Origin of the sequence: Streptomyces sp. MCA2 (genome assembly GCF_023544705.1) — a bacterium.
GTDB classification, from domain to species: Bacteria; Actinomycetota; Actinomycetes; order Streptomycetales; family Streptomycetaceae; genus Streptomyces; species Streptomyces decoyicus.
Genome location: NZ_JAMJFM010000025.1, coordinates 1 through 115343 on the forward strand (window position 1 = coordinate 1; position 115343 = coordinate 115343).

Genomic DNA, 115343 nt, shown 5'->3' on the forward strand with positions numbered 1-115343 from the left:
CCTGTTCGCCCGCGGCCACCGACACGTCGTAGTGGCCGCGTTCAAAACCGAAGTTGCCGGCGAGCCCGCAACAGCCGGAATCGAGCGTGGTGTTGTCGATGCCCATACGGGCCAGCAGCGTGCTGTCGGCTCCGAAGCCGGAAGTGGCGTGCTGGTGGCAGTGGGTCTGGCTGATCGAGCGGGCCTCGATCTGCGGGGGCTGCCAGCCGGGGGTGTGGTGGACGAGGAGTTCGGCGAGGGTGCGGGTGGCCCGGGAGAGGGCGCGGGCGTCGTCGTTGCCGTCGAGGAGTTCGGGGAGGTCGCTCTTGAGGGCCGCGGTGCAGCTCGGCTCCAGTCCGACGACGGGTATGCCGGCGCTGACGGCGGGAGCCAGCGCGGCGGTGGTCCGCCGGGCGATGCGGCGGGCGATGCCGAGCTGGCCGGTGGTGATCCAGGTGAGCCCGCAGCACTGGGTGCCGTCGGGGACCTGCACCCGGTAGCCGGCGTGCTCCAGTACGGCCACGCCGGCTTTGAGGACGTCGGGGCTGAAGTGGTTGTTGAAGGAATCGACCCAGAGCAGGACCGGGCCGCGCCGCCCGTCGCCCTCGGGTGTGCGGCGGCGGAACCAGGTCAGGAAGGTCTGATCGGCGAAGCGGGGGAGGTCGCGCTGCGCGGCGATGCCGCCCAGCCGTTTGAGGGCCGGGGCCAGACGGGAGGAGGTGAGCGCGTTGACCAGGCCGGGAACCCGGGCGGCCAGCCGGGACAGCAGCGGCAGCCAGCCCATGGTGTAGTGCGAGGCGGGCCGCAGGCGTCCCTTGTAGTGGTGGTGGAGGAACTCCGACTTGTAGGTGGCCATGTCCACGCCGACGGGACAGTCGGCGCTGCATCCCTTGCACGACAGGCACAGATCGAGGGCGTCGCGGACCTCGGTGGAACGCCAGCCGTCGGTGATCACCTCTCCCTGGGTCATCTCGTACAGGAGCCGGGCCCGGCCGCGGGTGGAGTCCTTCTCGTCCCGGGTGACCCGGTAGCTGGGGCACATCACGTCGCCGCGGTGGTCGGCGGAGCGGCACTTGCCGACACCGACACAACGGCGGGTGGCCTTGGCGAAGTCACCGTCGTCGGCGTGGAAGGGGAAGACGGTGGCCAGGGGCAGGGGAGTGCGGTGCGGGCTGACGCGCAGGTCGCCGTCGACGGGCAGCGGCTGCACGATCATCCCGGGGTTGAGGCCGTTGTCGGGGTCCCAGAGGGTCTTGAACTCCTCGAACAGGGCGATGATCTCGGGGCCGTACATCAGGGGCAGCAGCGCGGAGCGGGCCTGACCGTCGCCGTGCTCGCCGGACAGCGAACCGCCGTGGGCGGCGACCAGCCGGGCGGCATCGGCGAGGAAGGCGCGGAAGACGGCGGTGCCCTGCTCGGTGGTGAAGTCGAAGTTGATGCGGACGTGCAGACAGCCCTCGCCGAAGTGCCCGTAGACGGCGCCCTGTAGCTCATAGCGGTGCAGCAGATCGGTGAACTGGCGCAGATAGGAGCCGAGTTGGTCGGGCGGGACGGCCGCGTCCTCCCATCCGGGCCAGGCTTCGGAACCGTCGGGCGTCCTGGTGGCCAGGCCCGCTCCGTCCTCGCGGATCCGCCACAGGCCACGGGCCCGTACGGGATCGGTGATGACTTCGCTGCCGGTGCAGCCCGCGGCCCGGTGCGCGGTCTCCACCAGCGCCTCGGCCTGCTGGGGCAGTGCGTCCGCCGGACCGCCCAGTTCGGCGAACAGCCAGGCCTGCGCGGTCGGCAGGCTGTCGATGGCGGCCCGGGTGGCGGGACGGGTGACGATGTCGGTCAGCGCGTGGTCGAGTCCCTCCAGCGCCAGCAGCTCGTGCTTGAGCAGCGCGGGGACCGCGTCGGCCGCGGCACAGGCGTCCGAGAAACCGAGGACGACCAGGGCCCGCGCGGGCGGCGGCGCCACGAGGCGGACGGTCGCCGAGAGGATGACGGCCAGTGTGCCCTCGCTGCCGACGAGGGCTTTGGCGAGGTGGAAGCGCCGCTCCGGCAGCAGATGTTCCAGCGCATAGCCCGACACCTGCCGTGGGAACTGCCCCAGCTTGGTGCGCAGCGCCGCCAGATTGCGCTGGGCGAGACGGTGCAGGGAGGCGATCAGCTCACCGCGGTCGTCTCCCGCGGCGACGGCCTCGTCGATCTCGTCCTGGGTCATCTCGCCGAGCCGGACCACCGTGCCGCGGTAGGTGGCCACTTCGAGTTCCACGATGTTGTCCGCGGTGCGGCCCCAGGCGAGCGAGTGCGAGCCGCAGGCGTTGTTGCCGATCATGCCGCCCAGGGTGCAGCGGCTGTGCGTGGAGGGGTCGGCGCCGAACAGCAGGCCGTGCTCGGCGGCGGCCTTCTGGAGTTCGTCCAGCACGATGCCGGGCTGCACGGTTGCGGTCCGGGCGTGCGGATCCAGCGCGGTCAGCCGGTGGAAGTAGCGGGAGAAGTCGAGCACCACGCCCGACCCGAGGGCCTGCCCGGAGGTGCTGGTGCCCGCTCCGCGTGCGGTGATCGGCACTCCCAGGCGACGGCAGACGGCGAGCGCGTTGAGGATGTGCTGCCGCTCGCGGGGGAAGACCACGGCCAGCGGGACATGGCGGTAATTGGAGGCATCGGCCGCGTACTGAGCCCGGTGACCGGCGTCGCCGGCGACCTTGCCGCAGTTCGCCTGGTCGAGGGCCTCGGCCACCGCTGCCGCGTCGAGGCCACCGAGGCCCTGCGCTGTCGTCGTCACCGTGCTCGCTCCTTCGTGCTCACCGGTCGCCTTCGGCCTGGTCCCGTCCACGATGCGGGCCGCCGCGGGCACGGAACAAGACCCAGCAGAACGAAAGAATTCGTGCTTGAGGGCAAGGAAAATTTATGCTCGCCAGTAAGGGCGGCCGGTGTTTATGCTCGCCTCCCGCGTTCTTGGGAGCCCGCGTTGCTGAAGCCACTGCATCTGCTCACACTGAAGGCCGTCGTCCACAGCGCCTCGTTCGCCCTGGCGGCCCGCGACCTCGGCTACACCGCCTCCGCCATCTCGCAGCAGATCTCCGCCCTGGAGAAGGAGACCGGGCTGGTGCTGTTCGAGCGGGAGGCGCACGGGATCCGTCCCACGGCCGCCGCCCACCGACTGGTCGACCTCAGTACCCACGTACTGGCGGCCATGGACGATCTGGACCACCAGGTGCAGGAGCTCGCCACCGGTGTCACCGGCCGACTGCGGCTGGGCAGCTTTCCCACCGCCGACGTCCGGCTGGTGCCCGCCGCGCTGTCCGCCCTCGTCGAAAGCCACCCCCGCGCACAGATCCAGCTGGAGGAGGGCGAGCCCGAAGAGCTCATCACCGCGCTCAGCCACGGCGATCTCGATGTCGCGCTCGTCTACGAGTACGGGCTCAGCCCCCGCCAGTGGCCCGACGGACTGACCCGCCATCACCTGCTGAGCGAGGACCTCGTCCTGCTCAGGGCCCGCGACAGTGGCCTGAGCGCGCAGCTGTCCCAGCTGTCCCGGGCCCGCTGGATCACCAGCCGGGAGGACACCGCCGGGGCCCGGTCGTTCGTCCGCCTCTGCGCGGCCGCGGGATTCGACGCCGCCGTCGCCTTCCGCAGCAACAACTACGACGTGGTGCGGGAGCTGGTGTCGGCAGGCCTCGGCGTGGCCGTGGTCCCGGCGCTCGGCCATGTGCCCGGCGAGAGCATCGAGGCCACCCGGGTCACCCAGCGCTCGGCACACCGCAGGGTGATGGCGCTGCACCGCACCGAGAACAGCAACCCGCTGCTCCCCACCGTCCTCAGCTGTCTGCGGGGGGCGGTGCCCGTCGGCGAGCCGTATCTGCACCCGGCGGACGACGAGTGAGGTCCGGCTGACGGCGGGCACCGCCGCTCCCGGGGCGGGGGAGCGGCGGCACACCGGCGTCGTCGGCCGACCGCCTCTCAACGGGCCGGGGCGGGCTCGGGTTCGTCGGACTCGGTCATGTCGTCCAGGGCGTCGAGATCCACCGAGCCTCCCGGCATGACCTTGCGGGTGCGGCGGTAGCCGTACGCGGCGTAGATGATCAGGCCCACGACCAGCCAGCCGCTCAGCCGCACCCAGGTCTCCCACTGGAGGAACGACATCAGCCAGACGGAGAAGGCCATGCCGAGGACGGGCACCACCGGCATCCCCGGACAGCGGAAGGTGCGCTTGAGGTGGGGCTTGCGGTAGCGCAGCAGCAGCACGGAAGCGGAGACCACCACGAACGCCAGAAGCACGCCGATGTTGGTGAGTTCGGCGACCGCGTTGATGGGCAGCAGACCGGCCAGCACGGCGGAGACGATGCCGATCAGCCAGGTGGCGCGGTGCGGAACCTTGCGCCGGGGGTGGATGGCACCGAACCATGCGGGCATCAGTCCGTCGCGGCTGAGCGCGTACCACAGGCGGGACGCGCCCATCATGAAGGAGAAGGTCACGGTGACGATGCCGATGACCGCGCCGACGGCGATCACATTGGCCAGCCCGCTCATCCCCACGCTCTGGAACGCGCTGGCGATGCCGCTGTTCGGATTGAGCTTGCTGTAGTGCTGCATCCCGGTGAGCACGATGCAGACCAGCACGTACAGCACCATGGACACCGCCAGCGACAGCATCATCGCCTTCGGCAGCTTGCGCCGCGCCTCCACCGATTCCTCGGCGGCCGTGCTCAGCGCGTCATAGCCGAACACGGCGAAGAAGACGGTCGCCGCCCCGGTGAAGGCCCCGCCGAATCCGAACGGCGCGAAGGGATGCAGATTGCCGCTGTCGACCTTGGTGAAGCCGACCACGATCACCAGCAGCACGATGGCGATCTTGATGACGGTCAGCACCGTCTCCACCCGGGCCGAGGTGCGGGTGCCGCGGTTCAGCAGCCAGGCCACGCCGAGACAGATCGCCACCGCGAGCAGATCGACCCGGTGGCCGGCTCCGGTGCCGGGGGCGCCCAGCGCCCAGGCCGGCAGGTGGATGCCGACGGCCTCCAGTAGAAATCCCAGATAGCCCGACATCCCGATCGCCACGACGGCGACGATGGCGGTGTACTCCAGCAGCAGGTCCCAGCCCACGATCCAGCCCACGATCTCCCCGAGAACCGCGGCGCAGTAGGTGTAGGACGAGCCGGCCTTTGGCACCATTCCGGCGAACTCGGCATAGGCGAAGGCCGCACAGAGCGAGGCGGCGCCGGCCACGAGGAACGAGACGAGGACGGCGGGGCCGGCGACGTCCCGGGCGACGGCCGCGGCCAGGCTGAAAATGCCTGCCCCGATGATGGCGCCGATGCCGATCATCGTCAGCTGGGTGAGGCCGAGGGTGCGCACCATACGTGCATCGGTGGGCTGTTCATGGGGAAGTGTGCGCCTGAAAATTCCCTGGGGGCCTCTTCCCAGCAACGCGGAGAGGGGAGATTTCGGGGTGTGATGGGGGGACATCGCTCGCTCCCTGTCAGGCAACGGCGGCACGACGGGCCACCGTCGTGGCGTGGGTCACCACTGGCCTGAAACCATCACTCACGATCCTCCCCGGCAAAAGGGATCCCAGCGCGACAACTTGCGTGGCTGAGGGCAAGCAGTACTGGTGCCGGAGCCCCGCAGGGCGAGAAGGCCGGGCTCTCGTGTAACGGGCACCTTGTTCAGCGGATCGGGTCAACTCCTCCGCGGGACGGGCCTGTTGAGCGAGCGCGGCGGCCGGGCGGGGGTGTCGTGCCGGGCCCCGCACACCGCCCGCAGGACCTCGACCAGCGCCGCCACCGTGGGCCGGTGCTCGACGGAGGAACGGCACATCACCACGATGTGCCGCTCGACCTTCTCCCGCAGCCGTACGACATCGAGGCGCGACGCGCGCAGGCCGAGCATCAGGTCGGTCACCGTGCTCACCCCGATACCCGCCTCGACGAGTGCCAGCGTGGCCGCGGTATCGGTCACCTCGTGCTGGACCCGGGGTTCGATGCCCGCTCGCCGGCAGGCGGTGCGCACCGCGCGGCCGTAGTAGCTGTCGGCGGACGGCAGGATCCACCCCAGATCCTGCGTCTCCGCCAGGCCGGCCACCTCGCGTCCGTCCATCGATCCGGCGGGCACCGCCAGCGCGAACCGCTCGCGGTACAGCTGCCGCACCTGGAGAGCGGGCTCGCGCGGAATGGGCACGTCCGGGTAGTCCAGGCCGAGTGCCAGGTCCACCGCTCCGGACGCGACCGCGTCGTGCACCTCGTCCACATCCATATCGCGGCTGTGCACCGTCAGCCCGGGATGGACCCGCCGCACCTCCTGTAGCGCCGGTGGCAGGAGCTCGGCGGCCGCCGTGGCGAACAGCCCCACCTGGAGCACCCCGGAAATCTCCTGGCGGGTGCGCTCCAGGGCCTCGACGGCCTCCGCCTCCGTCGACAGGATCCGCTCGGCGTGACACGCCAGCGTCCGGCCGGCGTCGGTGAGCTCCACCCGCCGCCCGACCCGCCGCAACAGCTCCATGCCCGCGGCCTTCTCCAGCGCGGCGATCTGCTGGGAGACCCCGCCGGGCGTGTATCCAAGGGCCTGTGCCGCCGCAGTGATCGTCCCGCGCCGGGTCAGCTCCACCAGGGACCGCAGCTGGGCACTCGTCCAGTCCATATAGAGATCGTAATAGATCAGACGCACTAACTGTTCGTAGACGTCAACGGTTGCGGTGCTGCACGATGACGGGCAGCTAGCTGATCAGCGCTTCTTGCCATGCACCGACAGCCCCAGCCCACGCGCCGGACGGATGCCCCGGCGCGGGCTTCGGCCTCTGGAAGGGATCGGCCTCTTGTCCATGTCCTCCATGTCCCGCACCGTGCCGCCGACCGCCGACGTCGTGATCCTCGGCGGCGGTGTGATGGGCACCAGCATCGCGTACCACCTGGCCGAGGCCGGGGTGCGAAACATCGTCGTCGTCGAGCGCGGCGAGCTGGGCAGCGGCAGCTCCGGCAAGCCGATCGGCGGAGTACGGGCGCAGTTCTCCGACCCGCTCAACATCGAACTCGGCAGCCGGAGTCTGCGCGCCTGGCAGGAGTTCGGGCAGCGCCCCGGCGCCGACATCCGGCTGGACAGCGTCGGCTATCTCTTCGCGCTCAGCAGCGATCAGCAGGCCGCGGATTTCGAGACCGCCGTCCGGATCCAGAACAGCCTCGGCGTCCCCAGCCGCATGATCGGCCCCCGTGAGGCACACCAGCTGTGCCCCTACCTCAGCACCGACGGACTGGTGGCCGCCGCCTACTCCCCGACCGACGGCCACGCCCGGCCCGGACTCGCGGTCCAGGGCTATGCGCGCGCCGCAGCCCGGGCCGGAGTCGTCTTCGCCACGCACACCACCGTCACGGGCCTCGACACCACCGGCGACCGGGTCACGGCCGTCCACACCGATCACGGCCGGATCTCCTGCTCGACGGTCATCTGCGCCGCGGGCGCCTGGTCCGAGCGGCTCGGCGCGATGGCGGGCGTCCACCTCCCGGTGCGCCCGGTCCGCCGCCAGCTCGCCTTCACCGCGCCGCTCACGCCGCCCGCCCCGCGCATCCCGTTCACCATCGACTTCGCCTCGACGGCCTACTTCCACAACAGCGACGACGGACTGCTGTTCGGCCTCGCCGACCCCGACCAGGCCGACGGCTTCGACACCACCTGGACACCGGACTGGCTCACGCTGTTCCGCGCCGCCGTACAGCGCCGGGCCCCCGCCCTCGCCGACATGGAGACCACCAGCGGCTGGGCCGGACTGTACGAGGTCACCCCGGACCACAACGCACTGATCGGACGCGCCGGCGCGCCGCACAACTTCCTGTACGCCACCGGGTTTTCCGGCCATGGATTCCTCCAGGCCCCCGCCGTCGGCGAGATCATGCGCGATATCCACCTGGAGCGCACCCCGTTCCTCGATGTCACCCCGTTCTGCGCCGACCGCTTCACGACCGGTGTGCAGACCCGCCCCGAAATCCATGTGGTGTGAACCCCCGAAGGAAGGACGACCCGCGATGATCAGCCAGTGGCAACTGCGCGCCGCATTCGCCCAGCGGCTCTCGGACATGTACGGGCGGGAGGTGCCCGCCTACACCACGCTCGTGGAGGTCTCACGCGAGGTCAACGAGGACGTGCTACGGACGCAGGGGGCCGACGCCGAGCGCCTGGGGTCCATCAGCCGGGTGACCGCGGAACGGCACGGAGCCATCCGCGTCGGCACTCCCGAGGAACTCCGGCAGGTCGCCCGCGTCTTCGGCGCCCTGGGCATGCACCCGGTCGGCTTCTACGATCTGCGCGAAGCCGCCGCCAGCGCCGTACCCGTCGTGTCGACCGCGTTCCGCCCCGTCGACGGCGAGGAACTGGCACGTAACCCGTTCCGCGTCTTCACCTCCATGCTCACCCCCGCCGACCCCCGGTTCTTCGACCCGGACCTGCGGGCCCGCCTGGAGAACTTCCTCGCCGGCCGTCAGCTCTTCCCCCCGGAACTGCTGGCCCTCGCCGACCGCGCGGAAGCCGCCGGGGAACTTCCCGACGCGGACGCCGAACGGTTCCTCCAACTCGCCGTGCAGGCCTTCGAACTCTCCCCGGAGCCGGTCGACCAGGCGTGGTACGCCACCCTGGAACGGGTCTCCGCCGTCGCCGCGGACATCGGGGGCGTGCGCAGCACCCATATCAACCACCTCACTCCGCGCGTCCTGGACATCGATGAGCTCTACCGGCGCATGACCGAGCGCGGTATCGAGATGATCGACACCATTCAGGGACCGCCCCGCTGGAAGGGCCCCGACGTCCTGCTGCGGCAGACCTCCTTCCGTGCGCTCGCCGAGCCCCGCGCCCTGCGCACGCCGGACGGCGACGTGATCAGCGGAGCCCTGCGGGTGCGCTTCGGAGAGGTCGAGGCGCGCGGTATCGCCCTCAGCCGCGAGGGCCGGGCGCGCTACGACCGGTTGCTCGCCCGCGTCGACGAGCAGGCCGCCCGCCTGCCGCACGCCGACCGGGCCGAACTCGCCCGCTCCTTGTGGGCGGAAGAGCTTCCCGACAGCGAGCAGGCCCTCGCCGTACAAGGTCTGGCGCACTTCACCTATCACGTCGCGCCCGACCGCCCGCACGACGGGAGCCGGCCGCCCGCCGGGCTCCATGACCTGCTGGAGCAGGGCTGGGTCCGGGCCGAACCCCTCGTCTACGAGGACTTCCTGCCCCGCTCCGCGGCCGGCATCTTCCAGTCCAACCTCAACGACGAGGGCTCCAGGAACCAGGACCAGCAGGGCGCCGCCTACGACAGCGCATGGCTCTCCGACGCCCTCGGCCGCGACGTCCTGGACCCCTTCGACCTCTACGAGGAGCAGCAGAACCGCTCCCTCGCGCAGGTCGCCCGGGAACTCGGACTCGACGCCGCACCCGCCTGACCCACCCGACCGCCACCCGCACCCCTCAACACCCCAAGGGAGCACCATGACCAGCACCATCCTCCCCACCACCGAGGACCTGCGCACCCGTGCCCGCATCAGCCTGGCCGCCGTCGGCGTCACCGTCCGGGAAGGGGGCGACTTCTCCGCCCGCAGCCCCATCACCGGCGAAGACCTCTTCGGTCTGCGCGCGGCCACCGCCGAGGACACCGAGGAGGCCATCGCCGCCACCCGTGAGGCGTTCCTCACCTGGCGCACCACGCCGGCGCCCCGCCGCGGCGAACTCGTGCGCCGCCTGGGCGAGTTGCTGCGTGACCACAAGAACGAGCTGGCCGACCTCATCACCATCGAAGCGGGAAAGATCCGCTCCGAGGCGCTCGGCGAGGTCCAGGAAATGATCGACATCTGCGACTTCGCCGTCGGCCTCTCCCGCCAGCTCTACGGCCGTACCATCGCCTCCGAGCGCCCCGGCCACCGTCTCGCCGAGACCTGGCACCCCCTGGGCGTGGTCGGCGTCATCTCCGCGTTCAACTTCCCCGCCGCGGTGTGGTCATGGAACACCGCCGTCGCCCTGGCCTGCGGCGACACCGTGATCTGGAAGCCCTCCGAGCTCACCTCGCTGATCTCGCTCGCCTGCGACCGGCTGCTGGCCCGGGCGGCCGAAGAGGTCGGCGCCCCCCGCGATGTGCACCGCCTGCTGCTGGGCGACCGCGCCATCGGTGAAAAGCTCGTCGACGATCCCCGTATCGCGCTGATCAGCGCCACCGGCTCCACCCGCATGGGACGCGAGGTCGGCCCCCGCGTCGCCGCCCGTTTCGGACGGAGCCTGCTCGAACTCGGCGGCAACAACGCGGCCGTCGTCGCGCCCTCCGCCGACCTCGACCTCGCCGTTCAGGGCATCGTCTTCGCCGCGGCCGGCACCGCGGGGCAGCGCTGCACCACCCTGCGCCGGCTCATCGTCCACCGGGACATCGCCGACACCCTGATCGCACGGCTGACCGCCGCCTACCAGAAGCTCCCGATCGGCGACCCCTTCGACGAGACCACCCTCGTCGGGCCCCTCGTCTTGACCACCGCCCTGGACACCATGCAGGACGCCCTCACCCGGGCACAGGCCGAGGGCGGCAAGATCCTCGCAGGCGGCAACCGGCGCCTCGCCGACGCCGCACCCCGGGCCGCTTACGTCGAGCCGGTCATCGTCCGCGTCGACGAACAGACCGACGTCGTCCGCGAAGAGACCTTCGCGCCCATCCTGTACGTGCAGACCTACGACACCCTGGAACAGGCCATCGCCCTGCACAACGACGTGCCGCAGGGCCTCTCGTCCAGCATCTTCACCCGCGACCAGCAGGAAGCCGAGCTCTTCCTGTCCGCGGAGGGGTCGGACTGCGGCATCGCCAACGTCAACATCGGCACCTCCGGCGCCGAGATCGGCGGTGCCTTCGGCGGCGAGAAGGAGACCGGGGGCGGCCGCGAGTCGGGCTCCGACGCCTGGCGCGCCTACATGCGCTCCGCCACCAACACCATCAACTACTCCAGCAGGCTCGCCCTCGCCCAGAACGTCAGCTTCCTGTAGCCGCGGGCGGCGCACCCGCCCCGTCCGCCCCGTCGACCGCCCCCGTCCTGCCGTGCGCAGGGCGGGGGTTCGTCGTGGCCGGGGGAGTCCGAAGCCGCCGCCGGCCGCGGTACGTGCCCGGATATCGGGCGCCACCTGCCGTTTTTCGACAAATACCGCGTTGCGCCGGGACATCCGTTGACGCGGTGGGTGCCGCGGTGTGATGGTACGGCGGCCTGAGTCATGGACATGCCGTTCTCCCGCCGCGCAGAGACTGCCCCCACGTTGCCGAAGCCGGCCGGACGAAGACGCTGCCGTGGCCCGGTGCTCCACCAGAACCTCCGTCGGTAGTACTCCCTACCCCCTCAAGGAGCCATGGTGTTTCGAAGACTCGCGGTGGCCGGCGTATCCGTCGCCGTCACCATGGGAGCGGCCCTGCTGGCCGTAGCCCCCACGGCAGTGGCCACATCGGAGACCAGCCCGCCACCCCATCCGCCCGCCTCCGCGATATCGGCCGCCGACCGGGCCGCCGATGCCCCGGACATCGACGTGGCCAAGGTCCAGGCGCATCTCACCGAGCTGAACAACATCGCCACCCGCAACGGCGGCACCCGCAAATCCAGCGGACAGGGCTACCGGGACTCCGTCGCCTACGCCAAGAGCAAGCTACAGGCGGCCGGTTACACCGTCACCGAGCAACCCTGCACCTCCGGCTGCGCCTCCGGGGCCGGACCCAACCTGATCGCCGAATGGCCGCAGGGCGACGCCACCAAGGTGTACATGTTCGGCGCCCACCTCGACAGCGTCGGGGCGGGACCGGGCATCAACGACAACGGCTCCGGCTCGGCCGCGCTGCTGGAGACCGCGCTCGCCCTCGCCGAACAGCACCCCACCATGGCGGCCCGCGTCCGGTTCGGCTGGTGGACGGACGAGGAACAGGGCCTCAACGGCTCCGACTTCTACGTCCGTTCCCTCTCCTCCGCCGAGCGGTCGAAGATCAAGGCGTACTACAACTTCGACATGATCGCCTCCACCAACGGCGGCTACTTCATCAACCACCTCACCTCCACCGCCGCCCAGCCGATGAAGGCGTACTGGGACTCCCTCAATCTCCAGCCCGAGGAGAACACCGAGGGCGCCGGCCGCTCCGACGACTACTCCTTCGAGCAGGCGGGCATCCCCACCTCCGGATATGCGATGGGCGCCAGCGCCCGGAAGACCTCGGCGCAGGCGGCCAAGTGGGGCGGCACTGCCAGCCGTGCCTACGATCCCTGCTACCACCAGTCCTGTGACACCACCGGCAACATCAACGCCACGGGACTCAACCGCAGCGTCGACGGCATCGCCTACACCCTGTGGAAGCTCGCTGTCGGCGGCACCACCCCGGCGAACGACTTCTCCCTGGCCGCCGGACCCGCCGCCGGCAGCGTCGACCCGGGCGCCTCGGCCACCAGCACCATTTCCACGGCGACGACCAGCGGGTCCGCCCAGACGGTGGCGCTGTCGGCCTCGGGCGCGCCGGCCGGTGTGACCGTCTCCTTCAGCCCCGCCTCCGTGACCTCGGGCAGCAGCTCCACCATGACGGTCGCCACGACGTCGGGCGCGGCGGCCGGCACCTACACCCTCACCGTCACCGGCACCGGGGCCGTCAGCCACACCACGGCCTACACCCTCACGGTCAAGGGGGCCGGAGGCTGCACCGCCCAACAGCTGATGGCGAACGGCGGATTCGAGAACGGCACCACACCCTGGACGGGCGACACCGGGGCGATCGGCGCGCACGCCGGCCAGTCCGCCCACGGCGGCAGCAGGTTCGCCTGGCTCGGCGGCTACGGCCGCTCCGCCACCGAATCCCTCAGTCAGTCGGTGACCGTGCCTGCCGGATGCAGCAAGGCCACCTTGACCTACTGGCTGCACATCGACACCGACGAGTCCGACCGCGTCGCCTACGACACCTTCAAGGTCAAGGTGGGCAGCACCACCCTGACGACGCTCTCCAACACCGACGCGTCGAGCGGCTACACCCAGCGCACCGTGGACCTGACGCCCTACATCGGACAGCGGATCACCGTGACCTTCGCCGCCGCCGAGGACAGCAGCCTCCAGACCAGCTTCGTCATCGACGACGCGGCCCTCCAGACCGGCTGACCGACGGGCCCGGAGGGGCAAGGAACACCCGGCTTGCCCCTCCGGTGCCACCTTGACCCTGGTCAGCGAACAGGGCCGTAACGGGAGCGAGTCATGTCTTCCGGCGGCCGGGGAACCGGCGACGCGTCAAGCGGTCGCCTCGTCCGTCGCGTAGCACGAGGCGGCGTAGCGGCCCCGGTCGCCGGTGGGCGTCCAGCCGCCGGTGCCCCGGCCGGGGTCGGCGAGAGCGAAGCCGTTGTCGAGCAGCTTTTCGCCGAGGGAGGCGGCGGGGAAGCCGCTGCCGTCGGGTGTGTCCTCGACGGGCCACAGCGTGACGAGCAGGGCTTCGGTGTCGCCGGTGTCGGGTTCGCTGTCGAGGCTGGCGACTTCGAGGTGCCAGCGGCCGCTTCGGACAAAGGCCTCCGCGCGAAAGACGGCCGGCGCCGCCGGGGCGTTCTGGTGGGTCTCGGTCATACGACGGGGGCTCCTGTCATGGGGCGGGGAGTGCTGGACGTGTTGGAGGTGTGGGATGTGTGGGACGTGCTGGACGTGTGGGATGTGCTGGGCGTGCTGTGATGATTCTGCGGGACGGCGGGGCCCGCCTCGTCCGTTCAGACGTTGCGCCACCGGGCCATCGCGAAGGAGAAGCCGCCGAACAGGGCCAGACCTGCGGCGATGGCGGCCAGCAGCCAGGGGCCCGCCGCGGTGTCGGCGAGGGAGCGGAGCGTGTCGTCCATGCCCTTGGCCCTGCCGGGGTCGTAGGTGACCGCGGCCCTGACCACGAACGTGCCGGCGACCGCGAACACACCACCGCGGGCGATGCCACCCGCTACGCCGAGGACATCGATCCCGCGCCTGACGCGATGCGACATTCCGCGCCGGTCGAGGTTCTTGTGGAACGTGCGCCGGATCGCCCGTACCGCGATCCAGATGCCGGCCACGGCGATTCCCACGCCCGCGGCGGCCACCAGCCAGGGACCGCCGGGCAGGTCCAGCGCCTTGGCCGTGGCATCCCGGGACTGCTGGTCGCTCGCACCGCTCCCGCTGCCCTGCTTCCCCGCCGCGAACGACAGCACGGAGAACGACACCACGGTGTAGAAGAGGCAACGGGCGAGGGAGAGCAGTCGCGTTCCCGCCTTGTGCCCCTCGGGCCCGGCCGCGCCGAACCCTGCCTCGGACAGGCGCCACAGCGCCATCCCCGCCAGACCCAGGCCGAGCGCCCATATCAATACGCTGCCGAACGGCCGGGCGGCGATTTCCGTCAGCGCCCCGCCGCGATCGGCCTGCTCACCGGAGTCGCCGAACGCGATCCGTAGCGCCAGCACCCCCACGAGGAGGTAGATCACGCCGCGGGCCGCGAAGCCACCGCGTGCCGCGGCCCGTACCGCCGGGCTGCGTGCGGCACGGTGAGCTGTGCGTCGTCCGATCCGGGGTACCGCAGCAGTCGATGGCATGTGTGACCTCCAGAGCGCTTCTGCCCCGTCGTCGGGGGTGCACTCCGGTGACCTCCGGCCGAGGAGGGAACCGCCGGTCCTGCCCGGGACGCGTGGCCCCGGCGTCTCAGAGGAGGTCTCTGCCGGGCACGGTCCAGGGGGAGGGCATGGTGGTGTCGGCGGTGGTGTGCTCCGGGAGGCCGGCGAGGGCTTCGACGCGGGCGGGGCGGTAGGGGGTGGGGCCGCTCCATTCCAGCAGCAGGACCGTGGCGTCGTCGCCGAGCCGCCCGTCGTGGTAGGCGAGATGGCGCCTGATCAGCCGGCGCAGGGTCTCCGGCACGGGCAGACCGTCGGCATGGTGCTGGATGAGGAAGTCGGTGAAGCCCGCCAGGCCGAATTCCCGGCCTTCGCTGTTGCGGGCTTCGGTGATGCCGTCGGTGTAGAGCAGCAGACGGTCCCCGGGCTCCAGCTGGTCCCGGTGCAGGACGGGCGGCAGACCCAGGTCGGTGCCCATGGGCGGGGCGGGCGGGCCGACCAGGCTCAGGGCGGTGCGTCCTTTGCGGATGATGACCGGCGGAGGGTGCCCGAGGCTGGTCCAGGTCAGCACCCCGGTGGTGGAGTCCAGCTCGGCCAGGATGCCTGTGGCATAGCGGTGCGTGCCGAATTGTTCCACCAGGGCTCGTTCCACGGCTTCGGCGATGCCCAGGAGGCCGGGGCTCTGCCGGCGCTGGTTGCGGCTGGCGGCGACCGCGAGGTTCGCGGTCAGCCCGGCTGCCGTGTCGTGGCCCATGGCGTCGAAGAGCGCCAGGTGCACCGTGTCGTCGGCGATGGCGTAGTCGAAGACGTCGCCGCTGACCTCGTAGGCGGGTTCCATCACCGCGCTGATCAGCACCCGGTCGGTGGCGAAGGTCCTGGGCGGCATGATGCGCCACTCCATCTCCGCGGCCACATTCATCCGCCGGCGACGTACCAGCCGGGCGTAGGTGTCGCTCGCCCCACGCTTGCTGACGATCATCAAGGCGACCAGCCCGGCAAGGTTGCGCAGGTCCTGGGCGGCCTCGGTATCCATCTCCGTGCCCGGGGCGGCGGAGGCGCGCATCACCCCCAGCCGCTCGGTGCCGTCGAGCACCGGCACCCACCACTGCTCGGCCCCGGATGCGGTGCCCCCGACGATGCCGCCGGTCTGGAACGCCCGCCCGGCGAGGGTTCCTTCCACCCGCACCACATCCGGTGGCGTCTCCGGCCCGCCTCCGGTACCGGTCCCATGGCCGGCAAGCCGGCACAGGACATCCTGTTGCAGATCCGCCAGGTAGATCAGCACGTCCAGCCAGCCGACCCGGGCCGCGTGCCTGGCGACCACATCCGGCAGCTGCTCCAGCGCGATCACATGGCTGGCGGTGATCAGGTCACCCAGCATTCGTCCCCGCGCGGCTGCACTGCTCATTCCGGCACCTCTCCTCGGGTTGCAGCTCGCCGAGCCGTTCGCCCCGTGCGCTGTCCTTGTCGTGGCACCGTCGGTCGCCATTGCTCCCAGCGGCGATGCTTGTGCTGTCGATGGTGACACCGAGACGGAGCTTGCCGACAGCGACACCGCGGTGAGGTACGAGTCGGCGGCCCGAATCCGCCGCGCAGCGTCGCGACGAGACCGCGGCCCAGCGGACCCGGAGTGTCCGAACCGTTCCGCTCGCCAGGGAGAGAGACCCCTGGGCAGGCGGGACTTTGAAGACAGGCCTAGAGCGCGAGGCGGGCTATCGCTCCGATTTCCAGCGCCACGTAGAGAGCGCCGTCGGGCCCGAAGGCCAGGCCGTGCGGTTCGGAAGAGGGGGTCGGCAAGTCGTACTCCTCGATGTGGCCGTCGGGGGTGATGGAGCCGATGCGGTTGGCTCCCCATTCCGTGAACCAGCAGTCACCGGCCGGACCGGCGACGATCGCATGGGGCCGGGACGCCGGGTCGGGCAGCGGGAACTCGTCTATCCGGCCGTCCGTGGTGATACGGCCGATCCGGCCGGCGCCTATCTCGACGAACCAGAGCGCGCCGTCCGCACCGCAGGTGATGCCGACCGGTGCGGCGTTCTCGGTCGGGAGCGGATGGAGGGTGAAGTCGCCCGCCAGGCTGAGGCGGCCGATCGCGTGTGCTTGATTGAGGGTGAACCAGAGGGCTCCGTCCGGGCCGGTCGTGAGGGCCGAGGGGAAGGCACCGCTGAGGGGCAGTGGGAACTCCGTCACCTGTCCGTCCGTGGTGATACGGCCGATGCGGTCGGAGTGCAGCTGTGTGAACCACAGCGCACCGTCGGCGGCGGACGCCATGCCGAACGGGCCGCTGTCCGGAGTCGGGAGGGGGAACGAGGTCGCCTCCCCGGCCACGGTGATCCGTCCGATCCGATGGTCCCGGCTCCGGGTGAACCACAGCGCGCCATCGGGCCCCGGGGTGATGACGGAGGGCCCGCAGGATGCGGAATCGAGCGGGAAGCGGTCGAGGTGTCCGTCCGGCGTCAAGCGGGCGATCTCCCCGGCGTGGACCAAGGTGCACCACAGGGCGTCGTCGGGGCCCACGGCGAGGGCGTACGGGCCCGCGTCGGCGTCGGAGACCGGAATCTGTTCGAACGAGGCGGCACTGCGGGGCATCGGCTGGGTTCTCCCCTGAGCGGTGGACTGAGCGGTCGTTACCGCTACAGATGTTGCATTAAGTAGAATGGCACGGCGACCACCGCACAGGCAAGGGAATACTCGGCGGTCCTCAACCTGTGGCGCCGCTCACTCCGCCCGGCAGGCGCGTCGCGATGCCGTCGAGAAGGAACGCCAGGCTGAGCTCGAACTGCTCATCCATGCCGGCTCCCGACGGGGCGGTCATCCACTCGGTGAGCAGCGGATGGCGCCCGCCCTCGGCGGCCAGGTCGCGGGCCGCGGTGACGGCCTCGCTGAGCTGCTGGGGGGAGTGGAGCCCGTGCCGGCGGCGCATGGCGAGCTCCTCCGCCTCCTGCTGTGCGCTGCCGAGGAGGTGCCGGTCCAGGAGTGCCGCGTAGGTCATGGCGTCGCCCACCGCGAGGCCCTGCCGCACCAGCACCTGGAGGAGGAACTCGGTGCGCCGCATCAGATGCGGGCCCAGGGGTGGGCGCGTGGGCATGAGCTGGGCGTACCAGAGGTGGCGCTTGACCATGGCCCAGGTCTCCACGGCCACGGCGTGGAGGTCGGCGCGCCAGTCGTCGCCCGGCTCGTCGGGTACCGGGATCTCTGCCGTGACGCTGTCCAGCATCAGGTCGGTCAGGCCGTCCTTGCTGAGCACGTAGCGGTACAGCGCCATCGGTGTATAGGGCCCGAGCCGCTTGGCGACCGCCGTCATCGTGAGTGCCTGTGCCCCGCCCTCGTCGGCGACCGCCACGGCGGCCTGCACGATGTCGTCCCGCTCCAGGGGACTTCGCCGTCGCCGTGGCGAGGGGTGGGTCCAGATCAAGGGCGCCGGTGAGCTGCTCGGATTCTCCTTCACGTCACGAGTTTATCGAATCAAGTAAGGTATATGTCATATACGCAAGAGCGAGGGAGAGCACATGATCCGGTCCGCCGCCCCGGTCGGGGTCCGTCTGGGCATCGTCAGGGGAATCAGCTACGGCATGTTCGGCGCGCCGGACAGCTTCGTGCCCGAGATGAGGGAGCTCGGCGGCACGCTGGTACGCGTCTACGTCTACTGGAGCCAGGTCGAGCCGGAGCCGGGCCGCTATGACTGGACGGTCGTCGACGCGATCCTCGGCCAGCTGGATCCGGCCGACGAGGTGTGGGTGACCGTGTGCTCCAGCTCCCCGTGGGCGACCCGGCACCGGACGGGCTTCCTGCCGTCGTCTCCCGCCCACGACCTGCGCCGGTACGCGCGCTTCGTCAGCGATCTGGTGGCCCGCTGCCGGGGCCGCGTCGACTACTGGCAGTGCAACAACGAACCCAGCAACACCGGCCTCCTGTGGGCGGGGACCGCGGCGGACTACGTGGAACAGCTCACCGCCTTCCACCGCTGTGTGCGCGGCGCGGCCCCTGAGGCGACGGTGGTGCTCGGGGGCTGCGGCTACGACGTGCTCTCCAGTCCCGCCGACAGCCCGGCCCGGCAGTTCTTCGACCATGTCGTCGAGCACGGCCGCGACGCCTTCGACCTGTTCTCCGTCCATCTCTACGGCGACCCGCACGACATCCCCGGCCAGGTGGAGTCCGTCCGCGGCATGATGCGCCGGCACGGCTATGAGCGGCCCGTGGTGGCGGGGGAGTACAACGGGCCGACGCTCTTCGAATTCCCCGAGGCCCAGAGCGTGTTCCAGCAGACGATGATGGCGGCGTTCGCGGAGCAGGGCCCTGCCGCCCCCGGGACACGGCCCGCGGACGCAACCTCGGACGGGCCTCTGGACGGGGCACCGCGCACGACCTCGCCCGAGGCGCCCCCCGAGGCGCCCCCCGAGGCCCCGGACCGCAGGACCATGCGCACGCTCTACGCCCGTATGGCCCAACTCCCCCCGCAGCTACAGATGTTCATGGAGGGCTGTCCGCCCGAGATCGCCGCGAAGCGGGACCGGATCAACTGCCGCCAGATCGTCACCCGTAACATCCTCGCCCTCGCCTCCGGTGTGACCCGGACGGCCTGCTGGAATCTGGCCCCGGAGATCCCGGGCTACCGCGACCGCCTGAACATGATGGGATTCCTGTTCGGCAAACTGGCCCTGATGGACTACGACGGCACCGGCCTCACCCGGCGCCACCCGTCCGCCGACACCTTCGCCCTTCTCGCCGCCTGCCTCGACGGCACCTCGCACGTCCGGCGCATCGACGTCGAAGACCGCCCGGACCTGTATGCCTTCGAGGTGTCACGCGCGGGCCGCGGGCCGCTCCATGTCCTGTGGGCCGCCGGGGACGTCTTCACCGGTGAGGACGAACCAGGGACACCCGTCGACTGGCCGTGGCCCCACCCGACCGTCCATGGACTCGACGCGTTCGGCTCCCGCGTGCCCGTCCAACGGGACGGTGGCACCGTGCGCGTCCGCCCCTCGGTCACACCGCTGTTCCTCTCCGCCGGCCCGGAGGCAGTACCCCGGCACTGAGGAGATGCCCGCCGCGGCGGGCGGTGCAGGGGGCGGAGGGGAGGGGTGCCGGGGTGCAGGGATGCCGGGGAGGGACGGGCAATCGACGGGAGGCGACCGGACATGCCTGTGGCAGCGGCGGGTAGGGGAGCGTGCGACGGGGGCTCAGCAACAGGCGGGAGCCAGAGCATGAGCAGCAACAGCGCCTTGACCGTGGGAACGGAGCCGGAGACCACGTCGCCGGAGTGCGCCGTTCCGGCTGCGACGGTGCTGCCGCAGATCCAGGTTCCGCAGCGCGTTGCCCCTTCTGACGCACGGGAGTTGTCCAAGCAGTTCCTCCAGCGGCTCCAGGAGTTGGAGGAGGGCACCCCCGAGTACCAGTACGCGCGGAACACCCTCATCGAGATGAACCTGACCCTGGTGCGCTATGTCGCCCGCCGCTTCTCCAGCCGGCGGGAGTCCATGGAGGACGTGCTCCAGGTCGGGACGATCGGTCTGATCAAGGCCATCGACCGCTATGACCCGTCCCGCCACGTGGAGTTCACCACGCTGGCGGTCCCCTACATCCAGGGAGAGATCAAGCGGTTCTTCCGCGACACCACCTGGTCGGTGCGGGTGCCCCGGCGCCTTCAGGAACTCCGCATCGACCTCGCCCGCGCCCGGGAAGAGCTGGAGAACGAGGGCAGCCACGAGCCGACCGTCGCCGACCTCGCCGCCCACCTCGATCTCGAGGAGGAAGAGGTGACGGAGGGGCTCGTGGCCAGCAACGGCTACGACAGCGACTCCATAGACCGGCCCATCCAAGCCGGCGGCAAGCAGCAGACCGGACTTGTCGCCGACCTCATCGGCACCGAGGACCCCGCCCTCGCCCTGGCCGAGGACATCCAGGCACTCAAGCCGCATCTGGCCAAGCTCGATGACCGCGAACGCACCCTTCTCCGGATGCGCTTCGGGGCGGAAATGACGCAGGCCGAGATCGGCAAGGAGTTCGGCCTCTCCCAGATGCACATCTCCCGCCTCCTGACCCGCGCCTGCACCACCCTGCGCAAGGGACTCATGGCCGAGGGGTGAGGCGGCTGCCGTGATACCGGCCGGGGGCCGCCTCCGGGGCGGCAGCCGTACCACGGGACCGGCCCGCGCCCGTCGTCGCACGGGGCCCACGCGCCGTTCGGGACGACCGCCGACCGGATGCCGCCCGTCGTCAGCCCGGTTGGGCGCTGTCCTTCATGCTGCCCCACCCGTGCCAGCGGTCGATCTCGATCCAGGCGCTGACCCGGCGGCGGTCCCGCTGCGGATACGGCTTGCCGAGGTAGTGCTGTGCCAGCCGGTCGATGCCGGCGAATTCTTCGTCGTCACGGATTTCGGCGACGTGGCCGATGAGGCTGAGGTGCGTGTACCAGTTGTCCTCGTCCAGCACGGTGAGGGAGACCCGGGGGTCGTTGCGGAGGTGCTCCAGCCGTTTGCGGCCCTCGTCCATGTTGACCAGCACCCGGCCGTCGTCCCAGAGGTACCAGGTGGCCGTGGAAACCGGCTGTCCGTCCGACCGCAGAGTCGTGATGACGGCCGGATTCGGCTTGCGCAGCATGGCGACTGCCGGTTCGGGAAGTGGTGGGTTCGACATACGAGGCGCTCCTCCGTACGTGCGTACATTGCGGTCGACCGTTCGGGACGGTCAACATGATCGACTGTACTCAGCCCACCACCGGGTACCTGGCTCTCCCTTCCGTCGCCACACCGCACACTCTCCTGTGAGCCGCGTTCATCCAGCGGCCACCCGCAGGGAGGGCATCCGGCCGGCGGACTCGTGCGGGGTCGTCGAGGCGGTGTCAGCGGGCTCGTGCGGTGCCGTCGAGGTGGTGCCGGCCGGCTTCCGGAGGAGGAGCATGGCGGCGTCGTCGTGCAGCTCGCCGCCCACATGCGCGAGCAGGTCCTCATGGAGCGCGGCCAGAGTGTGCGAAGGCTCCTCCGAAATGTGCCGGGACAGCCGCTCCACCAGCGGATAGAACTCCCGCTTGTGATCACGGGCCTCGGTCACGCCATCGGTGTAGAAGAGCAGTTGGTCCCCGTCGGACAGGGCTATGTCCTGGAGGCTGGGAGTCTCGCCGGAGAGGGCCCGCAGCCCGAGCGGCGGGGCCGGGTGGGCCGGCTCGACGGGCAGCACGCCCGCGTCGTGGACCAGGAGCGGAGCGGCATGTCCGCAGTTGACCAGCTCCATGCGGCCGGACTCGGGGTATCCCGCCAGCACCGCGGTGACGAAGTCGTCCGGGCCGAGGTTGCGTGCCAGGCTCCGCTCGATCCGGTGGACGACATCGAGGAGATCCGGCTCGTCGTAGGCCGCCTCCCGGAAAACGCCCAGGACCAGGGCGGCGATCCCCACCGCCGGCAGCCCCTTGCCGCGCACATCGCCGACGATCAGCCGGACCCCGAACGGTGTGGGCACCAGGGCGTAGAGGTCCCCGCCGATCCGTGCCTCGGCAGCGGCGGCGCTGTAGCGGACCGCCGTCTGGAAGTGCCCGACCGTCGAGGGCACGGGCTTGAGAAAGGCGTGCTGTGCGGCCTCGGCAACCGAACGCACGGCGGCCAGCACCCGTTCGCGACGCCTGCGCAGCGCGCTGGCCAGGCTGCCGGCCAGCGTGACGGCGGACAGCGTGGAGAGCACAACCGCCTGCTCGCCACCCGGCGCGCCGCCCTGCACACCGAGCGCCGCACCCAGCGCCACCGCCAGGACACCGATGCGCAGCACGCCCCACGGCCCGCTGGTTGCGGCCGCCAGCGCGGGACCCACGGCGAGCAGCGGCAGCCAGCTCATGCCGGTGCCCCCGGAGAGGCAGAGGACCGCCACGGTCGCGATGATCAGAAGCGGCACGCCGGAGGCGCAGTTCCGGCGGGCGCCCTTCGCGGCGGACGACGCCTCGCCCCGGGGCGGGGCGGCCTGCCGGATCGGGGCCCGCAGGGCGGAGAACGGCTTGGTGAGCTGCCACCGCGGCTGGTGGTCGTGGTGATGGGTCCGGGCTTGGCGCATGTCCTGGTCCGCGGCTCGCTTCCTTGCTCAGGGCACTCACATGCCCAAATGTCCATTTCATCCAGGAAACGGGCATCCGAGGGGAAGCCGCAAGGGCAGGGATTTCAGATAGTGAGTGAGAGCCCCCTGGTCACACGGGTCGCCGCCGGGAGCAGCCGGTCCCGGACCGCGTTGATACGGGAGATCCGGTCCGCCCGGAGCGATACGCCGAGGGACCCGAGCATCTCTCCGCTGTACACCGGCACCGCGAGGCAGAACGTACCGAGGGCGTACTCCTCCATGTCCGTCACCACCGGTGCCATGGGCAGGGTGTCGAGATTGCGCAGCAATTCGGCACGGCCGGTGATGGTGCGCGGGGTGAGGTCGGCGAGGGGGTGCCGGGAGAGGTAGTCGTCGCGGGCCTCGTCGTCCAGTTCGCTGAGCACGCACTTGCCCAGCGCCGTGGCGTGCCCGGCGTCCTCGAAGCCCACCCACAGGTCGACCCGCGGCGCCCGGGGGCCGTCGACGATCTCGGCGACCCGGATCTCGCCGTCCTCGTAGAAGGTCAGGTAGGCCGCGGCCGACAGATCGTCCCGCAGTGCCGCGAGCGCGGGGCGGACACGGTTGAGCAGCGCCTGTGCCTGCCCGCCCGTCTGGAGGGTGTCCAGCCTGTCCCCGAGCACAAAACCGCCGTCCTCCAGCTTCCGGATGTACCCGTCGTGCGCCAGCGTGCGCAAGAGGTGATACGTGGTGGCCAGTGGCAGGCCGGTCTCACGTGCCAGCTGTTTCGCCGGTGCGCCGCCCTCGTGCGCACCCACGGCTTCCATCAGGCGGAAGGCTCGCTGGACGGAAGTGATGAGCGTAGGGCCTTCTCCGTTGCCCATGTCTTCAGCCTGCGCCCGGCGCCCCGCGCAGGCAAGGCCGTCCCGGAGGACCCGGCTGTCTATCAGAACATTCATTCGAATATATGGGTACCCTGAGAGCATGGCCATGCACCTTCAGGGCTCGCTCTTCGACCAGGCCGACGAGGTCCGTCTCGGTCCGCTGCGCGGGGTGCGCAGGACCGAGCTCGGCGACGGTGCCTGGATCGATCTGCTGCCCGGGTGGCTGAGCGGGGCGGACGCCCTGTTCGATCAGCTCGCCGCCGAGGTTCCCTGGGAGGCCGAGCGCCGGCGGATGTACGAGCGGGTGGTGGACGTACCGCGGCTGCTGGCCTTCTACCGGGCCGACGAGGCGCTGCCGCACCCCGTGCTGGACGAGGCGAGGGACGCGCTCTCCGCCCACTACGCCACCGAGCTCGGCGAACCGTTCACCACGGCCGGACTCTGTTACTACCGGGACGGCCGCGACAGCGTCGCCTGGCACGGTGACCGGATCGGCCGCGGTGACCGCGAGGACACGATGGTCGCCATCGTGTCCGTGGGGGCGCCGCGCGATCTGCTGCTCCGTCCGCGGCGCGGCGGCGGCACCGTCCGGCGGCCGTTGGGGCACGGCGACCTGATCGTGATGGGCGGCTCCTGCCAACGGACTTGGGAGCACGCGATCCCCAAGAGCACACGGGCCGCGGGCCCGCGGATCAGCATCCAGTTCCGGCCCCACGGAGTGCGCTGACAACGGGTGCGTGCCGACGAGCCTCACCCCTGCATGGTTTCCCGCAGAAGCGCGGCGATCAGGGCGTGCCCCGTCTCCTCCAGCCACGAGGCGCCACCGGTGCCGTCCGGTGAGCTGACCGTGAGTTCGACCAGCTCCGTGCCCTCGGCGCGAGGGCTGCGCCGGACCTCGTACCTGGCATCCGGGACGACGCCCGCCCGCTCGCGCAGCTCGCTCTCGACGTCCTTGCCGCACCGTTCGAGGGCCATATCCGATGCCGTCCGGCCCTGTTCATCGGTGCGGTGCGGGTCGGCGCCGTGCCGCAGCAGAGCCCGTACCACCGCGATCGATCCCCGCTCGGCCGCCGCCATCAGCGGAGTGCGCTCGCCACATCCCGCGTCCGGATCGGCACGCGCTTCGAGCAGGAGCTCGGCGGTCCGCTGATGGCCGCCCGTGGCGGCCCACATCAAGGCGGTGTACGAAGTACCGTCGTCCTCCCGCCGGTCGGGGTCGGCGCCGTGAGCGAGGAGTTCGTGCACCGCGCCGGAATGGTCCCAGCAGGCGGCGGCGCACAACGGCAGCCCCGCAGTTCCCTCTCCCCTGCTCTCCACATCCGGCGTTGCCCCCGCTTCGAGAAGCAGCCTCACCATGTCCGTCTGCCCCGACACCGCGGCCAGGTACAACGGCGTCTCGCCCTCGGCATTCGGCGCGGACGGGGAGGCCCCCAGCTTCAAGAGGGCGCCCACCCGGCGCACGCGGTCCGCGTGGATGGCGGAGATGAGCGCTCCGGTCAACGCCTTGGCCATGCACAGTCCTTCCGTGGGAGCGTGATCTCCGAGGAGGGTACGTCGGTTCGCCTGGGTCTGTCGGGCACCGTACGCACCGGGCCGCAGCGCCAGGGTGAGGGTTTCGCCGGACGGCTCCAAGCAGTCCTTTTCGCGAGGCCGGTTCACCCGCCGGCGGGGAAGAGCCGGTCCAGGTAGTGGCGGAGGACCGCCGCGGCGGCCCCGGGGGAGCGCCGGCCCACCAGAAGCCTCAGCGAACGGGACCTTGGCCCTTCCCGCGGTCTCCTCCGGCCAGTTGCTCCACCGTCGCCAGAACCCGGCCGGCGCCGTCCTCCGTGCCGATCAGCGCCGAGACCTGCCGCGCGCGATGACGGTACCGGGGGTCGTGCACGGCTTTCCGTAGCGCGGCCGCGAGGTTCTCGGCGGACAGCCGCCCGAAGGGGATCCTTCCCGGACTGACCCCGAGCGAGGTGAGACGCGACGCCCAGAAGGGCTGGTCCAGCATCATCGGCACCGGGACCGCGGGCACCCCCGCGCGCAGCCCGGCCGCCGTGGTCCCGGCACCCGCATGGTGGACGACGGCCGCCATGTGCGGAAACAGCTGGGCGTGCGGGACCTCGCCCACCGTCAGTACATCGTCCCCGTCGACCGACAGGCCGGCCCAGCTCGTCTGGACCACACCGCGCACTCCGGCGAGCCGGAAGGCCCGTGCCAGGAGACGTCCGAGCCGCTCCGGGTCACTGGGCGCCATGCTGCCGAAGCCCACAAACACCGGTGGCGGGCCGGACCGGAGGAAATCCGCCAGCCCGGCCTCCGGCGTCCAGTCGGGAACCTCCGACGGCCACCAATAGCCCGCCACCTCCATGCCCGGCCGCCAGTCGGCAGGCCGGGGAACCACCGCCGGGCTGAAACCGTGGTGGATGGGCCAGGTTGCCCCTCGCCGCTCCAGGGCCCGTTCCGTCACGCCCAGTTGTCGCTGGAGATGGCGCACCCCAGGAGCGAAGGCCCGGGCCAGCAATGACTGGGCGCACCGGCCCAGGGCCCGATTGCCGAACGGCCCCAACGACGGCATGTCGAAGATGACCGGCGGGAACTCCCCGGTGGGAGCGAGGGGCTGCAAGAACACACCGATGCCGGGAAGTTGCAGACCCTCCGCCGCCACGAGCCCCAAGGGGGCCAAGCTGCTGGAGAACATCAGGACCTCTGCGCCCGAGGCACAGGCCTCGGTCACCGCGTCGGCCATTTCCGGAGCCAGCTCCCGGGCCAGCCGCATTTGCTCGACCTTGGAGAGACCGGCACCCCGGCCGCCTTTCCCCGGCCCGTTGCCCTTCTTGCCATCCGCTGCGGACGTGGCATACCGGTCGAGCGGAAGGGGGTGGAAACCCAGGCCGCTGCGACGGACCAGTTCGGCCGAGCGTGCGTGGGTGGCTATCACCACCCTGTGCCCGGCCCGGTGCAGCCGGGTCCCCAGACCGGTGTACGGAGCCACGTCCCCGTGCGAACCTGCGGTAGCGATGAGGATGTGCATGGTCGGCAGTTTTCCGTTTCCTCGGCTGCGGTGATTCCGACCGCGGCGGGCTTCACTCGGACGGCCGCTTCGCCGAATGCGTTTGCCGTCCGAACCTGCTGGAATCTCTGCGCAGTTGGTGGTGGACAGGGGCCTGGTGACACGCTCCGCGCGGGCGACGCGCAGCGGTCCGGGGGCGCGGTCAGTCGCGGCGTGCGACCACCCGGTAGGCGTTGGACAGCCGGGTGCGGCGTGTGAGGGGCGCCAGCAGCAGATCGAGTGCCACGAGGACGAGGAGCACGGGGGCGACGGCCAGCAGCGACAGCCTGCGGGCCCAGCGGCTGAGCGGGCCGGGCCGCTCGGGCAGCCAGGGCAGATCTTCCCCGGGCAGGACGGATTTGAGCATGTTCACCGCCGCGGACGTCAGATCGGTGGGGACATGGGGCTCCCGCCGGTCGGTGGCCACGACGCTGAAACCCTGCTCGGCCAGTGCGCTACAGAGGTTGTCCAACGGGATGAAGTGCAGGTGCTGAGGCTGGAGCCACGGGCCCCACCACTGGCCGAGCAAGCGGGCGGAGACGGACTCGGGGTCGGGGACCTCCACCAGGAGGTGACCGCCGGGCCGGAGCGCGGTGTGGGCGGCGGCCAGTTCCTGCCGCGGCGCCAGGGTGTGTTCCAGGTAGTGGTGCATGCTCACCACGTCGTACTGACAGGCCAACTGGCCGGCCAGCCCGACGAAGGAGCCCCGGTAGGCCCGCGCGATGCGGTCGTTGCGTGCGGCGATCTCGACGCCTTCGCCCCAGTCGAGCCCGTGGAATTCGGTGTCCTGGTGGATTCTCCGGGCTTCGGCGCAGAAGTGGCCGTGACCGGTGCCCACGTCCAGCCACAGCAGGGGGCGGTTGAACGGGAGCATGGCCCGGGCGCGGGCCCGGTAGAGCCTGATGGCGAGCGGCGAGCAGGCAAGCCGGGCCATCGTCGCCTCGCCCAGGCCGTCGTAACAGTCGCGGTAGTAGAAATCCAGCCCGTCCGCGCTCAGCCGGGGGTTCTGGAACACGTGACCACAGCTGCGGCACTGGTCGAGTGCGAACTTCCCGGGCTTGTGCTGCGGATGGTCGGTGGTGCGCAGGCGCCCGCGCAGCCGGGAGGAGGTGCACCAGGGGCATGTGGTGCGCCGTGGCTCGAAGAACCGCTCCAGCCCGTGTGCCAGCTCGTCTTGGTAACGGGGCCGGTGGGCGGCGATCTGCTCGCTTCGGGTACTCGTCATGGGGGGCTTCTTTCAGAGGGAGCCTGAGGGGATGGAGCGTGGGACACCGGATCTGTCGGCGGGCGCGGCCCCATGGGCCGCCTCCGGAGGCCGGCCGCACCCTGCACGGACCGGCGGACCGCCCCGGTGCGCTCACGGGGTTGCGACCGCACGCGCGCGGCCACGATTACGAGGCGTGGAGAAGCGGCGCACACAGGGCCGCTCCACCCCTGCGTACAACAGCCACGAGGTCAGCAGTACGACGGGAAGACCGGCCAGAACCACGGAGAGGTTGTTCCAGCCATGACCCGTCAGAGCCAGGTACATCAAGCCCAGCACCAGGAAATGGACCAGATACATGGCGTAGGAGATCTCACCGAGGAACACCAGGGCGGGGGTGCGCAGCAGCGACTTTCTGCCGCGCAGGTCCAGTTCGGCGGTGGCGTGAACCAGCATGACGAGCGGGACCACGGTCGAGGCCGCGTAGAGGAAACCGTGCGGCAGCAAGGTGCTGTTCACCACGATCGTGCTGATGACGCCCAGCGCGGCCGGGAGAACACCCACCCGCGGAAGCCGGATTCCCGACGAGGAGATACGGGCCGCCAACATGCCGAGGAGGAACTCGGGCAGCCGCGTGACCGGCAGCATGTACAAGGACCAGTAACCGGGGAACGACGGCCCGCCGGGGTTGAAGACGAACTCGTAGAGCACCGGGCATGTCCAGGCGACGGCGATGGCGGTGCCCGCACCGATCAGAAGCCCACGACGCGACAGCCGAGCGACCCACGGCAGGAGCAGGGGGAAGAGGAGATAGAAGAACATCTCGGCGGCCAGTGACCAGGAAACAGGGTTGCCCGCGGAGAGGAAGCGCTGGCTGGGAACCCAGGTATTCACCAGGAACAGGCTGGAGAGGTTCGCCACCCATCCGGAACCCCGCGTGGCGCTCGCCGCGCCGGCACTGGCGAGCGCGGCAACGACCACACACCACGTCAGTACGTGATTCGGCAGAATCTTGGCGGCACGCCGTCGCCAGAACGCACGCGCGGTGTCGGTCGGACGGGCGGAATGGGTCAGCACATAGCCGCTCAGAATGAAGAAGAGCGAAACCGAACTCGCTCCCACCCACACCTCGGGCCCGAGGGTTTGGGCGAGGTGCGGGTTGATCATCAGCGAGCTGTGGGTGTAGACGACTCCGCCCGCGGCGGCGAAACGCAGACCGGTCAGAGAAGGCAACCGCCTGGGACGGCCGGATCGTGTGCCGTCCTTCGCCGACGGCTCCTCCCTGCCGATGCGGCCGGCAACAACGCGGTGCGCCGTGGCGGCGGACCGGGACGACGGTCTGGGGAGATGGCGCACGAGAGGCCTCCTGCGAGAGAACGCCCAGGACCGTGACCACCACACACATGCGCAGGGGTGCGCGGGTAGGGGCGCCCGGGGGATCGGATGGAAGGACTGATCCGGCCCGTGCGGAGGAATGGGCGGCCCGTCGCGCGGATAGCTCGATTGACCCACCACGACACGTCCCATGCATAGGGAGGCCGCCCCGATTTCACTCGTACGGACCAGTGCCTCCTGCGCCCCGTCCGCAGCAATGGGTCAGAGGCGGTATGTGGATCGTGGCACTTGGCCATTCATGGGACGTCATGGAACAGCGCATGGAACAAAGGCCGTTGGTGAATACCTCGAATTCGTTCCTCGGGGAACCGGTGGAGAAGGGGCGCCGCCCTATCCGGACGGCGGCCGATTGCGCCACCGGCCGTCCAGGTGATTCCTGCGGACCTGTGGCCGGAGGGGTGTAGCGCGCAGCGGGCACAGGAATGAATGAACAACTCGGTTAACGGAGGGGGAAAGCCTGCTTCCCGCGGACTCGGACATCCACCGCGGGCCCAACCCCACACCAGAGGTCTTGAGTTGAAGCACACAAGCGCACCCATGTCCCGCACCGTCCTCGGAGGCGCCGGTGTGGTGGCCCTGATCGCCGCCGCACTTACCCTTCCGAGCGCCCAAGCCGCTCCCGCCGAGGCCCCGGAGCCCCCGACGGCCACTGCCGCCGCACAACGCGCCAAGGACATCAGCTCCGCCCTCGGCGCCGACGCGGCGGGCTTCTACTACGACGCCCGGAACCACAAGCTCATCGTCAATGTGACCACCGCGGCCGCCGCGGACAAGGCCCGGGGCGCCGGCGCCGACGCCAGGATCGTCAAGCATTCCCTCACCTCGCTGAACGCCGCCCGCGCGACCCTCAAGGCGAGGGCCACGATCCCGGGGACGTCCTGGGCGATGGACCCCAAGACCAACCAGGTGGTCATCGTCGCCGACCGTACGGTCACGGGCGACCGCCTGAAGCAGCTCAAGAGCGTCGCCACCTCGCTCGGTGACCGGGCCGCCCTCCGGCAATCGGCGGGCACGCTCCGGCCGCTGATCGCCGGTGGCAATGCCATCTGGGGGAGCGGCGCGCGCTGCTCGCTCGGCTTCAACGTCATCAAGGGCGGGAAGCCGTACTTCCTGACCGCCGGGCACTGCACCAACGCGGTACGGAGCTGGTCCGCCACCCAAAGGGGCCCGGAGATCGCCGTGACGGAGACCGGCACCTTCCCCGGTGACGACTTCGGGATCGCCAGGCATACCGCCGACGACGTCGTGCACCCCGGCCAGGTGGACCTCTACAACGGCCGCATGCAGGCCATCACCGCGGTCGGCGATCCGATCGTGGGGGAGAAGGTGCAGCGCAGCGGCAGCAGCACGCACATCCACGGCGGTGACATCACCGCGGTCGAGGTGACCGCCAACTACCAGGAGGGGTCGGTCGACGGTCTGATCCAGGCCGGCGTCTGTGCCGAAACCGGGGACAGCGGCGGCCCGCTCTTCGAGGGCGACACCGCACTCGGCCTGACCTCGGGCGGCAGGGGCGACTGCCTCTTCGGCGGCGAGTCCTTCTACCAGCCCGTGCGCGAGGCCCTCGAGAAGAGCGGATCGCACATCGGCTGATCGCCGGAGCCCCTGCTGAGCGGCCGGTGACCGCGGTCCTCATGGCACCGTCTGGACGGCGGTCCCGGTCGAGCTAGCGAATCCGACATCGCCGTTGTAGTTGGCGGTGACGGAGTGGGTGCCCTTGGGCAGCGGATTGAACGTCGCGGTGGCCGTGCCATTGGTGAGAGCCACGGTTTGCGGAGTACGCCCGGTGATGGCCAGGGTGACGGTTCCGGTGGGCGTGCCCGCACCGGGGGCAACGGGCGCCACGGTCGCGGTGACGGTCACCCGGTCACCCGTGGTCGAGGGATTCGGCGTGGAGATCACGGCGGTGGCGGTGGCCGCCCGGTTGACGGTCTGGGTGTCGGTGCCGGTGGAGGCCGTGAAGCTGGTGTCCCCGCTGTAGGCGGCCGTGAGGGTGAACGGGCTGCCCGTGGTCGTGGTGTAGGTGTGGGTGACGGTGGCGGTGCCGCCGGACAGGGCTGCCGTGACGGGGCTCGTGCCGTCGCCGAAGACAAAGGAGACCGTCCCGCTCGGCGCCCCGGCCCCGGAGGCGACGGTCGCCTTGACGGTCACCGTCTGCCCGACCACCGAGGGGTCGGGAGTGGAGGTCACCGTGGTGGTGGTCATGCTCTTGTTGACGGTCTGGGTGTCGGTGCCGCTGGAGGTGGTGAACCGGGTGTCCCCGTTGTAGGTGGCGGTGAGGGGGAAGGGGCTGCCGGTTCGGGTCGGGTAGGTGTGGGTGACGGTGGCGGTGCCGCCCGAGAGGGGGGCGCTGGTGGAGTTCGTGCCGTCACCGAAGTTGAAGGTGACGGTGCCGGTCGGGGTGCCTGCTCCTGGCGCGAGTGCGGCGACCGTGGCGGTGAGGGTGACCGATTGGCCGGCCGCTGACGGGTCGGGTGCGGAGGCCAAGGTTGTGGTGGTGGCGGCTTTGTTGACGGTCTGGGTGTCGGTGCCGCTGGAGGCGGTGAAGTGGGCGTCTCCGTTGTAGGCGGCGGTGACGGTGTACGGGCTGCCGGAAGTCCCACTGAAGACGTGCGTGGTGGTGGCGGTGCCGCCGGAGAGGGTGGCGGTGGTGGAGGTGGTGCCGTCGCCGAAGCTGAAGGTGAGGGTGCCGGTCGGGGTGCCGGCTCCCGGTGCGAGTGCGGTGACCGTGGCGGTGAGGGTGACGGGTTGGCCGGCTACGGACGGGTCGGGGGAGGACGCTACTGCGGTGGTGGTGGCGGCTTTGTTGACGGTCTGGGTGTCGGTGCCGCTGGAGGCGCTGAAGTCGGCGTCTCCGCTGTAGGTGGCGGTGAGGGGGAAGGGGCTGCCGGTTCGGGTCGGGTAGGTGTGGGTGACGGTGGCGGTGCCGCCGGAGAGGGTGGCGGTGGTGGAGTTCGTGCCGTCACCGAAGCTGAAGGTGACGGTGCCGGTCGGGGTGCCTGCTCCCGGTGCGAGTGCGGCGACCGTGGCGGTGAGGGTGACCGATTGGCCGGCTACGGATGGGTCGGGGGAGGACGCTACTGCGGTGGTGGTGGCCGCCCGGTTGACGGTCTGGGTGTCGGTGCCGCTGGAGGCGCTGAAGTCGGCGTCCCCGTTGTAGGTGCCCGTGATGGTGTACGGACTGCTGCCGGAGGCGCCGGTATAGGCGTGAGTGACCGTGGCCGGACCACCGCTGACGGGAGTGGTGACGGAGGGGCTGCCGTCGCCGAAGTCGAAGGTGACGGTGCCGGTCGGGGTGCCGGCTCCTGGGGCGACGGAGGCGACCGTGGCGGTGAGCGTCACGGGCCGGCCGACGACTGCGGGGTCCGGGGAGGAGGCAACTGCCGTGGTCGTGGCGGCCTTGCTGACGGACTGCGTATCCGTACTGCTGGAGGAGGTGTAGTTCGCGTCCCCGTTGTAGGTGCCCGTGAGGGTGTACGGGCTGCCGGAGGTGCCGGTGTAGGTGTGGGTGACGACGGCCAGTCCGCTGACCGGAGTGGTGACGGAGGGGCTGCCGTCGCCGAAGTCGAAGGTGACGGTGCCGGTCGGGGTACCGGCTCCTGGGGCGACGGAGGCGACGGTGGCGCTGACGGTCACGGGCTGGCCGACGACTGCGGGATCGGGGGAGGAGAAAACTGCCGTGGTGGTGGCCGCCCTGTTGACGGTGTGGGTGTCGCTGCCGCTGGAGGACACGAAGCCGGCGTCCCCGTCGTAGTTCGCGGTCACCGTGTAGGGGCCGTCGGTGCTGGTGTACGTATGGGTGGTTCTGGCCGTGCCGCCGGAGAGCGTCGTCGACACGGTCGGCGTGCCGTCACCGAAGTCGAAGGTGACCGTGCCGGTCGGCACACCGGCTCCTGACCCGGCCGACGCCACGGTCGCGGTGAGGGTCACCGGTTGGCCGACCACCGACGGGTCCGGCGCGGAGGTCACCGTCGTGAGTGTCGATGCCGGCGCGACCGTCTGGGTGTCCGTGCCCGAGGAGGAGCTGAAGTTGGAATCGCCGTTGTAGTTCGCCGTGACGGTGTACGGGCTTCCCGACGCGCTCGTGTAGGTGTGGGTGACGGTCGTCGCGCCGCCGGAGAGCGGTGCCGTGATGGTGGTGCCGTCCCCGAAGTCGAAGGCGACGGTGCCGGTGGGTACACCGGCGCCGGGCGGGGTCGGTGCCACGGTCGCGGTGAAGGTCACCGGCTGCCCCGACACCGTGGGATCCGGCGACGATTCCACCGTGGTCACCGTGGTGGCGGCACTCGCCGACACCGTGTGGACGTCGGTGACGGCAGCGGGGGAGAAGTCGGCGTCCCCGCCGTAGGCCGCGGTGACCGTGTACGGGCTGCCGGATGTACCCGCGTAGGCGTGGGCGACGGATGCCACCCCGTCGGAGACCGGAGCCGTGACCGGCGCGCTGTCGTCGCCGAAGTCGAAGGTGACGGTGCCGGTCGGGGTGCCCACGCCCGGCGGTACGGCGGAGACCCGGGCGGTGAAGGTGACCTCCTGTCCGGCCACGGACGGGTTCGGCGAGGAAACCAGGGTCATCTCGGAGGACACCTGGCCGACGGTTTGGGTGGTGGTGGCGGTGGAGGGGGTGAAGTCGGTGTCGCCGCTGTAGTCGGCGGTGATCGTGTAGGGGGTGGCTGAGGTGTGGGTCCAGGTGTGGGTGAGGGTGGCGGTGCCTGCGGTGAGGGTGGCGGTGGCGGGGGTGGTGCCGTCGTCGAAGGTGAAGGTGACGGTTCCGGTGGGGGTGCCGTTTCCTGGTGGGACGGGGGCGATGGTTGCGGTGAGGGTGACGGGTTGGCCTGGGACCGAGGGGTTGGGTGAGGTGGTGACGGTGGTGGTGGTTGTGGCGGGGGTGACGGTCTGGGTTCCGGTTCCCGTGGAGGCGGTGAATCCCCCGTCTCCGCTGTAGGCGGCCGTGATGGCGTACGGACTCCCCGACGTACCGGCCCAGACATGGGTGATGCCGGCCACGCCGTCCGTCACGGGTGCGGTGACGGCGGGGGTGCCGTCGCCGAAGTCGAAGATGACCGTGCCGGTCGGTGTGCCGTCTCCCGGTGCGACCGCCGAGACGGTCGCGGTGACGGTCACCGGTTCCCCGGCCACCGAGGGATCGGGCGACGAGCTGAGCACCGTGGTCGACAACGCAGGCCGCACGGTGTGTGTTTCGCTGCCCACGGAGGCGAGCGAATCGTCATCGCCGCTGTAGGCCGCGGTGACCGTGTAGGGACTGCCCGTCGTACTCGTATAGACGTGCACGGTCGTCGCCACACCCTCCGCGACCGAGGCGACGACAGGAGCGGTGCCGTCGCCGAAGTCGTACGTCACCGTCCCCGTCGGCGATCCGTCCCCCGGTGCGTCCGGCGTCACCCTCGCGAGGAACGTCACCTGCTGGCCCGTCACCGACGGCTCCGGCAGCCCGCTGACGGTCGTGGTGGTGGTGTTCGGGATGACGGTTTGGGTGGTGGTGCCGGTGGAGGGGGTGAAGTCGGTGTCGCCGTTGTAGTCGGCGGTGATCGTGTAGGGGGTGGCTGAGGTGTTGGTCCAGGTGTGGGTGAGGGTGGCGGTGCCTGCGGTGAGGGTGGCGGTGGCGGGGGTGGTGCCGTCGTCGAAGGTGAAGGTGACGGTTCCGGTGGGGGTGCCGTTTCCTGGTGGGACGGGGGCGATGGTTGCGGTGAGGGTGACGGGTTGGCCTGGGACCGAGGGGTTGGGTGAGGTGGTGACGGTGGTGGTGGTTGTGGCGGGGGTGACGGTCTGGGTTCCGGTTCCCGTGGAGGCGGTGAATCCCCCGTCTCCGCTGTAGTCGGCCGTGACGGCGTACGGACTCCCCGACGTACCGGCCCAGGTGTGAGTGGCCGTTGCCACGCCGGCCGTGACCGGAACCGTGGCGGGCGCCGTACCGTCACCGAAGTGGAAGGTGACCGTGCCCGTCGGTGTGCCGTCTCCCGGTGCGACCGCCGAGACGGTCGCGGTGACGGTCACCGGCCGGCCCGCCACCGAAGGGTCGGGCGACGAGGTGACCTCGGTCGCGGACCGCGCCCGACGGACGGCTTGCGTGGCGGTACCACCGGAAGCGGTGAAGTCACTGTCGCCGCTGTAGGTGGCGGTGGCGGTGTATGGGCCGCTGGAGGGGGCGGTGTAGGCGTGCTCCACTGTCGCCACACCTGCGAGGACCGGCGCCCCGACCGGCTCCGTGCCGTCGCCGAAGTCGAAGGTCACCGTTCCGGTCGGTGAGCCGCCGCCAGGCTCCGCCGCCGCCACGGTCGCGGTGAACGTGACGGGTTGGCCGACGACGGACGGGTCCGGCGCCGAGGCCACCGTGGTGGTCGTCGCATCCTGGAGGACCGACTGGGTCCCCGTGGCCACCGAGGAAGTGAAGTCGTCGCTTCCGTTGTACAGGGCGGTGATGGTGTAGGGGCTGCCGGGACTCGCGGTGTAGGCGTGGGTGAGCACGACGGTTCCACCGGCCAGGGGCGCCGTGGTGGGAGCGGTGCCGTCGCCGAAGTCGAAGGTGACCGTACCGGACGGCACACCGGCTCCGGGCGGCGCCGGTGCGACCGTCGCCGTGACGGTCACCGGCTGGCCCACCACCGACGGGTCCGGACCGGAGGCCACCGTGACGGCCGTTGCGGACTGGAGCACGGTCTGCGAGGTGGCGCCCGCGGAAGGACTGAAGTCGGCGTCGCCGCTGTACGTGGCCGTAAGGGCGTAGGGGCCGCTGCCCGTGGCGGTGTACGCGTGCGTGACCGTCGCCAGACCGGCCACGGCGATGGTGGTCACGGCCGGGGTGCCGTCGCCGAAGTCGAAGGTGACCGTGCCCGTCGGAGCACCCGTCGCCGGGGAAACGGCCGCGACGGTCGCGGTGACGGTCACCGGTTGGCCGGCCACCGACGGGTCCGGCGACGAGAAGAGGGTGGTGGACGTGACCGCCGGATGCACGGTCTGGGTGTCGGTTCCCGCGGAACCGGTGAAGCTCGCGTCACCGTCGTAGGTGGCGGTGACGGCGTACGGGCTGTCGGAGGTGCCGGTGTAGGCGTGGACGGTGGTCGCCGTCCCGTCCACGACGGGTGCCCGGAGTGCCTCGGTCCCGTCGCCGAAGTCGAAGACGACCGAACCGGTCGGCGTTCCGGCGCCCGCCTCCGCCGACGTGACGGTGGCGAGGAAGGTGACCGGCTCGCCGGTCATGGCGGGGTCCGGAGCGGAGCTCACCGTGGTCGACGAAGAGGCCTGGGAGACCGTCTGGGTGTCGATGCCGGACGAACCCGCGAAGTCGGCGTCACCGCTGTAGGCCGCGGTGATCGAGTAGGGGCTTGCGGCGGCCGTATAGGTATGGCCGGCGGCCGCCGTGCCGCCCGCGAGCGGGACAGTGACGGCCGGGGTGCCGTCGCCGAACTCGAAGGTCACGGTTCCGGTCGGTGTGCCCGATGCCGGCGGGACGGCCGCGACGGTCGCGGTGAAGGCCACCGACCCGCCGGCGACGGACGGGTCCGGTGCGGAGCTCACCGACGTCGACGTGGTCGACACGCTCATCTCCACGCGTTGGACGGCCGCCCCCGTGGAGCCGGCGAAGTCCCCGTCACCGCCGTATGTCGCCGCCACGCTGTAGGGGCTGCCCACCGTGCTGGTGTAGGTGTGGGTCACCGTCGCGATGCCGTGGGAGACCGGCGCCGTGGCGGGCGCTGTGCCGTCGCCGAAGTCGAAGGTGACCGTGCCCGTCGGGGCACCGGCACCCGGCGGAACGGGGGCCACCCTCGCCCGCAACGTCACGCTCTGGCCCACCGCCGAGGGATCCGCCGACGAGGTCACCGCGGTGGTGGTGGCGGCCGGCGCGACGGTATGGGAAATGGTGTCCGCCGACGCGGCGAAGTCGGCGTCCCCGCCGTATGCGGCCGAGATGGTGTACGGGCTGCCGGCCGCGCTGGTGTACGGGTGGGTGACCGTGACCGCGCCCGCCACGAGCTGGGCGGTGAGGACCGGGGTGCCGTCGCCGAAGTCGAACGTCACCGGACCGGTCGGGAGCCCGGAGCCGGGTGCGGCGGGTGTCACGGTGACGGTCACCGACTCTCCCGTCACGGACGGGTCGGGTGAGGCGGTGACCGTGGTGGTGGTCGCTGCCTGCTCGACGCTGTGGAGGTCCGTGCCGGTGGAGTCGAGGAAGTTGAGGTCTCCGCTGTAGGCGACGGCGACCGTGTACGGACTGCTCGACGCACTGGTGTAGGCGTGGGTGGTGTCCGCGGTGCCGTTGGCGAGCGGTGCGGTGACCGGTGGGGTGTCGTCGCCGAAGTCGAAGGTGACCGTCCCCGTCGGTGTGCCCGCGGCGGGCGGCAGTGCCTCGACGGTCGCGGTGAACGTGACCACCTGGCCGGTCACCGAGAGGGACGGTACGGCGCGCACCGCCGTCGCCGACACGGCCCTGGCGACCTCCTGGCTGTCCGTCCCCGTGGAGGGAGCGAAGTTGTCGTCGCCGCTGTAGTGGGCGGCGACCGTGTACGGGCTGTCCGTCACCTCGGGATTGGTGTGCGTGACCGTCGCCGTGCCGCCCGCCACCGGTGCCGTCACGGGCGGGGTGTCGTCGCTGAACTCGAAGGTGACCGTACCCGTCGGCGCACCGGCCGCCGGAGCCTCGGGGGTGATCTTCGCGACGAACGTCGTGGACTGTCCCACCGTGGCGGGGTCGGGTGCGGAGGCCAGTTCGGTGGTGGTGTCGGCTTGTTGGACGGTGTGGGTGGTGGTGTCGAGGGAGGTGGTGAAGTTGGTGTCGCCGTTGTAGGTGGCGGTGAGGGTGTAGGGGCTGTCGGCGGTGTCGGTGTAGGTGTGGGTGGTGTCTGCGGTGGCGTTGGTGAGTGGTGTGGTGACGGGTGGGGTGCCGTCGCCGAAGTCGAAGGTGACGGTGCCGGTGGGTGTGCCCGCTCCGGGCGGGACGGCGGTGACCGTCGCCGTGCAGGTCACCGGCTGTCCCACCGTCGAAGTGCCGGGCACGGAGGCCACGTTGGTCGCCGACGCGGCCTGGGCCACCGTCTGACTTCCTGTCCCCGTGGAGGGCGTGAGGTTCCCGTCGCCGTTGTAGGTGGCGGTGACGGTGTAAGGGCTGGCCGAGGTGTCGGTGTAGGTGTGGGCAGTGGTTGCGGCGCCGTTGGTGAGTGGTGTGGTGACGGCGGGGGTGCCGTCGCCGAAGTCGAAGGTGACGGTGCCCGTCGGTGTGCCCGCTCCGGGCGGGACGGCGGTGATCGTCGCGGTGACGGTCACCGGCCGGCCGGCCACGGAGACACCCGGCGCGAGGTCCACCGCGGTGGTCGTCCCCGCCTGCTGGACGCTCTGGCTGTCCGTCCCCGTGGAGGGAGTGAAGTTGTCGTCACCGTTGTAGGTGGCGGTGACCGGGTACGGGCTCTCGGCGGCATTCGCATAGGCGTGGGTCACGGTCGCGGCTCCGCCCGACACCGGCCGGGTGACCTGTGGGGTGCCGTCGCCGAAGTTGAAGGTCACCGTTCCGCTCGGCGCACCGGCTCCCGGCGGGGCGGGGGCCACCCGCGCGACAAGGGTGACCGGCTGCCCGGCCAGGGACGGGTCGGGTGCGGAGACCACCGTGGTGGTGGTCGGGGCCTGTTGCACGACCTGGGGATCCGTCCCCGTGGACGGCAGGAACAAGTGGTCACCGCTGTAGGCGGCGGTGACGGAATAGGGGATCTCCGACGGTCCCGTGTAGGCATGACCGGCCGTGGCCGTGCCGTTCGTCACGGGGACGGTCACACCGGCAGTTCCGTCACCGAAGTCGAAGGTGACGGTGCCGGACGGGGGGCCGGACGTGGGCGGGATCCCCGTCACGGCGGCGGTGAAGGTCACCGGCTGGCCGACGACGGCCGGATCCGGTGCGGAGGTGACGGTGGTCTCCGAAGCCGCCTTGTAGCCGAAGGCGTTGAGCACCGTCACCATGCCCCCGGGGGTGGTGACGGTGATATCGGCAGGCCCTGGAGCACCCGGGGGTGTCACCGCGACGATCAGGGTGTCGGAGTATGCGCGGAAGGATGCCGCAGGGATGCCGCCGATGGTCACGCCGGTGGCGCGGGCGAGGCCGGTTCCGGTCAGAACGATGGTGCTGCCGCCGGTGACCGGCCCCGTGGACGGGCTGACACGGCTGACGGACGGCGCGGCGATGTAGGTGTAGAGCAGCCGGTTGCTCACTCCGCCGATGGTCGTCACATCGACCGGGACGGTGCCGGGCCCCGAGGCCGGGGGAGCGGTCACGAGGATCTGCCGGTCGGAGACCACCGTGGGGAAGGTGACGGCAGCACCGAAGTGCACCACCAGCGCGGTGCTCAGATTGACGCCGCTGAGCGCGACGGTATTGCCACCGCCGACCGGCCCCGCCGCGGGCACGATGCCCGACAGGCCGGGCCAGGAAAGGTAATAGAAGTAGCCGATGTGCGCGCTTCCGCCGGAGGTGGTGACCGAGACCGGGACCACCCCGCTGCCCGGGGGACTCACCGTGACGATGGTCTCGTCGTCGAGGACGGTGAAGCTCGGCGCCGGACGGGCACCGAAGCGCACCGCCGTGGCACCGGTGAAGTGGCGCCCGATGAGGGTCACCAGGGTGCCGCCGCTGTAGGACCCCTGGTCCGGGAAGACACCGGAGAACGGGTTGACGCCGGAGAACGGGTTGCGGAATCCGAACGCGCCGGGGAGGGCGCCGCTGCCGATCGCTGCCGGTGCGAGGGCGCCGTCGGCCGGGGTGCAGAGCGCCCGGCAGTCGGCGGGACCCTGCGCCGTGAGCGCGACCGGAGCGCCGAGTGTGCGGACCGTCCCGGGGGACTCCGGGTCGATGACGGCGACACAGTTCCCGCCGCGATCGGTGACGACGATGAGCCCGTGCGGCCGGCATGGCGTCAGCATCAGTGTCACCGCCGACGCGGTTCCCCCGGCGATCGCTGCGGCGGCAGCCGCTCCGCCGTGCAACACCGGGAGCGGGACGGAGGGGCCTGCCGGGGCCAGGACCAGCCCCGTGGCCACACATCGGAGACAGGTGGTGTCCACGGGGCGAACAGGACGGACAGCATGCATGACGGCTCCAGACCAGCTCGTGGGCCCGCCGTACCATTCGGCGCCGCAGGCGTGCCGACATGGCCGGTCCCTGGCATGTCCTCAACGGAGGAGCGCTCGACCGCACCGTCATCACACTGATGCTCCGAACCAGGCAAGGCGCCTTCTGCTCCCCCGGAGAGGATGGGCGGCCCACCGGAATCGGACGAACTCAGTAACCCACCCGGCGAGTTGGGGGGCAACACTCCCGGCGCGGGGTCACCCGATCGGCCGCACGAGGCCCGGGGGTGGAACGGCCTGGCGCCGGCTCATCGGTGTTGTGAGTCCGGACCGTTGCGAGCTCTGCCATCCGAGTGACGAACCGTCAAGGGCGTTGCAGGCGTGCTCACTCCGGTGGGTTACTGATGGCCATCCAATCCGGTGAGCCGCCCACCCTCTCGGAGGAGAGCAACTGGCCTACCTTGCTGTGATTCCACTTGAGAGTAGGCGGCGGTGCAGCCCTGGCGCCGCGGTGGTGCCCTCCCCCGCAGAGAAAGTGAAGCATCGTCCCGTGCCGCTGGTCGGCATCGTCGGTGCGGGTAGCTCACGTCACCTCTTCCTGGGGACGTCATGCGAACTCTCCGTACCTTGCGCTCCATTCCCGGTGTCTGTGCCCTGACCTTGGCGTTGACCCTGGGGATGGTCGCGGTCCCGAACACGGCGCACGCTCAGACTCCCGTGCTGTGCAGCGAAACCTCGCTGGTGAACGCGATCAATGCGGCCAACGCGGCCGGCGGGGACACCTTGGCGCTGGTGCCGTTCTGCACCTACCAACTCACCAGCGCCCACGGCAGCGGGCCCACCGGGCCGGTGGGGCTGCCGCCCATCACCACTCCGATCACCCTGCTGGGGATGGGAGTCACCATCGCCCGCGACCCGAGCGCACCGGCCTTCCGGGTGCTACAGGTCCAAGGGGCCGCGAACGTGCCGGGAACCAAAGGCGAGTTGAGCGCGGTGGGGGTCACCGTGCGCGGCGGCAGTGCGGTGTCTCCTTTCCCGGGGGGCGGCATCTCGAACCTGGGTGGCACGGTCTCCCTGCTGACCAGTGCCGTCACCGGCAACACCGCCGTTGCCGGGGGCGGCATCTACACCGACAACGGCACCGTGTCGCTGACCGCCAGCTCCGTCACCGGTAACACCGCCTCCAGCGGCGGCGGCATCTATGTCAACTCCGGGGGAGCGGTCCTGCTGGCCACCTCCGTGACCGGCAACACCCCGGACAACTGTGCTCCGTCAGGCAGCGTCACCGGCTGCACCTGACGGCCCGGCCGACGTAGCGGCCGAATGCTCCACCGGGCAAACCCAGATCTCCATCGCGGCGGTCCCAGCCGTCCGGTCTCGGTTCGTCATTCCCACTCACACACCGCAATGAAGGAGCAACACCATGCCTATCTCCCCCAACCAGGGATCGACCGGAGGCGGGACCACCGTCACCATCACCGGTACCAGCCTCGGCGGCGCCACCGCCGTGCGCTTCGGCACCAAGACAGCCACCATCACGGCCAACACCCCCACATCGGTGACGGTCACCAGCCCGTCCGGCACCGGTACGGTCCCCGTGACCGTGACCACCCCCGGCGGCACCAGCAATCCGCTGTCGTTCTTCTACGTCGGTGCACCGTTCAAATCCAGCCTCAGCCCCGTCACCGGGGTCACCGCGGGCGGCAATACCGTCACCATCAACGGCACCGGTCTGACCACCGCCACCGCGGTGCACTTCGGTGCCGCGACGGCGACCCCGACCGTGGTCAACGACGGCCAGCTGACCGTCGCCGTACCGGCGGGTGCGGCGGCCGGGCCGGTGGGCGTCAGTGTCACCACCGCGGGCGGGACCAACAACGGTCTGTCCTACACCTACGTCGACGTGCCCACCATCGGCACGCTGAACCCCAACTCGGGTCCGGCGTCCGGCGGAACCGTGGTGACGATCACCGGCACCAACTTCAGCACCACCCAGTCGGTCGTCTTCGGAGCCACGCCCGCACCGTTCTCCGTCATCAACGACACCACGCTCTCCGTCGTCACTCCGCCCACGCTGGACGGCTCTCCCGGTCCCGCCGATGTCACCGTGACCACCAGCGGTGGCAGCGACACCGAGGTCGCCGGCTTCACCTACGTGGCCGGTCCGGGCATCTGACCGACACCCCGAACCGCTGACGTCCTGGCCCCGCCGCCAGGCGCGCACAGCCTGTCCGGACAGGGCGCACCCTTGCCCTGTCCGGGCCTACGTCATCCCCCGACGAGCCTCGGCCCGGCGCTTCTCCTCTGCGGCCGGCCGGGGCTCACGCCCACGAAGGATCATGGCCGTGAATCGCTCAGCACATTCGCCCGAAACTTCCGCTGCGCAGCCGCTGGCCGCAGCCACACCCGCAGTCCTCTCCGTCTCCCCCGCCTCGGGTTCCACCGTGGGGGGCAGTCCCGTGACGGTGACCGGCACCGGCTTCACCGGCGCCACCGCCGTGCGCTTCGGCCCCACACCGTCCTCGTTCACCGTCGACTCCGACACACAGATCACCGCCCTCACTCCGGCCGGTACCGGGACCGTGCAGGTCACCGTCACCACCCCCAGCGGCACCAGCAATCAGTTCGTCACCTACGCCTACGTCACCACATCCGCGCCGGTTCTGTCGTCGGTGGTTCCTGCTTCGGGTCCGGCGGTTGGTGGGACGTCGGTGACGTTGTCGGGTTCGGGGTTTTCGGGTGCGACGGTGGTGCGGTTCGGTGGTGTGTCGGCGTCGTTTGTGGTGAATTCGGGGACGCAGATCACGGCGACGGCGCCTGCGGGTTCTGGCACGGTGCAGGTCACGGTGACGGGGCCTGGGGGGACGAGCAATGGTGTGCCGTTCACGTATACGTCGGTTTCCGCGCCGGTCCTGACCTCGGTGGTTCCTGCCTCGGGTCCGGAGGCCGGGGGCACCACGGTCACCCTCACCGGCACGGGCCTGGCCACCGCCACCGCCGTGCGCTTCGGTGCCACGCCGGCAGCCTCCTTCACCATCGTCTCCGACACTCACACCACCGCCGTCGCCCCGGCCGGCACCGGCACCGTGCCGGTCACCGTCACGACCCCGGGCGGCACCAGCAACGGGATCTCGTACACCTACGCCGGGGCACCCGTCCTGAGCAGTGTCGTCCCCAACCAGGGCCCCATCTCGGGCGGGAACACCGTCACCCTCACCGGCGTCAACCTCACCGGAGCCACCGCGGTCACCTTCGGCACCACCCCGGCCACTTCCTTCACGGTCGTCTCCCCGACGCAGATCACCGCCGTGGTCCCCGTGGGCCCCGCCGGTCCGGTCACCCTCACGGTCACCACCCCGGGCGGCACCAGCTCTCTCCAGAGCGCCTACTTCTACGTCAACACCCCGATCCTCACCGCCGTCGCCCCACCCTCGGGCCCGCTGTCGGGCGGGAACACCGTCACCCTGACCGGCGCCAACCTCATCGAGGCCACCGCGGTCCGCTTCGGGACCACCGCGGCCACGGCGTTCACCGTGGTATCGGACACCCGGATCACCGCCGTGGTTCCTGCGGGAGCGGCCGGTCCGGCCGACGTCACCGTCACCACTGCCGGTGGGACGAGCAACGCGGTCTCCTACGCCTATCTGCCGGCACCCGTCGTCGCGACTCTGATCCCGAATCAGGGCCCCACCTCCGGCGGTATCACCTTCACCCTCACCGGCACCCACCTCGCCCAGGCGACGGCGGTGCTCGTCGGTGGGAGCCCCGCCGGGTTCACCGTCGTCTCCGACAGTCACATCGTCGTCGACGCCCCGCCCGGAGCCCCCGGGCCGCTCGATGTCACGGTCACCACGCCCGGCGGCATCAGCTCTCCGGTGACATACAACCGGGTTGCTGCACCAGGGATCTGAGTGTGGGGCCGGCCCAGGGCGGGCGGTCCGGAGCAGGAGGGGGAGACTGCACCGGCCGCCACAGCCGACGACACAACACCTCAGTGATCAACACCCCAATGATCACCACCCAGTGGTCACCACCCCAGCGGCAACTTCTCCCGATGGGTCCTCCCGCTCGGTGCCCGGCAGTTGCGACACAAAGGTGATGCCGCGATCCCATCCGCTGGCGTAAGGTGCGCTACTGGATAGCGTCACTTACTTCAGGGGGTTGCATGATTCCGGAACTGGTCAGGACCTGGGCATCGGGCTGGGCCCTGTCACGAAAGACGCCTCGGCCGGTCGAGCACCCCTGGGGGCTCTACATCGAGGTGGGTACGCCCGGCCAAGTGGGGCGCCATGTACTGCCCTGCGCCGACGAGTCCGCGGTCCGTGACGCCGCGGACTCGGTGACCGTGCCGCACACCTGGCTCAAGGTGCCCATGGCGCCCGAGGAGGCCGGGCAGTGGCTCCCGGCGGGCTGGGTGGCGGACAAGGAGGAGTCGGGACATCTGATGGCCGCGGACCTGCGGGCCACCACCGCCCCGGTGGCGCCCAAGGGTTACACCGCGACCGGGGAGAGCCGCGATGGCGTCGTCCACGTCCGGGTGTACGACGCCTCGGGCGAATGTGCCGCCCAGGGGCAGATGGCCGTCCTCGGGCGGGCCGTGGTCGTCGACCGTGTCACGACCGAGGAGGCCCACCGCCGTCGCGGTCTGGGCAACTTCGTGATGCGCACCCTCATCGACCATGCCGTGGACGGGGGCGCGGACCTCGGGGTGCTGGGCGCGACCGACGACGGGCGCGCGCTGTACGAGACGCTGGGATGGAAGGTGCACGCGCCGCTGGCAGCATGCATCTACCGGCCCTGACGATACGGTCGTTGAACAGATGCCGTGCGGGGCGGCGCATGCTGCCTACCTCGTCGCCCCTGCACTGCTGCCCCTGCCCCCGCGTTCGGCAGGGGTGCTGTAGGCGAACCAGGGCAGGAAGAAGTGGGTGGTCGGGCCGACCATGAGTGCGTACAGCACGGTGCCGACGCCCACGCTGCCGTCGAGCAGCCGGCCCACGGCGAGCACGGTGATCTCGATCAGGGTGCGGATGAGCCGGAGGGAACGCCCGGTGGCGGCGGACGCGCCGGTCATCAGCCCGTCGCGGGGGCCGGGCCCGAAGCGCGCGCCGACGTAGACCGCGATGGACAGCCCGTTGAGCAGGACACCGCCGACGAGCAGGCCGACCCGGGCGGGGAGCCCGAGGTCGGATGCGTAGGCCACGACGACGATGTTGGCGACGGTGCCGAACTTCGGCCTCTGCCTGAGCGGGATCCACAACAGCAGCACGAGAACGCCCACCACCGCGGTGAGCGTTCCGAAGCTCAGGAAAGTGTGGTGTGCCAGGCCCTCGTTCAGGACACTCCAGGGGCTGAGGCCCAGTGAGGACCGGACCATGACCGAGAGGCTGAATCCGTACAGGGCGAGCCCGGCGAACAGCTGCGGGAAGCGTCGCAGCGGACGCTCACCGAGGCGGACATAGGTGAGCGGGGGCAGGGACGGGGTCGCACGGGGCCGGAGTGTTGCCGCGACGCGTCCCCCGTGACGGCGGCGCGGGACTTCCCGCTCGTCCTGGTCCGTGAACTTCTGCTCCATGCCGACCGCCTCCACCGTGTGCGCCTGCGCCATAAGGCCATTGGGGGCGACTCTGTACAGTGATTGGACCAGGAAACATGGCCAATCCCGGGGGAGTGGTATGGCCGAGTCGCATCCCTTCCCGCGCGTGGACCGGGCGGACCGCACCGACCGGACCCTGGGCAGCCGCCGGCTCGCCGCCCTGCTGCCCGACCCGGCGGGGGCACGGCCCGCCTACCGGCACCTGGCCCAGGCGATCAGCACCCTGATCCTGGACGGTCGGATCGCGTTGCACGTCAGACTCCCCGCCGAACGGGAACTGGCCACCGCCCTCAACACCAGCAGGACCACCATCACCGCTGTGTACGACCTGCTGCGCGAGAGCGGTTACGCGTACAGCCGCCAGGGCTCCGGCACCTGGACGGACCTGCCGGAGGGCAGTACGCCCCGTGGCATCACCCGGCTCCTCAAAACCCAGGACACCGCCATCGACCTGGCCAGGGCGGCCCCCGGACTGCCGGGGCAGACACTCATCGACGCGCTCGCCCAGGTCACCCCGCAGCTGGCCGAGCACGCGCACACTCCCGGTTACCACCCCTACGGCCTTCCGGAACTGCGCGCCGCCATCGCCGAGCGATTCACCCGGCGGGGCCTGGCCACCCTGCCCGAACAGATCCTGGTGACCTCCGGCGCTCAGCATGCCCTCACCCTGGTCATGGGGCTGCTGTGCCGCCCCGGCGACCGGATCGTGGTCGAGAACCCGTCCTATCCGAACGCTCTGGACGCCATGCGCCGCGCCCGGGTGCGCACCGTGTCGGTCCCGGTGACCGACACCGGCTGGGATGTCGAGATCGTCGAGTCGACCCTGCGGCAGTCGGTGCCCCAACTGGCCTACCTGATACCCGACTTCCAGAACCCGACCGGTTGTCTGATGCCGGATCACGAGCGTGCCCGTGTCCTGCGCGCCGCCCAACGTTCGGGTACCTGGCTCGTCATCGACGAGACCCTGGCCGACCTCGCCCTCGACGTCCCGGCACCGCCGCCCTTCGCCACCCACACCACGCCCGGTGGAGCCGGCCAGGTCGTCACCATCGGCTCGATGAGCAAGACGCACTGGGCGGGGCTGCGTATCGGCTGGCTGCGTGCCCCGGCGCGGCTCGTGACCGAACTCGCCGGCCAGCGGGTCGCCACCGACATGGGCGGCTCGGTCCTGGACCAGCTGCTGGCCCTGGCGCTGCTGGCGCGGGCCGGGGAACTGCTGCCGCCCCGCCTGGAACAGCTGCGCGAGCAACGGGCCGCCCTGGCCGCCGCCTTGGCCGAGCACTTCCCGCAGTGGACCTGGCACCTGCCGTCCGGCGGCCTGTCGCTATGGGTCGACCTGGGCGCACCCATCGCCTCGGCGCTGGCCGAGCGGGCACAGGACTACGGCGTGCGGATGGAGGGCGGTACCTACTTCGCCACCGACCCGGGCATTTTCGAGCAGCGCCTCCGCATCCCCTACACCACACCTCCGGACACCCTGCGCGAGGCCGTGCGCCGGATGGCCGCCGCGCTCGCTGCCGGACCGTCACCCTCGCCCGCCACCCGGCGGCCGCACTGGGTCGCCTGAAGGCGTCCCGCCCGCCCGGACGTCCGCGGGCCGGGGACCGACGCGGTGACCACCCTCATCTACTTCTCCGCGCACGGCGCCTTTCCCCGGCCACAGCCCCAGCGCCCTCGCCTCAGCCCTCCGCCGCGTACCGCCAGAATTCCCGCATCAGCACGGGCGGGGTCGGTCCGGTCAGTGCCAGCTGGGTGAGCAGGATGGTGACCGCGCCGGTGGACGGGGTGAGGTGCGCCGCCGTTCCGGTGCCGCCGATCCAGCCGTAGCGTCCCGGCACGTTCCAGGGCTCGATGGCCTCGATGTCCACCGAGCCGCCGAACCCCCAGCCCTGGCCCTCCAGGAACACCCTGCCCGCCTCGCGCTGGGCAGAGGTCAGGTGGTCGGTGGTCATCTGCCGTACCGATGTCGGCGACAGCAGCCGGCGGCCGTCGACGGTCCCGTCGGCGAGCAGCATCCGGGCGAAGGCGTGCCAGTCGTCGACGGTCGAGACCAGCCCGCCGGCGCCGGACGGGAATGCCGGACGACTGCTCCACTGCCCGTCGGGCGCGTCGACCAGTTCGACACCGCCCGCCTGATCGAGCCGGTAGCAGCTGGTGAACCGGTCGAGCTTGCCGGCCGGTACGTCGAATCCGGTGTCGGCCATGCCCAGCGGCTCGAACAGCCGCTCCGCCAGGAACTCGGGCAACGGTCGGCCGGAGACCCTGGCGATCAGCACCCCCTGGATGTCCGAGGAGGTGTTGTACAGCCAGCCGTCGCCCGGCTGGTGCAGCAGCGGAATGCGGGACAGCGCCGCCATCCATGCGTCCGGCGCCGGGACGAGCTGCGGTTGCGGCGGGCCCTGTTTCAGATCGCTGAACAACCGTCCGACCACCGGCAGCGAGAAGTCCGAGGGGAAGCCGTGTCCGGCGCGCGAAGTGAGCAGATCGAGCACGGTGATCGGTCTGACAGCCGGGACCACCTCGTCGACCGGACCGTCCGGTGAGCGGACGACGGTCGGTGACGCCAATTCCGGCAGCCAGTTCCCGACCGGGTCGTCCAGTGCGATCCGGCCGTCCTCGACCAGCATCATGACCGCCGCGGCGACGACGGGTTTGGTGAGCGAAGCGATCCGGAAGAGCGAATCCCGGGCCATCGGGGAGGTGCCGTCGACGTCGGCCGACCCGACGGCCTGCACCTCGGCCCGGTCGCCGTGCGCCACCAAAGTCACCGCTCCGGGCACCGGCCCGTCGCTGATATGCGTCGTGAGGATGTCGTGCAGGTTGGTCATCAGTCCACCTTCGTAGGTGTGCGGTCCGAGGTAAGACTCCCGCCCCGGCGCGGATTCATCGGGCGGAAGACACCGAATCCGACCCGTTCAGCCGACGCTCATCGACAGGATCTGGCCTCGACAGCTCGTCTTCCCCGCGCCGGACAGGCGGCCGACACCCCCGGGGCTTTGCTCGGTGACCTCTGGAGTCCCACCGGCGGGCGGGGGCGTGGTCGGCCGGCCGGGCTCAACTGGTCTGAGCGGGGCCCGAGTCAAGGAGGTCCTTGGCCGGCCAGATGGCGTCGGGGAAGGCGGCGTCGTCGGAGTCGGTGTCGGGCATGAGGGTGGCGAGCATCTGCTGGGCGGTCTTGGCGTTGTCGTCGGCGCGGGGGAGCATGACGCTTTCGTAGGCGTCGAGGGCCTCGTCGAGGGTGGGGTGGTCGACGACGGCTCGGGCGAGTTCGGCACCGTCGAGCAGGGCGAGGTTGGCGCCGACGCCGATGGGCGGCATCAGGTGGGCGGCGTCGCCGAGCAGGGTGATGCCGGGGACACGCCGCCACGTGTGGGGAGCGGGAAGGACGAACATGGGCCGGTTGATGAAGCCGCCCTCGTTGTCGCGCAGGATGGCCAGCAGGCTCTCGTCCCAGCCCTGGTACTGGGCGAGGAGGCGGGCGCGTACGGCTTCGGTGTCGGCGAGGTCGAGGCCGGAGTGCCAGTCCTGGGGGCCGCGGAAGTTGATGTAGGCGCGGACGTGTCCGTTGCTGTTGCGCTGGAGCACCAGGCCGCGGCGGCCCGCCTTGGCCGACATGGTGCCGCGACCGACCAGGCGGGCGATGCCGGGATGACGGTGGTCGACGTCGTCGAAGTGGGCCTCCACCAAGGTGACACCGGAGTAGGCGGGTTGGGCGTCGGAGAGCGCGGGGCGTACCCGGGACCAGGCGCCGTCGGCGCCGATGACCAGGTCGAAGTCCTCGACGGTGTCGTCATGGTGGTGCAGGCGGGCGGTGCCGTGGGGCAGCGGGGTGACGGCCCTTACGGAGTGGCCCCAGCGGACCGTGCCGGGGGCGAGGGAGTCCAGCAGGAGCGTGCGCAGCCGGCCGCGGTCGATCTCGGGCCTGCTCAGATCGTCCTCGCCGGCCTGGTCGTGGCGTATCAGGTTCGCGCGGCGATCGTAGAGGCGCCACTCCTGGCCTTCGGGCCGGGACAGCGCGAGGAACTGGTCGAACAGTCCGGCTGCGCGCAGGGCGACCTGGCCGGTTTCTTCGTGGATGTCGAGAGTGCCGCCCTGCGAGCGGGAGTTGGGGCCGGACTCATGCTCGAAGGCCGTGACCGGCACGCCGTGCTGCTCCAGGACGCGCGCACAGACGAGGCCGCCGAGGCCGGCGCCGACGATCGCGATGCGAGGGGTGGTGGTGGACATAAGGGTCACGCTCCGTTCTACGGATCAAGCAAGTGCTGGTGAGTTGTGGTGCTGCCCTGGCGATCGGGGCGGGGTGCGGCGCGGCGGCCGGTGTGCGGCGCAGGCGCAGGTTGGTCTTCGGCGCCTGGTGCGGGAACAGGCCGTGGGGACAGACAGGAGGGGCAGGGCGGGCCATCGGCCGGCCGCTCACCCGCCAACAGAAACACAGCAGCTCCAAAAGTACAACTGCTCCGACTTTCTATCTGATCGCCTTTGCGATCGAATCTCCCCCAGGGGGTAGGGTGAGGGCATGGCGGAGACAACGACAGGGCGCCGTGAGCGCAAGAAGGCTCAGACCAGGCAGGCCCTGGCGGATGCCGCACTGCGGCTGTTCACCGAACGCGGCTTTGACGACGTCGGTGTGCGCGAGGTGGCGGAGGCGGCCGATGTCTCGCTGAGCACGCTCTTCAAGCACTTCCCCAGTAAGGAAGCCCTCGTCTTCGACCTGGACGCGGACGTCGAGAGCGCCCTGGTCGCCGCCGTTCGCGACCGAGCCCCCGGTCAGCCCGTGCTGCACGCCCTGCGCGACCACATGGTGCACACCCGAACCGTCGTGCGCACCGACGACCCCACGTTCGTCCTCGTCGAATCCACCCCCGCGCTGCGGGACTACGCCCGGCGCATGTGGTCGCGCCACGAGAAGACCCTGGCCGCCACCCTCGCCGAGGCCACCGGGCTCGCCCCGGACGCCCCCGCAGTCACCGGCCTGGCACGCTTCGCCCTGGAAGCCCCCGGCATCGCCCGCGCGAGCGAAGACCCGGCCCGGACCATGCGCGACCTGTTCGCCCTGCTGGAACACGGCTGGGCCACCACCCCCCTGGCGCGCCAGGAAGACCACCCCGGCCAGGGCGGGTGACCGCGACCGGATGCCGCAGCCACACCGGCTCGGCACCAGGCCGTCCGAAGGCAACAGGAAAAGGCAGCAGGAAAAGGCAGTAGGAAGGGCAGCGCGGGGAGGGACGCGGAGGTGTGGGGAGGGGTGGGGCGGCGATGCAGGCTCTGTGGGACGATTCCGCGTGCGGCGCCGGGCGAAGGCAGATCAGCTCGTGCCGCAGGCAGGCAAGCAGGCTGACATAGCGGTGTGTACGGGGGTAACCGGGTGTTTGCGATCTCGCTGGGTGATGACGGTGCCGAGCTGCGGCCGCTGGAGCCGCGGCATGCCGAGGAGTACCTCGCCCACATCGACCGGGGCCGCGAGTACATCGGCCAGTACATTGCGCTGTCGGACCGCGCCACCGATCTCGTCTCCGCCACGGCGTTCTTGCAGTCGTACGCGGACAAGGCCGCTGCCGACAGCGGTCGTCTCTACGGCATCTGGACGGACGGAGTGCTCGTCGGCGGTGTGCTGTTCCGGACGTTCGACGCCGAGTCCGGCAACTGCGAGGTCGGCTGCTGGCTGGAGGAGGCGGCTGTCGGGCGGGGTTTGATCGCGCGCGCGATCCGGGTGCTCATCGATTGGGCGGTCGAGGAACGTGGGATGCACCGGGTGGAGTGGATCGCGGCCTCCTCCAACACCGCGAGCATCAACGTCGCCAAGCGGCTCGGCATGGTGCGGGACGGAGTGCTGAGGGAGAGCAATCCGTACCGCGGCGTACGGCATGACATGGAGGTCTGGTCGGTCCTGGCCCAGGAGTGGCGCGAGCGGCGCACATCCGGCCGGTGACCGCTGCCGGCCCGAGCCCGGCGGGTTCGGGGCCGGCGATCACCCGTACGCCCGTGCCCGTACGCCGTGCCCGAGGCCGAGCGCCGCCGCAGTGGAGAACCACCACCACGGGGACATCTGCGAAACACCCCTCCAACCGCCCCCTGATGCGGAATCATATAACCAAGACGCCTCGCCTCGTCTCAGCCATGAGAGGTGACGTGGCATCAGCAAGGTGCCCCAACGGGCGCCACACAGGGGGAATTTCATGAGGAACGTACAGCGGACACTGCTCGCCGGAGCGTTGACCGGAGCGCTGGCCTTGACCTTGGGAGCGGGAACCGCGGGTGCTTCGGCGCCCGCCGACGGGGGGCCCGGCACCGCGACCGGCGCCACCACCTTCCAGACGGTGAATGCCCGCAGCGGTGACGTGATCACCTGCAAGCTCACCACCCACCTCCCGCACTACTCCCACCACGCCCACGCCGACAACCGGCACATGGTGAACGTCACCGCCGACATCAAGTGCACCAAGGGCGTGGCGCGGCTCGCCCTCCGTGTCGGCCTGTACAAGAACGGAAGCCTGTACAAGCAGAGCGGGACCAAGGCCAATGCCGGAAAGAACAAGGTGAGCCAGAACGCCGCGCGCCGCTGCGTCAAGAGGCAGAAGTACACCGGGTACGCCGCCGGTGTGGTCACCTTCCCGCCCGGGTACACCCCGCACACCAAGCAGGTGAAGCACACCAGCGCCACGGTCCGTATCAACGCCTGCAAGAAGCGCTGACCGGACTTCACACCGAAGGCGCCGATCCTTCCGCGTCAGGCGCTCGACGAACGGCTCAGCCGATCCGGTCGTTGAGCGCCACCGGGAACACTTCGAAGAGTGGTTCGCCCGCCAATCGCTCCGCCAGGCGGGCGGACCCGCCGAGGTAAGTCGAATCGAGGTCCACGTCCGTGGCGACGCACCAGGCCCGGTCCTGCGGCCACCACAGGTTCGGAGCCTGCGGAAAGAAGACCCCCGCACTCCGGTCTCCCAGAGCCGTTGCCGCTTCGATCGGCCCCTCGTACAACGCGTAGGCGCGCCCGCTCAACTGCACCCGTGGCCCCTCGTCATGGAGCCAGCCCCACCCTTCCCAGAGCCCGAAGAGGCACTGCCGCGGGGTGCTGGTCTCCGTCGCCAGCAGGGCGCACAGCGCCGCCAGCACATGCTCGGGCAGCGAACCCTGCCACGGTGGCTCGTCCCCCGGACCGGCCACCTCCTCGAAGCGCGCCAGAGGGTGCAGCCTGCGGCCGGACCGCTGGGCGACCTCAGCCCACCGCTCGAACCGGCCGTCCGCCGGTTCGCTGGGATGCAGCAGCCGTACATACGCCTCGAACCCGGCCGGCAGCAGGGCCTGCACACCACTGTCGAACCCGCCGACCCCGTTCTCGATCCAGCGGGCGGACGACAGCTCATCGACCCGATGCGGCGGCCGGGCCTCGTCTCGTGACCACGTCATGACTTTCGCTCCCCCTCATCCCTGACAGGCCCTCAGTATGACCCGGGGCGATGCCACCGGCTGAGTTATCCACAGGGCCGGGTTCACGGCGCCGGCGCTGCCGACCGGATGGGTCCCGGTCGGCAACGCCGGACGGACAGCGGGGTCAGGCGGCCTGCTGTAGCCGGTGCAGCGATGCCACCAGCTTGTCCACCTCCTCGGATGTGTTGTACAGCGCGAGCGAGGCACGGGCCGCGCTCTCCAGGCCGTAGTGGGCCAGTGCCGGTTGGGCACAGTGGTGGCCGGCCCGGATGGCGATGCCGTCGCGGTCCAGCCAGTCGGCGATCGTTGACGGGTCGTGGCCCGCGAGGGTGAAGGTGAGTACGGCGATCCTGTCGGGCGCGGAGCCCAGCAGCTCAAGTCCGGGGACCGTGGCCAGGGCCTGTTGTGCGTATGCCATCAGCGAGGTCTCGTAGGCCGCGATGGCGTCCCGGTCGAAGGACGTCAGCCAGTTGAGCGCGGACAGCAGTCCGACCACCCCGGAGATGTGCCCCGTACCGGCCTCCAGGAGGTGAGGCACGGGGGCATAGGTGGTTCGGGTGAAGTCGACCGACTCGATCATGTTGCCGCCACCCTGCCACGGCGCCATGTTCCGCATGACCTCCGGCTTCGCGTACAAGGCGCCGATGCCCGTCGGGGCGAACAGCTTGTGGCCGGAGAACACATAGAAGTCGGCGTCCAGGTCCTGCACATCGACCGGGAAGTGCGCCACCGCCTGTGCCCCGTCCACCAGTACCTTGGCGCCGTAGCGATGGGCGAGTGCGGTCATCTCGCGCACCGGCGGCACGGTGCCGAGCACATTCGACGCCTGGCTGACCGCCACGAGCTGGGTGCGCATGGAGAGCAGATCGGCGTACGCGTCGAGGTCGATCTGCCCGTCCGGTTGCAGTGGTACGGGTACCACCCGGGCCCGGGTCTCCTTGGCGATCAACTGCCAGGGGACGATGTTCGAATGGTGCTCCAGTACAGGCACCAGGATGTCGTCCCCCGGACCGAGGTTGGCCCGCCCCCAGGTCTGGGCGACCAGGTTGATCCCCTCGGTGGTGCCGCGTACGAAGACGATGTCGTCCGGTGACGCCGCGCCCAGGAACTGGGCGACCGCCGCCCGGCCCGCTTCGTACGCCTCGGTGGCTTCCCGGGCCATGGTGTGCGCACCACGGTGGATGTTGGAGTTGGCGGATCCGTAGAAGCCGGCCAGTGTCTCGATCACCTGGCGGGGCTTCTGTGTGGTGGCCCCGTTGTCCAGCCAGACCAGCGGGTGCCCGTTCACGGTCCGGTGCAGGATCGGGAAGTCCCGGCGCGCCACCTCGGGTGAGAAGGCTGCGGGCTGACCGGGGAGACCAACGGGCTCTGTAGGTACGAGAGTTGGTTGTGCGGATGGGATGGCGGGCTGTACGGGGTGGGCGGCGGACGGGGCAGCCGTGGCGGCCGGGGCGGCGGAGACCGGGCCCGTGGCCGGGGCTGGTGGGGAGTCCGTGACCATGCTCGTGGACGGGTCCGTGACCGGGGCCGTGGACGGGGCCGTGGACGGGGCTGTGCCCGTGCCCGTGATCATGGCCAGGGCCGCAGCCAGCGCCGTAACCGGATCGGCAGGCATCAGGCCGCCGGCCGGAGCGTCCGGAGCCGGAGCCGGAGCCGTGCTCGGCCACAGACTCCGGGGAACGTCAGGAGTAGTCATGGTAGTTGGAGACCTCGACGTTCTGGAGCACGGCCAGCGCGTCCTCCACCAGCACCGCGGTGTTGAAGTACGCCGTCATCAGGTACGACGTGATGCCCTTCGGGTCGACGCCCATGTTCCGCATCGACAGGCCGGGTTCCACCTCGTCCTCCACCTTCGCGGGACGCAGGCCCACCACGCCCTGCTCGGCCTCGCCCGTGCGCATCAGCAGGATCTCGGTGGTGCCGATGCCCGCACTGCCGGAGAAGCGCACCTTGTCGGACGGGAGCAGCGGGACGCCACGCCAGGTCAGCAGCGGGCTGCCGAACCGGTTGTCGATGATCGGGGGCACGCCCCGGCGCGTACACTCCCGCCCGAACGCGGCAATGGCCCTGGGGTGTGCGAGGAAGTACCCGGGCTGCTTCCAGACCCGGGTCAGCAGCTCGTCCAGATCGTCGGGGGTCGGGGAACCGGTGCGCGCCTGCACCCGCTGACCCGGGGCCACGTTGTTGAAGAGACCGAATTCCGGATGGTTGAGCAGCGCGGCCTCCTGCCGTTCACGCAGCGCGTGCACGGTCAGGTTGGACTGGGCACGGGTCTGGTCGATGGGTCCGTTGTAGAGGTCGGAGACCCGGGTGTGCACCCGCAGCACGGTCTGCGCCAGGGTCATGTGGTACTCGCGGGGAGTGTCCTCGTAGTCGACGAACGTCCTGGGGAGCTCGGGTTCGCCGACATGCCCGGCGCTGAGATCGACCGGTACCTCGGCGCCCGGCAGCACCCCGTCCGCCGCGACGTAGGCATCCAACGCTCCCCGCACTGTCGCATCGCGGTCGCACAGCCCGGCGAGCACGCTGCGTTCGACGCACAGTGCCACGCCAGGGGTGAGCGCCTTGACGCGGTAGGGCAGCGGCTCGGAACGGGTCCAGGCGCCGAGATCGAAGAACTGGCCGTCGCCGATCACTTCGAGTACGGCGTCCTCGCCGTAGCGGCCGCTCACCCGCTTCTCGGCGCGGCCCTGGGCGATCACCCACAGCTGGTCGTGCGCGTCACCGTCCTGGGCCAGCATTTCGCCGGCCTCGAAGGTGACTTCGGTGAAGGAGTGCGCCAGTTCGGAGAGCAGTGCGTCGTCGGCGTCCCTGAGGTACGGCAGTTCCCGCAGGTCTCCCGGGACGACGCGGGGCGAACCGCCGTCGGAGTGGGTGCTGATCCGATCGTCGCCGAGGACGTAGGTGCGACGGCGGTTGACGCGGAAGACGCCCGACTCGACGTCCACCCAGGGCAGGGCGCGGAGCAGATAGCGCGGGGTGATGCCGCGCATCTGCGGGCTGGTCTTGGTCGTGGTCGCGAGCTGCCGTGCGGCATCCGGGCTGAGACTGGTCTGGTCGTTCACAGGACCCCTCCTCGTCGACAGGCATGCCGGACGGCCGGCGCACGGCCGAACGACACGCGGAACCCTGATCGTCTTGTCGAAGCCCGTTCGCCCGCAACCAACCGTTTGCCGGCGTTAGGCCTGAAATGCTTGCCGCACGAAATTCGCAATTACGCATGAACGTGCTAATGCTTGCCATTGCGACGCCGCTACCATGCGTGGGCATTCCGGAACCTCGTCGCGTCAAGGCGTCGGGCCCTCTCGCCCCGCTCCTCCGGGCACCCGATATGCGACGTGATTTACCCTCATAAGGGCGCTTGGCGATTCCTAAAGGATGGCTTATGCGTGGGGAGTTGACGATCCGTCAGCACCGCGCAAGCGCCGCCGCGGCCTCGCGCTCCGCCTCACGCTTTCGTGCCGGATGTGCTGGGCGAGGTACGCTCGATGCGTCTCAGGGCGTCTCGGGCGCGTGCGGCGGCGGGGCCTTCGGCGGTGGCGTAACCGCGGAGAACGGGCAGGGCGCCGGAGGCGTCACCGGTGATCTCCCACAGTGCGGAAGCCGCTGCCACGCGCAGTTCGCCCGTCTCCGTCGCGGTGTCGCGCAAACTGCGCAGGACGGGGGAGGCGGACAGGGCTCGCGGGCCCAACTCGCCCAGCCAGGCACAGGCGTTGGTGTCGAATCGCCAGCCACGCCGCCCCGCGACTCGGCCGGGGCGGTCACGGCGCGCAAGGACATTCAGGAGTAGGAGCACTACCTCGTCGTCCGATGACTCGCCCAGGCCCATCAGGGTGCGGATGGCGGCAAGCCCGAGTTCGAGGTCCCCCGTGCGGGCGAGCCGACGCAGAGCGGACAGTGCGGCCTCGTCGGACAGCCCCCACGTGCGCAGGAACGTACAGGCGGCTGAAGCCGCTTCGAGCACATCGAACTCGGGTGAATCGGTGGCGTCGATGCGGCGGCTCAGCCGCTCCAGAGCGGTGACGACCTGGGGGAGCGCAGGGGCACCCCCGCGCCATGCGGAGGTACCGGTCAGCAGCGAGCAGACCTCGGCGGCCGGAAGGTCGTGGCCGAGCCGCGCCCGGATGTGCGGCCACAGATGGTCGGCCAGGTCCGCCGTTGCCCGCAGCAGTCCGGCGTGCACGGTGCCCTGCCGGATCCGCTGCTGTATCGGGGGATGCACCGGGGGTCGCCGCGCCGGGCGAGCACGCCGAGGGCCCTCTCGAACACGTCGGCGTCGGCGTCGGAGCCGGAGAGGGAGTCGGTGCCCGAGCGGGAGCCGGGGTCGGGGGCTTGCAGGATTCCCGCCAGGGCTTCGGTGTAGGTGCGGTGCGCGGGGAGATGGTGGGTGTTGACGGCCGCGCGCCGTACAAGCGGGTCGGGGTGTTCGAGCAGGGATGCGACAGCCCGCGCATGGCCCGCAAAGGCATCGCGGTCCTGCTGGAACAGTCGGTCCGCGGCCTCGACCAGCACGGGTGCCGCCGAGGCGTCGAGGCGGCCGTCCCACAGACCGGGCAGCATCCGGGTCAGCCAGCGGGAGCGCAGCCCGGGTGTCGGGGTGAGCCAGGAATCGACCGCGTCCACGGAGCCGTACGCCGCCGGCAGGCCGCACCATTCCGGGTCGCACCATGCCAGTTCCGCGAGCGCCTCACCGGCCTCGCCGCCGCACAGAGTGAGAGCCTCCAGCGCCTCGCCGATCACCTCGGCATCGGTCTCCGCGACCGGAGGCAGGAGCAGGCCGAGGGCGGCTCCCAGCGCGTCGGCCGGTTCACCTTGCAGACGGCGCCGTAGGTGGTCGCGCACTTCCGGTCGGTCGCAGTGCAGGCCCAGGGCGAAGAGCAGCCCGAGCCTGACGGGGGCATCGGGGTCACTCTCACTGCGGGCCAGGAGCGCGGGGATCACCACCTCCTCGGCGGGCGCGTGCGCGTAGGCGAGCACCACGGGCAGGATGCGTCGCACCGCGATGTCCGGGTGGGAGAGCCGTGCCAGAAGCGCGGGAAGCCCCGCGGTGAGGGGTCTGGACAGTTTGTCCGCCCACTCACCGACGGGGCCACAACCCTCCGCGTCGTCCGGTATCCCGAGGTCGGCTGTCAGCGCCTCAAGGGCGGCACCACTGCGGCGGCCCGGTTCGTCGAGCTCGACATCGAAGTCCCGGTGGACAACGGTCTCCCAGAGAAACGCGACGCGCGGGTCACCCATGGAACTCATGCGCGCACCCTAGCCGTCCGGACGGACAGCAGCAGGTCAAGGCGTAGGACCCATGGATGAGGCCCGCGCTGCCGGCGCCGACTCGCTCCGGTCCGGGTCCGGTTGGTCTCAGGTCAGGTCAGGTCAGGTCCGGCTTCGGTTCCGGCTCAGGTTCCTCCTACTGCGGCTTGAAGGAACGGATCTGATAGCTGCCCTGGAGGTTGCCGCCGGCCCCGGAGGGGGTGGACCCGACGCGTGCGTGGTAGTTGGTCTGTGTGTAGTACTGCACCCGATGCCTGGTGTTGTTCCATACGGAACGCACATTCTGTCCCCTCTGGATGAAGGAGCAGTCGTCGGCGGTGTTCGCCTTGCTGGACTGTGACCACTGGCAACGGGTCCCCCCGCCGTTCCAGTCGCTGTAGATGCAGAAATATCCGGAGGTGCAGTTGAAGGCCGCCGCGCGGGCGGATTCCGTAGGTGTCGCGGACGCCGTGGGTACGGTCCCCAAGGCGGCGGCCAGGGCAGCTGCGGCGACGGCGAACGAGCGGATGCGGCGCATGGTGGAACTCCTTTTCCTCGATGGACGGCCGGAGGGGCGGGGCCGCTCCGGATCGGCTGGGAAGGATCACGCACGAGCAGGAAAGCGACGCCCGGCCGGCGCCATCGGCGGCCGGCGGCGAAGCGTCACCAGTATGGTTCGCGGTCGTGATGCCCACTCAGGGCATTTCTGGCCGCACCAGGGGCTGTTGGAGCGTGGCGGCGCAGGTCCCCGGCGTACGCCGCACGCACCACCACTCACGCGGAGAGCACCACGACGCGGCCCGTCACAACCTTCACCACCCCGGCCCGTCCCGCTCGCCCGCAGACCCCGGTGGCGGCGTGGCGGACCGCAACTCCCCTCAAGCAAGCGGGCCATGGGATCACCGTCGGTTCGGCATCACAGTCGGTTCGGTACCACGGTCGGTTCGGCATCACGGGCCGGCCTCGCGACGTCCGCGGTGAACCGGAAGCCCGCTCGTGTCTCGCATCGCGGACGTCATGGCAGCTGAAGGTATTGCCTGTTGTGGGGAACGGCGTCCGGTATGGCCCTGGCCCCCGGCCCGGCCTCGACGCTGTGGCGCCTTTGATTGCAAGGGACATCCGTGCAAAGGGGTGCCGCTCCCGAGGGGAGATCCGTATTGTCAGCTCGCGCCGGAGCCTTCCCTTCCGGGATTCCTGGTGGGATCCCCCACGGCCCGCGCGATACCCGGCAGTATCTGCACCGAGGAGCAGTGGTGACACCCCTGATCGTACCGGTCATGATCATATTCGGCATATTCCTGCTCGCCATGGTGATTGTGGGCATCTGGACGTATCAGGAGACCTTGACGTTCTCCGACTTCGCTCTCGGTGGGCGTCGGCTGAGTGCGCCGCTGGCCGCGCTGTCCGCGGGGGCCAGCGATATGTCCGGCTGGCTGTTCCTGGGACTGCCAGGTGCCGTCTACGCGGCGGGGATCGGCGCCTCGTGGATCGCCGTCGGCCTGGCCGTCGGCACCTACCTCAACTGGCGGCTGGTCGCGCCGCGTCTGCGTACGTACACCGAGCTGGCCGGCGACGCCAAGACGCTGTCGGCCTACCTGGAGGAGCGGTTCGAGGACGGCAGCAGGATGCTGCGCCTGGTCTCGGCAACCGTCACCGTCGTGTTCTTCACCGTCTACGTGGCCAGCGGACTCCTGGCCGGGGGAGTGCTGTTCGAGGGGATCTTCGGGGGCGGCTTCGAGTTCGCGCTCACCGTCTTCGCCGTGGTGATCGTCGTCTACACCGTGCTGGGCGGCTTCCGTGCGGTGAGTGTGACGCACTCGGTGCAGGCCACCCTGATGTTCTGCGCGGCCGTGGCCCTCCCCGTGATCGGCATCGGACTGCTCGGGGGATTCGGCGCGATGCATGATGCGCTCGCCGACCAGACTCCCGCCCTGCTGGACATGGGAGCCAAGGCCCACTTCGACGGCGCCCGGTGGACGTCCGGTGAGCCGCTCGGTGCGGTGGCCGTGATCTCCCTGCTCGCCTGGGGACTGGGCTACTTCGGCCAGCCGCACATCCTGGCCCGCTTCATGAGTATCCGCAGCACCCGCGAGATCCCCTTGGCCCGCCGTATCGGTGTGAGCTGGGTGGTCGTCTGTCTGGCCGGCGCCTCGCTCGTGGGACTGGTGGGGATCGCGGCGCTCGACCAGCCGCTGGAGAATCCGGAGACCGTCGTCATCGAACTCTGCGCCCAGCTGGTCAACCCCTGGATCGCGGGCATCCTGCTGGTCGCCGTGCTGGCCGCGATCAAGTCCACTGCGGACAGCCAGCTGTTGGTCTCGGCGATGGCCCTCACCGAGGACTTCTACCGGGCGTTCGTCAAGCGGCGGGCCTCGGATGCGGCCATGGTGCTGGCGGCTCGTGTGACGGTGGTGGTCGTCGCGCTGGTGGCCTACGCCATCGCCCTCAGCGGCGGCGCCGTACTGGACATCGTCGCGTACGCCTGGGCGGGCTTCGGCGCCGCCTTCGGACCGGTCATCCTGCTGTCGCTCTACTGGCCGAGCATGACGCGGGCCGGAGCGATGGCCGGCATCGTGACGGGAGCGGTCACGGTCGTCATGTGGAAGCAGATCGATCCGCTCCTCGGGCCGCTCCAGTCGGGCATCTACGAGATGGTGCCGGGCGTGCTCGCCGCCACCGCGGCGGCGCTGGTCTTCGGGAAGTTCGTCGGCCACCCTCCGCGCCGCACCTGGTCGGGCCCTATGGAGCGGAAGGCCACCGCGGTGCCGGTCGGCTGAGTCCGCGGGTCGGCACGGCCGGCTGCCGGGTGCCGAGCCGTGCCCCGGCCGGGGCGGAGGGCCCGCCGCTGTGACTGCTCGTCCGGTCGCCGGTCGTTGGTCGCCGGTCGCCGACGCAGGGTGCGGCTCCGGGCGCAGGGCGCATTATGATCCGAAGAGGCTCAGCCCGCACCACGACTGGAAAAGATGTGCCTCTCCACTGTTCCGTGTCGCCCCCCGGGTTCGTACGGGTGACGTCGTTCGCTCTCGCAGCGACGGGCATGGTCGTGCTGTTGAGCAGCTGTGCGGGGAGCGGGGAGCCGCAGGGTGCCGGCCACACCCCGGCCGCCTCGGCCCCGGTGCGGCTGTGGCCCGAACGGAAGCCCGCGCCGCAGCCGGAGACCGGAAGGGGGGAGAACCTTCCGGCGGCCGTTCCCGGGGTGCCCCGGGTGCCGTCCGGGGACATCCGCAAGGCCAATCTGCTCACCGTCGTCAAGGCGCAGGTAGCCGCTGGTTCCGCCCTGGGCGGCGGGCCGCAGTTCGACTCCGGCACCAGGAGGAGGATCGACGCCTGCGCCGCCGAGCCGGCGCACTGTCCGGTACGGAAACCCCAGTACCGCGACCTCACGGGCGACGGGAAGGCCGAACTGATCGTCGGCATCGAGGCGCCGGCGGACCACTCCCTTGCCCTGTGGGTCTTCAAGCTCGACCACGGAGTGGTCACCCGGATCATGGACGCCGGCGCGACTCCGCTGTCCGTGGAGGTCGCGAACGGCGACCTGATCCTGCGGGAGCCCACGGGCACGCCCGGGTACGACACCCGCACGGTCTATGAATGGGACACCCGGACGCGGACCATGGCCCTGCGGTCGATGGAGTTCGATCAAGCGGACTCCGCCACCCCCGTCCCGGAGCGCGCACGGTGAACGCCCGCCGACCGCGGACGCGGCTGCACCTCCCCGCCTGGACGGCGACCCTCTACTGGAAGTTCGCCGTCTTCGTCCTTGTCATGTGCTGCGTCCTCGCCACGGTGGTCGGCGTCCTGGTGCACGTCCTGGTCGGCAGGCAGACCGAGAGCCAGGCGCGCACCGCGGCCCTGTCCGAGCTGGACTCCGCCGCGGAGTCGTATGTCGCCGGGGAACCCCTCGGGCACAACGCCGCGGTGGATCCCGCGGACCTCCCCGCCTCCCTCCGCACCATGGCGCTACGGGGCGAGCGCGGCACACAGCTCGCCGATCACAGGGGCCGTCCGGCGATGTGGGCCGTCGCCCCCGCCGACGGCAAGGCGCTGGCCGTCCATATCGACTACACCCAGCGCGACGCCGCGATCCGCGGGCTGGACCGGTCCATCGTCGGCTCCTCGGCCTTCGCGATCGGCCTCACCCTCGTCGTCGGGCTGTTCGCCGTCTCCCGTATTACCCGTCGGTTGCAGCACACCGCCCAGGTGGCCCGCAGAATCAGCACCGGTGATCTCGACGCCCGGGTGGACGATCCCCGTGTCCTGCGACCCGCATACGCCCAGGACGAGGCCGCCGCGGTGGCGGCCGCACTGGACGCGATGGCCGCCACGCTTCAGAGCAAGCTGCACAGCGAGCAGCGTTTCACCGCCGATGTGGCCCATGAGCTGCGCACCCCGCTCACCGGGCTGCATGTGGCGGCAGGGCTGCTGCCGCCCGGCCGCCCGGCCGAGATGGTGCAGGACCGTATCCGGACCATGAGCCGGCTGACCGAGGACCTGCTGGAGATCTCCCGCCTCGATGCGGAAGTGGAGCAGGCCGACATCGAGGTTCACCGCCTGGGACCGCTGGCCGAGCGCGCGGTGCTGGCCACCGGGCTGGACGCCGAGGTCCGCATCACGCGGGACACCCGGGTGGAGACCGACCAGCGCAGGCTCCAGCGCGTGCTGGGCAACCTCGTCTCCAACGCCCACCGGCACGGCAGGCCGCCGGTCGTCCTGACCGTCGACGGTCCCGTCATCACCGTGCGGGACCACGGGGACGGCTACCCCGACCAGCTGCTCGACCACGGCCCCCAGCGCTTTCGCAGCCAGTCCGGCAGCGGCCGCAAGACCGGACACGGTCTCGGGCTGACCATCGCCGTGGGACAGGCCCGTGTCCTCGGTGCCACGCTGCGGTTCTCGAACGCGCCGGACGGCGGAGCCGTCGCGGAACTCGTCCTCTCGCCGCCGGTCCCGGGGCCGCGGCTTCCCCAGCCGACGGGGAGCGGCGACGCCTAGAAAACGGCGCCGTTCACCAGCTCGGCCCGGGTGCCCGTGGCCCCTGGGCCCGCTCGGCCGTCGGAGTGTCCACGCCCGGGCGACAAGCGCAGAATGAAGAGAGCCGCTCAGCCGTCCGGCGGGCGGACCGGCCACTTTGCGCGGCGGGTGGAAGGGAAAGCCGGTGCCATCAGATCGGCCGAGCGACGAGAAGGCCCGTGGTCCGCTCTGGTCCGAGCCCGGGTCGCTGCTGGAACATGTGGCCGTCGCCGTGTTCGGCATCGATGACGCCAACCGGATCTGCTACTGGGGCCCCGGTGCCCAGGAACTCTTCGGCTACCACGCCGCGCAGGCGCTGTCGGAGCCCGGCGCCCTCCTCCTGCCCGGGCCGCCCGGGGGAGGCCCCGACGCCTGCACCCGCATGGCAGAGCGGGGCCGGACCCTGGGGTACTGGCGTGGCCGTCTGCACGCCACCCATCAGGACGGCACGGTCTTCGACTGCGGATTCCGTGTCTTCCCGGTGACCGGCGTCGCCGGAGGTTCGGTGGTCATGGCCCTGGCGAGCCGCGGCGACGAGCTGGACCGGGTGAAGACCAACCTCGCCTTCCTCGACGCCCTCTTCGAGACCTGCCCCATCGGCCTGGCCATGTTCGACGAGGAACTGCGTTACCTCCACCTCAACCAGGCGCTCGCCGATATGAACGGGCTCCCCATCGAGGAGCACCTCGGGCGGCGCCTCGCCGAGATCATGATCACCTCGGACGGCGGTGAGTACGAGCGCATGCTGCGCGCCGTCGTCGCGGAGGGCAGGCCCGTGGCGGGGGTGCGGGTGGGGATGCGCACCCGGGGCCATCCGGACCGGGACAAGGTCTTGTCGGTGAGCTTCTTCCCGCTCACCCAGGCCGTGGGCACGCGCCAGGGAGTGGGCGGTCTGCTGGTGGACGTGACCGACCGGGAGCAGGCCATCGTGGAGGCGACCGCCACCCGTCAGCGGCTGGCGCTGCTGGACCGGGCGTCCGCCCGGATCGGCACCACCTTGGATGTGAAGGTCACGGCCCAGGAGCTGGTCGAGGCCGCGGTTCCGGACTTCGCCGACGCGGCCGTCGTGGAACTCGTGGAGTGGATGGACGAGAGCGCGGCGTTCGACCCGGCCCTGCCGGTGAACACCCGGCGCATCGCCTCCGGCACCGTCCTGCCCCCTCCCGCGACGGAAGTGGTGAGCGGGGTGGAGACCGTGCACTATGCGCCGGGCTCCGCCATCCACCGGATGCTGCGGAACGGCCGTCCGATCTGCGTACCGGTGAACCAGGAGTTCATGGTCCGGACCGTGCTGAACGACGTGCGCGCCCGGTTGCTGGCCGACAGCGGTCTGGACTGCCTCCTCCTCGCCCCGCTCATCGCCCGGGGCACGGTGCAGGGCATCGCCGTGTTCGGCCGTTCCGCGGCCCGACCGACGTTCACCGAGGAGGACCTCAGCCTGGCCGGCGAGCTCGCTTCCCGGGCGGCGCTGTGCCTGGACAACGCGCGGCTGTACAGCCGGGAGAGAGACATCGCGCTCACCCTCCAACGGGCCCTGCTCCCCAGCTCACTGGTGACCGGCCCGTACATGGACATCGCGCACCGCTACCTCCCTGGCAGCCGCGTCACCGAGGTCGGCGGCGACTGGTACGACGTGATCCCGTTGTCCGGCCACCGAGTTGCCGTGGTCGTCGGTGACGTCATGGGACACGGTGTGTCGGCCGCCGCGGCCATGGGCAGGCTGCGGATCGCCGCCAAGGCGCTGGCCCGGCACGACCAGGAACCGGACGAGCTGCTCACCGAACTCGACCAGTGCGCCGACGAGGCCGGCATCGAACTCGCGACCTGCCTCTACATCCGCTACGACCCCACCACCGGACGCACCCGGATCGCCAGCGCCGGCCACCCTCCGCCCCTCGTCCTGCGCCCGGACGGCCGGACCCAGCTCATCGACGAAGTGCTGGGCGTCCCGCTCGGCGTCGGCGGCTGTCCCTTCCGAACGACGGAGATCGAGCTGCCCGACGACGCCACCCTCGTGCTCTATACCGACGGCCTCATCGAGGCACGGGGCCACGACATCGACGAGGGGCTGAACGCACTCCGTGAGGAACTGGGCCGGCCCGCGGCCTCGTTGGAGGCCATGGCGGACGGCATCCTCGCGCGGCTCGTACCGAGTTCCCCGAGCGACGACACGGTCCTGCTGCTCGCCCGGGTGCACCGTATGCAGCGGTGACGGCGCGCGGCGAGGGCGTGTGAGGCAGGCCCCGGCGCCGGCTGCCTTCCGTCCCGCGGCCGGGTCGCGGTCAGTCCGCGCGGCCGGTGGCCGCCACCGTCACGCCCAGACCGATCATGGCGAAGCCGCCCGCACCGCCGATCATCGACAGACGGCGTTCGGAACGCGCGAACCAGTGGCGGGCCGCCGAGGCCGTCAGCCCCCATACCGTGTCCGTGATCAGGCCGATGCAGATCGGGACCAGGCCCAGGATGAGCATCTGGGCGGGCAATCCGCCTGCCGCATGATCCACGAACTGGGGAAGCACGGCGGCGAAGAACACGATGCCCTTGGGGTTGGTGACGCCGACCAGAATGCCGTCGGCGATCGTCCGCAGATCGCCGCGGGCAAGCTGTCCGGGCTTGTCCACGGCGCCCATCTTCATGTCCTTGCGGTGCCGGAACGCCTGGACTCCGAGGAGGACAAGGTAGGCCGCGCCGGCCAGTTTCACGGCGAGGAAGACAGCTACGGACTGTTCCACCAAGGACCCGAGACCGAGCGCCACGGCGGCCACCAGCAGATACGAGCCCAGCACATTGCCCAGGACCGTCGCCAGTGCGGTGCGGCGGCCGTGCGCCAGAGCCCGGCCGATCACGAACAGCACACTGGGGCCCGGAATCACGATCACCAGCAACGACATCGCCGCAAACGCAAGCAGCCGGTCGGTCGACACCATTTCTCTCACCTCGGCGACCATTGAAGCAGCTGAAACGCGATTCCCCACCTCCTCGTCCGTCGATGATCCGCCCCGGCCCGCAGGTGGGCGGGCCGGATCCCGCCGAGGCCTGGCCGAGAGCATGCGGAACGGGGCGCCCTCGCGCGTACCGTCGAGCAGGAGGGGCGCGGATCGCGGATATCACGCCGGCCACCGAAGTGTCGGAACCCACCGGGGTGGTCGGACCCAAGTCGGCGCACAGCCACCGCCGTTCGGGCAGTTCGGGCCGGGCTCGTCGGGGCCCTCGCCGTGATGGCGGCCGGGCCGCGGGGGAGGGGGCTCAACGGGCCCCTGCTGCCCTCTCGGGCCGTCGGCGGCCGGGACTGCCGGCGGTCACAGCGCCACGATCACGGCGTATGCGATGAAGAACGCTGCGCAGAGCACGACGATGATGCCGAGGATGACGACCGGGCCGGTGGCCCAGCCCCGTGTCTGCTTGTCGCGGGGGCCGGTCTCCGCCCCCGTGCTGCCCTCGCCGGGCGGGGTTTCCCCGGGCGGCATGCCACCAGGGGGGGCGTCGGGGGTGCGGTGTGGGTCCGGGTCGGAATATTGGGCGCTCATACCGACAGTTTGCCCGATTTCGACCGAATTGGTCGCCCCGGCCCGTCGCCTCGCCGGTCAGCGGTCGGCGATGTCCTCGCGGAGGCCGTCGGAGAACTCCCACCACGACAGGGGAAGCCAGTCCCCGTTCACGAATGCATCGACGGTGGCGCCGCGACCGCGGACGGTAACCGTCGTTCCGGGCGGGTACGAGGCGCCGGACAGGCCGAGCACGGGGACGAGCAAGGTCCCGAGCCGCTGAGCTGCCATGTGTCGCCCTTCCTCTCGTTTCTCGGTGCGTGCGACATTGCGATACCCAGAGTGGATATTCGCTCTCACATTACCGGCTTGCCCCGTCTCGTAGACCGGAGAATCATGAGTGATAGGTCACGTTAAAAGTGGAGAAATGCGCGTGCTCTTCGCCGAGCGGGAGGTGGCAGCACATGAAAGGCGTCGTCTACAAAGGACCGTTCACGGTGGCGGTCGAGAATGTCGAGAGGCCCAGCATCCAGCACCCCAACGAGGTGATCGTAAAAGTCACCTCCACGGCGATCTGTGGCTCGGACCTTCATATGTACGAGGGGCGTACGGCGGCCGAGCCGGGCATCGTGTTCGGTCACGAGAACATGGGAATCATCGAGGAAATCGGCCAGGGCGTCACCTCCCTCAAGGAGGGCGACCGTGTGGTCATGCCCTTCAATGTCGCCTGTGGGTTCTGCACCAATTGCGTCGAGGGATTCACCGGATTCTGCCTGACCGTCAATCCGGGATTTGCGGGCGGCGCTTACGGCTATGTCGCCATGGGCCCCTGGGAGGGCGGCCAGGCGGAATACCTTCGCGTTCCCTACGCCGACTTCAACTGCCTGAAGCTGCCGCCGGGAAACGAGCACGAGACCGACTTCATCCTGCTCGCCGACATCTTCCCCACCGGCTACCACGGCTGTGAACTCGCCCAGGTACGCCCGGGCGAGAGCGTCGCGGTGTACGGCGGCGGGCCGGTCGGGCTCATGGCCGCCTACTCGGCTCTCCTGCGCGGAGCGTGCAAGGTCTTCGTCGTGGACCGGGTTCCCGAGCGGCTGGAGAAGGCCCGGGAGATCGGCGCGGTTCCGGTCAACTTCTCCGAGGGCGACCCGGTGAAGCAGATCAAGGACCAGACGAAGGGCATCGGCACGGACAAGGGCGTGGACGCCGTCGGCTATCAGGCGATGGCGCACGGCGAGACCCGCGAGGAACCGGCGACCGTCCTGAACTCGCTCGTCGACACGGTCCGGGCCACCGGTGCCCTCGGCGTGCCGGGCCTGTATGTGCCGGCCGACCCGGGAGGCCCTGACGAGCAGGCCAAGCGGGGCATGCTCCTCGTATCGATCGGCAAGCTCTTCGAGAAGGGGCTGCGGATGGGGACGGGGCAGTGCAACGTGAAGCGCTACAACCGGCAGCTGCGCGACATGATCATCGAGGGCCGGGCGAAGCCGAGCTTCGTCGTCTCGCACGAACTCCCCCTGGACCAGGCCCCCGCGGCCTACGACAAGTTCGACAAGCGCATCGAGGGCTACACGAAGGTCGTCCTGCATCCCTAGACCTGGCGGCCGCGCCACTTCGACGCGCCGCTGCGACGGGCCGGTCCCGGAGAGGACCGGCCCGTCACGCTGATCCCACCGCCACCGCCACCGCCACCGCCACCGCCCCACCGCGCGCTCGGAGGCAGCTGTGGGCCCCGGGCCCGGCACCCCGGCCGGCTCTGTCTGAACCCATGACGACGGGGTACGCGAGCTCCACTGGTCCACAGAAAGGCGGAGATCGTGACCGAACCGAACGCGTTGAACGTCGAAGTGAACGTCACCGAGCCGGAGGTGGCGGTGGTGACCGTCTCGGGCGACCTGGACGGCGAGACCGGGACCTCCCTGCACCACCAGCTGGCCAACCAGATCGTGCACGGCAGGCGGTATCTCGTGCTGGACCTGCGCGCCGTGCCGTTCATGGACTCCTCGGGGCTGAACATCATCATCCGCGCCTCCAACGAGACCAAGCGTCTTGACGGGAGCCTGCACCTCGCGGCGGTGTCCGATGTCGTGTTGCGTCTGCTCGATCTGACCGGGATCAGCGTGACCACCCCGGTCCACGCGAGCCCCGAGGACGCCCTCGCCGAGATCGCGTCACAGCAGGCGGCCGAGCCCGAGCCGGCGGAAGGCCTCCACTCCGCGCAGCGCTGATCTCGCCTGCCGTATGGCACTTGGAGCCCAGATCTGCCCACGGCCTGGCCGTGCCTGCCCGCAGGCGCATGGACGGTAGTCGAGTGACCCAGGAGTGTGATGGTGACCACGAGCCGTGGTGCGCGGATTTCACCAACGCGGCCCGCGCCATGATGATGGCCGTCGGCTGCATACAGGCACAGCGCTGCCACACCAACACCTGCCCCGTCGGAGTGGCGACCCAGGACCCGCGCCGGGCGCGCGCCCTCGACGTGGATGACAAGTCCGCCCGCGTCCACAGATTTCAGCGGTCCACGCTGGACTCCGCCCTACAGATGATGGCCGCCATGGGCGTCCAGCACCCGGGCGAGCTGCGCCCCCACATGCTGCGCCGCCGTATCGGCCCTGCCACGGTCCGCTCGTACGAGGACCTGTACGACTGGCCTGCCCCGGGGGAGCTGCTGGCCGAGCCACCGCGTGACTGGGCCGCGGACTGGGCCGCGGCCGACCCCGACCACTTCAGTGTCTGAGAAAGGACCCTTCTCCATGGCGCGCACCGTCGCTCACGTCCTCGTCGACTCGCTGGCCCAGCTCAAGGTCCGGCAGGTCTTCGGAGTGGTCGGGGACGCCCTCAACCCTCTGACCGACGCCCTCTCACGATCCGACGACCTGGAATGGGTCGGTTGCCGGCACGAGGAGGCCGCGGCCTTCGCGGCCGGAGCCCAGTCCCAGCTGACCGGCACCCTGGGCGTGTGCATGGGGACCGTCGGCCCCGGTTCGGTGCATCTCCTCAACGGCCTCTACGACGCGGCGAAGAGCCATACCCCGGTTCTGGCCATCGCCGGACAGGTACCACTGGCCGAGATGGGCAGCGATGCCTTCCAGGAGGTGGACAACGACCTGTTGTTCCGCGATGTCGCCGTCTACCGCGCGACGATCACCGCACCCGACCAGCTGCCCGTGATGCTGGAGAACGCGGTGCGCGCGGCGCTGGCCCGCAAGGGCGTGGCGGTACTGACGGTGCCCGCGGACCTCGGCGACCGGGAGGTTCCGCACGACCGCGCGCCGCGGTTCGCACTGCCGCCCTCCAGCAGCCGGCCGGACGATCCGGTGCTCGACGAGGCCGCCGAGGTTCTGAACGCGGCTGAGCGGGTCACGCTGCTGGTGGGCACCGGCGCCCGGCACGCGCGCACCGACGTGCTGGAGTTCGCCGAGCGGCTGGCCGCGCCGATGGTGCTCACCCTGAAGGCCAAGGAAGGCTTCGAGGACGACAATCCGTACCAGGTCGGCCAGACCGGGCTGATCGGCAACCCGGCGGCGGCCAAGGCCCTGGACGACGCCGAAGTGCTGGTGCTGCTCGGCACGGATTTCCCGTACCGGGAGTGGTATCCGGCCGGCAAGAAGGTCATCCAGGTCGACCTCGCGCCCGAGCACATCGGCCGCCGGGTCCCCGTGGACGTCGCCCTGGTGGGCGATGTCGGCCCCACGGTGCGTGGCCTGCTCGGCCGGCTGACCGGGCAGCCGGGGACATCCCACCTCGACCGGGCCAGGGACCGGTTCGACAAGTGGTACCGCTCGCAGCTCAAGCTCGCCGTTCCCGGTCACGACCAGGGGCTGATCGGCAAGGCGCGCGCCACCCTGGACAACCGTGACCATCTGATCCGGCCCGAGGCGCTGGCCAGGGCGGTCGACGAGGCAGCGGCCGACGACGCCGTCTTCACCTCGGACACCGGTATGGCCACCGTGTGGCTCTCCCGCTTCATCCGGATGCGGGGGACACGCAGGCTGCTGGGCTCCTACAACCTCGGCTCGATGGCCAACGCGATGCCCCAGGCCCTGGGAGCACAGTTCCTCGACCGGGACCGGCAGGTGGTGGCGTTCTGTGGTGACGGTGGGCTGAGCATGCTGCTGGGCGATCTGATGACCCTGCGCACCTACCGGCTGCCGGTGAAGCTCGTGGTCTTCGACAACCGCCGGCTGGGCATGGTGAAACTGGAACAGGAGCAGGCGGGCCTGCCGGAGTTCGGTACCGAGCTGGACAACCCCGATTTCGCCGCGGTGGCCAGGGCGCTGGGCATCACGGGCATCCGCGTCACCGACCCCGTCGACCTCACCGACGGCGTACGCGAGGCGTTCGACACCGACGGCCCGGTGCTGCTGGACGTGCTCACCAATCCGGACGAGATCTCCCTGCCTCCCAAGCCGACGGCGAAGCAGGGCTGGGGCTTCGCCATGGCGAAGGCCAAGGAGTTCCTCCGCAGCGAGGGGGACACCGGCTGATCCTCCTTATTTGCTGGGTCGTGTCGTGGGGTCAGCCGGGCCCGCGCCGACCCCACGACACGACCTAGCGCTTCTGAGCTCGGTACCGCTTGAGAAGGGCGGTGATCTTGACGTAGTCCGCCTTGCCGTTCAGTTCGCTGAGGAGATCGTCCGGGCAGAGTTCGTAGTGATCGCCCCACCACCGACGTCCTCGGCTGTCCCAGATGCGGTAGCCACCCGGCACTCCTCTGGCCACGTACCGCCGCCTGCTCACGATGCCCCCCGACCCCTGCACTTGTGCCGCCCCACCTGCACGCTTCCTCCCCGCGCCGACAACGACCGCACCATAGCGCGTGGATGGCGCGAGCAGCTTCGGGCGTTGAGGCACAGATCAGTCGACGTCCATGTCCGCGTCCGTGTCCGCGGGCAGGTGTGGCAGGCGGAGGTGGGCCAGGTCTGCGGGAGCCGGGCTGGTGTGGGGCCACAAGGGGGTGACGCCGGCGTCGGTCGCCGCGGGGGCATCGGTCAGGCGCATGCGCTCCCGCAGCCTGCCGTAGAAGTCGGTCGGTCCGAGCCGCACGACGCGCAGGCGCTGCGGAGCCGCGTAGACGCCGATCCAGTCGCCTGGATCCAGGACGCCGCGCAACTGCCCGTCGACGCTCACCGCCGCGCGGCCGGAGTGCCCCAGGACGCGCAGGGCGACGGCCTCGTCGGGGGCGGCGACCACCGAGCGGTTGAAGGTCATGTGCGGGGCGACGGGGGTGAAGACGATGGCGTCGGCCGCGGGGGAGATGACGGGACCGCCGGCGGCGAAGCTGTAGGCGGTGGATCCGGTGGGGGTGGCGACCAGGACGGCGTCGGCGGAGTAGGAGGCGAGGAGCCGGCCCGAGAGGTACACGCCGAGGGATACCTGCCGGTCGCGTGCCAGTTTCTCCAGGACGATGTCGTTGAGTGCCGTCACGTTCAGGGCCACCCCCCAGTCCAGGGCGACGGCACACTCGGGACGCACCAGGGGAGGCGGGAGCGCGGGGCCCCGGCCGTAGCGCAGGAGGGCTTCCATCCCCACGGGGAGCCCCAGCGGCCGGGACGCCCGCATCGTCAGCATCAGACGGGTCTCGATGTCCACCTCGCCGCGGTGTACGGAGTCCAGCGCGCATTCCACGTCGTCGGCCGGGACTTCGGTCAGGAAGCCGAGGGTCCCCAGGTCGACACCGAGGACCAGCGCGTCGTTCTGTGCGGCCAGACGGGCTCCGCGGAGGAAGGTGCCGTCCCCGCCGAGCGTGACGATCAGGTCGGGGTCACCGGCAGCCTCCACTTCCGCCCGCGCATCCCGCCGTTGTTCGTCCTGACTCCACACGTCGATGGCGACGCAGCCGACGCCCTGGCGTACGCACCACTGCCGGACGACCTCGGCGGCCGTCACGGCGTCGGGGCGCCCTCCGTGGACGACGATGCCCACCCGTTGCACGCTCACGCGGCCTCCGCTCCCTCTGGGCTCCCGGTTCGGAGAACGAGGAGCCCCATTTGGGGGTGTCTGTGCGCATTCACAGGCATCTTAACGGGGCGACATGACCTCCATGGGTGTGCCGATCCGTTCTCGCGAACAGGGTTCCCCGGCTCGCCCCGGAACGACGGGAACGTGATCCCTGCACACCGTCACCACGACCACACCGTCACCACGACCGGCCGGCCATCACCCGCACAAGGCGGCGTCGACGGTGGCGAGGACATCGGCGGGGCCCTGTTTGACGGGCGCCTGGTCGGCGGTGGCGGCGATCGTGACGGCGCGGCCGTCATCGGTGACACCGGTGCGCGTGTGGTAGCCGGGGATGTCACCGCCATGGCCCCACATCAGCCCGCCGCAGCTCAGCGGGGTGCTGACCACGCCCAGCCCGTACCGGGCACCGGGCCACAGACCGGCGGGGACGGTGGTGCGCATCTGGGCGAGCTGGGCGGGTTCGAGGAGCTTGCCGCCGGAGAGGGTGGAGAAGAAGCGGTTCAGGTCGCCCGGCGTGGAGACCATTTGTCCGGCGGCCCAGGCCCAGGAGGGGTCCAGCTCCGTGATGTTCTTCAGCGGCGCTCCGGGCTTCGCCGCGTAGTAGCCCTCGGGATGGGCTTCCCGGATGCCCTCCTCACCCACGCCGGGGAAGTAGGTGTGACGCAGCCCGATGCGCTCGATGACCCGGTGGGTGATCTGCTCGGCCAGCGGGCGGCCGGTGACCTTCTCGATGAGCAGGCCGGCCAGGAGGTAGTTGGTGTTGCTGTACTCCCAGTCGGTCCCGGGAGCGAAGCTCGCCTTGTGCGCCAGCGCCAGGTCGAGCAGGGCGCGGGGCTGGACGTAGGTGTGGCGCTCCTTGCCGGCGAAGTCACCGGCGAAGTCGGTGTAGTCGGGCAGTCCGCTGGTGTGCTGGAGCAGCTGACGTACCGTGATGCGGCGACCGTCGATGCCTTTGCCCCGCACCAGGTGCGGCAGGTACTCCTCAATGGGGGCGTCGAGGGCGACCTTGCCTTCGCCGACCAGTTGCAGGACGACCGTGGCGGTGAAGGTCTTGGTGTTGCTCCCCACCCGTACCTGTCCGTCGGCCGGTACCTTCGCCCCGGTCCTCAAGTCCGCGACACCGGCGGTGTAGTCATGGGTGTGCCCGTGACGGCCGACGGCGGCGGCCAGGGCGGCGGGGTACCTGTCGTCGTGGACCAGGCGGTCCAGACCTCGCTGCACGACATCACCGGAGCCGCGTGCCGGTGCCGCAGACGTCGGCAGCGTGCCGCCCACGGCCAGCGCGGCAGCCGTCACGACCGCCATCGTGATCAATCGCCGTGACCTGAACGACGACCTGTGAACTCGCCGTAGCTGACGGGGACGATCGGGCAGAGAACGGTCGGGCATGGAACCCCTCCTGGTGCAACCTGCGAGGCATGACGGACATCCGGACTCGTTCAGCCTGCGTGCTCAAGAGCCCCCTCATCGATCCGGGCAGCGGGCCCATGCAAAGTAGGGATAACCCCCGGCACTTGGGCGGCCGACACGCACGTCATGCGCACGGGATCCGCGCCAGCCCCGTCCGGCCGCACGCTCCGCAAGGGGTGGCGTTCGTGGTCGTCGGCCGGTCCTCGCGCGATGTCGTCAGGGGCTCCGGTCACCGGCTCCGGTCACCGGCCGAGGCCAGGCCCAGCCAGGTGTGCGGGTTGCCCTCCCAGCACCAGCCGAGCTTCGGGGCGCCCTTGCTGATCCACAGGGCCGGGACCCTGCGGTCCCCGAAGCGGGTGCCGCCGAGCGAGAAGCATTTGTCCTTGGCCAGCGCCTGGGGGTGTTGGGTGATGAACGCTATGCCCTCCTCCATGGTGAGCGGGGTGCGGCCCCGCTCCGCGATCGCCGCCAGGGCGTCCTGGGGGACGACATTGCAGAACTCCTCGCCGCGGTCGATATCGAAGGCGACGTACCCCTCGCCTTCGGGGAGCGCCAGTTCCTTGAGCGAGACGAACCTCTCCAGCTCGCCCGGGGCGTAGAAGCGCTCGATGACTCCAGGACTCTGCTTCCCCGCGAGGGTGGTCAGCGGTACGGACTCCTCAAGGGGCACAAGCGCCCTGGTGACCACCAGCAGGAACGGCACCCGACCCGCACTGGGCGGCTCCAGCGTCGCCGCCCGCGCGAGAACGGGTGCCCGCAGCGGGTCGACCAGCGTGCGGAACGCGTTCTCCGTCATCCCGGAGAGGGCGGGGTACCCCTTGTCGACAAGCGTCGTGACCTGGCGGTCGAACTCCGAGCCGGCATCAAAATCGGTCATGTGTGGCCTTCCTGGGAACGTGGGAACGGCGGGACGGGGCAAGGAGGTGACGGAGCGTCACGAGAATATTGCTACGAACGTAAACTTAGCCTCGGCGTCATTGGTGCGTCAAGCGCAAATTTACGACGCGTGTAAGATTCCTCCATGGGTATCGAACCGATGGGGCTTCGCGAGTCCAAGAAGCAGGAGACCAGGCAGCTCATCTCCGACCAGGCGACCAGGCTGTTCATCGAGAACGGCTTCGAGGCGACGACGATCGCCGAGATCGCCGTGGCTGCCCGGGTGGCCAAGAAGACCGTCACCAACTACTTCGCCCGCAAGGAGGACTTGGCCTTTGACCACCGCGAAGAGTTCGTCGAGGGCCTCGCCCGTACCGTGTCGGGCCGGGCGGAAGGGGAGTCCGCGCTCGTGGCGCTGCGCCGCGAGTTCCTCGACGGGGTCGAGCGGCACGATCCGGTGATCGGGTTCTCCGGCGAGGTCTTCGCTCGGATGATCGCGGACAGCCCCACATTGCTGGCCCGCTTGCGCGATATGCACGACCAGCGCGAGGCCGCGCTCGCCGAACTCCTCGCCACCGAGACCGGAGCTGCTCCCGACGACATCACTCCCCGGGCGGCGGCAGCACAACTGGGCGGCGTCCACCGAGTCCTGTTCCAGCAGATCCTGGAACTGACCCTCGACGGCTGGAGCAACCAGCGCATTGCCGAAACGGTGACCGTGTCCGCCCAGCGCGGCTTCGACCTGCTGACGGGCTCCCTCGCCGACTACGCCGTGAAGTAACGGCAGGCGGTCGCTACCGCCCACGGTCGCCTGCCGATGACCCCGCCACTCGGTCGCCTGCCGATGACCCCGCCACCGCGCGCCGCCACTGCCCATCCGCCACCGCACACCCCGCTCGCCGGGCCTCTGCCCGACGGACACCTCGCGCGGACGGGCAGCCGCGAAAATCTCGAAAAACACCTGCGGCGGTGGTCTAGGAGGTGGGTGTCCGGGCACCCGGTGAAGCACGCGAGATGCGCGTCGTGGGTTGCGTACCCGCGTTGAGCCACCACTGAGGAGGCGTAGCAATGAGCACGGTGAAGGAGACGGTGGACGTCGAGGTCCCGGTCCACACCGCCTACAACCAGTGGACGCAGTTCGAGGAGTTCCCGAAGTTCATGGAGGGCGTCGAGAGGATCACCCAGCTCGACGACCGGCACAACCGCTGGACCACCAAGGTCGGTGGCGTGCGGCGGGAGTTCGACACCGAGATCGTCGATCAGCTCCCGGATGACCGGATCGCCTGGCGGACGACCACCGGCGACACGCGGCAGAAGGGCCTGGTGAGTTTCCAGCGTCTGGACGAGAGCCACACGCGGGTGGAGCTCGTGATGGACATCGAGCCCACGGGCATGGCCGAGAAGGCCGCCGACATGTCGGGAACCATCGCCCGGCGCATCAAGGGCGATATGCGGCGCTTCAAGTCCCATATCGAGCACCGCGGCGCCGAATCCGGAGCCTGGCGCGGCCGCATCACGCCCGGCTGACCCGGCCCGGCGGCGCGAGGGCCGCACCAACGGACGGCCCCCGGCGGGGAGATGACCCGAGCCGGGGGCCGTTGGCCGACCGATCCGGCCTAGCCGCCCACTTGGGCCGCCGCGGCCGGTTTCGCGGGGCTGCCGGCCACCGCGCTCTTCGGAGGATTCGGGCGGCGGCGGGTGAGCCAGAGCACGAGGGCGGCGCCGGTGATCGCCAGGGCGCCCGCGGTCAGGGCGAGGGTGTTGTGGGCGGTGGCGAACACGGAGTGCAGGGTGTGGCCGAAGGCGCTGCGCGCTCCGGCCGGGGTGGCGGCGAGCAGGGTGTCGGCTCCGCCGCCGGACAGGGTCTGCGCGGTGTTCTCCGGGTCCGGGACCACGTCGTTCAGCGACCGGTTCATGGTGGATACCGTCAGGGTGCCGAAGACTGCGACGCCGAAGGCGTAGCCGAGTTGTTCGAAGGTGCTGTAGGCGCCGCCGGCCATCCCGGCGCGTTCGGGCGGCACGGAGCCGAGGGCGAGGGCCGCGGCGACCTGGAAGACGAGTCCCATGCCGATGCCGCTCAGGGCCAGGCCACCGATCAGGGCGGGCCAGCCGGAGCCGGGGCCGAGGAAGCCTTCCGCCGCCACGCCGAGGCCGGCCAGGAGCAGGCCGAGGGTGGCGCCCAGGCGGGGGGAGGGCTTGGGCATCCATCGCCCGCTCAGTACCGCCACCAGCCCCGCGGCCGCCGCGTGCGGCAGCACGACCAGCCCGGCGCCGATGGGGGAGAGGTGCTGGACGGACTGGAGCCATAGCGAGGTGTAGGGCAGGACCCCGTATACCGCGCCTTCGCCGACCGCGATCGTGATCATTGCGGCGGTGAATTCCGGACGGCGGAACAGCGACAGGTCCAGCAGCGGATGGGTGCTGCGCCGCTGTACGGCCACGAAGACCGCGCAGGCCACCAGCGCCACGGCCAGCGGCACCAGCGTCCCCGCCGAGGCCCAGCCGTGTGCGTGCGAGGCGGTCAGGGCGTAGACGCATCCGCCCGCACCCAGCGCGCACAGCACCACGCCGGGCACATCCAGACGCCGCGTGGCGTCCCGGTCCGGAGTGCGGCGGGGGATGCAGCGGAACGTCATGACCAGGGCGAGAGCGGTCACGGGGACGTTGACGTAGAAGATCCAGCGCCAGTTGAGGGCCTGGGTGAGCAGCCCGCCCAGGATGGGGCCCAACGCGGAGGCACTGGAGGCCACCGCTGCCCACACCCCGTAGGCCAGTCCCAGGCGGCGCCCCGAGTACAGAGTGCTGATCAGCGACAGGGTGGTGGTGAACATCGCCGCCGCCCCCACGCCCTGCACCAGCCGGGCGGCGATCAGCCACCCCATGTCCGGTGACAGCGCGCACGCCACCGAGGCCGACGCGAAGACGAGCAGCCCCACGACATACACCCGGCGCCGCCCGTGCCGGTCGGCCAGCATGCCGGCCCCCAACAGGGCGGCGGCCACGGCGAGCGCATAGCCGTCGGCGACCCACTGAAGCTGTGACAGCGACGAACCCAGGGACCCGGACAGGGACGGCAGTGCGACCAGCACGATGGTGACGTCGATGAGCAGCATGAACGTGCCCAGACAGAGGGCGGCCAACGGCCCCCAGATACGCATGACAAGACCCCCACAAGACGAGGACGGGATGACCCGCTCACCTTCCGGGCCTCGCCACGCGCATCCCAAGCCATACCCTGGACCGCGGAACGATCCGGCACGGAAGTGGGGTACTGCGGTGGATTCCGGCGCTCTGAACGACCTCGACCATCGCCTGCTGGAGGCCTTCCAGCTCGACGGCCGCGCCCCCTTCAGCCACCTCGCCCGCCAACTGGACCTCTCCGAGCGCACGGTCGCGCGCCGCTACCAACGCCTGCGCGGCCTGGGCCTGCGCATCGTCGGCCAACCCGACCCCGCGCGCCTGGGGCTGGTCCGCTGGCTGCTGCGCCTGCACTGCACACCCGACGCCGCCGGCACCATCGCGGCAGCCCTGGCGCGCCGCCCCGACACCAGCTGGGTCACCCTCGCCTCCGGCGGCACCGAGCTCTACTGCGCCGTCAACACCCGTACGGCCGACGAACGCAACGCCCTGCTGCTGCAAAAGCTCCCCCGCACCCCGCATGTGCTCTCCGTCAGCGCCCACTGCATGATGAGGATCTTCGTCGGCGCCACCAGCACCTGGCACGCCACCCGCTTCCGCCCCGCCACCCCCGCCGACCTCGCGGTGGATTCCGGCACCCCCCGCACCCCGCTGGCACTGGACGACACCGACCGCACCCTGTTCACCGAACTGGCCCGGCACGGCCGCGTCACCCTGCCCGAACTGAGCAAGGCCACCGGCCGCTCACCCTCCAGCGTCCAGCGCCACCTCGACCGCCTGCGCACCGAAGGTGCCCTGCACCTCTCCGTCGACTTCGACCCCCAACTCCTCGGCTACCACATGAGTACCCAGCTCTGGCTCAACGTGGCCCCCGCCCATCTGCGCACCGTCGGCGAAACCCTCGCCACCCACCCCGCCATCGCCTTCGCCGCGGCCATCACCGGCACCTCCAACCTCGTCGCCAGCGGCGTCTTCCGCTCCCCGGCCGACCTGTACGACTACATCGACCGGCAGATCGGTCCGCTGCCGGGCATCCGGAGCATCGAAACCGCCCCCACCCTGCGCGAGGTCAAACGCCTGGCCCCGGCCCTCCCCTGAACGGCGGCAGGCCGCGGTTCCGCCCCGTGCCCGGACGCCACCACCCGCGTGAATCACGTCACAACTGGCATGAGGCAGGGGTGGGTTGACCGGTCCGGGCTAGGACTTGCTGCATGACAGCGGCTGGAGTTGACGTGGTGGCCCGCGGGGCGAGCGTGCGCGGCCGGAGAGGTCCGGTGTTCGAGGGGGTGGATCTGGATGTGCCGGCGGGCGGGCTGCTGGCCGCTCACGGCCCGGCCGGTTCCGGGCGTACCTCGCTTCTGCTGGCGCTCGCCGGGCGGATGCGGCTGTCCGGCGGGGCGATCCGGGTCGGCGGGCACGTCCTGCCCGCCGCGGGTGGGCGGGTACGCAGGATGGTCGCCGTCGCCCGGGCCGCGCCCGCGGTCGATCTCGAAGGGCGGCTGCGGGTGCGCGAGGTGATGGCCGAACGCTGCCTGACCAGCCCTGGCGTGACCGAGCGCGGCATCCGCGAGGCCTTCGCGGCCTTGGACATCGCCCCACGAGGGACAGACCTGGTCGAGGACCTCGGCCCGGCCGGCCGGCTGCTGCTGGCGACCGCGCTGGCCCTCGCGGAACGGCCGGGCGCCCTCGTCGTCGACGACGTCGACGAGGGCCTGCCACCCGACGCGCAGGAACCCGTGTGGCAGGCCCTGCAACGGGTCAGGGACCACGGCCCCACCGTGCTGGCCGGCTGCCTCCATCCGCCGCCCCCGCCCACCCCCGGCCTGGTCGCGCTGTTATTGCCCCGACGCAGCCGGGACCGCCTCCCGGCCGGGACGGCCACTGTCCGGAAGGACACCGACACATGAAAGCCGTCAAGCTGGCGCTGCTCGAACTCCGGCGCTTCCGGGGACCGATGCGCCGACTGGTCCCCGCCCTGCTCTGCCTGGTGCCGTTGCTGTACGGCGCCATGTACCTCTGGGCGAACTGGGACCCGTACGGCAAGACGGACCGCATGCCGGTCGCCGTCGTCAACCAGGACCACCTGGCACATGCGCGGCAGGGCAGCCGGGTGAACGCCGGCGACCAGCTGGTCCAGCAGCTCAAGGCGTCCGGCACCTTCGACTGGCACTTCGTCGGTCCGGCCGAGGCACGGGACGGGCTGGAGCACGGCCGCTACCTCTTCACCATCGACATTCCACGCGACTTCAGCCGCAAGCTCGCCACGGGTGCCGACACCCGCCCGCAGCAGGCCGGCATCCGGATCGAACTCAACGATGCCAACAACTACGTCGCCGGCATCATGACCGAGGTGGTGCAGAACAAGCTTCAGGACCAGGTCAACTCCGCCACGCATGCCGCCTATGTGCGCAGCGTCTACGGCGAGTTGTCGGATGTGCGCGACAAGCTGGCCACCGCGTCCGACGGCGCACACCGTCTGGTGGGCGCCACCCGCGTGGCGCAACAGGGCACTTCCACCGTCGCGTCGGCGACCTCCACCCTGCACGACGGTGCCGAGGGCGTCGCCGCCGGGGCGCGGCAGATCGCCCGTGCCACCGGGCAGATCGACGACCTCTCCGGCCGCCTCGACCGGGCCGCCGCCGACCGCCTGCCCGGAGCCCTCTCCACCCTGGTGACCACCGCCCGGCTGACCACCGACGGCCTGGACGCGGTGCACACCGCCACCAGCACCACCCGCAAGGGCACGTCACGTGCCGTGACGGACCTCACCGATCTCGCCGACTCCCACCCCGAGCTACGGGACGACCCCGTCTACCGAACGGCCCTGAGCCACGCCCGCGACCTGGACACGACCGCCACCGACCTCGACGGCCGGGCCGCTGCCGCCGAGAACAACGCCCGGCGCTCCCTCCGTGACGCCGAACGCCTCCAGCACGACGTCGGATCGCTCAGGCGCGATGTGCTGGCGCTGCACACCCCGCTCCGTCTCGTCGACACCGGTTCGCACAGCGCCGCCGACGGTGCGCACGGCCTCGTCGAAGGGCTCGGCACCTTGGAGAAGGGCTCCGGCGCGCTGCGTGCCGCCGCCGACCAGGCGCACGACGGTGCCTCGGACGTCTCCCGCACCGTGGACGACGGACTCCACAAGGTCCCCCGTACCACCCCCGACCAGGTCGCCCACGCCGCGGAAGTACTGGGCACGCCCGTACACATCGACCGGGGAAACCTGCATCCGGCCGGTGTCTACGGACGCGGTCTGGCCCCGTTCTTCTTCGGCATCGCCCTGTGGGTGTTCGGCCTCTTCGCCTACCTGTTGCTGCGCCCGCTCAACACGCGTGCCCTGGCCGGCCGGGTCGGCGCCTTCACCACGGCCGTCGCGGGATGGCTTCCGGCCGCGGTGCTCGGGGCCGTGGGTGCGCTGGTGCTCTACGGCGTCGTCGACCTCGCCCTCGGGCTCAGTCCCGTCCACCGCTTCTGGATGCTCGCGCTCCTGGTCACCGCGGCAGCGGCCTTCGTCGCCGTCGATCACTGCCTGCGCACCCTTTTCGGGGTGCCGGGCGACGTCCTGTCCCTGGTCCTGCTCATCCTCCAGCTCACCGCCTCCGGCGGGCTCTACCCCCTGCCCACCGAGCCGGCCTTCTTCCAGGCGCTGAACCCACTGCTGCCGATGACCTACCTGGTCGACGGACTGCGCGTCACCGTCTCGGGCGGGCTCACCGAGCACCTCCTGCGGGACTTCGTCGTACTCTTCGCGTTCACCGCCGGCTTTCTCGCCGTGACCACACTCGCCGTACGACGCCAACGGGTGTGGACCGTCGGGCGCCTCCATCCCGACGTTTCCCTGTGAGGACAGGTACCGACCGACGACCGTACTGCCCCCGCCTTCCCGTCACCGCCCGCCGCTTCCGCATTCGATTGGACCACCTGATGGCCTCAGCACCGCACCTCGGCACACCTGCCCCTGACTTCACCCTGCCCGGTGGTGTCCTGACCGGCGACAGCTTCGAGCGCCGTGACTACACCCTCTCCCTGCAACGGGGCCGCCCGCTGGTGCTGGCGTTCTATCCGGGCGACGACACCAGCGTGTGCACCAAACAGCTGTGTTCCTACTCCAGTGGCCTCGAGCAATTCCAGGACCAGAACGCGGAAGTCTGGGGCATCAGCCCGCAGGACGTGGACAGTCACGAGCGGTTCGCGCGCAAGCACGACCTGCGGATGCCCCTGCTCGCCGACACCGATCGCCAGGTCACCCGCACCTTCGGCATCGCCGCCCCCGGAATCGGACTGCGCAGGGCGGTCTTCCTCATCGGACCCGACGGCACCCTGCACTGGAAGCACGTGGCGTTGCTCGGTGCCGGCTTCCAGTCCCTCGACACCCTCACCCGGCATCTCGCCGGCATGACCTCCGCCTGACATTCGCCTGAGTCCGTGTGAGTCCGCCGTGGGACCGGTACGCGAGGCGCCCCCGCCCGGTGGGCAGGGGCGCCAAGTGCGGCACGTTCAGCACATCTTGTAGTCGGCTCGCGTGGAGTTGTAGGAGCAGCTGTCGACCGTGCCGCCGGTCGACTTCTTCAGCGTGGCCGAGTCCCGGTCGTTGTTCCACACGTAGGCGCCGCGGCCCTGGTAACGGTGCGCCGCGGTGTTCGTGCCCCTGCCGGTGTGGACGGTGACGGTCTTGCCGGCTCCGAGCGAGTAGGAGCCGAAGGTGTACGTGTGCCGGGAGGCGTCGGTCAGTGTCCAACCGGTGAGGCTGACGGCCCGGCTGGTGGAGTTCTTGATCTGTACGTACTCGGCGTTGAGGCTCGTGGCGGAGCGGGTGTCCGAGCCGGGGCTGTCGTAGTAGATCTTGTAGAGGTGGACGGAGCCGGCTGCCTGTGCGGGCACGGGCAGCAAGGCGGCGCCGGCGCAGGCGGCCGACAGGGCAGCAGCGGCCAGGGTACGAAGACGGAGCATGAGAGTCCTTCTGTGTCAGGCCGGGCACCCCCCACTTCGGGCCCGGCAGGCGCTCAGATTACGGACTCAGTACCGGAAAGGGCATCGACGTTACCCAGTCGCGACATATCAAGACACAACGGTATCGCTCAAAGTTCAACAACCTCTGGGCGCTTGTTCAGGTGCCTGCTCAGGCGCTGCCCTCCGCGGCGGAGTTGACCCAGGCGGCATCGCGGAGCAGGCGCAGACCGTTGAGGCCGACGATGACGGTGGAACCCTCGTGCCCGGCGACGCCGAGGGGCAGCGGCAGAGTGGCGAGAAGGTCCCAGACCGCCAGGCCGGTGATGAAGATGCCGGCGATGACGAGGTTCTGCACCACCAGGCGACGGGCCCGGCGCGAGAGAGCCACCACGGTGGGGATGGTGGCGAGTTCGTCACGGACGACCACCGCGTCGGCGGTCTCCAGAGCAAGGTCGGATCCGGCTCTGCCCATGGCGATGCCGGTGTGGGCCGTGGCCAGGGCCGGGGCATCGTTGACCCCGTCGCCCACGACCAGCACCTTGCGGCCCTGCGCCTCCCAGTCCTTGACCGCGGACACCTTGTCCTGAGGGAGCAGCCCGGCGCGGAACTCGGTGATACCGACCTCGGCGGCCAGATGCGCGGCGGCGCGCTCGTTGTCACCGGTCAGCAATGCCGGCGAACGGCCGGTGAGCTTCTTGAGCGCGGCCACGGTGGCTGCGGCGTCCGGTCGCAGGCGGTCGGCGATGCCCAACACCCCGGCGGGGGCGCCGTCATGCAGGACGAGAACCGCGGTACGGCCCTCGTCCTCCCATGCCTGCACCACGGTGCGGACGGGGTCGGTGCCGGCGAACGGGAGCCGGGCCGGTGATCCCACCTGGACGGTGTGTCCGTCGATGGTGGCGGTGACGCCCTCCCCGGGGATGGAGCCGAAATCGGCGGCGTCGGCGAGGGGCAGGCCACGTTCGCGTGCCGCGTCGACGACGGCGCGGGCGAGCGGGTGCTCGCTGGGATGCTCGGCCGCCGCGGCGAGGGCCAGCAGGCGGTCCTCGCCGAGGCTGGAGCCGGGGAGCGGGCGGATGCCGGTGACCCGGGGGGTGCCTTCGGTGAGGGTGCCCGTCTTGTCCAGGGCGACGGCGTCGATCCGGCCCAGACGTTCCATGACGACGGCGGACTTGGTGAGGACGCCGTGGCGGCCGGCGTTCGCCATGGCCGAGAGGAGCGGGGGCATCGTGGACAGCACCACGGCACAGGGCGAAGCGACGATCATGAAGGTCATCGCGCGCAGCAGAGCGGGCTGCAACGCGGAGCCGAACGCGAGCGGCACGGCGAAGGCGGCGAGGGTCGCGGCCACCATGCCGATCGAGTAGCGCTGCTCGATCTTCTCGATGAACAGCTGCGTGGGTGCCTTGGTTTCGGAGGCTTCCTCGACCATGGTCACGATCCGGGCGATCACCGAGTCCGACGGGTCGCGCTCCACCCGTACGTGCAGGGCGCCGGCGCCGTTGACGGTGCCCGCGAACACCTCGTCACCGGGCCGCTTGGCCACCGGCAGCGGCTCGCCGCTGATGCCGGCCTGGTCGACCTCGCTCGCCCCGCGCAGGACCTGGCCGTCGGCCCCGATGCGCTCGCCGGGCCGGACGAGGACCGTGTCGCCCACCGCAAGGGAGTCCGTCGGGACGCTCTCCTCGCCGCCGCCGGGCAGCAGCCGGGTCGCGGTGGCCGGAGCGAGGTCGAGCAGACCGCGGACCGAGTCCGCGGTGCGAGCGGTGGCGACCGCCTCCAGGGCGCCGGAGGTGGCGAAGATGACGATCAGCAGGGCGCCGTCGAGGAACTGGCCGATGGCGGCGGCGCCGAGTGCGGCGACGACCATCAGCAGATCGACGTCCAAGGTCTTGTCCTTGAGGGCCTTCAGGCCCTCCCACCCCGGCTCCCATCCGCCTGTGAGGTAGACGGCGGCGTACAGCGGACCCCACAACCACCACGAGGTGCCCAGCAGGTCCAGCGGGAGGGCGAGCAGGAACAGCAGCAGCGCGGCCAGCGCCCATCGGGCTTCCGGCAGTGCCAGGACGCGTGTGCGGCGCCGCGACGGTGCCGGGCGAGGTGCGGCAGAGGGCGGCGCGGGCCGCTGATCCAGGACAGAAGGCATGACAAAGCAACCCTTCACGGGCGGACTGGGGCGACGGCACCACCATACAGGAACACCTGAATAGGTCTTCATGTGTCATCGGTATGATGTCCGCATGGGCCACGGAGTCGACACCACCAGCAGCGCCACCACCCGCGAGCGCCTCGACGCGGTCGGCACCGCCGACGTCGCCGCCACCCTCCAGGCCCTCGCCACTCCGTCCCGGCTGCACATCCTCGCCCGGCTACAGGAAGGCCCCTGCTCCGTCAGCGACCTCGCGGCCGCCGTCGACATGGAACCCTCCGCCTGTTCCCACCAGTTGCGCCTGCTGCGCAACCTCGGCCTGGTCACCGGTGAGCGGCACGGTCGCTCGATCGTCTACGCGCTCTACGACAACCACGTCGCCGAACTCCTCGACCAGGCCCTCTATCACGTTGAGCATCTGCGCCTCGGAGTCCGCGACACCCGGGTCGCGGCCCAGGAGCCGGCCGTCGCCGAGTGACCTGACGCCCGGTGAACAGGTCAAGGCGTCACGCCCGGTGGACGGTTCAAGGTGTCAGCACAGTCTTGATCATGCCGTCTTCCTTGGCCTGGAAGGTCTGGTAGGCCTGGGGCCCTTCTTCGAGCGGCAGTGTGTGGGTGGCGAAGTCCTGCACTCCGAGGACGTCCTCGTCGTCGAGGAGGGGCATGATGTCGTCCACCCAGTGCTTGACGTTGGCCTGGCCCATGCGCAGCTGGACCTGTTTGTCGAACAGGGTGAGCATCGGCACGGGGTCGACGGAGCCGCCGTAGACGCCGATGAGCGAGATCGTGCCGCCCCGTCGGACCGCATCGACGGCCGTGTTGAAGGCCGCCATGCTGTCCACACCGGCCCGGCTCAGCACCTTCTCCCCGATCGCGTCGGGCAGCAGGCCGGCGAACCGCTGGGCGGTTCTGGCCAGCGGAGCGCCGTGCGCTTCCATGCCGACCGCTTCGATGACGGAGTCGGTGCCACGCCCCGCCGTGAGACGGCGGATCTCCTCGCCCACGTTGTTGTCGTACTCGTTCAGGTCGAGAGCGTGCACGCCCCGGCTGCGGGCCCGGGCGAGACGTTCGGGTACGAGGTCGACGCCGATGACCTTGCTCGCGCCCTGGTGGAGGGCGATACGGGCGGCCATGTCGCCGATGGGGCCGAGACCGAGAACGGTGACGGATCCGCCGGGTGGGATACCGGCATAGGCGACGGACTGCCAGGCGGTGGGCAGGACGTCGGAGAGGTAGACGAACCGCTGGTCCGGCGGCCCGTGCGGCACCTTCACGGGCAGGGTGTTGCCGAAGGGGACCCGCAGCAACTCGGCCTGACCGCCGGGGACCTGGCCGTAGAGCTTGGAGAACCCGAAGAGCGCGGCGCCCATCCCACGGTCCTTGACCTGCGTGGTTTCGCACTGCGAATGGAGCCCCTGCCCGCACATCCAGCAGGTGCCGCAGGAGACATTGAACGGGACGACGACACGGTCGCCCACCGAGACCTCTGTGACCTCGGGGCCGACCTCCTCGACGATTCCCATCGGCTCGTGCCCGAGGATGTCACCCTCATCCAGGTACGGCCCGAGCACCTCGTACAAGTGCAGGTCGGAGCCGCAGATCCCGGTGGAGGTGATCCGCACGATGATGTCCGTCGGGTCCTTGATCTTCGGGTCGGGAACGGTGTCCACCCGGACGTCGCGTTTTCCATGCCAGGTCAGGGCTCTCATCATCACTCCTTGTGAGTAAGTCTCCTGTCCACCGGCCATGTGGATGCCGGCTGGCCCGCTTTCCACCATGCGACGGTCGGCGCTCCACCGCAGGGCGGGCCCGTGGCGGCCGGACCTCAGGCGTCGTGGCGCCGGCGCCGTTCGCGCGGCTGCGACTGCGGCTCCGATGACCACAACGGTGGCATGAGGCCGATCGCGTCGATGTCGGTGGCGCTCGGAAACTCGGAACGCAGCACGTCCTCGCCGTACAGGTCCTGCACCCAGTTGTCCTGGTAGACGGTGTCGAGGTAGCGCTCGCCGAGGTCCGGGGCGAGGGCCACCGCCGTGAGCCCTCGGGTGTCGTGCCGGGCCAGCCAGTCCGTCGCGCCGCTGACCACCGTGCCGGTCGATCCGCCGAACACGAAGCCGCGTCTGGCCAGTCGACGGCAGGTGCGGATGGTGTCCGCCTCGGCCACCCGTACGACCTCGTCCACATACGACTCGTCGAGCAGCGGCGGACGGACGCTCATGCCCAGGCCGGGGATCATCCTGCGCCCCGGGTTACCGCCGAAGGCCACCGACCCGACACTGTCCACGGCGATGATCTGCACCGGCCGGTGCCAATTCCGGAAGTAGCGGGCACAGCCCATCAGGGTGCCGGCCGTGCCGGCTCCGACGAACAGCAGGTCCAGCTGCGGGAAGGAGCGGGCGATGGCCGGTGCCGTGGTGCGGTAGTGCGCCTTCCAGTTGCTCGGATTGGTGTACTGGCTGAGCCATACACACCGGTCGTCGGAGGCACACAGACTGCGGATGTAGGCGAGCCGTGCGCCGAGGAAGCCGCCTTTGGACTCCTCGTCGGCGACCACGTGCACCTGGCTGCCCAGAGCCTCCATCATCAGCCTGGTCGCCAGGTTGCAGCGGGAGTCCGTCACGCACAGGAACCGGTATCCCTTGCTCGCTGCGATCATGCTCAGCGCCACGCCGAGGTTTCCGGACGAGGACTCGACCAGGACCGAGTCCGGCCTGAGGTCTCCGTCCCGTTCGGCGGACTCCACCATCGCGGTCGCGGCCTTCAGCTTGATCGAGCCGGCGAAGTTGAAGCCCTCACACTTGAGGAACAGCGAGTGCCCGAAGATCGGCCGGAGGTCGACGTAGAGCTCTTCCTCGTTGAACGCGTAAGGCACGGATATGACTGGCACGATGGTCTCCTCATCTGCGGCAGAGCGCCTTCAACAGTCCGTCCGCACGGGGCGGCGGGCTTCGCTCTTCCGGGCGGGACCGTGTGGTCGACCGGGCCGGACGGGGCGCCGTGACAGAGCCGCGGTGTAGTGCGCTGGTCTGCGGCGATGTGGTTGCTGATGGTTCCGGGCGAGGGTTCGGCATGAGCCTCCTTGCCGTGGTGGGCCGAGGTCCGGGCCGCTCATCCGTAGCGGCGCAGTTCGTGGAAGAAGTCGTCGACGATCTGGAGTTCCCCGGACCGGACGACCTCGTCGTAGACGTACTTGCCGACCGCGAGGTCGAGCACTCCGAGGCCGAACGGCGAGAAGACGGCGGGACGGTCCGCCGGCACCGTCACACGGCCGGCCATCACGTCGTCCAGCGTGCCGTGCAGGAAGTTCCGGTTGCCGGTCAGTTGCTCGGTCAGATGCGGGGAGGTGGAGGCCCTCAGACAGTGCTCGATGTCGTCGACGATGTTGGTCGACGCCAGCAGGATCCGCGGGGCGAGGTCGCGCAGCGACACATGTACCACCACCGGGTGGTGAGCGAACCAGGAGATTTCGTCGACATGTGGCTGAGGGGCCACGGTGGCGAAGACCACCAGGTCGCTGGCGCGGATCAGGTCCTCGGCGCTGTCGTGCACGGTGACCCGACCGGTGGTGCCGCGCTGCTCCAGGTAGAGGCGGAAGCCGGCCGCGCTCTCGGCGGACAGGTCGTGCACCCCGATCTCCTCGAACGACCAGCCCGTCCCTTCCAGGAAGGTGTGGATGTAGCGGGCGATCAGGCCCGCTCCGAAGAATCCGACCCGGGTCGGACGCAGGCGCCCGCGGCTGAGCCAGTCGGCTGCCGACGCCGCCGACGCGGCGGTCCTGGTGGCGCTGATGATCGAGCTCTCCAGGCAGGCGAACGGGTAGCCGGTGTCGTAGTTGTTGAGGATCAGCACGGCCGAGGCCCTGGGGATCCCGGCTGCCACGTTCGGCGGGAAGCTGGAGATCCACTTCAGTCCGTCCACCCGTGTCTGTCCGCCGATCGAGGCGGGCAGCGCGATGATCCGGGAGGACGGGCGGTCGGGGAAGCGCAGGAACGAGGAGGGCGGGTTCACCGACTCGCCTGCGCCGTGCAGCCGGTAGGTGTCCTCGACCACTTCCACGATCTGCTTCTCGCGTCCCTCCAGAGCCTTTTGCACCTGGGCTCCTGAGATCACCGCGAAGGACGGCACGGGGCGCGGCTCGGGGGGTGTGGGATGCGTGAGGGTGGGGCGGACGGTGGTCATGGGAGGGTCACCTCCACGGTCGGCGAGCAGTCGGCCAGGCGCACCGGATCGGCCAGCGCCACGACCACGTCCCTCGGTCCTTCGAAGGGCTCCCTGCTGTGCGCGGTACGGACGTTGTCGATGAGCAGAAGGTCACCGGCCTCCCACGGCCGACGGGCGGTATGGGCCTCGTACACCTCGTTGAGCAGCTGCACGACGTCCTCCGTGACGGGGTCGCCGTTGCCGTAGCGGGTGTTGAACGGCAGCCCGTCGGGACCGTATTCGTCGATCAGGTACTCCCGTACTTCGGGAGCCATCGTCCACTCGTTGAGGAACGCGATCTGGTTGAACCAGCAGCGCCGGCCGCTGACGGGGTGGCGCACCACGGCACTGCGGCGTTGTCCGGTGCGCAGTGCGCCATCGGGCTGCCAGGCGCACTCGATGGCGTGGGCGCGGCAGTACTGCTCGATGGCACCCCGGTCCTCGGTACCGAACGCCTGCTCCAACGACGCCCCGATCTCCTCGTTGTAGCTGCGGGTGAGCAGCCACCCCTCCCGCTCGAACCGCTCCGTCAGGGCCGCGGGCAACGCGTCGAGTACGGCCGTCGAGTCGGCCACCGCGGTCGCGCCGCCCTCGGTGGGGGCGCCCAGGCACGCGAACAGCATCAGGCCGGGGAACTCCAGGGTGTAACTCAGCTCGTGGTGCATGCACATCGGCTGGGTCGGCGGCCACTTCGACGAGGAGTACACGCCTTCGGAGTAGGTCTGCCGCAGGGCGAAGGCCTCCCGCTCGGTCACCGGGGCGACGCCCAGGCCCTGAAGAACGGCGCCGACCTCCGCCGGGTCGCGCAGGCCCAGGCCCCGGACCACGACCGAACCGTGCTCGGCCACGACGGCGCGCAGAGCGTCCCGCCGCGCGGCCGCCCAGTTCGCCGCACCGTCGGTGGGCCCGACCCGCAGCATCGGCGGCCTGCCGGGTTCCCGTTCCAGTTCTGGCAGTGAGATCGGGAGTGAGGACAGCATCGTGGTGCTCCTCTCAGTCGCGGCCCGGGAAGAAGCAGGCCGTTCGAGATCGCACAGCACCGCCTGTGCAGCGTCTTTCGCACGGGTTTGCAGGAAGAAGTGGCCGCCGTCCGGCAGCTCGTGGAGGTCAACACGCTCGGCCAGCCGTTGCCAGTCGAGGTACCGCCGCGCGAACCCCGCCGTATGCGGGTCGTCGGCGGCGACGACCACGGTGAGCGGCGCGGACAGCTTCACCGCCGGCGGGCAGTCCACGCTGTCGCCGGGCAGCTGCGCGCCGAGGAACACGCGCCGGACGTCCACCCCGCGCTCCTCCAGGCGCTGGGCCGTCGCCACGGCGAGCGCCGTGCCCGAGGACTGGCCCCACAGCCGGAGCCCGGTCAGACGGAGGCTGACGATCTCGTCGGCGAGCTGCTCGGCCACCTGCGTCATCGGCGCGGTGGGCTCACCCGCCGCGACCGTGCCGGGGGCGGGCAGCGCGACGGCGTAGAGCGCAGGTCCGGTGCCTTGCAGGGCCTCGGCCAGCGTCCGGAACTCGTCCGTGTTCCCGCTGACGCAGGGGAAGCACACCAGGGACCCTGCCTGGGCGTCACCTGCTTCCGACAGGGGGCGCACCATCCCGGGGCGCGGCTCGGCCCCTCCATCGACCTGCCCGGCGAGATCGGCGAGCACCGGGTGGCGGGTGAGGTCCTTGACGGAGACCAGCCGCCCCAGGGTGACCGCGAGTTCCACCGCCGACAGTGAAGTGCCGCCGCGGTCGAAGAAGTTGTCCTGCCGGCCGATCTGTTCCTGCGGGATGCCGAGCACCTTGGCCCACGCCGCGGCCAGCCGCCGTTCCGTCGGTGTGCGCGGTGCGTGGTCGTCGTCCCCGGCCGCGTCGGGTTCCGGGGCGTCGAGTTCCCCGGCGAGCGCCTCCAGCGCCTTCTTGTCGATCTTTCCGTTGGCGGTCAGCGGAAGACTCTCCCGCCAGAGGAAGACGGAAGGGACCATGTACTCCGGAAGCAGCTCGCCCAGCCTGTCCCTGAGGACATCGGCCTCCCGGGCGTGCCGGCCGGAGTAGAAGGCCACCAGCCGTTTGCCGTGTCCCGCCCGTCCGGTGACCACCACAGCCCCGTCACCGACTCCCGGCACGCGGAGCAGCGCGTTCTCGACCTCGCCGATCTCGATGCGGAAGCCACGGATCTTGACCTGGCTGTCCTTGCGGCCGAGGAACTCCAGCTTTCCGTCCGGAAGCCAGCGTCCGTGGTCGCCTCCCCGGAAGAGCCGCTGCCCGGGACGGTGCGGATCCGGCATGAAGGCCGGCCGGGTGCGCTCGGGATCGTTGATGTACCCGCGGCCGACGCAGACGCCGGAGAAGACGATCGCCCCGGGCGCGCCGAGCGGTACCGGTGCCAGGTGTTCGTCCACGACGTAGACGTGCACATTGTTGACGGGGCGTCCGACCGGAACTCGCTCGGTGTCCGGTACCCCGTCCATGACCTCGTGGTTGGTGTCGTCCGAGGTCTCGGTCAGACCGTAGGCGTTGACCAGCCTGATCCCGGGCCGGGTCGTGAACCAGCGGTGCACCAGCTCCTTCTTCAGCGCCTCGCCGGTGACCGACACGCACCGCAGGTCCGGCAGTTCGCGGGGCCGGTGCTCGAGGTAGGACAGCACGACATCGAGGTAGGAGGGGACCACCTGGAGCACCGTGACGCGTCCGTCGGTCACCGTGTCCAGGAAGCGCCGGACGTCCAGCACGGCCGCCTGCTCGACCAGCACGGTCCGACCGCCCACCAGCAGCGCGGAGAGCAGCTGCCACAAGGAGATGTCGAAGCACTGGGGTGCGGTCTGGGCGACCACCTGCCCCTCGTCGACCGCCAAGTCGTCGATCTTGGCGTAGAGATGGTTGAGCATGCCCAGGTGCTCGCACATCGCGCCCTTGGGCTCGCCGGTGGAGCCGGAGGTGAAGTAGATATAGGCGAGCTGGTCCGGGTCGACGCGGACACCGGGATCGCTGTCGGGGTGGTCCGCTTCCCACACGGCGTCGAGGAAGAGGGCGCTGACCCCGGGCACCGACGCGAGGGCCTGGTCGAGGCCGGCGGCGCTGCCGGGTTCGGTCAGCACATGCCGGCACTCGGCGCGCGCGAGCATGACGGCGATGCGGTCGGGCGGAAAGTGCGGCTCGATGGGCAGGTACACACCGCCGGCCTTGAAGACCGCGATGACCGCGGCCATCCACCCCAGATTGCGCTCGGTGACCACCGCGACGACGCCTTCGCGGCGCAGCCCGCCCGCCAGCAGGGCGTGCGCCAACCGGTTGGCATGGACGTTGAGTTCCCGGTAGGTCCACTGCCGGTCCCCGTGCACGGCGGCAACGGCATCCGGGTGCGCCCGCACCCGCTCCTCGAACACTTCGTGGAACCGGCGGTCCGGCAGCTCCCGGCTCGGTCCGGCCAGCCCTTCGAGCTGGAGACGGAGTTCCTCCGCGGACAGCAGGGACTGCCGCCGGTGCTCGGCATCCGGATCGGCGGCGATCAGTGTGAGCGCCGTGCGGTAGTAGCCGCCGACCCTGGCCGCACAGTCCTCGTCGAGCACGTCAGTCCGGTACCGCAGGCGCAGCACACCTTGACCGCCGTCGCGGGAGACGTCCACCCACAGCACCGTGTCGCCCACCGGACCGCCGCCCTCACCGAGGAGGTCGAAAACGGTCTCGGGGGACTCCTCGGCCCGACCCGGCTCCGGTCCGGGCCCGCCGACCGGTTCCTGGCGCACCGGCAGCTCTGCCGCTGCCCGGTGAGCCTCCAGTACGAGGGCCCGCCACGAGCCGGACGCGGTGGTCAGACGGCAGGGCAGCGGCGTGCCGCCCGGCGCGGCGAGGCAGCCGGTCGTGACCTCGTGGTCGCCGGACAGCGCGGCGAGCACTTTGGCGTGCGCGGCCAGCAGCACCGAACTCAGCGGCACCTCCAGCCGGTCCGCCAGCTGACGCAGCGTCGCCAGAAGGGGAGCCGGCAGGACCGTCCCGTGCTCGGCGGTGCCCGGTACCGGGGCGTGGGTCCACCGGGGGATCCTGGTGAACGCGCCGTCGGTCACTGCGCCGCGCCCGTACGCGGCGTCGGCTTCCGTGGATGCTCTCATCGTCACCTACCTCCAGCCTCGCCGGCGTCCCGGCCACCGGTCTCCCGGGCCGGATTTCCGCCCCATTGCGCGTGTGGCGGGACGACCTCGCCCTTCATGAGGAAGGAGTCGGGCGCGAGAACCGCGCCGTCACCCATCGCCACGCCGTAATGGACGAAGGCGCCGACGCCGAGCGTGCAGCCCGAGGCGATCGTGCTGCGGTCGGACTTGAAGGTGCCGTCCTCCTGCGAGTGGCACTGGACGACGCTTCCCGTGTTGAGAGTGCAGCCGTCGCCGATGGTGACCAGCGACCGCTCGGTCAGGTAGCAGCCGTCGTCGAAGACCTTCCTGCCGATCCGGACCCCCAGCAGGCGCCAGATCACGTTCTTGAAGGGGGTGCCGTTGAAGATCAGCAGGTACGACTCCGAGGGCACCTTCCAGAAGCGTTCCCGCCGCCAGAAGCGCAGGTCGTAGATCGAGCAGAACAGCGGGGTCAGCGGATGGAGCGCCGTCACGGCCCGGTCGACCAGCACGAAGAACACGGCGGCGGACAGCACGACCAGGACATTGCCCAGCGCGATCGCCCAGGCGCCGAGGGTGTCGTAGAGCTCGGCGGCGACCGCCACGAGCAGGGTGACCCACAGGAAATAGAGCCACCGCACCAGCAGATAGAGCGCCATGGTGGCGGCGTTGTGCCGGTTCTTGGCGGTGAGACGGCGGCCCAGCTGGTCGCCGCTCTTCAGCTCGTCGAATGTGCTGTCCCGCTGGACCGAGCGCGGAATCTCGAAGCTGGGGGAGCCGAGGAGCCCGACACCCTCCCGCATCTTGCCGTCGACAGGGACCATGACCTTGGTCGCGAGCAGGCAGTTGTCGCCCGTCCTCCCCCGTGAGGGGTAAGTGATCCTGTTCCCCAGGTAGTTGCGCGGGCCGATCGAGGCCCGGGACACCCGGAAGGACGTGTTCGAGAAGTCGGCGTTCACGATCGACAGACCGTCGGCGACCATGGTCCCGGTCCCGACGGAACTCAGGTACGGGGTCTCGTGCTTGAGTTCCGTGCCGAAGTTCGACCCGGTCTGTTCGACCCGGGAGAGGTCGTACCCGAGGCAGCGCCGCAGGTAGTGCACGATGCCGGAGCTGTCTCCGAACAGGCGCGTCAGGAACTTCCGGTTGGTCGTGAGGGCGATGATCCGGTGCACCCCGTAGTGGAAGCCGTACAGCGGATAGACCTTGCCCGGAGTGATGGTCCGGCTGAGCAGACGGGGGACGGTGGCCTGGAAGAGGAGGCCGAAGGGCACGGCAGCGAAGAAGAGCAACGACGCCGCCACGGCGCGCACATAGAACATCCAGTCCGTGAGGGCTGTGGGGCCCGGTTCCAGGACCGCGGTGAGCTGCGGCGCCTCGGCCAGCAGAATGCCCACGCCGCCGACCGCCAGGGGCACGTACACGAGCAGCACGGCCAGCAGCTGCAAGGCGCTGTGGGCCGTCCTTCTCCAGGCGCCGCAACCGGCCGGACCCACAGCCCGGTAGTCGACATCGGCCCGCTGTGCCGGTGACCCGTGCCAGTGCTCACCGTCCGGCACCGCCTGCCCGCTGTGCAGGGACGAGGCATGGCCGAGCTGAGCCCCGTCGCCCAGCGAAGTCCCGATGTCGAGCACGGTGGCCTCGCTGATGACCACGTCCTTCCCGAGCACCACCGCGCCGGTCTGAATCAGGCCGGCATGGGCCCGGTAGCAGCTGAAGAACGAGTCCTTGCGGATGACGGTGCCGTCGCCAACGGTGAGCAGGTCGGTGCACACCGGCAGATTGCGTGAGAAGACCGCGACGTCTCGCCCGATCTTCGCGCCCAGGGCCCTGAGATAGAGCGTGTAGAGCGGCGACCCGACGAACAGGACCAGCGGGTCCGAACGGGTCAGCGTCCTGACGACCCAGAAGCGGACGTACGAGAGGCTCCAGACACGGATCTGCTGGGGCTTCCACCGGCCGATCAGGACCCACTTCACCAGGATCGGCACGGCACACAGCACCAGGAGTCCGACAGCGCCGAACAGGACCGACCGCAGATATACGTCGAAGGTGCCCGGCCCGGCGGCGATCCACGTGTAGCCCCAGGTGCCGATGACCGCGATGAGATACGCATAGCCGAGGAACGTCAGGAGCTGGAGCGCTCCGCACAGGACGTACTCGGGCGTGCTGGCGGGAGCCGGAGCCGGAGCGACGGCCGGACCCGGGGGAGGGGCCGGTGCCTCGACCGGGGGAGAGGGCGCGGGGGCCGCCACAGCCGCCGCCAGGGCATTGATCGTCGGATTCCGGTAGACGTCCTTCATCGAGACCGACGGCAGGTCCGCACACTTCCTGACCCGCGCACAGAAATGCGCCATCACCAACGAGTCGGCGCCCAGGTCGTCGAAGAAGTGACGGTCGGCCGACACCTGCCCCGCACCCATGACCTCCGCCAGAGTTGCGGCGAGGACCTCCGCGAGACCGGTGCTGGGGGCATCGACAACGCCCCGATCGGTTGAGGACTCCGCTGGGTCTGAGGTCAATTCGTTGACCGGCTTTCCGATCATGCGAGCTCCCTGGAGAAGTTCCGGCCACCGTCGTATCCCGCTCCGGCAATCACCCCTGTCCCCTAGCTGCTCGATTCGCGCCGCACGGGCGCGTCCTACGGTGTATTCGATGCTCGCGCGTATATGGATTGGTAAAGAGGGGTTTTTTCTCATATATCGGGATTCTGGTTCGAGGGCTGGACGGGCCGCTGAACCTGTCGCACCGGGTGGAGAGCCCCGGCTCGCGGCCGACCGCTCAGGGATCGGCCCGCTGGGCGCGAGTCGCCGGATGCCCGGCCCGCAGGTGGCTGCGTCGTCTGCGTCGTGCCGCCGTTCCGAGTGCCCGGCGAGGCTCCCGCGCCCCGGAGGGCGGCCGGCTCAGCCGTACGGGCCCCGACCGGCTGCGCGCTCCGTGAGGGGGCGTCAGTGTGAGAGAGCACGGCCGACGCGTGGCAACGCATTCCGGCGCACGCCTTCCCGGAGCCACGGTCTTCACCACATTCAGGATGGGACGGTTCGACGCATTGTGAGGCGCATGTCGCACAGGGCAACGGAGGGGCACCGGCCGCCGGAGCGGTCCGCCGCTGACCGTCGTGTGGACGGTCTGCTCGTGCGGGTTGCCCAGGGTGACCAGACGTCGTTCGCCGGCGTGTACGACGCGCTCGTGGTGCCCGTGATGGGCATGGCCAGCCGGATCCTGCGCGACGAGGCGCAGGCGGAGGAGGTGACGCAGGACGTGATGATCGAAGTGTGGCGGACAGCCGCCCGGTTCCGTCCGGAGCGCGGCGCCGCGAAGTCGTGGGTCCTCACGCTGGCCCACCGGCGAGCGGTGGAACGGGTGCGGTCCGTGCAGGCCAGTACGGACCGTGAACGGAGAGCCGCGCAACTGCACCACCAGACCCCGTTCGACGAAGTGGTGGAGGCCGTCGAGGAGCGGGAGCAACGGGCTCGGGTGTACCGCTGCCTGGCCGGCCTCGGGAAAGTGCAGCGTCTGCCGCTGGTGCTGGCCTACTACCAGGGGCTGACCTACGCGGAGGTCGCCGAAGCCCTGTCCACACCCCCGGGCACGGTGAAGACGCGGATGCGCACCGGACTCCAGAAACTGCGCGCCTGCCTGGGGAGCGGCTGATGACCGCCACCGAGGAGCCGTGCCCGGCCGTCGGCGCCTATGTCCTGCACGCCCTTCCGCCCGCGGAGGAGGCCGCCTTCGAAGACCACCTGGCCGGCTGTGACGGCTGCGCCCGGGAGGTCGCCGCCCTGGAGGACACCGTCGCGTGTCTGGCCGAAGCGGAAGCGGTCACCCCGCCCGCCGCGCTGCGCCGGCGGGTGCTCGACCGGATGGCGACCACCGACCAGGAACACCTGAGGGACGAGGTGCCCGCACTGGGACAGGCGCTCAAGTAGGCGGCGTCGTGTCGTGGCGCGGACCGAACCGCGACGCCGTGCCCGCCCCTTTCAGTCCAGGTCGGACATATCGAGTACGAAGCGGTAGTGGACCTCGTTGCGCCGGAGGCGGTCGAGGGCCTCGTTCACCCGCGCCGAGGGGAGCAGCTCGATGTCGGCGGTGATGCCGTGCTCGGCGCAGAAGTCCAGCATGGCGGCGGTCGCGGGCCTGCCGCCGCTGCCTGCGGAGCTGATTTTCTTGCGGCCCACGAGCAGGTCGGTGGTCTCCACCGTGACCGGGCCGAGGTGCCCGAGGTGGCTGAGAGTGCCGTCCATGGCCACCAGGCCGAGGTAGGGGCCCAGGTCGTGCGGGGCGGAGATGGTGTCGATGACGACGTCGAACCGGTTCCGGGCCGCAGCCATCTGTTCCGGGTCACAGGACGCGACAAGGCCGTGGGCGCCGAGGCGCCGCGCATCCTCGGCCTTGTCCGGCGAGCGGCTCACCACCGTGGTCTCGGCGCCGAGCGCCACGGCGAGCTTGACCGCGAGATGGCCCAGGCCGCCCAGCCCTGCCACGGCGACACGGGTCCGCGGGCCCACGCCGAGCGCCCGCAACGGCTCCCAGACGGTGATCCCCGCACAGAGCAGCGGTGCGGCGGCCGCCGGGTCCAGGCCCGCGGGCAGCGGATAGGCGAACCGGTCGCGTACGACGTACTCGCGGGAGAAGGCCCCCAGGGTGGCCGATCCGTCGTGCCGGTCGGTGCCGCCGTAGGTCAGGGTCGGGAAGGCATGGCAGAAGTTCTCCTGGCCGCCCCGGCACATGGCGCACGCGCCGCACGAGTCGACGATGTTGCCCACCGCCACCGGATCGCCGACGGCGAAGCGGGTGACCTCCGCCCCGGTCGCGGTCACCACGCCCGTGAACTCATGCCCCGGAACCAGGAGGGCGTCTGCCGCGCCGTCCCGGCCGTCGACGGCGTGCAGATCGGTATGGCAGACGCCGCAGTAGTCCACACGGACCGCGAGGTCGTCGGGGCGCAGGTCGCGCCGTTCCAGCGGCGCCCGCCGCAGCGCCCGCGCGGGGCCTGCCGCCTGCCAACCCATGGTGGTCCTCATGCCGACTCCTCACAGACAGACTGTTTGGTCTATTTCAGAGTAGGAGTCGATCGGGGGCCCAGGCAAACCAACTGTTCTGTTTGGTAACGTGCGGGCATGACAGAGCAGCCCCTGACCTCGCGTGGAGCGGCCACATACCGGCGCATCCTCGAGGTGGCGACCCAGGAGTTCGCGGAGCACGGGATCGCCGGCGCCCGCATCGAACGGATCGTGTCCGCCGCCCGCTCCAACAAGGCGCAGCTCTATACCTACTTCGGCAGCAAGGAAGGGCTCTTCGACGCCATCTTCTTCGGCTCCCTCGAGCGGATCGTCAACGTCGCACCGATCGACGCCACCGACCTCGCGGACTGGGCGGTACGCCTCTACGACGAGTACCTCCGCCGCCCCGACCTCATCCGGCTGGCCACCTGGGCGCGCCTGGAGCGACGCCCGGCCGGCCATCTGGTCGACGACCCCGACCGCCTCGACGACGGCAAACTGCGCGCCATCAGCGAAGCGCAGGCCGCCGGGCTGGTCCGCAAGGGAGACCCGTTCGACCTGATGGCCATGGTGATCGCCATGTCCATGGCCTGGTCACCGGTCAGCAACGTCTATGCCGCGACCGCCGAGGAGCCCGACGCACTGCACGACCGTCGCCGGGCCCTGCTCCGTGAGAGCGTCCACCGCGCGATGGCAGCCGACTGAAGCGTCCGGTCCGGATTATCGGCCCCCCACGGCCCCGCCGATACGGTCCCGTTGGTACGGCTCATGACGTGGTGGCCGCCGGGCCGAGCGACGGGACTGCTCACTGCGCCCATTTCGGTACCCAGGTCTCGGCGTCGCACCGGCCGGACCGTAGGGAGCCCAGGTAGGTGCGAAGCGTGGTGAGCGCGGGGTGCGGGTTGTCGCCGCGCCAGATCAGCGAGTGCGGGTAGACCGGTGTCGGGTCGTGCACGGCGATGCGCCGCAAGTCGTGGTCGGCGGGCCAGACGAGGCGGGTCTGATCGCCGACGAAGGTCGCCAGCACCGAGGAGTCGGCGATCGTGTCGAGAAGCGGCTCGGTGCCGAAGTCGGGTCCGGTCACCTCGATGGTGAGCCCGAACGCGGCGGCGAGGTCGTCGTAGTAGGCGGCCCATTCCGTACCGGCGACGATGCCGGGCATCCAGATCCGGTGCCCGGCGAGCTGGGCGGGCGTGACCGCGCGGGCGGCGGCGAACTCGTGGGCCGGTCCGGTGAGGAGCTGGACGGGCTCGTCGTGGACCCGGGCGGCCTCGATGCCGTCGGGCAGCTGCCGCGCGGGCAGGGTGACGGCGCGGAACGACGCGTCGATCGTGCCGGACCGGACAGCGGCGATGGCGGCGTCGGCGTCGAAGAGCGTCACGACGTCGAGTGCGGTCTCGGGGTGCGCACGGTGGAAGCCGCGCAGCAGACCTGCCGGCGCGAGCCGCCGTCCGATCACGTCGATCCGCAGCGCACGACTGCCGGGCCGCACGGAAGCGGCCGCCCGCTCCTCGGACTGGAGGAGGTCGCGGGCGTGCGGCAGGAACGCCTGCCCGTCGATGGTGAGCCGGGCTCCGCGCGCGCCGCGGGTGAACAGCCGCACACCGAGGTCCTTCTCCAGCGCGGCGATGCGCTTGGAGACGGCCTGCTGGGTGATCGACAGGTCGGCGGCGGCTTCCTGGAATCGCCCCCCGTCCACTACGGCGACGAAGGTGCGCACGGCATCGAGATCCACGCCGACACCCTAGTTGCACAACCCGTGGTTGTGGCTTCCCGGGCGCTGCGGTTGTTTGCCAGCTGACCTGCCGCTGGCTTTGATGTATCCGGTCAACGCGGGGTTGTTGAAGCGCGACGGTGAGGCGACGAGGGGGAGTACTGGGGATGGGGGCCAGACGGTCGCTGGGGCGGCAGTTCGGATGGCTGTGGGCGGCGTACACGGTCAGCACGTTCGGCACACGGCTCGCGTTCGACGCGTTCCCCTTGATCGCGATCCTTGTCCTGCACGCCGGGCCGACCGAGGTGTCGGTGCTGGCGGCCGCGGGGCTGGCGGTGGGGGCGGCAGTGGCGGTGCCGCTCGGCCCGTGGGTGGAGTTCCGCCGCAAGCGACCCGTGATGGTCGCGATGGACCTGATCCGGTGCGCGGCGTTGTTGAGCGTCCCCGCCGCGTTCGCGCTCGGCCGGCTCAGCTTCGTCCAGCTCCTGTTCGTGTCGGTCATCGTCGTCGCGGCCGACATCACCTTCAACGCGGCCGGCGGCGCCAGCCTGAAGGCACTCGTCAAACCGCAGGACCTGCTCGTCGCGAACGGGCGGTTCGAGGCCACCAACTGGACCGCCACCGTGCTCGGACCGCCGCTCGGCGGGGCCGCGATCGGGCTGTTCGGTCCGGTGGTCACGGTGGTGGCCGATGCGGTCAGCTACCTGCTCTCGGCAGTGGGGATCCGGGCGATCGGCGGCAGGGAGCCGCACCCCGCCCGCACCGACACACGGCCACGCCTCCGGGCCGGCGACCTGCTCGACGGGTGGCGGTACATCCTGACCCACCCGACGCTGCGCCCGCTGTTCTACAACACGCTCCTGGTCAACAGCTTGATCATGGCGTCCGCGCCGCTGCTCGCCGTCCTCATGGTCGGGCACCTCGGATTCGCACCCTGGCAGTACGCCCTCGCCTTCGCGGTGCCCTGCCTCGGTGGCCTGATCGGCTCACGGCTGGCCCGCCGACTGGTCGCGCGCTTCGGGCAGCGCAGGGTCATGCTCACCTTCGGGGCGCTGCGCGCGTGCTGGTCCCTCGGGCTGGCCTTCATCCGCCCCGGCGCTGCCGGGCTCGTGCTCGTGATGACCGTCGAGCTCGGACTGATCACCTGCATGGGCGTGTTCAACCCGGTGTTCAGCACCTGCCGACTCGGCCTGACGGAGTCGGACCGCGTCACCCGCACCCTGTCCGCATGGTCGGTGACCGGCAAAGTCACCACCGCGATCGTGACCGGACTATGGGGCCTGCTGGCCGGCATCACCAGCCCCCGCACCGCGATCGCCCTCGCCGGTCTCCTGCTCCTGACCACCCCGCTCCTGCTTCCCCGACGCGACCCCACGCCGCAACACGAGCGAGAACTGGCCCCGGGCTGCACATGACACACCGCAGCGGGTGAAGGCCCTTCTGGCCATCGCCAGTGGTGACGGAGCGCCGTGGCCGGCGGGTTTCGCCCACCACGGCGCTCACACCGCCCTCGCTCAGGGAGGAGGCGGCGTTGGTGGGTCAGGCAGGCCCGGGTGCCGTGCGATGGTCAACCATGCAGTCCGGTCCCGGGCTCATGATGGTTTCGTGGCCATTTTCCGCCCTCACCCGGAAGGGCGGCGTCCCGTTCGGGCCGAGAACCTCGACGATCTCAACGACTCGATCGTGCTTGCCCACGACTCGACCGTGCATCACGAGGCGGTCCCCTTTGGAGGCGTGCATCGTTGCGTCCCTCTCTGCCGTTTGCGACACCGCTGAACGTTCCGGCGTCACCCGATGTCGCAGAGCGTAATGGTTCGCGTACGCAATGGAGGTACCACTCGCGGTCGGCAGCGGCCCCGGCTCGGGTGGGGACCTTCCCGGGCCGAAGGGTTCCGCACGCATCAGGTCTGTCTGCTTACTCGGACGAGCCCCTGAACTGCTCGGTCACCGTGCGGTTCCTCAGTCACCGAAAAGTGCGTTCTTCCATGTCAGCAGCCTCTTCCCTACGGTTCTCCAGTAACCACAGGAGACCGAGGGCGTCTTGGTCCGATGCAAGCGAGCCCACGGGCTCTCATGACAAGGAGGCAGCCGGCATGGCCATCACCCTGGTGAACCCCAGCGGATTGCCGGAAATCAGCGCCTACCACCAGGTGTCGATCGCGACCGGATCGAAGCTGGTCTTCCTCGCCGGGCAGGTCGCCTGGGATGCCGAGGGAGCCACGGTCGGCGAAGGTGACCTCGCCGCTCAGGTCGAGCAGTGCTACCTCAACATCGGCACCGCCCTGGCCGAGGTCGGCGGGTCCTTCGACGACGTGGCGAAAATTACCGTCTACGTCGTCGACTGGACCCCCGACAAGATGCCCCTGTTCCTGGAAGGGGTCGCCCGGGCGGCCGCGAAGGTGGGGGCGACCCCCGTACCGCCGGGCACGCTGCTGGGCGTCGCGGCACTGGACGTCCCCGAGCACCTGGTGGAGGTCGAAGCCACCGCGATCCTCGACTGAACAGGTGCTGTCCGCACTGGACTTGTACGTCACCGCTGGGATATATGCGTTGACGGGGGAGCCTCCGGACCGTTTCATCGAAGTCGGTTGTCCACTCCGTCAGGAAGGTGCCCATGGGCACTCGCAAGATGCACGCCGGCGAGGCGGATATCGACACGTCGTTGGTGCGCGCGCTGCTCGGCGCGCAGTTCCCGCACTGGGCGGAACTTCCCATCGCTCGGGTCGAGTCCGCCGGCACTTCCAACGCCATGTTCCGACTCGGTGAGGACCTGGTCGCGCGCCTTCCCCGCATCGCCGGAGCCGTCGGCGACGTGGCGAAGGAGCACCAGTGGCTGTCCCGGCTCGCCCCGCACCTTCCGGTCGCCATCCCCCTACCGCTCGGCAAGGGAGCGCCGGGGGAGACCTATCCCTGGCACTGGTCCGTCTACCGCTGGATCCATGGTGAGACCCCGACCGCCGGGCGCTTGGCCGAACCCGGTCTGCTTGCCGGGGACCTGGCTAAGTTCATCGCCGCACTTCACCGGGTCGATCCGACGGACGGGCCCCCGTCCTATCGCAGCGAAGCGCTGGCGACACGAGATGCGGGGACACGCGACGCGATCGCGAGAGTGCGCGAAATCGTCGACGCCGACGCGGCCACCGCCGCCTGGGATGCCGCCCTGCGTGCCCCGGCGTGGTCCGGCCCGCCCGTCTGGATCCACGCGGATCTGCAACCCGGCAATCTGCTGACCGTCCGTGGACGGCTCAGCGCCGTCATCGACTTCGGCTGCCTGGGGCTGGGCGACCCCGCCGTCGACCTGATCGCGGCGTGGTACCTGCTGCCGGCCGGCGCGCGCGGGATCCTCCGCGCAGGTGCGCAGGCGGATGATGCGAGCTGGGCGAGGGGGCGTGGCTGGGCGCTGTCGATCGCGCTCGACGAACTCTGGTACTACCGGGATACGAACCCGGTCATGGCGGGCATCGCGCGGTACGTCATCGATCAAGTCCTCACCGATCACCAGCACGCCGGGTGAGACGGCCGCGCTCCACCTGGGCCAGCGTCATCATCTGGCCTGGACCCACCCGGCCGATGCCATCGCCACCCCACCCCTCTTGCCGCCCCGCCCCCTCTCGCCACCCCACCCCTTCTTGTTGAACTCGAAAAGGGCGAGGTACCCCCAACGGGTATAGGTTTTTGGGCGTGGGCCGCAGGAACGGACCACACTGGACGGGAAGGGGGATGACGGTCATGGATTACGCCGCACATCACACCGGCACCGCTCACGACCACGCCGTGCACGAGACGCACCCCGACCAGGGCGGGCGCCGGTCAGGCGCAGCGACCTGGGGCGCCGCCGCCAAGGCGACGCTGCACTGCCTGACCGGATGCGCCATCGGCGAGATCCTCGGCATGGTCATCGGCACCGCCCTGATGTGGGGCAACGTGGCGACCATGATCCTGGCGATCGCCCTGGCCTTCGTCTTCGGCTACTCCTTCACCCTGTTCGCGGTGCGCAAGGCCGGCCTGGACCTCAAGAGCGCCGTCAAGGTGGCGCTGGCGGCCGACACCGTCTCCATCGTGGTGATGGAGCTCGTCGACAACGGCATCATCGCCCTGGTCCCCGGCGCCATGGACGCGCACCTTTCCGACACCTTGTTCTGGACGTCGCTGTGGGGCGGGTTCGCCATCGCCTTTCTGCTCACGACCCCGGTCAACAAGTGGATGATCGGCCGCGGCAAGGGGCACGCCGTCGTCCACGCATACCACTGACCGAGACGAGACCCCGTGGCGTTCCTGCTCGCGGGCTGCCCGGAACTGACCACGCTCAAGCGCTCCCTGACTTGCTGTCAGCCAATTCAGGAAAGCTGGGTTGAAAACCTGACCTGTGAAAGCTAGCTTTCACATCATGGTGGACGAACTGAATGTGAACGCGGTTGGTTCGGCGCTTCAGATGAGTCTCGGTCTGTTCGTGCGACGGCTTCGCCAGCCGGTCCAGGGCGAGCTCACGCTTCCTGAGGTGTCGGTCCTCTCGCGCCTGGAGCGGGCCGGGTCGGCCACGACGAGCGAACTGGCCAGAGCCGAGCAGATCACGCCGCAGGCAATGGGGATGACGCTCGCCGGGCTCGAAGAACGCGGCTTGGTGGAGCGCCGCCCCGATCCCACCGACGGTCGGCGGGTGGCCATGTCGATGACCAAGGCCGGGCAGCGGGCGCTGCGGGACAGGCGCAGCGCCCGGGCCGAGCAGCTGGCGGAGGCACTCGTCGCCGGCGGGTTCACCCGCGCCGAGCTGGAGACCCTGATGGCGGCGGCGCCGCTGATCGAACGGCTCGGCGAGAGCCTGTGATGCCGACACCGCCCGGCACCTCACACACCACGAACGCGTTCTCCTGGCGGTTCGTGACGCCGCTGCTCACCGGATCGGCGATCAACGCGATCAACAGTTCGTTCATCGCGACCGCGTTGGTGCCGATCGCGGCTGCCGTCCATGTCTCCGTGGGTCGGACCGCGGTGCTGGTGTCGGCGCTGTACCTGGCCAGCGCGGTTGCCCAGCCGATGGGCGGGAAGCTGGCGGAGGAGTTCGGGCCGCGCCGGGTGTTCCTGGTCGGCGTCCTGATCGTCCTGGCAGGGGGGATCGTGGGCGGGGTGGGGCAGAATCTGACCGGCCTGGTCGTGTCCCGGGTACTGATCGGGGTGGGCAGCTCCGCCGTCTACCCTTCGGCGATGCTGCTCATCCGCCGCCGGGCAGCGGCGGCCGGGCTGGACGCGCCGCCCGGCGGTGTGCTCGGCAGCTTGATGATCGCCGGTGCTGCCACGTCCGCCCTCGGCCTTCCGCTCGGCGGCGTGCTGGTGGACGTCTGGGGCTGGCGGACCACGTTCCTCATCAACCTCCCCTTCGCGCTTCTGGCCCTGGCCATGGCGTTCTTCTGGATTCCTTCCGACCTGCCGGTCGAGGGGCCGCGAACGCTTCGGGAGGTCGCGGCACGCCTCGACATGGCGGGCATCGTCGGCTTCGGCGGGGCGATGGCAGCCCTGTTGGTGTTCCTGATGGGACTGCCGCGCCCCGACTGGATCGCGCTCGGCCTGGCCGTCGTGGCCGGTAAACGGGGCTCGTGTGGTGGGAGCTGCGGGCGAGCCGTCCGTTCTTCGACGTACGCCTGCTGGGCACGAACCTGGCGCTCACCCGCACCTATCTGCGCTTCGCCTTGGCGGGGCTGTGTGTCTACACCGTCCTCTACGGCCTCACCCAGTGGCTCCAGGCCGGCCGGGGCATGTCCTCCGAGAAGGCCGGGTTGCTCCTGCTGCCCATGAGCGCGCTCTCCGCCCTGCTCGTCCGGCCGATCTCACAACGGAACCTGGTCCGTATGCCGCTTGTCGTCGCGGCCGTGTCCTGTCTGGCGGCTTCGGCCGGGGTGTGCGCGCTCAACACGAGCACCCCGATCGCCTGGATCGTGGTCATCACCCTGCTCTTCGGCGTCACCCTGGGCACGACCATCAGCGCCAACCAGACGGCCCTGTATACCCAGGTCACCGCCGACCAGATCGGTACCGCCGCGGGACTGTTCCGAACTTTCGGCTTCCTCGGCTCGATCGCCTCGTCCGCGCTGATCTCCGTCGTGTTCCACACTCAGGTCAACGATCACCGCCTGCATGTGATTGCCCTGATCATGGTCCTCGTCAGTGTCCTGGGGCTGATCATCGTGGTCACGGACCGCAAGATCATGACCCGGGTTCCGGTGCGCCCAGATGACCCAGCTCCGGTACGACGGGACGACCCGCCGGCCGGGCATCGACGCCGGCCCGACCGCGAAGGGGACACGCCCACGGGTTCGGATCGTGACACCGATCCTCGACGCGCCGGGGCCGGTACTCAGATCTCCGGCAGCCGGCAACGACCAGGCGGGGGTAGGAGTTTGTGACCGGCAGCTCAACTGCGAGGCTGCGCCGCGGTGTTCGTGTGGCTGTGGCTATGGCCGGACGGGGTGGCCGGGGTGGCTGGGGAAAGGGGGCAGGCTGTCGGGTGCGACCGAAGGTCCACTCCCTGCGGAGAGCCTCCGGCCCCATCGCACCGCGTACGTCGACGAGGACGAGGAGGGGTAGGGGAGGAGGGGGGCTGATCCGCGCAGGCCCCGTGCCTTCCCAGCAGCGGAGAGACCGTGATGATGATGGGTCAGGCAGCCTTGGTCCGCGTCGCGGTGGCCACGAGGGTGGTGTAGCGCATCGTGAAACTGCCTCCGAACGCGTCGATGGCGGCGCCGATGCCCGCCAGCACCTCCGCCAACTCGGCCGACGGTTGCTGGGTGTGAAGGCCGGTAGTGGGCAGCTGGTCCAGCCACTCGTCCCGGGTGTAGGACCGTTCCCAGTCGAACCGCCACTGCTCCGGCTCGCCGAACGCGCCCACCTCCCGGATCCCGTCGGCTGCCCTGGTGCACAGCGCGGAGTACCCGTCCACGACGGTCGTGGATTCGCGGGAAGCGGTCGAGTCGGGCATCACCCGGCGGTAGACCTCGGAGAACGCTTCGGCCACGTCGGGCGACGGGTGGCCCGCGTTCCAGAACACCGCGAGCCGGCCGCCGGGCCGCAGCGCCTCGGCCGCCTTCGCCGCGCCCGCGACCGGGTCCACCCAGTGCCAGGTCTGCCCGGCGACTACGGCATCGAATACCCGGTCGGCAGGGTCCCAGGCCTCGAACGCCGCCACCTCGACCCGGAGCCCGCGCTCTTTCGCCCATGCGGCCATCCGCGCGTCGACCTCGACTCCGAGCACCTTGCAGCCGACCGCCTGGAACTGCCGGGCCGCTATGCCGGTCCCGATGCCTACGTCGAGGACGTCGGTCCCGGGGATTTCGGCGACGATCCGCTCCACCATGGCGTCGGGGTAGCGGGGCCTGGCCCGGTCGTAGCGTGCGGGGTCCGAGCCGAACGATTCCGCTAAGTGTCGGGCTCGAGGGGGTTCGAGTTCGGAGAGGCGTGCTCGCTCCGGAGGTAAGGTGGGCATGTGCCCACTATTAGTGGGCACATGCCCACTCGTCAACCGGGTGGGGCCGAGCAAGGAATGGAGGAACGCACAGTGCCGACGGGTGTGGCCATCCACGACGCGCGCGACCAGCTGTTCGACGCCGCGGAGCGCGTCCTGCTCCGGGACGGGCCGAGCGCGCTGACCAGCCGGGCGGTCACCACCGAGGCAGGCTGCGCCAAAGGGGTCCTGCACCGGCACTTCGCCGACTTTGACGCCTTCCTCGCCGAGCTCGTGCTGGACCGCATCGCCCAACTCGACGCCCAGGCCGCGGCGTTGCGAAAATCCGCCGGGACCGGCACGGTCACCGACAACCTGACCAGCGCGCTGACGGACCTCTTCGGGTCGGTCGCGGTGGCGATCGTCGGCCTCGTCACTTCCCGTGATGGCCTGCGCGCCAGGCTGCGCCAGGCCAGGCCGACCGGCATCCCGATCCTGACGGACGCCGCGGTCATGATCGCCTCCTACCTCACCACCGAGCGTGAGCTGGGCCGCGTCGCGGCCGATGCCGACGTCGACACGCTCGCACCCACGCTGATCGGCGCCGGGCACCTGCTGTTCGCCGACCGGACAGGCACCCCGCCGGAGGCTGGAGCCATCCGCAAGGTCGTGAGCACGGTCATCGCCGGCGCCGTGCAAGAACCGCTGCGATGAACGGCCGCGGCAAGCCCGGACCCGGACAATCGGAACCGGTGCGCGAAAGAACTCAGACCGGGCCCGGACAGGCCCAACTGCCCCGGCCCGTGGTCTGCCTGGCGCAGAAGGCCGGGCGAGAACGGAGGCGAGCTGCCTCGTGGCTTCGGCGTCCGGGGCGTCCGGGGCGTCCGGGGCGTCCAGGGCGTCATTGTGACGTCCGCTCGAACCACAGCCGACAAGTGTGCGCCGACATCGTCGCCTGGCCTGCAAGCCGGCCCGCCCGCCTACGACTCGGGAAGTGCGCCCGCCCCACGGCTGCTCTTCGCTCTCCCGGCCGGCTGCGGCCTGGAAGGCTCACCGACCGCGCCGCCCTCCGCGTCCAGACGACTACTGCTCGCGAGGCATCCATCGCTGCCCTGCCGACGCCCTTCCCGCCCGAGACCAAGGGCCGGCAGTTTGCCCGAGAGCGCCAGCTCAGTCTGTTCCTGTGACACCGACAGCCCCGTCACCTCATACAACAGCGCCAGACCGCCATACCGCTGCCAGGGGGCACCTGGGTCGACGAACAGACCGGCCCGCTGCATCTGCTCCACCAGACGGTCCGGATCCGCAGCCTGACCCTGTTCCGCCCGGTCCTGCGGAGTCATGGTGTCGAAGCCGGTGATCCGCGTCCCGTCCTGCCAGTACCCGACGTTCCCCATCCCGCCGACCTCGGAGGAGAAGATCACTTCGGTTCCCCGGGCTGCGTGTTCCAGCCGCTCGGGAATGCTGCCCCAGCAACTGGCCGGTTCCAGTACGAACGCCCAGCCGTTGGCCTCGCCGGCTCGCGCCGCCCCCCAGGACCAGTAGTTCTCCCCTGCCGCCCACAGGAATTCGTTCGCCTCGTCGTCATCCCGCGGCGTGAACGTCTCCGCCGGGTCTGCGCCGAGGCGCAGCAGTAACTCATGCCCAGTCAACCCCTTGGCCAGAGTGAGGCAGTGAGTCTCATATGCGTCAGCGATCCAGGCCAGCGGATTCATGTCCGTCATCAAAGTCTCCGTTTCGAATGTCGAGGCTCCAGCCCACCGGCTTCCGCGCCCCGCCCAGGCAGCCGGTCCTCCCACCAACTGCCCCACTCCCCGGGACACCCCGAAAACAGGTCTCCCGAGCCCGGGTTGGAGCACTTTGCTCGAACCGGGCCCCGCATCGCAGCTCTCCTGGTTCAGGTGGGAGCAAAACCGCATCACGGCTCCAGCGCCAACTTGCGACCTCTCTTCGGCGCTTCCGTGAGAACTGTTCCTGTATCGCTTCCGGCTTCTCGCCCGTCACGCAAGGCGTCGGCCAGGAGCTGTTCGACCTCCTCCCAGTCGCCCGTTTCGCGCAGAGCGGGGCGGAGGGCGATCAGCAACTCCCGGGCCAGATCGGCCGCGAGAGTCTGGTGACCGCTGTGGGGATGGAGGGCCGGGCCCCTGATGCCGTGGCGGGCCGCGGTCCACAGGGCTGCTGCCAGCAGCTGGTCGTCGTGGCGACTGCGGTGTTGATGGGTGGTGGGGTCGTTCAGGGCGGTGTGGACCAGCGCCCGCGACAGGCCGGCTTGGAGTACGGCTCCGTCCACGGTGGGACTGACGTCGGCGACCCGGATTTCGACGGTGGGCAGGCGGCGGGAGGGGCGGGCCAACCAGTAGGCGTTGGCCCCGGCGGGTAGCACGCCGCCCCGGTGCAGGGCGGCGAAGGTGTCCTCGTAATGGTCGACGGAGGTGAAGTGGGGTGGCATCTGTGTGGTCGGCCAACGGGAGAGAGCGATGGTGCGCCAACTCGCGTAGCCGGTGTCGATGCCGTTGTGGAAGGCGGAGTTGGCCGAGAGCGCGAGCAGCGTCGGGAGCCAAGGACGCAGGTGGTTGTTGGAGATGACCGCCTGGTCCTTGTCCAGCGTGCCGACATGGACGTGGCAGCCGCAGGTCTCCGTCTCGGCGACCAGGTGCCCGTACATCTGATGCATGCACTCGTAGTGCTCGGACGGCGAGACATGTCTGGGTGCGGCGGGGGAGGGGCGAACCCCCAGGGCCAGGAGGCGAACGCCTTCTTCTCGGGCCGCTTGAGCGAGGCGGCTTCGGGCGCCGGTCAGCTGGCGGCGCACCTGGGCGAGGCTGGTGCAGATGCCGGTGGCGGATTCGAGCATTGATGTCAGCAGTTCGCCGTGCAGAGTGCTGCCGTCGCCCGGGTTGGGCAGCTTCGCGGCGTGGGCCAGAACGGCGTCGGCGCATGGGGCCGGCTGGCCGGTGTCCTCGCGGACGAGCTGGAACTCCTCTTCGACCCCCAGCGTCAAGGAGATGCCCCGAGGAGGAGGGCGGGAGGCCGACAGCCCCGCGTCGCTCATCACTCGACTGTCCCCCTGTCTCCCTTTCCCTTGCCCCCTCTCCCTCTGCTGATCGGGGTCCGCGGACGGCAACGCGCTGTCAGCCCCTCGGACGGACGCCTCACCGCGCCTGCTCGTCTGCCGCATGCCTTGCCGATGCCTCATGCAGCCCCCACTCGCCCGCCGGACAGACGGCTACGATGCGCAGCCTCACGAAGGCATGACGCTACGACGACTGGGTGCCTGCACGGGAGCAGGATTCCGGACGTCACGATCACACATTCCGCCAAACCGTCATGGCGCGTCGAGGCCGGTGCGTGTCGGCAGGCTCGGATACTCCCGTGTGCGGAATAGCCCCTGGCTGATCAGCCGTGTGCAGAGTCACCGATGGTGACTGGTAACTGATGACTGGCGGCAGGACCGGATCGGCAGCGCACTTCGGGGTGAGCATCCGACAGTGCTCCAGGGGCTGGAGGCCGGGTTCGCGGTGATCGGGGACGTTCAGTTCCTGCCGGGATACGCGGTGCTGCTGGTGGATGACCCTGCTGTGCAGCGACTGTCGGAGCTCTCCCGCAGAAAACTTGCACGCGTGCCGCCCTCCGGATGATGAGGTGGCACGATGACCAACCACAATGAGGCGGCGGCCGTCCCACCGTTGACACTGGCTTGGGTGAGCCGGCACCTGGAGGCCGGCGAACGGATCGTCAGGACCGAGGCGCTGCACGGCGGCATCACTGCCGAAATGCGGAGGCTGACCATCCGCACGCGGGACGGAGGCACCCGTGACCTGGTGCTGCGGGGCTTCGTCGACCCGTTCTATGCGGGACACGCCGAGGACTTGCTGAGCAGGGAGGCCGGCGCCCTGACCCTGCTCCCGGGGACCGGCGTGCCGGCTCCTGGACTGGTCGCGGTTGATCCGACCGCCGCGCATTGCGAGTATCCCTCGCTCCTGATGACACATCTGGCAGGCCGGACGGTCCTCGACGATGAGGGATTGGAGACACGCGTCCCTCTGCTCGCCCGTCAACTCGTGGCGATCCACGCGTTGCGACCCGCCGAGCGGCCCCGGGAGTATGTGGCGTTGACGACCGCCGACACCGTCGTGACTCCGAAGGGCGCCGACGCGGCGACATGGGCCGCGGCGATCGACGTGATCCGCCGGCCCGCGCCGCCCTATGAAGGGCGATTCCTGCACCGGGACTTCCAACCCGGCAACGTGCTGTTCGACGTGCCGCCCCCAAGGCCGGCAGGTGCCCGGATCACCGGCGTCGTCGACTGGGCAGCGACCTCCTGGGGCCCGGCGGATCTCGATGTGGCGCACTGCTCCACCAATCTCGCGCTGCTGCACGGCCCGGCGTGGGGTCTGCGGTTCGCCGAGGCGTATGAGGAGGCCGGCGGGGTGCTGGCCACGGCCGCGAGCGAGCGGCTGTACTGGCAGGTGCGGGACGCACTGGCGAGTTCAGAGGAAGTGCAGTTGGTGGCGCAGCTATGGCGGGAGGCAGGAAGGACAGAGCTGACGACGCGAGCCGTGGAGGAGCGGTTGGATACCTATGTCACCGCCCTGATGGACGCGCTGGGCTGAGCCAAGGGGCGATCCGGCCGTAGTTGCCGATAGCCGGCGGCGGGTGGTGGGAAGCGCTGTGTCGGCGACGCGCCCCACATCCGCGGCGCCGTCCGTTGGCCGTGGGGCCCCGAGCAAGAGTGCCTGGGCTCGGAACGGCACAAGGGCCCCGCCTTCATGAGGCGGGGCCCTTGTATATGGAGCGCCCGGCAGGCCTTGCACCTACATTTCCCGCCGGCTGGCGGGCGTCTTTCCTTGGACCACAGACGCGTGACTCCGTGCGGTGTGCCGGAGTTACGTCATGATCATACAGGACCTGCGGGCCAGTGCGTTGCCCGCACCAAGGGCGTCGACCACAGCGCCGCCTTGGCATCATCACGAACTCGTCGGCCCCTGCCGCAATACCGTGAATCGCTGATCCAACAGATCAACGCACTCATGCAGACTCGGCGTCGGCAGACCGGCATGCTCACGCATCACAGCAAGGGCATGCACGTTCCGCCCGGCCGAAACGAGGCTGTCCACCAATGCGTGCACCTCGACCGAGAGCCGGTCCCACAGAGCGTTCTCCATGCCCGCATTGAACCCCACGGGCCACCCTCGAGAGCAACGGTCATCATCCGCTTGAACCACTGCCTTGCCAAACACCCCACCAGGACAAATCGTTCGCTAAGTCCGCCTCCACCCCCAAGGCAGACGGTGAAACGATTCGCCGGGTGAACGGTGCGGCGTTCGACCACCAGGGAGGGGCGGCATGGCCATTCTTGGGCGGGTATCCAACTCATCAGGAAGAACGCGCTCTTTCCAGCGCTTCCTCCCCTGGCCAAGGAGTTCTCCCTTGCGTGTTCGTCGAATGGTGACCAGCGCCCTCGGTTCCGCTGCCCTCATCCTGACCCCCCTGGGCGCGGTGACCGCTGCCGCGAGCCCCGCGGCTGCCGACCCGTGCGGCTTTTACAAGACTGGCTCCGACGCCTTCTACAACCACTGCACCTCCGACCGTTCGCGGGTCGTCATCAAAGTCGAGGTCGCTCGGGCGCCCGACTACGAGTGGTGCGTCGGGCCGGGCAGGACGTGGCTGGGCTCTGCCCACAAGATTCAGGGCGCCCACTACACGGGCCGCACCTGCTGACGAGCCGTCGTTCTGAAGGACGGGATGGAGCGCGCCGTCGTAGTGCCTGTCGACGTGCCTGTCGACTGGGACAGGCACTACGACCAGCGTGTTCTGCGCAGCGTCGCCCACCGGGAAGGGAGGACGGCGGCGCAGGCCGCGCAGGGCTGGGGCCTCGTGCCCCACTTCCGTTCCTGACTCCAGGACGTTGCCCTGGTCCACACGGTCGGTCCTGGGCTTGAAACTGCCGTAGCGGCAGCTTCTACCGTACTGACCAGGGCCGGAGAGACCGGCCCGGTGATGCATTCGTGAGGGAGGCGGCGATGGCCTGGCCGACCGCGGAGGTCGCCCGGATGTCGGGCGTGACGGCCCGTACGCTGCGGCACTACGACGAGATCGGCCTGCTACCGCCGGCCCGGATCGGCAGCAACGGCCACCGCTACTACGAGGAAGCCCAGTTGCTGCAATTGCAGCAGATCCTTGTGCTGCGGGCGCTGGACGTGGGGCTGCCCGAGATCAGCCGGATCCTGGCCGCACAGGTCGACGAGCTGGAGGCCCTGCGCGGCCACCACCGGCGGCTGCTCGCGGAGCGGGACCGGCTTGATGTCCTGGCCGGCACCGTCTCCCGCACGATCACCGAACTGGAGCGATCCAGGATGGAAGGTAGACCCATGACGAGCATCAACCGCCCGGAGAACCTGTTCGAGGGCGTCCGGCCCGCCCAGTACATGGAGAGCCTGCGGGACTTCCCGGAACTGGCCGGGGCCATCGAGCGGCGCACCTCGACGATGAGCGAGGCCGAGATCGAGGCCGGGCACCGCGAGCGCACGGCACAGATGATCCGGCTGGGCGAGCTGCTGGCCGCCGGTACGCCCGCCGACGCCGAAGCGGTGCAGGCCGAGGTCGATGCCCAGTACCGGGCGCTGGTCGAGCTCCGAGCGGTCTCCGCCGAGGAGTATCGCGCGATCGGGCGTTCCTGTGTGGAAAACGAGCCGTGGCGCGCTGTGTACGAAGCGATCGCGCCGGGCCTGGCCGAATACCAGCGGGATGCCATCGAGGCGTACGCCACGACCCGGCTGAGCTGAGCCGGACCGGGCCGCAACCGGGGAACGAGCGCGCGGTGGCGGCCCTCTCCGGATCGGCGCCTTTGCCGGTTCCGTCGCCAGGCCTTTCGTTGTCAGACGATCCGCTGCCCGGCGGCCGGGGACGCCTCCGGGAGTGCTTCCGTGCACGCCTCTGACAGTGCTTCCGCGCACGCCTCCCCGGAACCATCCCTCTGCGTACGTCGCCAAGCATGCCGGCTGTGAACTCCCCTGCAAACGCGCTCGGTTCGCGACGTGGCCCCCGCTCCCAACCGCCGGGGCCACCCGAAACATGTGGCTTCGCTCCTCAAGATCGGCATAGTCTCGACCGGACTGCTTCAGAAGCAGATCCGACATTCGCGGTGGCACTCCGGCCCCGGATCGCAGAGGAACGGTGGGCGCGTTGAAGATCGTGGTAGATGACCTCTCCGGGCCAGAGATCGCCAGGTTTCTCGCCGAACATGTCGAGCAGATGCGGTCCCTCACCCCCTTGGAGAGCAAGCATGCTCTCGACCTCGATAGTCTTCGGAAGCCCGACATCACGTTCTGGTCGGCCTTGGACGGTGACAGCCTGGTGGGCTGTGGTGCGATCAAGAGGCTGGACGCGGGCCACGCGGAACTGAAGTCGATGCGTACCAGGCCGAGGCGGCAGAGAAGCGGCATCGCCTCGCAGTTGCTGGAGCACATCCTCAGCGAAGCCAAAGCCATGGGACTTACGCGGCTGAGCCTGGAGACCGGCT

The 115343-nt window shown here is 70.3% G+C and carries 93 protein-coding genes and 3 pseudogenes (1 of these 96 running past the window's edge); 48 read left to right on the forward strand and 48 right to left on the reverse strand.

Annotated elements, in window-relative coordinates:
• A partial coding sequence (locus M8I34_RS21120) for an FAD-binding and (Fe-S)-binding domain-containing protein (RefSeq protein ID WP_250051190.1) occupies positions 1 to 2749 on the reverse strand: 2749 nt, incomplete at its 3' end.
• Positions 2750 to 2935: 186 nt separating this feature from the next.
• Between M8I34_RS21120 and M8I34_RS21125 the strand changes: the two genes are divergently transcribed.
• A complete protein-coding gene (locus M8I34_RS21125; RefSeq protein WP_250051192.1) occupies positions 2936 to 3850 on the forward strand; it encodes a LysR family transcriptional regulator in 915 nt (304 codons plus the stop codon).
• Positions 3851 to 3927: 77 nt separating this feature from the next.
• Here M8I34_RS21125 and M8I34_RS21130 read toward each other — a convergent pair whose 3' ends face one another.
• Positions 3928 to 5325: an amino acid permease gene (locus M8I34_RS21130; protein WP_308372500.1), complete on the reverse strand. Its 1398-nt coding sequence runs from the start codon at positions 5323 to 5325 to the stop codon at positions 3928 to 3930.
• Between the two features lie 321 nt (positions 5326 to 5646).
• Positions 5647 to 6603 carry a LysR family transcriptional regulator gene (locus M8I34_RS21135; protein WP_250051196.1) on the reverse strand — a complete coding sequence of 319 codons (957 nt, stop codon included), beginning with the start codon at positions 6601 to 6603 and terminating at the stop codon, positions 5647 to 5649.
• Positions 6604 to 6784: 181 nt separating this feature from the next.
• On the opposite strand from M8I34_RS21135, the gene M8I34_RS21140 reads away from it, so the two are divergent.
• The 4 genes from M8I34_RS21140 to M8I34_RS21155 all read left to right on the forward strand — a co-directional run bounded on the left by M8I34_RS21140 (position 6785) and on the right by M8I34_RS21155 (position 13074).
• Positions 6785 to 7954: an FAD-binding oxidoreductase gene (locus M8I34_RS21140; RefSeq protein WP_250051198.1), complete on the forward strand. Its 1170-nt coding sequence runs from the start codon at positions 6785 to 6787 to the stop codon at positions 7952 to 7954.
• Between the two features lie 25 nt (positions 7955 to 7979).
• Complete coding sequence (locus M8I34_RS21145; protein WP_250051200.1) at positions 7980 to 9371, forward strand: VOC family protein; 1392 nt, start codon at positions 7980 to 7982, stop codon at positions 9369 to 9371.
• Positions 9372 to 9417: 46 nt separating this feature from the next.
• Positions 9418 to 10947, forward strand: a complete 1530-nt coding sequence (locus M8I34_RS21150; RefSeq protein WP_250051202.1) for an aldehyde dehydrogenase family protein — start codon at positions 9418 to 9420, stop codon at positions 10945 to 10947.
• Between the two features lie 354 nt (positions 10948 to 11301).
• Positions 11302 to 13074, forward strand: coding sequence for a M28 family peptidase (locus M8I34_RS21155; RefSeq protein ID WP_250051204.1), 1773 nt, complete (start codon positions 11302 to 11304; stop codon positions 13072 to 13074).
• Positions 13075 to 13200: 126 nt separating this feature from the next.
• Here M8I34_RS21155 and M8I34_RS21160 read toward each other — a convergent pair whose 3' ends face one another.
• From M8I34_RS21160 to M8I34_RS21180, 5 genes are all read right to left on the reverse strand, one after another.
• Complete coding sequence (locus M8I34_RS21160) at positions 13201 to 13527, reverse strand: hypothetical protein (RefSeq protein ID WP_250051206.1); 327 nt, start codon at positions 13525 to 13527, stop codon at positions 13201 to 13203.
• 137 nt (positions 13528 to 13664) lie between these two features.
• Entirely contained in the window at positions 13665 to 14507 is an 843-nt protein-coding gene (locus tag M8I34_RS21165) for a DUF1206 domain-containing protein (RefSeq protein WP_250051208.1), read from the reverse strand.
• A 106-nt stretch (positions 14508 to 14613) separates the two neighbouring features.
• Positions 14614 to 15903 (reverse strand): PP2C family protein-serine/threonine phosphatase, encoded by a 1290-nt coding sequence (locus M8I34_RS21170; RefSeq protein WP_250051406.1) that lies wholly within the window; start codon positions 15901 to 15903, stop codon positions 14614 to 14616.
• 314 nt (positions 15904 to 16217) lie between these two features.
• Positions 16218 to 17111 (reverse strand): virginiamycin B lyase, encoded by an 894-nt coding sequence (locus tag M8I34_RS21175; protein WP_250051210.1) that lies wholly within the window; start codon positions 17109 to 17111, stop codon positions 16218 to 16220.
• A gap of 112 nt (positions 17112 to 17223) precedes the next feature.
• On the reverse strand, positions 17224 to 17970 hold the full coding sequence (locus M8I34_RS21180) for a TetR/AcrR family transcriptional regulator (RefSeq protein WP_250051212.1): 747 nt from the start codon (positions 17968 to 17970) through the stop codon (positions 17224 to 17226).
• A gap of 61 nt (positions 17971 to 18031) precedes the next feature.
• Here M8I34_RS21180 and M8I34_RS21185 point away from each other — a divergent pair, with 61 nt between their 5' ends.
• Positions 18032 to 19558: a hypothetical protein gene (locus tag M8I34_RS21185; RefSeq protein WP_250051215.1), complete on the forward strand. Its 1527-nt coding sequence runs from the start codon at positions 18032 to 18034 to the stop codon at positions 19556 to 19558.
• 168 nt (positions 19559 to 19726) lie between these two features.
• A complete protein-coding gene (locus tag M8I34_RS21190) occupies positions 19727 to 20608 on the forward strand; it encodes a SigB/SigF/SigG family RNA polymerase sigma factor (protein ID WP_250051217.1) in 882 nt (293 codons plus the stop codon).
• A 130-nt stretch (positions 20609 to 20738) separates the two neighbouring features.
• Here M8I34_RS21190 and M8I34_RS21195 read toward each other — a convergent pair whose 3' ends face one another.
• The 3 genes from M8I34_RS21195 to M8I34_RS21205 form a co-directional block, all read right to left on the reverse strand.
• Positions 20739 to 21158, reverse strand: coding sequence for a PPOX class F420-dependent oxidoreductase (locus M8I34_RS21195; RefSeq protein ID WP_250051220.1), 420 nt, complete (start codon positions 21156 to 21158; stop codon positions 20739 to 20741).
• Positions 21159 to 21296: 138 nt separating this feature from the next.
• A complete protein-coding gene (locus tag M8I34_RS21200; protein WP_250051222.1) occupies positions 21297 to 22559 on the reverse strand; it encodes a PP2C family protein-serine/threonine phosphatase in 1263 nt (420 codons plus the stop codon).
• 104 nt (positions 22560 to 22663) lie between these two features.
• Positions 22664 to 23422 (reverse strand): IclR family transcriptional regulator, encoded by a 759-nt coding sequence (locus M8I34_RS21205; protein WP_250051224.1) that lies wholly within the window; start codon positions 23420 to 23422, stop codon positions 22664 to 22666.
• Between the two features lie 100 nt (positions 23423 to 23522).
• On the opposite strand from M8I34_RS21205, the gene M8I34_RS21210 reads away from it, so the two are divergent.
• Entirely contained in the window at positions 23523 to 24149 is a 627-nt protein-coding gene (locus tag M8I34_RS21210) for an alpha-ketoglutarate-dependent dioxygenase AlkB (RefSeq protein WP_250051226.1), read from the forward strand.
• A 23-nt stretch (positions 24150 to 24172) separates the two neighbouring features.
• Here the strand turns inward: M8I34_RS21210 and M8I34_RS21215 are convergent, their stop codons facing one another.
• The 4 genes from M8I34_RS21215 to M8I34_RS21230 all read right to left on the reverse strand — a co-directional run bounded on the left by M8I34_RS21215 (position 24173) and on the right by M8I34_RS21230 (position 29019).
• A complete protein-coding gene (locus M8I34_RS21215; RefSeq protein ID WP_250051228.1) occupies positions 24173 to 24934 on the reverse strand; it encodes an ankyrin repeat domain-containing protein in 762 nt (253 codons plus the stop codon).
• 229 nt (positions 24935 to 25163) lie between these two features.
• Positions 25164 to 26441 (reverse strand): glycosyltransferase, encoded by a 1278-nt coding sequence (locus M8I34_RS21220; RefSeq protein WP_250051230.1) that lies wholly within the window; start codon positions 26439 to 26441, stop codon positions 25164 to 25166.
• A 181-nt stretch (positions 26442 to 26622) separates the two neighbouring features.
• Positions 26623 to 27684 carry a class I SAM-dependent methyltransferase gene (locus M8I34_RS21225; protein ID WP_250051232.1) on the reverse strand — a complete coding sequence of 354 codons (1062 nt, stop codon included), beginning with the start codon at positions 27682 to 27684 and terminating at the stop codon, positions 26623 to 26625.
• A gap of 132 nt (positions 27685 to 27816) precedes the next feature.
• Positions 27817 to 29019 carry an acyltransferase gene (locus M8I34_RS21230; RefSeq protein ID WP_250051234.1) on the reverse strand — a complete coding sequence of 401 codons (1203 nt, stop codon included), beginning with the start codon at positions 29017 to 29019 and terminating at the stop codon, positions 27817 to 27819.
• Between the two features lie 576 nt (positions 29020 to 29595).
• Between M8I34_RS21230 and M8I34_RS21235 the strand changes: the two genes are divergently transcribed.
• A complete protein-coding gene (locus tag M8I34_RS21235; protein WP_250051235.1) occupies positions 29596 to 30651 on the forward strand; it encodes a S1 family peptidase in 1056 nt (351 codons plus the stop codon).
• A gap of 39 nt (positions 30652 to 30690) precedes the next feature.
• Here M8I34_RS21235 and M8I34_RS41390 read toward each other — a convergent pair whose 3' ends face one another.
• Positions 30691 to 39975, reverse strand: coding sequence for an Ig-like domain repeat protein (locus M8I34_RS41390; protein WP_284050608.1), 9285 nt, complete (start codon positions 39973 to 39975; stop codon positions 30691 to 30693).
• A gap of 774 nt (positions 39976 to 40749) precedes the next feature.
• Here M8I34_RS41390 and M8I34_RS21255 point away from each other — a divergent pair.
• The 4 genes from M8I34_RS21255 to M8I34_RS21270 all read left to right on the forward strand — a co-directional run bounded on the left by M8I34_RS21255 (position 40750) and on the right by M8I34_RS21270 (position 44923).
• Positions 40750 to 41421, forward strand: a complete 672-nt coding sequence (locus M8I34_RS21255) for a hypothetical protein (protein ID WP_250051237.1) — start codon at positions 40750 to 40752, stop codon at positions 41419 to 41421.
• A 124-nt stretch (positions 41422 to 41545) separates the two neighbouring features.
• On the forward strand, positions 41546 to 42298 hold the full coding sequence (locus M8I34_RS21260; RefSeq protein ID WP_250051239.1) for an IPT/TIG domain-containing protein: 753 nt from the start codon (positions 41546 to 41548) through the stop codon (positions 42296 to 42298).
• A gap of 163 nt (positions 42299 to 42461) precedes the next feature.
• The gene (locus M8I34_RS21265) at positions 42462 to 44033 is read left to right on the forward strand and encodes an IPT/TIG domain-containing protein (protein ID WP_284050609.1); all 1572 of its coding nucleotides are present in this window, start codon (positions 42462 to 42464) and stop codon (positions 44031 to 44033) included.
• A 254-nt stretch (positions 44034 to 44287) separates the two neighbouring features.
• On the forward strand, positions 44288 to 44923 hold the full coding sequence (locus tag M8I34_RS21270) for a GNAT family N-acetyltransferase (protein WP_250051243.1): 636 nt from the start codon (positions 44288 to 44290) through the stop codon (positions 44921 to 44923).
• Positions 44924 to 44968: 45 nt separating this feature from the next.
• Here M8I34_RS21270 and M8I34_RS21275 read toward each other — a convergent pair whose 3' ends face one another.
• Positions 44969 to 45730, reverse strand: a complete 762-nt coding sequence (locus M8I34_RS21275) for a YitT family protein (RefSeq protein ID WP_250051245.1) — start codon at positions 45728 to 45730, stop codon at positions 44969 to 44971.
• A gap of 67 nt (positions 45731 to 45797) precedes the next feature.
• Between M8I34_RS21275 and M8I34_RS21280 the strand changes: the two genes are divergently transcribed.
• Positions 45798 to 47285: a PLP-dependent aminotransferase family protein gene (locus M8I34_RS21280; RefSeq protein ID WP_250051247.1), complete on the forward strand. Its 1488-nt coding sequence runs from the start codon at positions 45798 to 45800 to the stop codon at positions 47283 to 47285.
• A 112-nt stretch (positions 47286 to 47397) separates the two neighbouring features.
• On the opposite strand, the gene M8I34_RS21285 is transcribed toward M8I34_RS21280, so the two are convergent.
• On the reverse strand, positions 47398 to 48546 hold the full coding sequence (locus M8I34_RS21285) for a serine hydrolase (RefSeq protein WP_250051248.1): 1149 nt from the start codon (positions 48544 to 48546) through the stop codon (positions 47398 to 47400).
• A 226-nt stretch (positions 48547 to 48772) separates the two neighbouring features.
• Positions 48773 to 49945 (reverse strand): NAD(P)/FAD-dependent oxidoreductase, encoded by a 1173-nt coding sequence (locus tag M8I34_RS21290; protein WP_250051258.1) that lies wholly within the window; start codon positions 49943 to 49945, stop codon positions 48773 to 48775.
• A 289-nt stretch (positions 49946 to 50234) separates the two neighbouring features.
• On the opposite strand from M8I34_RS21290, the gene M8I34_RS21295 reads away from it, so the two are divergent.
• The 3 genes from M8I34_RS21295 (at position 50235) to M8I34_RS21305 (ending at position 52410) form a co-directional block, all read left to right on the forward strand.
• Positions 50235 to 50840: a TetR/AcrR family transcriptional regulator gene (locus M8I34_RS21295; protein ID WP_250051260.1), complete on the forward strand. Its 606-nt coding sequence runs from the start codon at positions 50235 to 50237 to the stop codon at positions 50838 to 50840.
• A 243-nt stretch (positions 50841 to 51083) separates the two neighbouring features.
• A complete protein-coding gene (locus tag M8I34_RS21300) occupies positions 51084 to 51647 on the forward strand; it encodes a GNAT family N-acetyltransferase (protein ID WP_250051412.1) in 564 nt (187 codons plus the stop codon).
• Positions 51648 to 51894: 247 nt separating this feature from the next.
• Positions 51895 to 52410, forward strand: a complete 516-nt coding sequence (locus M8I34_RS21305; RefSeq protein ID WP_250051262.1) for a hypothetical protein — start codon at positions 51895 to 51897, stop codon at positions 52408 to 52410.
• Between the two features lie 55 nt (positions 52411 to 52465).
• Here the strand turns inward: M8I34_RS21305 and M8I34_RS21310 are convergent, their stop codons facing one another.
• From M8I34_RS21310 to M8I34_RS21335, 6 genes are all read right to left on the reverse strand, one after another.
• Complete coding sequence (locus M8I34_RS21310) at positions 52466 to 53125, reverse strand: hypothetical protein (protein ID WP_250051263.1); 660 nt, start codon at positions 53123 to 53125, stop codon at positions 52466 to 52468.
• Positions 53126 to 53270: 145 nt separating this feature from the next.
• The gene (locus M8I34_RS21315) at positions 53271 to 54647 is read right to left on the reverse strand and encodes a cysteine desulfurase (protein ID WP_250051414.1); all 1377 of its coding nucleotides are present in this window, start codon (positions 54645 to 54647) and stop codon (positions 53271 to 53273) included.
• Between the two features lie 181 nt (positions 54648 to 54828).
• Positions 54829 to 56211: a family 2B encapsulin nanocompartment shell protein gene (locus M8I34_RS21320; protein WP_250051265.1), complete on the reverse strand. Its 1383-nt coding sequence runs from the start codon at positions 56209 to 56211 to the stop codon at positions 54829 to 54831.
• 383 nt (positions 56212 to 56594) lie between these two features.
• Positions 56595 to 57329, reverse strand: coding sequence for a hypothetical protein (locus M8I34_RS21325; RefSeq protein WP_250051267.1), 735 nt, complete (start codon positions 57327 to 57329; stop codon positions 56595 to 56597).
• A complete protein-coding gene (locus tag M8I34_RS21330) occupies positions 57218 to 58393 on the reverse strand; it encodes a hypothetical protein (protein WP_250051269.1) in 1176 nt (391 codons plus the stop codon). Before M8I34_RS21330 ends, M8I34_RS21325 begins: the two co-directional genes overlap by 112 nt.
• Before the next feature lie 157 nt (positions 58394 to 58550).
• Positions 58551 to 58931: a peptidase inhibitor family I36 protein gene (locus tag M8I34_RS21335; protein WP_250051272.1), complete on the reverse strand. Its 381-nt coding sequence runs from the start codon at positions 58929 to 58931 to the stop codon at positions 58551 to 58553.
• Between the two features lie 739 nt (positions 58932 to 59670).
• Between M8I34_RS21335 and putP the strand changes: the two genes are divergently transcribed.
• The 4 genes from putP to M8I34_RS21355 all read left to right on the forward strand — a co-directional run bounded on the left by putP (position 59671) and on the right by M8I34_RS21355 (position 65615).
• Entirely contained in the window at positions 59671 to 61170 is a 1500-nt protein-coding gene (gene putP / locus M8I34_RS21340) for a sodium/proline symporter PutP (protein ID WP_250051274.1), read from the forward strand.
• Between the two features lie 230 nt (positions 61171 to 61400).
• Positions 61401 to 62075: a hypothetical protein gene (locus M8I34_RS21345; RefSeq protein WP_250051276.1), complete on the forward strand. Its 675-nt coding sequence runs from the start codon at positions 61401 to 61403 to the stop codon at positions 62073 to 62075.
• Positions 62072 to 63385 (forward strand): HAMP domain-containing sensor histidine kinase, encoded by a 1314-nt coding sequence (locus tag M8I34_RS21350; protein WP_250051278.1) that lies wholly within the window; start codon positions 62072 to 62074, stop codon positions 63383 to 63385. The genes M8I34_RS21345 and M8I34_RS21350 overlap by 4 nt, the downstream gene beginning before the upstream one ends.
• 163 nt (positions 63386 to 63548) lie before the next feature.
• Positions 63549 to 65615: a SpoIIE family protein phosphatase gene (locus tag M8I34_RS21355; RefSeq protein ID WP_250051280.1), complete on the forward strand. Its 2067-nt coding sequence runs from the start codon at positions 63549 to 63551 to the stop codon at positions 65613 to 65615.
• Between the two features lie 70 nt (positions 65616 to 65685).
• On the opposite strand, the gene M8I34_RS21360 is transcribed toward M8I34_RS21355, so the two are convergent.
• The 3 genes from M8I34_RS21360 to M8I34_RS21370 form a co-directional block, all read right to left on the reverse strand.
• The gene (locus tag M8I34_RS21360) at positions 65686 to 66330 is read right to left on the reverse strand and encodes a LysE family translocator (RefSeq protein ID WP_250051283.1); all 645 of its coding nucleotides are present in this window, start codon (positions 66328 to 66330) and stop codon (positions 65686 to 65688) included.
• 372 nt (positions 66331 to 66702) lie between these two features.
• Complete coding sequence (locus tag M8I34_RS21365; protein ID WP_250051285.1) at positions 66703 to 66930, reverse strand: DUF6480 family protein; 228 nt, start codon at positions 66928 to 66930, stop codon at positions 66703 to 66705.
• 57 nt (positions 66931 to 66987) lie between these two features.
• Positions 66988 to 67179: a hypothetical protein gene (locus M8I34_RS21370; protein ID WP_030985652.1), complete on the reverse strand. Its 192-nt coding sequence runs from the start codon at positions 67177 to 67179 to the stop codon at positions 66988 to 66990.
• A gap of 173 nt (positions 67180 to 67352) precedes the next feature.
• Here M8I34_RS21370 and M8I34_RS21375 point away from each other — a divergent pair, with 173 nt between their 5' ends.
• The 4 genes and pseudogenes from M8I34_RS21375 (at position 67353) to M8I34_RS21390 (ending at position 71378) form a co-directional block, all read left to right on the forward strand.
• Positions 67353 to 68486 (forward strand): glutathione-independent formaldehyde dehydrogenase, encoded by a 1134-nt coding sequence (locus M8I34_RS21375; RefSeq protein ID WP_250051286.1) that lies wholly within the window; start codon positions 67353 to 67355, stop codon positions 68484 to 68486.
• Positions 68487 to 68708: 222 nt separating this feature from the next.
• Complete coding sequence (locus tag M8I34_RS21380; protein WP_250051288.1) at positions 68709 to 69119, forward strand: STAS domain-containing protein; 411 nt, start codon at positions 68709 to 68711, stop codon at positions 69117 to 69119.
• Positions 69120 to 69241: 122 nt separating this feature from the next.
• Positions 69242 to 69628 (forward strand): annotated as a pseudogene (locus M8I34_RS21385) (glutamate synthase-related protein); the annotation flags it as partial.
• A gap of 16 nt (positions 69629 to 69644) precedes the next feature.
• The gene (locus M8I34_RS21390) at positions 69645 to 71378 is read left to right on the forward strand and encodes a thiamine pyrophosphate-dependent enzyme (protein ID WP_250051291.1); all 1734 of its coding nucleotides are present in this window, start codon (positions 69645 to 69647) and stop codon (positions 71376 to 71378) included.
• Positions 71379 to 71442: 64 nt separating this feature from the next.
• On the opposite strand, the gene M8I34_RS21395 is transcribed toward M8I34_RS21390, so the two are convergent.
• The 4 genes from M8I34_RS21395 to M8I34_RS21410 all read right to left on the reverse strand — a co-directional run bounded on the left by M8I34_RS21395 (position 71443) and on the right by M8I34_RS21410 (position 75142).
• A complete protein-coding gene (locus M8I34_RS21395; protein ID WP_250051293.1) occupies positions 71443 to 71631 on the reverse strand; it encodes a hypothetical protein in 189 nt (62 codons plus the stop codon).
• 117 nt (positions 71632 to 71748) lie between these two features.
• On the reverse strand, positions 71749 to 72831 hold the full coding sequence (locus M8I34_RS21400; RefSeq protein ID WP_250051294.1) for an NAD(+)/NADH kinase: 1083 nt from the start codon (positions 72829 to 72831) through the stop codon (positions 71749 to 71751).
• A gap of 219 nt (positions 72832 to 73050) precedes the next feature.
• The gene (locus M8I34_RS21405) at positions 73051 to 74160 is read right to left on the reverse strand and encodes a serine hydrolase (protein ID WP_250051416.1); all 1110 of its coding nucleotides are present in this window, start codon (positions 74158 to 74160) and stop codon (positions 73051 to 73053) included.
• A gap of 334 nt (positions 74161 to 74494) precedes the next feature.
• A complete protein-coding gene (locus M8I34_RS21410; RefSeq protein ID WP_250051296.1) occupies positions 74495 to 75142 on the reverse strand; it encodes a DUF5701 family protein in 648 nt (215 codons plus the stop codon).
• A 144-nt stretch (positions 75143 to 75286) separates the two neighbouring features.
• On the opposite strand from M8I34_RS21410, the gene M8I34_RS21415 reads away from it, so the two are divergent.
• Together M8I34_RS21415 and M8I34_RS21420 are read left to right on the forward strand one after the other, a co-directional pair.
• Positions 75287 to 75922: a TetR/AcrR family transcriptional regulator gene (locus tag M8I34_RS21415; RefSeq protein ID WP_250051298.1), complete on the forward strand. Its 636-nt coding sequence runs from the start codon at positions 75287 to 75289 to the stop codon at positions 75920 to 75922.
• A gap of 287 nt (positions 75923 to 76209) precedes the next feature.
• Positions 76210 to 76668, forward strand: coding sequence for an SRPBCC family protein (locus M8I34_RS21420; protein WP_250051300.1), 459 nt, complete (start codon positions 76210 to 76212; stop codon positions 76666 to 76668).
• Positions 76669 to 76757: 89 nt separating this feature from the next.
• Here the strand turns inward: M8I34_RS21420 and M8I34_RS21425 are convergent, their stop codons facing one another.
• Complete coding sequence (locus tag M8I34_RS21425; RefSeq protein ID WP_250051311.1) at positions 76758 to 78299, reverse strand: DHA2 family efflux MFS transporter permease subunit; 1542 nt, start codon at positions 78297 to 78299, stop codon at positions 76758 to 76760.
• A 118-nt stretch (positions 78300 to 78417) separates the two neighbouring features.
• Here M8I34_RS21425 and M8I34_RS21430 point away from each other — a divergent pair, with 118 nt between their 5' ends.
• The 4 genes from M8I34_RS21430 (at position 78418) to M8I34_RS21445 (ending at position 82692) form a co-directional block, all read left to right on the forward strand.
• Positions 78418 to 79377, forward strand: a complete 960-nt coding sequence (locus tag M8I34_RS21430) for an Lrp/AsnC family transcriptional regulator (protein ID WP_250051313.1) — start codon at positions 78418 to 78420, stop codon at positions 79375 to 79377.
• Positions 79378 to 79490: 113 nt separating this feature from the next.
• Positions 79491 to 80186 (forward strand): ATP-binding cassette domain-containing protein, encoded by a 696-nt coding sequence (locus M8I34_RS21435; RefSeq protein WP_250051315.1) that lies wholly within the window; start codon positions 79491 to 79493, stop codon positions 80184 to 80186.
• On the forward strand, positions 80183 to 82126 hold the full coding sequence (locus tag M8I34_RS21440; RefSeq protein ID WP_250051317.1) for a YhgE/Pip family protein: 1944 nt from the start codon (positions 80183 to 80185) through the stop codon (positions 82124 to 82126). Before M8I34_RS21435 ends, M8I34_RS21440 begins: the two co-directional genes overlap by 4 nt.
• A gap of 80 nt (positions 82127 to 82206) precedes the next feature.
• Complete coding sequence (locus M8I34_RS21445) at positions 82207 to 82692, forward strand: peroxiredoxin (protein ID WP_250051319.1); 486 nt, start codon at positions 82207 to 82209, stop codon at positions 82690 to 82692.
• Between the two features lie 87 nt (positions 82693 to 82779).
• On the opposite strand, the gene M8I34_RS21450 is transcribed toward M8I34_RS21445, so the two are convergent.
• Together M8I34_RS21450 and M8I34_RS21455 are read right to left on the reverse strand one after the other, a co-directional pair.
• Complete coding sequence (locus tag M8I34_RS21450) at positions 82780 to 83232, reverse strand: lamin tail domain-containing protein (protein ID WP_250051321.1); 453 nt, start codon at positions 83230 to 83232, stop codon at positions 82780 to 82782.
• Positions 83233 to 83401: 169 nt separating this feature from the next.
• The gene (locus M8I34_RS21455; RefSeq protein WP_250051323.1) at positions 83402 to 85378 is read right to left on the reverse strand and encodes a heavy metal translocating P-type ATPase; all 1977 of its coding nucleotides are present in this window, start codon (positions 85376 to 85378) and stop codon (positions 83402 to 83404) included.
• Between the two features lie 94 nt (positions 85379 to 85472).
• Between M8I34_RS21455 and M8I34_RS21460 the strand changes: the two genes are divergently transcribed.
• Positions 85473 to 85859, forward strand: a complete 387-nt coding sequence (locus M8I34_RS21460; protein ID WP_250051324.1) for a metalloregulator ArsR/SmtB family transcription factor — start codon at positions 85473 to 85475, stop codon at positions 85857 to 85859.
• Positions 85860 to 85905: 46 nt separating this feature from the next.
• Here the strand turns inward: M8I34_RS21460 and M8I34_RS21465 are convergent, their stop codons facing one another.
• From M8I34_RS21465 to M8I34_RS21485, 6 genes and pseudogenes are all read right to left on the reverse strand, one after another.
• Positions 85906 to 87090, reverse strand: coding sequence for a zinc-dependent alcohol dehydrogenase (locus tag M8I34_RS21465; RefSeq protein ID WP_250051326.1), 1185 nt, complete (start codon positions 87088 to 87090; stop codon positions 85906 to 85908).
• Between the two features lie 116 nt (positions 87091 to 87206).
• The gene (sbnA, locus tag M8I34_RS21470; protein WP_250051327.1) at positions 87207 to 88268 is read right to left on the reverse strand and encodes a 2,3-diaminopropionate biosynthesis protein SbnA; all 1062 of its coding nucleotides are present in this window, start codon (positions 88266 to 88268) and stop codon (positions 87207 to 87209) included.
• A gap of 221 nt (positions 88269 to 88489) precedes the next feature.
• Positions 88490 to 89560, reverse strand: coding sequence for a 2,3-diaminopropionate biosynthesis protein SbnB (gene sbnB, locus M8I34_RS21475; RefSeq protein WP_250051329.1), 1071 nt, complete (start codon positions 89558 to 89560; stop codon positions 88490 to 88492).
• Entirely contained in the window at positions 89557 to 90561 is a 1005-nt protein-coding gene (locus tag M8I34_RS41670) for a TauD/TfdA family dioxygenase (RefSeq protein ID WP_308372521.1), read from the reverse strand. Before M8I34_RS41670 ends, sbnB begins: the two co-directional genes overlap by 4 nt.
• A gap of 282 nt (positions 90562 to 90843) precedes the next feature.
• Positions 90844 to 93672: pseudogene (locus M8I34_RS21480) on the reverse strand (amino acid adenylation domain-containing protein); the annotation flags it as partial.
• Positions 93673 to 93674: 2 nt separating this feature from the next.
• The gene (locus M8I34_RS21485) at positions 93675 to 96218 is read right to left on the reverse strand and encodes a Pls/PosA family non-ribosomal peptide synthetase (RefSeq protein ID WP_374210958.1); all 2544 of its coding nucleotides are present in this window, start codon (positions 96216 to 96218) and stop codon (positions 93675 to 93677) included.
• Between the two features lie 514 nt (positions 96219 to 96732).
• Here M8I34_RS21485 and sigK point away from each other — a divergent pair.
• Both sigK and M8I34_RS21495 read left to right on the forward strand, forming a co-directional pair.
• On the forward strand, positions 96733 to 97326 hold the full coding sequence (sigK, locus tag M8I34_RS21490) for an ECF RNA polymerase sigma factor SigK (protein ID WP_250051340.1): 594 nt from the start codon (positions 96733 to 96735) through the stop codon (positions 97324 to 97326).
• Positions 97326 to 97601: a zf-HC2 domain-containing protein gene (locus tag M8I34_RS21495; RefSeq protein WP_250051342.1), complete on the forward strand. Its 276-nt coding sequence runs from the start codon at positions 97326 to 97328 to the stop codon at positions 97599 to 97601. The genes sigK and M8I34_RS21495 overlap by 1 nt, the downstream gene beginning before the upstream one ends.
• Positions 97602 to 97652: 51 nt before the next feature.
• Here the strand turns inward: M8I34_RS21495 and M8I34_RS21500 are convergent, their stop codons facing one another.
• Entirely contained in the window at positions 97653 to 98696 is a 1044-nt protein-coding gene (locus M8I34_RS21500; protein WP_250051344.1) for an NAD(P)-dependent alcohol dehydrogenase, read from the reverse strand.
• 96 nt (positions 98697 to 98792) lie between these two features.
• On the opposite strand from M8I34_RS21500, the gene M8I34_RS21505 reads away from it, so the two are divergent.
• The gene (locus M8I34_RS21505) at positions 98793 to 99380 is read left to right on the forward strand and encodes a TetR family transcriptional regulator (protein WP_250051346.1); all 588 of its coding nucleotides are present in this window, start codon (positions 98793 to 98795) and stop codon (positions 99378 to 99380) included.
• Between the two features lie 100 nt (positions 99381 to 99480).
• On the opposite strand, the gene M8I34_RS21510 is transcribed toward M8I34_RS21505, so the two are convergent.
• On the reverse strand, positions 99481 to 100410 hold the full coding sequence (locus tag M8I34_RS21510) for a LysR family transcriptional regulator (RefSeq protein ID WP_250051348.1): 930 nt from the start codon (positions 100408 to 100410) through the stop codon (positions 99481 to 99483).
• Positions 100411 to 100556: 146 nt separating this feature from the next.
• Between M8I34_RS21510 and M8I34_RS21515 the strand changes: the two genes are divergently transcribed.
• Positions 100557 to 101804, forward strand: coding sequence for an MFS transporter (locus tag M8I34_RS21515; RefSeq protein ID WP_250051350.1), 1248 nt, complete (start codon positions 100557 to 100559; stop codon positions 101802 to 101804).
• Positions 101805 to 101928: 124 nt separating this feature from the next.
• Here the strand turns inward: M8I34_RS21515 and M8I34_RS21520 are convergent, their stop codons facing one another.
• Positions 101929 to 102129, reverse strand: a complete 201-nt coding sequence (locus M8I34_RS21520) for a DUF1918 domain-containing protein (protein ID WP_078889446.1) — start codon at positions 102127 to 102129, stop codon at positions 101929 to 101931.
• 353 nt (positions 102130 to 102482) lie between these two features.
• On the opposite strand from M8I34_RS21520, the gene M8I34_RS21525 reads away from it, so the two are divergent.
• From M8I34_RS21525 to M8I34_RS21550, 6 genes are all read left to right on the forward strand, one after another.
• Positions 102483 to 102890 carry a RidA family protein gene (locus tag M8I34_RS21525; RefSeq protein WP_250051352.1) on the forward strand — a complete coding sequence of 136 codons (408 nt, stop codon included), beginning with the start codon at positions 102483 to 102485 and terminating at the stop codon, positions 102888 to 102890.
• A gap of 113 nt (positions 102891 to 103003) precedes the next feature.
• Positions 103004 to 103903: an aminoglycoside phosphotransferase family protein gene (locus tag M8I34_RS21530; RefSeq protein WP_250051354.1), complete on the forward strand. Its 900-nt coding sequence runs from the start codon at positions 103004 to 103006 to the stop codon at positions 103901 to 103903.
• Positions 103904 to 104118: 215 nt separating this feature from the next.
• Positions 104119 to 104640, forward strand: coding sequence for a DUF4396 domain-containing protein (locus M8I34_RS21535; RefSeq protein ID WP_250051356.1), 522 nt, complete (start codon positions 104119 to 104121; stop codon positions 104638 to 104640).
• A gap of 136 nt (positions 104641 to 104776) precedes the next feature.
• The gene (locus tag M8I34_RS21540) at positions 104777 to 105214 is read left to right on the forward strand and encodes a MarR family winged helix-turn-helix transcriptional regulator (RefSeq protein WP_250051358.1); all 438 of its coding nucleotides are present in this window, start codon (positions 104777 to 104779) and stop codon (positions 105212 to 105214) included.
• The gene (locus M8I34_RS21545; protein WP_250051360.1) at positions 105214 to 106179 is read left to right on the forward strand and encodes an MFS transporter; all 966 of its coding nucleotides are present in this window, start codon (positions 105214 to 105216) and stop codon (positions 106177 to 106179) included. Before M8I34_RS21540 ends, M8I34_RS21545 begins: the two co-directional genes overlap by 1 nt.
• On the forward strand, positions 106074 to 106787 hold the full coding sequence (locus M8I34_RS21550) for an MFS transporter (protein ID WP_374210959.1): 714 nt from the start codon (positions 106074 to 106076) through the stop codon (positions 106785 to 106787). Before M8I34_RS21545 ends, M8I34_RS21550 begins: the two co-directional genes overlap by 106 nt.
• A 251-nt stretch (positions 106788 to 107038) precedes the next feature.
• Here M8I34_RS21550 and M8I34_RS21555 read toward each other — a convergent pair whose 3' ends face one another.
• Positions 107039 to 107863 carry a class I SAM-dependent methyltransferase gene (locus M8I34_RS21555; protein ID WP_250051362.1) on the reverse strand — a complete coding sequence of 275 codons (825 nt, stop codon included), beginning with the start codon at positions 107861 to 107863 and terminating at the stop codon, positions 107039 to 107041.
• Positions 107864 to 107935: 72 nt separating this feature from the next.
• Between M8I34_RS21555 and M8I34_RS21560 the strand changes: the two genes are divergently transcribed.
• Positions 107936 to 108535: a TetR family transcriptional regulator gene (locus M8I34_RS21560; RefSeq protein ID WP_250051429.1), complete on the forward strand. Its 600-nt coding sequence runs from the start codon at positions 107936 to 107938 to the stop codon at positions 108533 to 108535.
• 266 nt (positions 108536 to 108801) lie between these two features.
• Here the strand turns inward: M8I34_RS21560 and M8I34_RS21565 are convergent, their stop codons facing one another.
• Together M8I34_RS21565 and M8I34_RS21570 are read right to left on the reverse strand one after the other, a co-directional pair.
• On the reverse strand, positions 108802 to 109545 hold the full coding sequence (locus M8I34_RS21565) for a DUF6461 domain-containing protein (RefSeq protein ID WP_250051364.1): 744 nt from the start codon (positions 109543 to 109545) through the stop codon (positions 108802 to 108804).
• A 194-nt stretch (positions 109546 to 109739) separates the two neighbouring features.
• Positions 109740 to 110873, reverse strand: a complete 1134-nt coding sequence (locus tag M8I34_RS21570) for a glutamate--cysteine ligase (protein ID WP_250051366.1) — start codon at positions 110871 to 110873, stop codon at positions 109740 to 109742.
• A 373-nt stretch (positions 110874 to 111246) separates the two neighbouring features.
• Between M8I34_RS21570 and M8I34_RS21575 the strand changes: the two are divergent.
• Together M8I34_RS21575 and M8I34_RS21580 are read left to right on the forward strand one after the other, a co-directional pair.
• Positions 111247 to 111432 (forward strand): annotated as a pseudogene (locus M8I34_RS21575) (diadenosine tetraphosphate hydrolase); the annotation flags it as partial.
• A 39-nt stretch (positions 111433 to 111471) separates the two neighbouring features.
• Positions 111472 to 112434 carry a phosphotransferase family protein gene (locus M8I34_RS21580; protein ID WP_250051368.1) on the forward strand — a complete coding sequence of 321 codons (963 nt, stop codon included), beginning with the start codon at positions 111472 to 111474 and terminating at the stop codon, positions 112432 to 112434.
• A 354-nt stretch (positions 112435 to 112788) separates the two neighbouring features.
• Here the strand turns inward: M8I34_RS21580 and M8I34_RS21585 are convergent, their stop codons facing one another.
• Positions 112789 to 112986, reverse strand: a complete 198-nt coding sequence (locus M8I34_RS21585) for a hypothetical protein (protein ID WP_250051370.1) — start codon at positions 112984 to 112986, stop codon at positions 112789 to 112791.
• 283 nt (positions 112987 to 113269) lie between these two features.
• Between M8I34_RS21585 and M8I34_RS21590 the strand changes: the two genes are divergently transcribed.
• From M8I34_RS21590 to M8I34_RS21600, 3 genes are all read left to right on the forward strand, one after another.
• Positions 113270 to 113542, forward strand: coding sequence for a DUF6355 family natural product biosynthesis protein (locus tag M8I34_RS21590; protein ID WP_374210960.1), 273 nt, complete (start codon positions 113270 to 113272; stop codon positions 113540 to 113542).
• A gap of 302 nt (positions 113543 to 113844) precedes the next feature.
• Positions 113845 to 114606: a MerR family transcriptional regulator gene (locus tag M8I34_RS21595; protein ID WP_250051374.1), complete on the forward strand. Its 762-nt coding sequence runs from the start codon at positions 113845 to 113847 to the stop codon at positions 114604 to 114606.
• A 400-nt stretch (positions 114607 to 115006) separates the two neighbouring features.
• Positions 115007 to 115343, forward strand: partial view of a GNAT family N-acetyltransferase gene (locus M8I34_RS21600; RefSeq protein ID WP_250051430.1) — the 5' portion only. The gene runs 119 nt beyond the window's last position; the window shows 337 of its 456 coding nt (coding positions 1-337); it begins with the start codon at positions 115007 to 115009; the stop codon falls past the right edge of the window.

Bases quoted from the DNA above. Each gene is read 5' to 3' on its own strand.
- M8I34_RS21130 (WP_308372500.1), bottom strand. From the start codon at position 5,325: ATGGTGCGCACCCTCGGCCTCACCCAGCTGACGATGATCGGCATCGGC.
- M8I34_RS21135 (WP_250051196.1), bottom strand. From the start codon at position 6,603: ATGGACTGGACGAGTGCCCAGCTGCGGTCCCTGGTGGAGCTGACCCGG.
- M8I34_RS21140 (WP_250051198.1), top strand. From the start codon at position 6,785: ATGTCCTCCATGTCCCGCACCGTGCCGCCGACCGCCGACGTCGTGATC.
- M8I34_RS21145 (WP_250051200.1), top strand. From the start codon at position 7,980: ATGATCAGCCAGTGGCAACTGCGCGCCGCATTCGCCCAGCGGCTCTCG.
- M8I34_RS21150 (WP_250051202.1), top strand. From the start codon at position 9,418: ATGACCAGCACCATCCTCCCCACCACCGAGGACCTGCGCACCCGTGCC.
- M8I34_RS21155 (WP_250051204.1), top strand. From the start codon at position 11,302: ATGGTGTTTCGAAGACTCGCGGTGGCCGGCGTATCCGTCGCCGTCACC.
- M8I34_RS21160 (WP_250051206.1), bottom strand. From the start codon at position 13,527: ATGACCGAGACCCACCAGAACGCCCCGGCGGCGCCGGCCGTCTTTCGC.
- M8I34_RS21165 (WP_250051208.1), bottom strand. From the start codon at position 14,507: ATGCCATCGACTGCTGCGGTACCCCGGATCGGACGACGCACAGCTCAC.
- M8I34_RS21170 (WP_250051406.1), bottom strand. From the start codon at position 15,903: ATGCTGGGTGACCTGATCACCGCCAGCCATGTGATCGCGCTGGAGCAG.
- M8I34_RS21175 (WP_250051210.1), bottom strand. From the start codon at position 17,111: ATGCCCCGCAGTGCCGCCTCGTTCGAACAGATTCCGGTCTCCGACGCC.
- M8I34_RS21185 (WP_250051215.1), top strand. From the start codon at position 18,032: ATGATCCGGTCCGCCGCCCCGGTCGGGGTCCGTCTGGGCATCGTCAGG.
- M8I34_RS21190 (WP_250051217.1), top strand. From the start codon at position 19,727: ATGAGCAGCAACAGCGCCTTGACCGTGGGAACGGAGCCGGAGACCACG.
- M8I34_RS21195 (WP_250051220.1), bottom strand. From the start codon at position 21,158: ATGTCGAACCCACCACTTCCCGAACCGGCAGTCGCCATGCTGCGCAAG.
- M8I34_RS21200 (WP_250051222.1), bottom strand. From the start codon at position 22,559: ATGCGCCAAGCCCGGACCCATCACCACGACCACCAGCCGCGGTGGCAG.
- M8I34_RS21205 (WP_250051224.1), bottom strand. From the start codon at position 23,422: ATGGGCAACGGAGAAGGCCCTACGCTCATCACTTCCGTCCAGCGAGCC.
- M8I34_RS21210 (WP_250051226.1), top strand. From the start codon at position 23,523: ATGGCCATGCACCTTCAGGGCTCGCTCTTCGACCAGGCCGACGAGGTC.
- M8I34_RS21215 (WP_250051228.1), bottom strand. From the start codon at position 24,934: ATGGCCAAGGCGTTGACCGGAGCGCTCATCTCCGCCATCCACGCGGAC.
- M8I34_RS21220 (WP_250051230.1), bottom strand. From the start codon at position 26,441: ATGCACATCCTCATCGCTACCGCAGGTTCGCACGGGGACGTGGCTCCG.
- M8I34_RS21225 (WP_250051232.1), bottom strand. From the start codon at position 27,684: ATGACGAGTACCCGAAGCGAGCAGATCGCCGCCCACCGGCCCCGTTAC.
- M8I34_RS21235 (WP_250051235.1), top strand. From the start codon at position 29,596: ATGTCCCGCACCGTCCTCGGAGGCGCCGGTGTGGTGGCCCTGATCGCC.
- M8I34_RS41390 (WP_284050608.1), bottom strand. From the start codon at position 39,975: ATGCTGACGCCATGCCGGCCGCACGGGCTCATCGTCGTCACCGATCGC.
- M8I34_RS21260 (WP_250051239.1), top strand. From the start codon at position 41,546: ATGCCTATCTCCCCCAACCAGGGATCGACCGGAGGCGGGACCACCGTC.
- M8I34_RS21265 (WP_284050609.1), top strand. From the start codon at position 42,462: ATGGCCGTGAATCGCTCAGCACATTCGCCCGAAACTTCCGCTGCGCAG.
- M8I34_RS21270 (WP_250051243.1), top strand. From the start codon at position 44,288: ATGATTCCGGAACTGGTCAGGACCTGGGCATCGGGCTGGGCCCTGTCA.
- M8I34_RS21275 (WP_250051245.1), bottom strand. From the start codon at position 45,730: ATGGCGCAGGCGCACACGGTGGAGGCGGTCGGCATGGAGCAGAAGTTC.
- M8I34_RS21280 (WP_250051247.1), top strand. From the start codon at position 45,798: ATGGCCGAGTCGCATCCCTTCCCGCGCGTGGACCGGGCGGACCGCACC.
- M8I34_RS21285 (WP_250051248.1), bottom strand. From the start codon at position 48,546: ATGACCAACCTGCACGACATCCTCACGACGCATATCAGCGACGGGCCG.
- M8I34_RS21290 (WP_250051258.1), bottom strand. From the start codon at position 49,945: ATGTCCACCACCACCCCTCGCATCGCGATCGTCGGCGCCGGCCTCGGC.
- M8I34_RS21295 (WP_250051260.1), top strand. From the start codon at position 50,235: ATGGCGGAGACAACGACAGGGCGCCGTGAGCGCAAGAAGGCTCAGACC.
- M8I34_RS21305 (WP_250051262.1), top strand. From the start codon at position 51,895: ATGAGGAACGTACAGCGGACACTGCTCGCCGGAGCGTTGACCGGAGCG.
- M8I34_RS21310 (WP_250051263.1), bottom strand. From the start codon at position 53,125: ATGACGTGGTCACGAGACGAGGCCCGGCCGCCGCATCGGGTCGATGAG.
- M8I34_RS21315 (WP_250051414.1), bottom strand. From the start codon at position 54,647: ATGGTCACGGACTCCCCACCAGCCCCGGCCACGGGCCCGGTCTCCGCC.
- M8I34_RS21330 (WP_250051269.1), bottom strand. From the start codon at position 58,393: ATGAGTTCCATGGGTGACCCGCGCGTCGCGTTTCTCTGGGAGACCGTT.
- M8I34_RS21335 (WP_250051272.1), bottom strand. From the start codon at position 58,931: ATGCGCCGCATCCGCTCGTTCGCCGTCGCCGCAGCTGCCCTGGCCGCC.
- putP (WP_250051274.1), top strand. From the start codon at position 59,671: ATGATCATATTCGGCATATTCCTGCTCGCCATGGTGATTGTGGGCATC.
- M8I34_RS21360 (WP_250051283.1), bottom strand. From the start codon at position 66,330: ATGGTGTCGACCGACCGGCTGCTTGCGTTTGCGGCGATGTCGTTGCTG.
- M8I34_RS21365 (WP_250051285.1), bottom strand. From the start codon at position 66,930: ATGAGCGCCCAATATTCCGACCCGGACCCACACCGCACCCCCGACGCC.
- M8I34_RS21370 (WP_030985652.1), bottom strand. From the start codon at position 67,179: ATGGCAGCTCAGCGGCTCGGGACCTTGCTCGTCCCCGTGCTCGGCCTG.
- M8I34_RS21375 (WP_250051286.1), top strand. From the start codon at position 67,353: ATGAAAGGCGTCGTCTACAAAGGACCGTTCACGGTGGCGGTCGAGAAT.
- M8I34_RS21390 (WP_250051291.1), top strand. From the start codon at position 69,645: ATGGCGCGCACCGTCGCTCACGTCCTCGTCGACTCGCTGGCCCAGCTC.
- M8I34_RS21405 (WP_250051416.1), bottom strand. From the start codon at position 74,160: ATGGCGGTCGTGACGGCTGCCGCGCTGGCCGTGGGCGGCACGCTGCCG.
- M8I34_RS21410 (WP_250051296.1), bottom strand. From the start codon at position 75,142: ATGACCGATTTTGATGCCGGCTCGGAGTTCGACCGCCAGGTCACGACG.
- M8I34_RS21415 (WP_250051298.1), top strand. From the start codon at position 75,287: ATGGGTATCGAACCGATGGGGCTTCGCGAGTCCAAGAAGCAGGAGACC.
- M8I34_RS21420 (WP_250051300.1), top strand. From the start codon at position 76,210: ATGAGCACGGTGAAGGAGACGGTGGACGTCGAGGTCCCGGTCCACACC.
- M8I34_RS21425 (WP_250051311.1), bottom strand. From the start codon at position 78,299: ATGCGTATCTGGGGGCCGTTGGCCGCCCTCTGTCTGGGCACGTTCATG.
- M8I34_RS21435 (WP_250051315.1), top strand. From the start codon at position 79,491: ATGACAGCGGCTGGAGTTGACGTGGTGGCCCGCGGGGCGAGCGTGCGC.
- M8I34_RS21440 (WP_250051317.1), top strand. From the start codon at position 80,183: ATGAAAGCCGTCAAGCTGGCGCTGCTCGAACTCCGGCGCTTCCGGGGA.
- M8I34_RS21445 (WP_250051319.1), top strand. From the start codon at position 82,207: ATGGCCTCAGCACCGCACCTCGGCACACCTGCCCCTGACTTCACCCTG.
- M8I34_RS21450 (WP_250051321.1), bottom strand. From the start codon at position 83,232: ATGCTCCGTCTTCGTACCCTGGCCGCTGCTGCCCTGTCGGCCGCCTGC.
- M8I34_RS21455 (WP_250051323.1), bottom strand. From the start codon at position 85,378: ATGCCTTCTGTCCTGGATCAGCGGCCCGCGCCGCCCTCTGCCGCACCT.
- M8I34_RS21460 (WP_250051324.1), top strand. From the start codon at position 85,473: ATGGGCCACGGAGTCGACACCACCAGCAGCGCCACCACCCGCGAGCGC.
- M8I34_RS21465 (WP_250051326.1), bottom strand. From the start codon at position 87,090: ATGAGAGCCCTGACCTGGCATGGAAAACGCGACGTCCGGGTGGACACC.
- sbnB (WP_250051329.1), bottom strand. From the start codon at position 89,560: ATGACCACCGTCCGCCCCACCCTCACGCATCCCACACCCCCCGAGCCG.
- M8I34_RS41670 (WP_308372521.1), bottom strand. From the start codon at position 90,561: ATGCTGTCCTCACTCCCGATCTCACTGCCAGAACTGGAACGGGAACCC.
- M8I34_RS21485 (WP_374210958.1), bottom strand. From the start codon at position 96,218: ATGATCGGAAAGCCGGTCAACGAATTGACCTCAGACCCAGCGGAGTCC.
- sigK (WP_250051340.1), top strand. From the start codon at position 96,733: ATGTCGCACAGGGCAACGGAGGGGCACCGGCCGCCGGAGCGGTCCGCC.
- M8I34_RS21495 (WP_250051342.1), top strand. From the start codon at position 97,326: ATGACCGCCACCGAGGAGCCGTGCCCGGCCGTCGGCGCCTATGTCCTG.
- M8I34_RS21500 (WP_250051344.1), bottom strand. From the start codon at position 98,696: ATGAGGACCACCATGGGTTGGCAGGCGGCAGGCCCCGCGCGGGCGCTG.
- M8I34_RS21505 (WP_250051346.1), top strand. From the start codon at position 98,793: ATGACAGAGCAGCCCCTGACCTCGCGTGGAGCGGCCACATACCGGCGC.
- M8I34_RS21515 (WP_250051350.1), top strand. From the start codon at position 100,557: ATGGGGGCCAGACGGTCGCTGGGGCGGCAGTTCGGATGGCTGTGGGCG.
- M8I34_RS21520 (WP_078889446.1), bottom strand. From the start codon at position 102,129: ATGCACGCCTCCAAAGGGGACCGCCTCGTGATGCACGGTCGAGTCGTG.
- M8I34_RS21525 (WP_250051352.1), top strand. From the start codon at position 102,483: ATGGCCATCACCCTGGTGAACCCCAGCGGATTGCCGGAAATCAGCGCC.
- M8I34_RS21530 (WP_250051354.1), top strand. From the start codon at position 103,004: ATGGGCACTCGCAAGATGCACGCCGGCGAGGCGGATATCGACACGTCG.
- M8I34_RS21535 (WP_250051356.1), top strand. From the start codon at position 104,119: ATGGATTACGCCGCACATCACACCGGCACCGCTCACGACCACGCCGTG.
- M8I34_RS21540 (WP_250051358.1), top strand. From the start codon at position 104,777: ATGGTGGACGAACTGAATGTGAACGCGGTTGGTTCGGCGCTTCAGATG.
- M8I34_RS21545 (WP_250051360.1), top strand. From the start codon at position 105,214: ATGCCGACACCGCCCGGCACCTCACACACCACGAACGCGTTCTCCTGG.
- M8I34_RS21555 (WP_250051362.1), bottom strand. From the start codon at position 107,863: ATGCCCACCTTACCTCCGGAGCGAGCACGCCTCTCCGAACTCGAACCC.
- M8I34_RS21565 (WP_250051364.1), bottom strand. From the start codon at position 109,545: ATGACGGACATGAATCCGCTGGCCTGGATCGCTGACGCATATGAGACT.
- M8I34_RS21570 (WP_250051366.1), bottom strand. From the start codon at position 110,873: ATGAGCGACGCGGGGCTGTCGGCCTCCCGCCCTCCTCCTCGGGGCATC.
- M8I34_RS21580 (WP_250051368.1), top strand. From the start codon at position 111,472: ATGACCAACCACAATGAGGCGGCGGCCGTCCCACCGTTGACACTGGCT.
- M8I34_RS21585 (WP_250051370.1), bottom strand. From the start codon at position 112,986: ATGGAGAACGCTCTGTGGGACCGGCTCTCGGTCGAGGTGCACGCATTG.
- M8I34_RS21595 (WP_250051374.1), top strand. From the start codon at position 113,845: ATGGCCTGGCCGACCGCGGAGGTCGCCCGGATGTCGGGCGTGACGGCC.